The organism is Pseudomonas sp. Irchel 3F6, from assembly GCF_900187595.1.
GTDB lineage: Bacteria > Pseudomonadota > Gammaproteobacteria > Pseudomonadales > Pseudomonadaceae > Aquipseudomonas > Aquipseudomonas siliginis.
Genome location: NZ_FYDP01000004.1, coordinates 399,747 through 515,089, shown reverse-complemented (window position 1 = coordinate 515,089; position 115,343 = coordinate 399,747). Strand labels below are relative to the sequence as shown.

The window sequence follows — 115,343 nt, the reverse complement described above, 5'->3', positions numbered from 1 at the left end:
GGCGAGGCCGGCCGGGCCGGCACCGACGATCAGCACGTCGCAGTGCTGATTCATGTAGTCGTAGGTGTCCGGATCGTTCTCGGTCGGCGAACGGCCGAGGCCGGCAGCCTTGCGGATGTACTTCTCGTAAGTCATCCAGAACGATTGCGGGTACATGAAGGTTTTGTAGTAGAAACCCGGCGGCATCAGCTTGCCGCCGACCTTGCCGAGAATCCCCATCATGTCGTTGTTGACGCTCGGCCAGCCATTGGTGCTGGTGGCGACCAGGCCCTGATACAACGCCTGTTGCGTGGCGCGCACGTTGGGAATCTGCGTGGCTTCGGTAGCACCGATCTGCAGCACCGCGTTCGGCTCTTCGGAACCAGCCGCGAAGATGCCGCGAGGGCGCGAATACTTGAAGCTGCGGCCGATGATATCGACGCCGTTGGCAATCAGTGCGGCGGCCAGCGAGTCGCCTTCATAGCCTTTGTAGGTCTGGCCGTTGAAGGTGAAGCTCAGCACTTTGTTGCGGTCGATCCGTCCACCGTTGGACAGGCGATTGGTCTGGCTCATACCTTCTCTCCCAGCGCCGTCGTGGCTGTTTTCGCAGTGCCAGCCTTGTCGGTGAATTGCGGCTTCTCGCCGATCTTGTAGCTCTCGAGAATCTCGTAGGTCACGGTATCGCGAGTGACGTTGAAGTACTGGCGGCAACCGGCAACGTGGTCCCACAACTCATGGTGCAGACCGCGCGGGTTATCGCGGAAGAACATGTAGTCGCCCCACTCTTCATCGGTGCAGGCGTTGGGATCCAGCGGACGCGGGATGTGCGCCTGACCGGATGCATGGAATTCCTCTTCGGAGCGCAGTTCGCCGCAGTGAGGACAGAAGATATGCAACATGGGGATTTCTCCTGTTAGTGGGCAACCGCAGCAGCGCCGTGTTCATCGATCAACGCACCGTTGTGGAAACGGTCGATGGAGAAAGGTGCAGCCAATGGGTGCATTTCACCCTTGGCCAGACTCGCGGCAAACACGTTGCCCGAGCCGGGTGTGGCCTTGAAGCCACCGGTGCCCCAACCGCAGTTGAAGAACATGTTTGGTACCGGCGTTTTCGAGATGATCGGGCAGGCGTCCGGAGTGGTGTCGACGATGCCGCCCCACTGACGGTTCATGCGTACCCGCGAGAGCACCGGGAACATCTCGACGATGGCCTGGATGGTGTGTTCGATCACCGGGTACGAACCACGCTGGCCGTAGCCGTTGTAGCCGTCGATACCGGCGCCGATCACCAGGTCGCCCTTGTCGGACTGGCTGATGTAACCGTGCACGGCGTTGGACATGATCACGCTGTCGATAATCGGCTTGATCGGTTCGGACACCAGCGCTTGCAGCGGGTGGGATTCGATCGGCAGGCGGAAACCGGCAAGCTTGGCCATGTGCCCGGAGTTACCGGCCGTCACCACGCCGACGCGCTTGGCGCCGATGAACCCCTTGTTGGTTTCAACGCCGATGCACACGCCATTTTCCTTGCGGAAACCGATCACTTCGGTCTGCTGGATCAGGTCCACGCCCAAGGCATCGGCGGCACGGGCGAAGCCCCAGGCCACGGCATCGTGACGGGCGACGCCGCCGCGACGCTGCACGGTCGCGCCCATGATCGGGTAGCGGGTGTTTTTCGAGCAGTCCAGGTACGGAATCTCGTCCGCAACCTGCTTGGCGTCGAGCAATTCGCCGTCGACGCCGTTGAGGCGGTTGGCGCTGACCCGACGCTCGGAATCACGGATGTCCTGCAGGGTGTGGCACAGGTTGTAGACGCCACGCTGGGAGAACATCACGTTGTAGTTGAGATCCTGCGACAGGCCTTCCCACAATTTCATCGCGTGTTCGTAGAGGTGCGCCGACTCGTCCCACAGGTAGTTGGAACGCACGATGGTGGTGTTGCGCGCGGTGTTACCGCCGCCCAGCCAGCCTTTCTCGACCACGGCGACATTGGTGATGCCGTGCTCCTTGGCCAGATAGTAGGCCGTCGCCAGGCCGTGCCCGCCGCCGCCGACGATGACCACGTCGTAGACTTTTTTCGGGGTGGGGGTGCGCCACATGCGCTGCCAGTTTTCGTGGTGGCTGAGCGAGTGTTTGAACAGGCCGAAGCCGGAATAGCGTTGCATAGTCATTACTCCAAAACCGACTCAGCGATAAACCGGGAAGTCTGCGCACAGGGCCGAGACCTGCTGGGCGACATTGGCCTCGACATCGGCGTCGCCGAGGTTGTCGAGGATGTCGCAGATCCAGCCGGCGAGGGTTTCGCACTGGCTGACCTTGAAGCCGCGCGTGGTCACCGCCGGGGTGCCGATGCGCAGGCCCGAGGTCACGAACGGCGACTGCGGGTCGTTCGGCACGGCGTTCTTGTTCACCGTGATGTGCGCACGGCCCAGCGCGGCATCGGCGTCCTTGCCGGTCAGGCCCTGACGGATCAGGCTGACCAGGAACAAGTGGTTGTCGGTACCGCCGGACACAACATCGTAGCCACGCTTGATGAACACGCTGGCCATCGCCTGGGCGTTGTCGATCACTTGTTGCTGATAGGCCTTGAAGCCAGGCTCCAGCGCTTCCTTGAAGCACACCGCCTTACCGGCGATGACGTGCATCAGCGGACCGCCCTGGGCACCGGGGAACACGGCGGCGTTGAGCTTCTTCTCGATCTCTTCGTTGGACTTGGCCAGGATCAGCCCGCCACGCGGACCGCGCAGGGTCTTGTGCGTGGTGGTGGTGACCACATCGGCGTACGGCAGCGGGTTCGGGTACAGGCCGGCAGCGACCAGACCGGCGACGTGAGCCATGTCGACGAACAGCAGCGCACCGACCTTGTCGGCGATCTGACGGAAGCGCGGGAAGTCCAGAGTCTTCGAGTAAGCCGAGAAACCGGCAACGATCATTTTCGGTTTGCACTCGACCGCCAGACGCTCGACTTCGTCGTAGTCGATCAGCCCGGTGTCGGTGTTGATGCCGTACTGCACGGCGTTGTAGAGCTTGCCCGAGGACGACACTTTCGCGCCGTGGGTCAGGTGACCGCCGTGGGCCAGGCTCATGCCGAGGATGGTGTCACCCGGCTGGATCAGCGCCAGGTACACGGCGCTGTTGGCCGAGGAGCCGGAGTGCGGCTGGACGTTGGCATAGTCGGCACCGAACAGTTGCTTGGCGCGTTCGATGGCCAGCGCTTCGACTTTATCCACATGCTCGCAGCCGCCGTAGTAGCGCTTGCCCGGATAGCCTTCGGCGTATTTGTTGGTCAGGCCGCTGCCTTGCGCCTGCATGACGCGCTTGCTGGTGTAGTTCTCCGACGCGATCAGCTCGATGTGATCTTCCTGACGTTGCTCCTCGGCATTCATCGCCGCCAGCAGTGCATCGTCGTAACCCTGGATCTGGTCTTGCTTGCTGAACATCGCGTCTCTCCCAGCGGCATCTGTGCGCCATTCGTCTCGGTAAGGCACTGGCAATGATGGCAGTGCCCTTTGATGCGATGGTATGACCGGCACAGACAGCTCAAATGCCTGCGGACGCCACGCAAAGGTGCGTTTACGACATGGCTGGAAATGACCTCTTCGAAACGCCGCAGATCCCCTGTGGGAGCGAGCCTGCTCGCGAAGAGGCCGGCACATCCGACATAGAAGTTGGCTGGCAGACCGCTTTCGCGAGCAGGCTCGCTCCCACAGGGGTCAGGCGATGATTTGGCGGATGGCAAGCAGCAGGAGGAAATGCGCGGGATACAGCGCATATGCCCAGCGCCGCATCGGTGGTGGCTGCAGATGTCGCCCATGTCGCAACAAGAACATTCCCAGCATCGGCGCAAACATACATGTCGCCAGGCCGAGAATCGCCACGCTGTTGCCGAAACGCGCCGATTCGAGCAGCACCTGCCATTGGTTCGCCGCCAGACACACCAGCCCCGGCAACAGGCCGAAATACCAAGGTCGGCGGAACACCAGCAGCAGCGCCAACGGCAACAATACACCGAAGAAACCGAACATCAGTCGTTCTGAAAAAACCGCCGCAACCACCAGCGCGGCCAGCGCGAGCAACCGTGGCACCGACGCTGAGTCCTGCCAGCCGCGCGCCACCAGCAAGCCCAGCGCCAGCGTCGGCATCACGTTGAACGTGTCAGGGTCGGGGATATAAAAGCGATAAGGGATTTCGCTGATGGCGCTGAACAGCACCAGCCAGCCCAGATAGCGCCATTCCATCTTGCGCGAACCGTCCCGAGCCAGATTCGCCGCCATCGCCAGGCAAAACCACGGAAACGCCAGGCGACCTGGCACATACAGCCAATCGGCGGAGAAGCCGACATATCGCAGGTGATCGAGCAACATGCTCAGCAACGCCAGCCACTTCAGCAGATCCAGGGCACCGTCGCGTTGGCTCAGGTGCATAATCGGCCCATAAACTGGTAATTTTCCCCACCCGACATCGCATGTGCTCCCCGGAAGATCTTCGGTAAAGTGCGCATCCTCATTGACCACGAGCCTTCACAAGAGTCTCGATTACGGAAGCCGGCCATGACCGACAAGAGCCAACAATTCGCCAGCGACAACTATTCCGGTATCTGCCCAGAAGCCTGGGCCGCCATGGAACAGGCCAACCACGGCCACCAGCGCGCTTACGGCGACGATGAATGGACCGCCCGCGCGGCCGATCATTTCCGCAAACTGTTCGAAACCGACTGCGAAGTGTTCTTCGCCTTCAACGGCACCGCCGCCAACTCGCTGGCCCTGTCGTCGCTGTGCCAGAGTTACCACAGCGTGATCTGCTCGGAAACCGCCCACGTCGAAACCGACGAATGCGGCGCTCCGGAATTCTTCTCCAACGGCTCGAAGCTGCTGATCGCCGGCACCGAAAACGGCAAGATCACCCCGCAATCGATCCGTGAAGTCGCGCTCAAGCGTCAGGACATCCATTACCCGAAACCGCGCGTGGTGACCCTGACCCAGGCGACCGAAGTCGGCAGCGTCTACACCCCGGAAGAAGTCCGCGCCATCAGCGCAACCTGCAAGGAACTGGGCCTGCACCTGCACATGGACGGCGCACGGTTCTCCAACGCTTGCGCATTCCTCGGCTGCTCGCCCGCCGACCTGACCTGGAAAGCCGGCGTCGACGTGCTGTGTTTCGGCGGCACCAAGAACGGCATGGCGGTGGGTGAAGCGATCCTGTTCTTCAACCACAAACTGGCCGAAGACTTCGACTACCGCTGCAAGCAGGCCGGGCAACTGGCGTCGAAGATGCGCTTTTTGTCGGCACCGTGGGTCGGCATTCTGGAAAACGACGCCTGGCTCAAATACGCCCGCCACGCCAACCACTGCGCGCAACTGCTGGCAGAACTGGTCAGCGACATTCCCGGGGTCGAACTGATGTTCCCGGTGCAGGCCAACGGCGTGTTCCTGCAACTGTCCGAGCCGGCCATCGCTGCGCTGACTGCAAAGAACTGGCGCTTCTACACCTTCATCGGCAAGGGCGGCGCACGCTTCATGTGCTCCTGGGACACCGAAGAAGAACGCGTGCGCGAACTGGCGCGCGATATTCGCGAGGTCATGTCGGCCTGATTCCCCCCCTAGTTGCATTCCCATGCTCAGCACGGGAATGCAACCCAGAGGCTGCGCGTCGCAGACCTGCATTTTCAGAATCGGACTACACCAAGGCCTACAGAAAGCAAGAAAATCCCGCCATAGACTGCCCGCTCCCGATTCAAGGAGCGCACGCGATGGCAATTCCCGGCTACATGACGATCATGGGCAAGACCCAAGGGCTGATTTCGGCAGGCTGCTCAACGCCTGATTCGGTGGGCAACAGATATCAGGCGGCACACACCGATCAAATCATGGTGCTGTCGTACAGCCACAACCTCGCCAACCTCGACAACTCTCACCGAGCCACCCACGCGCCGGTCATTGTCACCAAAGTCGTCGACAAATCTTCACCGCTGCTGGCCCAGGCACTGGCCAACCGTGAAGAGATCGATTGCAAGATCAACTTCTACCGAACCTCCCCTCAGGGTCAGCAGGAAAAATACTTTTCTGTCTCGATCGACGGTGCGGTGCTCACCGAACTGAACCTGGATATGCCCCACGTCATTCTGCACAACGACGCGGAACCTCAGGAGCAGGTCGCCATTCGTTATCGTGGCATCAGCTGGGTGCATCACCTCGCCGGGACCAGCGGCCATGCCTCGTGGGGCGAAGAAGGTTGAGCGATCGGCGCCATGGTCTCAGCGACGTTCGACACGTTGCCGGCAAGCTGCTCGCACAGGCACAGACAGTCGGCTCACGTCATCTGGCATTCGGCAGTGCGCGCGTGCAGTTCAATCAGGAGGTCGCGCGCTTCGCCAAGGGCATTATCGATGATGTCGCCAGCGGCCGCCTTTCAGCGGACATGGGCCTTGACGCCTTTGCACAGGAACAGCGTCATCTTCTGAACCAATCCAGAGTTCTGGTACGCGGCACCAAAGGTGCCGTTCCTGAAGCGGTGAAAAAACGCCCGTTATCGATGCTCAGGCAGCCTGCCTCGCGCTCCGATCCAGACAGGTTGCTGCGCGCGATTCATCAGCAGAACCTCAGGGTGGCGCGCGTTAATAACAGCAGCACCGCGCGCAGCCCTCACCCCATCAACGACTTGAAGTTCTTCCCCAGCGAGCACTGGCCGCAAGATCGTCCGGCCCCATCGGAGCCGGGTTTTTACATCGTGCAGAAAAGTATTGTCGCCGAGAAGCTTGAGGCACAACTGCTCCCCTCCGCCAACCCGAATGTCATCGCCAGATTCAGAAGTTTGAATCCGACCCCGGACATGATTAAAGCCGGTTCGATGATCGTGCTGAGCGACCCTGACAATCAGCAATGCACATACGAGGAAGCATTGCTGATGCAGACCGCGCGTTTCGTCAGTGCGACGCTGGAACCGCTGACCGTGGAAGAAGCGGATTTCATGGCGCAGCACTATGGCGTGATCCAGACCGCACTCGCCTATGAATCAAAAGTGATCGGAGTCGTCACGGCCATGGCAGCCAATCATCTGGATGGCATAAAAAATGTTCTCGCAGATCTTGAGAAGTTGCATGTTCAAACGCTGGACGTAAAAGGCCACCGGGTCTCTGAAGAATTCATAAACAAGCGTGACCAATTACTCAAAAAGCTGGACGTCCAACTCAATCGGTTCACCCGGCAGAGTATTGGCATCCCCGATTACCCGAGCCTGAAGACCACTCTAGGCATTGATCATCCCTATCTTGTGCACCACTGGCGAAAAGCCGGCGGCATCGGCCAGAACCCAGGTTATGCCACGCATATTCGGGCAGTCAGCCAAGCATCACAGTACGTTAAATATGGCGGCTGGATCGGTACAGCGGTGGGTGGTGGCGCCTCCGCCTTAAAGGTGCAGGATGTCTGCATGCACGGAAGCGCGGAGGCATGTGAAAAAGTGAAGTTCACGGAGAGCGGAAGCTTTTTGGGTGGTGTGGGTGGCGGAATGGTTGCCGGCGCGCTCGTAAGCTTGACTGCCTCAACGATTTGCGTAGGCGCTGGCCTCCCGACAGGCGGGCTTGGCACTGTACTTTGCAGTGCGCTACTGGCAGGACTCGGAAATTATGCCGGCGGGACTTTGGGCGAGAAAGGCGGCGAACGGATCGCACAGAAAGTATACGAGGCTGTTAAATGACTCTTCGTACTTCAGAGAAAATATTCTTGTTGATTGGTATTGTAGACTTCGTCGGCATATTTACTTTGATAGGAGTGATGTTGTATGTCGCGAAAACAAAGACCGAAATCATATTGGACCATCTAACAAACAGTTCTATTTCGAGCAGACTGATAATGCTTTGGCACGGAGGTCCTTGGGGCAAAATCTACATGATGGGAGAAGTGTTCGACATCATGCGAAACCCTGAATTTTACATTCACACAGGAAAGCTTTGCGCGAAAGACTTCGAAAACTTCCCCAAAAAACTGAAAAAGAACCTGATTATTTTATACAAACTGGTTTTCATTTTTTTTGCAATTATGATGTGCCTGGGAATAAGCTCATCCGTAGATCAAATTAACAATATCGTAAAAGATCCAATTGTGATCATGACACTGGTGAGTTTCACAGGTCTTTTAGTGGTAAATGGAATTTTACTTTATACCGCCAAGAGAAGACTGGAAACGATCCTAAATAGCCTGAAACGCAGTTCAATCACATCGTCTTTGCTCATGTTATGGCAAGCGGGCCTGGGGGGACGTATTTATATGTTGGGTGAAATTTTCGGCATCCTCAAAAAACCCGCACGGTACATTTCCCAAGGCAAAGTCAGCGCAAGAGATGTTAAGAATTTCCCGCCAAAACTCAAACGCGACCTGCTCAAACTGAATAAATACCAGCAGATATTTGGCTTTGCCTTTGTGGGCTTCGGCCTGCTCGCTTTGTTCGGGCTGATTTGAAATTGCACTTTCCCGGTCGATCTCCTCATTGAGTAGATCGACCCAAGTTCATGCCTATTTAAAACTCAATCCGCACATCCCCCTTCGGCACGCTGCAGCACGACAGGATAAACCCTTCCGCCTCGTCGTCCTCGGTAATCCCGCCGTTGTGCTCCATCTCCACTTCGCCGCCCAGTTTCATCACCTTGCACGTTCCGCAAATGCCCATGCCGCATGCTTTCGGGATCATCAGGCCGAGTTTGGCGGCGGCTGCGTGTACGGTTTCGCCCGGGCCGACGCGGATGCTTTTGCCGGAGGCGGTGAATTCGACCTGGTGCAGATCCGCGGCGTCGATTTCCGGCGCATCGGCGGCTTGTTCGGCCTGTTCCACCGCGTCGGCGCGGGCCTCGGGTGGCGTGGCGCCGAAGGATTCTTCGTGGTAGCGCGACATGTCGTAGCCGGCCGCTTCCAGCAAGCGTTTGACCGCAGTCATGTACGGCGTCGGGCCGCAGCAGAACACTTCGCGTTCGAGGAAGTCCGGAACCATCAGTTCGAGCATCTTGTGGTTCAGGTAACCGCGATAACCGGCCCATGGCTCACCGAGGCCGTGTTTTTCGCAGATCAGGTGCAGGCTGAAGTTGTCGATACGCGACGCCATGTGCTCAAGCTCGCGGTGGTAAATGATGTCTTTCGGCGACCGGGCGCTGTGCACGAACGTCATGTCGACGTTGGCGTTGGTGTCGTAGAACCAGCGCGCCATCGACATGCACGGGGTGATGCCGACGCCACCGCTCAGATACAGGACCTTCGGGCTTGGGAAGTCGATGGCGTTGAACAGCCCGACCGGGCCGTGCACCGCCAGCTCCTGACCTTCATGCAAAGTGTCATGCAACCAGTTCGAGACCTTGCCGCCCGGCACGCGTTTGATCGTCACCGAAAAGCTGTACGGCACCGACGGCGAGCTGGAGATGGTGTAGGAGCGCATGATCGGCTGGCCTTCGATTTCCAGCTCCAGGGTGACGAACTGCCCCGGCTTGAAGAAGAACAGGATCGGCTGGTCGGCCATAAAGCAGAAGGTGCGCACATCCCAGGTTTCCTGGATGACTTTGACGCAACGGACAATGTGTCGGCCATTGGCCCAGGTCTGGGTGGTGACCGGATTCAGGAAGCTGTTGGACATGCTGTTCTCCACGGCCGACTGTCGGCCTCTTGTCGGCGATTCTGCGTATAGCGCAGACCGTGCGTTTACCTATCCGCGACATTGACATACTTATCGCGACCAGCCCTTGAACACCGGGGCTTGCGCGTCGGGAACAGATTGCGCCATGTCGCGCATGGATAAGGTTCCCCCCAGCGCCGGCCCCACACTCGCCCCAACACAAGACGACTTCTTTACACCTTGCGTAGCAACCGTTTTGCAGCACACCTGATCAGCCACTTTCGCCGGCCACGCAGAGGGCCATGAGGATTACATCGATGGACGTCACCGCAAAAATCAGCCTGGGCGATCCGCTGGAACCCGCACGCAAGGCCACCGCGCAAATGCTTCAGGAGCGCGAGCGCACTTTTTCGCTGCCACAGCCGTTCTACAGCGACGAGCGCCTGTTCGATATCGATATGCAGGAGATCTTCCAGAAGGAATGGTTGATCGCTGGCATGACCTGCGAGATCCCGGCCAAGGGCAACTACCTGACCCTGCAGGTCGGCAAGAACCCGATCATCGTCATTCGCGGCGCCGAGGGCGTGGTGCACGCGTTCCACAACGTCTGCCGCCACCGTGGCTCGCGCCTGTGCACCAGTGAAAAAGGCAAAGTCGCCAAACTGGTCTGCCATTACCACCAGTGGACTTACGAACTGGACGGTCGCCTGCTGTTTGCCGGCACCGAGATGGGCGCCGACTTCGACATGAAGCAGTACGGCCTGAAACCGGTGAACGTGAAAACCGCTGGCGGCTACATCTTCATCAGCCTGGCAGAGAACCCGCCGGCCATCGATGACTTCCTGTCGACGCTCAACCATTACATGGAACCGTACGACATGGAGAACACCAAGGTGGCGATCACCACCACCTTGATGGAAAAGGCCAACTGGAAACTGGTGCTGGAAAACAACCGCGAGTGCTACCACTGCAACGCATCGCACCCGGAACTGTTGAAAACCCTGCTGGAATGGGACGACGTCACCGACCCGCGCGCCGATCAGGCGTTCAAGGATCACGTCGCCGCCTCCGCCGCTGCCTGGGAAGCGGAAAAGATCCCTTACGCTCACGCCAGTTTCGGCTTGCGCAACCGTATCGTGCGTATGCCGCTGCTCAAGGGCACCGTGTCGATGACCCTCGACGGCAAACAGGGCTGCGCCAAACTGATGGGCCGCATCAAGAACCCGGACCTGGGCTCGATGCGCATCCTGCACCTGCCGCACTCGTGGAACCACTGCATGGGCGATCACATCATCGTCTTCACCGTGTGGCCGATCAGCGCCCAGGAAACCATGGTCACCACCAAGTGGCTGGTGCACAAGGACGCGGTGGAAGGTGTCGATTACGACGTCGAGCGCATGCGCCAGGTGTGGGATGCGACCAACGATCAGGACCGCCGTCTGGCTGAGGAAAACCAGCGCGGGATCAACTCCACCGCTTACCAGCCGGGGCCTTACTCGAAGACCTATGAATTCGGCGTGGTCAACTTCGTCGACTGGTACAGCGAGCGGATGTTGAACAACCTCGGGGCTGAGCCAGCGCCTTACCTCAAAGGCGTACCGGTTCAGTGCTGATCAAGAGCAAAAGATCGCAGCCTGCGGCAGCTCCTACAGGTGGAATGCATTCCCCTGTGGGAGCGAGCCTGCTCGCGAAGACGCCCTGACCCACGCTACATCTTCCAGCTGATCAATTTCCGATCAACCACCCTCGCACCCATACCCACCAAGCCCTCCAGCCTTCCGCAAACAAGTTATCCACATACCCGCCCACAGCAAATGGGGGTAACTGTGGATGACTCAAAAAATATCCTGCTGATTTGCAAAGAAAAATCGTGACTTATGCTGAATCGCGGTTTCTCAAAACAATTGATCGTTTTTTGATCACACTCGTACACAACACGTATTCAGAGGCCTGTAGCGGGTAGCGAACATGTTATCCACAGAAGCGCCAACAGAGATCGGGGACAACTTTCAATCTCCTGTGGAAAAACACCTGTGACTGGGGAAAAACCCTTCGCGTTAACAGCTCTTGGCCCCTGGGGATCACATTTGATCAATAATTGATCAAACCCATGTAAGGCCTGCTCCATATGGCGTACAGCTGATAGCGAACATCTTATCCACAGAAGCGCCAACAGAGATTGGGGGCAACTTCTCGATTTATACCGACGGAAAAGCCCGAGAAATCCGTGAGTTACGCTGATCGTTTTTTGATCTTATGGCTGAAAGGCTTGAATGGCGTGGGGTGCGCGGAAGGGCGAACACGTTATCCACAGCTTCGCCAACAGGGATTGTGGGTAAACAGTACAGATTGACGGTGGATGAATACCCCCTGTGGGAGCGAGCCTGCTCGCGAATGCGTCGGGTCAGTCGATGCATGTGCCGGCTGACAGTGCGCTTTCGCGAGCAGGCTCGCTCCCACAGGGGGTATTGCCTGAAGAGGTGACTAGCGGACAACGCCTTCTTCAATCAGCAACTTCAGAATCGCTTCAGCCCCAGCCTGCGCGGTAACGCCCTTGAGCACCTGCCCCCCGCCGCCACTGGCCTTGGCCGTCGCGGCCTTCATCCGGTCGGCGCCGCTCTTGGCCTTGATCACCTTCAAGCGCTTGGGCCGTGGCTTGGCCGGTTGCAGCGTGGCGACGGCCAACAATTGGTCCTCAACAACTTCAACGTCATCGGCGGCCAATTCGCCCCGTCGTGCCGGGCCATACGCACTCTGCCGAGGCTTCGGGGCGGCGTTATCCACAGTCGCCAGAAACGGCAGTTTCACCTTCAAGCGGCGTCGCTGCCCGCGCGGCAACGCTTGCAGGACCAGCGCCGAACCGTCATTGATTGATTCGACCTGCGCCAGGCCCACCACCAGCGGCCAGCCCAGACCTTCGGCCAGCAGGAACGGCAACATCCCCGAACCTTCCCCGGTTTCCGCCTGACTGCCGGTCAGCACCACTTGCGCCCCGGCGTCGCGCAGGTACGCGGTCAGCGCCGGCAAGGCATCGGCGCCAACGGGTTGTTCCAGCACATGCAGTTGTTCCAGGCCCATGCCCAGATAGGCACGCAGGGCCGGTTCGGCAACATCACCGGCATGCAGCACTTGCAGGTTATCCCCAGCCAATTGCAGGCCCAGTTCCACCGCGCGCGCATCCTGATCGGCGCGCCGTGGCCGACCTGAGGTCGGGTGAGCGCCGATTGAAACCAGACTGATAACGTTCGTGTTCATAGGGTTTCCTTACGCCGCATCGCGCTTGGCTTCGTTGCGGTAAGCCGCGACCGCTTCGATCAACGCTTGCAGAATCTCTGCGCTTTCGCCGATCACCGAGAGGTCGGCACGCTTGATCATGTCGCAACCCGGATCAAGGTTGATCGCCACCACCTTGTCGCAGGCGCCAATGCCTTGCAGGTGCTGGATTGCGCCAGATATACCCACAGCCACATAGACCCGCGCAGTGACCCAGGTGCCGGACGCGCCGACCTGACGATCCCGCGCCATGAAGCCGTCGTCCACCGCCACCCGCGAAGCGCCTTCGGTGGCGCCGAGGGCCGCCGCTGTTTCGTGGAACAACTGCCAGTCCTTGACGCCGTTGCCGCCGGAGAAAATGAATTCCGCTTCGGCCATCGGGATCACTGCCGGATCCACCGCCACGGCACCAAGATCTTCGATTCGCGACAAGCTGCGCGCGACGCTTGTGGATAACTCCACTGGCAACGCTTCGTGACGAGTTTCGCTGACCGGTTCTGCGCATTCGGCAGCGGCGAGAATCAACCGCGCCACCGGACGCGCCAGGTCTTGCAATCCGGCCCCGGCGCGGCCGATGCACTCCTGATCCTTGACCTGCCAGACCCGCGTTGCCGGGCGCTCGCCCAGTGCAGCAGCAAAGCGCCGGCCGAGTTCGCCGCCACCGCTGCGGCTGTCCGGCAGCAACCAGTGACGCGGGTTGAACTGGTTATCCACAGCGCGCAAACCCTGCACCCTTTGTTCCGGTGCATAACCGCTGAATTCATCGCCGTCGAGCAGCAGCAGGCGATCGACGCCAGCGGTTTCGAAAGCGCTTTCCTTGTGCTCGCCGAACACCACGGCGAGCACCGCACCATCGGTGCCGGCCAGTTGGTGAGCGAGGCCGAGCAGATCGCGGTCGTGGCTGCTCAGGCGACCGCCGACCATATCCGGCACCACGCTGATGTAGAACGCCGGGGCCGGTACCTGATGCAGCGGCAACTGCACTTCAACAGCAGCGGAACGTTTGACCGCCCCACCCTGCTGCGCGCCGCTGCGGTCAATGCGTTTGATGCCGTTGGGGCCGATAAAACCCATGCCGTGCAGATTCTTGCGGATGACGCCATTGGGACCCATCCAGCTGTGTTGCGCCGGTTGCATCGCCGCGTGCAGCGGATGCAGGCGGTTGCGCGCAATCCATTCGGCGCGCGGGTCGCGGCGGATAATGTCGCTCATCAGTGCACCTCCGCAGGTTCACGTTTGGCCGGCGTGGCAGGCTTGCTTGGCGCGGCGTCTTCGAGCAGCGCGTCGGCCACCAGTTCGGCGATGTCCTTGATCAGCGGACGCGGTTCGACCACGCCTTCGAGCATCGCCGTGCACTGTGGACAACCCACCGCCACCAGTTCGGCGCCGGTTTCGCGGATGTCTTCCATGCGCATGTCGGGGATGCGCTGCTTGCCCGGAATGTCGGTGATCGGCGCGCCGCCACCGCCGCCGCAGCAGCGTGAGCGGAAGCCGGAACGTTGCATCTCTTTGACTTCGATGCCGAGGGCACGCAGCACTTCGCGCGGCGCTTCGTACTCGCCGTTGTAGCGGCCCAGGTAGCATGGATCGTGATAGGTCACGCTATTGCCTTTGTGCTGCCCGAGGTTGAGCGAGCCGGCCTGAATGATCTCGGCCATGTAAGTGCTGTGGTGCTGCACCAGATAGTTGCCGCCGAAGGCGCCGTACTCGTTTTTCAGCACATGGAAACTGTGCGGATCGCAGGTGACGATGCGGTTGAAGCTGTATTTGGCCAACGTCTGGATATTGCGTTTGGCGAGCTGCTGGAACGTTGCTTCGTCGCCGAGACGGCGGGCCACATCGCCGCTGTCGCGTTCCTCAAGACCGAGTACAGCGAAGTCGACTTTCGCTGCCTTCAGCACTTTGACGAAGGCACGCAGGGTGCGCTGGTTGCGCATGTCGAAGGCGCCGTCGCCGACCCAGAACAGCACGTCGGTGGATTTCTTTTCGCTGAGCAGAGTGAGGTTCAGGTCCGCTGCCCAGTTCATCCGCCCGCCCGGGGCGAAACCGCCGGGGTTGTCGGTTGCAATAAGGTTCTCGAGAACTTCGGCACCCTTGTTCGGCGTCGCGCCTTTTTCCAGGGTCAGATGCCGGCGCATGTCGACGATCGCGTCGACGTGCTCGATCATCATCGGGCATTCCTCGACGCAGGCACGGCAGGTGGTGCACGACCACAGGGTTTCGGCATCGACCAGACCATTGACGATCGGTTGGTGCGGATTGCCGCCATGCTCGCCGATTGGTTTGCCCGGATACGGGCTGCCGGCGAACTTCGCGTCAGTGCCGCCGGCGAGGCCGACGACCATGTCCTGAATCAGTTTTTTCGGGTTCAGCGGCTGGCCGGCGGCGAAGGCCGGGCAAGCCGCTTCGCACTTGCCGCACTGCACGCAGGCGTCGAAACCGAGCAACTGGTTCCAAGTGAAATCCTTGGGTTTTTCCACGCCCAGCGGCGCATCGGAATTGTTTAGGTCCAGCGGTTTCAAACCGGTCGAGCGCCCGCCGCCAAACCGTTCCGGGCGACGGTGCCAGGCCAGGTGCAGAGCACCGGCAAAGGCGTGTTTCATCGGCCCGCCCCAGGTCATGCCGAAGAACAACTCCGACACGCCCCACAGCACGCCAACACCGAGGATGACTGCGAGCAGCCAGCCGCCGAAGTTTTCCGGCAGGATCCCGGCGACCGGCAGGGTCACCAGGAAAAACGACGCGGAGAAGGCCAGCAGGCTTTTCGGCAGGCGCATCCACGGGCCTTTCGACAGACGCGCAGGCGGATTGATCCGGCGCAGGTACATGAAGATCGCGCCGACGAACATCACCGCCGACATCAGCAGCAAGGCGTAGCCAAGGATGCGGTTATGCAGGCCGAAACCGTGCACCAAAATGGCCAGCACAATCGACGCCACCGCACCGCCCGCCGTGGCGACGTGGGTGTTGGCAATGTATTTGTCCCGCGCGACGACGTGGTGCAGGTCGACCATGTAGCGCTTGGGCATGGCCAGCAGACCGCCGAGCAGATCGACCTTCGCCGCCCGCCCCCGGCGCCACATGTTCATCCGCCGCAACGCGCCGAGGACAGCAAGGCCCAGGGCTGCGAACAACAGGATTGGAAGAAGGGTGTTCAACATGGTGAAGCTCCCACCAGACAGCCTGGAGAAACACGATCCGCTTTACTGTGGGAGCGAGCCTGCTCGCGAAAGCGGTGAGTCAGTCGACATCATCGTCAACTGACAGATTGCATTCGCGAGCAGGCTCGCTCCCACAGGGTTTGGTGCAAGCCGTCAGAAATCCTTGCACAACCGCAGTGCGTCGTAGATCGCGGCGTGTGTGTTGCGCTGCGCCACGCAGTCGCCGATGCGGAACAGCAAGTAGCCGTCGCCCGCTTCGCTCAGCGAAGGTTGCGGCTGGATCGCGAACAGCGCTTCGACGTCGATCTGGCCCTTGTTGCGCGAGCCGTCCTTGAGCGCGTAGTAGATTTCCTCGTCCGGGCGTACGCCGTTTTCGACGACCACCTGATCGACCACCCGCTCCTCTTTCGCGCCGGTGTATTCGTTCTCCAGCACCGCGATCAGCTTGTCGCCTTCGCGGTAGACCTTCTCCAGCATCATGTCGCCGGTCATGATCACTTCTTTCGGGTACATGCTGCGGTAGTAGGTCGGGAACGATGTGCCGCCGATGGCCACGCCCGGTTTGATGTCGTCGGTGACGATCTCGACCTGGCTGCCCTTGTCGGCGAGGAAGTCGGCCACCGACATGCCGGTGAACTCGCAGATGGTGTCGTAGACCAGCACGTTCTTGCCCGGCGCAACCTTGCCGTCGAGCACGTCCCAGCTGCTGACCACCAGCCCTTCGGCCGCGCCCCAGTGCTCGTTCTGCTCAAGGTACGGATGACCGCCGACCGCCAGCACCACCACGTCCGGACGCAGGTCCATGATGGTGTCGGCATCCGCCGCCGTGCCCAGGCGCAGATCGACTTTCAGCCGCGCCAGTTCCAGCTGGAACCAGCGAGTGATGCCGGCGATCTGGTCACGCTGCGGTGCTTTCGATGCGGTGGTGATCTGCCCGCCGATGAAGTCTTTTTTCTCGAACAGCGTGACGTCGTGGCCCCGCTCGGCAGCCACGCGTGCGGCTTCCATCCCGGCCGGGCCGGCACCAACGATCACCACTTTGCGTTTCGGCCCGGTGGATTTCTCGATGATGTGCGGCACGCCCATGTATTCACGGGAGGTCGCGGCGTTCTGGATGCACAGCACGTCCAGGCCCTGATACTGGCGGTCGATGCAATAGTTGGCGCCGACGCACTGCTTGATCTGGTCGATCTGGCCCATCTTGATCTTGGCGATCAGGTGCGGGTCGGCGATGTGCGCGCGGGTCATGCCGACCATGTCGACGTAACCGCCTTCAAGGATGCGCGTGGCCTGGTTCGGGTCCTTGATGTTCTGCGCGTGCAGCACCGGCACCTTGACCACTTCCTTGATCCCGGCAGCCAGATGCAGGAACGGCTCCGGTGGATAACTCATGTTCGGAATCACGTTGGCCAGGGTGTTGTGGGTGTCGCAACCCGAGCCGACCACGCCGATGAAGTCGAGCATGCCGGTGTCGTCGTAATACTTGGCGATCTGCTTCATGTCCTCGTGGGACAAGCCGTCCGGGTGGAACTCGTCACCGCACAGGCGCATGCCCACGCAGAAATCGTCACCGACCTCGGCGCGCACGGCTTTGAGGACTTCCAGGCCGAACTTCATCCGCCCTTCGAAGGTGCCGCCCCATTCGTCGGTACGCTTGTTGACGCGCGGGCTCCAGAACTGGTCGATCATGTGCTGGTGCACTGCCGACAGTTCGACGCCATCGAGGCCACCGGCCTTGGCCCGGCGCGCAGCCTGGGCGTAGTTGCCGATCACTCGCCAGATCTCTTCCGGCTCGATGGTTTTGCAAGTGGCGCGGTGCACCGGTTCACGGATGCCCGAGGGCGACATCAAGGTCGGCCAGTTGAAGCCGTCCCAGCGCGAGCGCCGGCCCATGTGGGTAATCTGGATCATGATCTTGGCGCCATGCTTGTGCATGGCGTCGGCCAGATTCTGGAAGTGCGGAATGATCCGGTCGGTGGACAGATTGACCGAACTCCACCATTCCTGCGGGCTGTCGATCGCCACCACGGACGAACCGCCACAGATGGCCAGGCCGATGCCGCCCTTGGCTTTCTCTTCGTAGTATTTGACGTAGCGGTCGGTGGTCATGCCACCGTCAGTCGCATAGACCTCGGCGTGCGCGGTGCTGAGCACGCGGTTGCGGATGGTCAGTTTGCCGATCTGGATCGGCTGGAACATTGCTTCGAAAGCCATGGCACGGTCCTCGGCTTACAACGGCTTGACGATGAACAGGCCGTCATCGTGGCCCTCTTCGGAGCCTCCGTAGACTTGTTCGGCCACAGTACGGATCTTGCTGCCACGGGCTTCGAGGATCTGATCCATGGCACCGGCGAACCAGCCGGTGAACATGTAGTCGACCTTGCGCCCGACCTTGCCGTAGACATAGACAAACGCCGAGTGCTCGAGCTTGACGCTGGCGGTGCCTTTGTCGAGGTCGATGTCCTGGATCTTGAACAGACCCCAGCCGCGCTGCGACAGGCGTTTCATGTAGTGCTCGAACACCGCGACGCCTTCCAGGCCGTGGCATTCGGCTTCCTTTTCACACCAGTGCCAGGCGGATTTGTAGCCGGCCTTGTAGAGGATCTCGGCGTAGGCTTCAGCGCCGAGCACTTCCTCGATGCCCATGTGGTTGTTGACGAAAAAGTGACGCGGCACATACAGCATTGGCAGGGCGTCGGAGGTCCAGACACCGGTCTCGCTGTCGACTTCGATAGGCAATTGCGGGGCGATCTTGGCCATGGAAACTTAACTCCAGAAAAATGATGGTTCAGTGTTGGCCGCGGCCCTCACCCCAGCCCTCTCCCGCAGGAGAGGGGGCAGATCGGCGGCGGTCTTGAGAAAGCGTTATTCGCCCCAGACGTTCTTAAGAACGCTTACCCAGTTCTCACCCATGATCTTGCGCACCACACGCTCGGAATGGCCGCGCTTGAGCAGGGTTTCGGTGAGATTGGGGAATTCGCCGACTGTGCGGATGCCCAGCGGGTTGATGATCTTGCCGAAGCTGGTCAGGCGGCGGGCGTAGCCCTTGTCGTGGGTCAGGTATTCGAAGAAATCCTGACCGTGGCCCTGAGTGAAGTCGGTGCCGATGCCGATGGCGTCTTCGCCGACGATGTTCATGGTGTATTCGATGGCTTCGGCGTAATCGTCGATGGTCGAATCAATGCCCTTGGCGAGGAACGGCGCGAACATGGTCACGCCGACGAAACCGCCGTGGTCGGCAATGAACTTCAACTCTGCGTCGGACTTGTTGCGCGGATGTTCTTTGAGACCCGACGGCAGGCAGTGCGAATAGCAGACCGGTTTTTTCGATTCGAGAATGACTTCTTCGGAGGTCTTGGAACCGACGTGGGACAGGTCGCACATGACGCCGACGCGGTTCATCTCGGCAACGATTTCGCGACCGAAACCCGAGAGGCCGCCGTCGCGTTCGTAGCAACCGGTGCCGACCAGATTCTGGGTGTTGTAGCACATCTGCACGATGCCAACGCCGAGCTGCTTGAACACCTCGACATAGCCGATCTGGTCTTCGAAAGCGTGGGCATTCTGGAAGCCGAAGAGGATGCCGGTCTTGCCCTGCTCCTTGGCGCGACGGATGTCGGCGGTGGTGCGCACCGGCATCACCAGGTCGCTGTTTTCACGGATCAGTTTCTGGCTGGCAGCGATGTTGTTCACGGTCGCCTGAAAGCCTTCCCACACCGACACAGTGCAGTTGGCCGCCGTCAGACCGCCCTTGCGCATGTCTTCGAACAGCTCGCGGTTCCATTTGGCAATGATCAGACCGTCGATAACGATGCTGTCGGCGTGTAGTTCGGCTGGGCTCATCAGGCGTCCCCTTATTGGCAATTCATGCGCCGAATCGTCTGCCGGCGCTTTGGGGCCAGCATATGCCTCGGTGCCGGGGCGACCGGGTGCAAAAACGACAGGGGAATTGCCGAAAGCGTCAATCCGCGACAAAGGGTCGTCGGCCGCCCTCCTCGGCTGGCTGTTCAAGCCCGCGCGCTTGCGCCAGAATCTGCCGCAGCCTGCACCTACCAACGGATTAGAGCGACCCCAATGAAATCAATAATCCTCGCCCTGGCACTGATTGCGACTGGCGCCCACGCCGCCGAAGAATCCGAGAACAACCCGTGCGACGCGGTGGAAAACGACATCCAGACCCTGGAATGCTCCGCCTACAGCCGCAGCACCGCCGAAGACCTGCTCAAAGACAACTACGCCAGCCTCAACGAACGCATGCAGACCGCGTACGGCAAGAACCCGACGCAACTGGCCGACATCACCGCCAAACTGAAAACCGCCCAGCAGCAGTGGTTGAAGACGCGGGATGCGGATTGCGCGGTGGAAGCGTTCCCGTCCACGGCGGGGAGCAAGGCGTTCACCATTGCGCAGAATGACTGTGTCGCGCGGATGAGTGATGAACGGTCGGAGTTTTTGGAGTCGATTGGGCAGGAGTGAGTGTTTTGAGCTGTAAGCTGAACCTCTTAAGCCAGTCTAAGGATTCCCATGAACATCTGCGGCATTGAAATCAAAGGCAGCGAAGCGATCATCGCCGTGGCGGCGCTCGATGGTTCGACGTTGAGCCACGTCCCTCTCGCCACGAAGAAGATTGCTCTGGATGACGACGACGAGGCGGCGAACGTGCGGCGGTTCGCGGCGCAGGTGGCATCGTTTGTGCGGGAGAACTCGGTGGACCGGATTGCGATCAAGAAGCGCAGCAAAAAGGGCGAGTTTGCCGGTGGGCCGACGACGTTCAAGATCGAGGGCGTGTTTCAACTGCTCGATGGTTGTGAGGTAACGCTGCTGTCGCCGCAGACGATCAATGCCCAGGCCAAGAAGCACAACTTTGACCTGCCCGGGACGTTGAACAAATATCAGCATGAGGCTTACAAGGCGGCGTGCTCGGCGTTGGTGAAGAAATAAGCCGATTCCCGAAATCACCTTGGAACCTGTGGGAGCGGGCTTGCCCGCGATGGCGGTGTGTCCGGCAATAACAATGTTGGATGTGCTGGCCTCATCGCGGGCAAGCCCGCTCCCACAGGGTTCTAGGGTGGTGCTGAAACCATTCACGCCTGCGCGGTACGCCGGTCTTCCCGGGGGCAGCGGGCGAAACGCGCGCGATAGCTGCGGGTGAAATACGACGGCGATTCAAACCCGCAGGCAATGCTGACTTCGAGCACGCTCATGTCGGTCTGGCGCAGCAACTGCCGGGCCTTTTCCAGCCTTAACCGCAGATAGAAATTGCTCGGCGTATCGTTCAGGTGCAGCCGGAACAAGCGCTCCAGTTGCCGCCGGGTCACCTTGATCGACTCCGCCAGTTGCAGCGTGGTCAGCGGTGGTTCGCTGTGCTGTTCCATCTCGCCGATCACCTGCACCAGTTTCTTGTTGCTGATGCCGTAACGCGTGGCGACTTCCATGCGCTGGTGATCCTTGCGCGGGCGTATGCGCCCGAGCACAAACTGCTCGCTGACCTGAATCGCCAGTTGCGGGCCGTGGGCCTGGGCGATCAGGTCGAGCATCAGATCAATCGAGGCCGTACCTCCCGCAGAGGTGATCCGCCGCCGATCGATCTCGAACAGCTCCTGGGTGACGCTGAGCTGTGGATAAGACTCCTTGAAGGCATCGATCGCCTCCCAGTGCAGGGTCAGGCGATGGCCGTCGAGCAGGCCTGCTTCGGCAAGGACGAAGCTGCCGGTGTCGATCGCACCGAGGGTTACGCCGTCCTTATCCAGCCTGCGCAACCAGTGTTCCAGCGTCGGCGTGATGAACTTCAGCGGTTCGAAGCCGGCCACCACCAGTAAGGTCGCACCTTTCTTCAGCGGCTCCAGCGCCGCATCGGCGTTGACCGACATGCCGTTGCTCGCCAGTACCGCGCCGCCATCGGCGCTGAGCACATGCCAGCGGTACAACTCGCCGCGAAAACGGTTGGCCACGCGCAACGGTTCGATCGCGGAAATAAAGCCGATGGCAGAGAACCCCGGCATCAGTAAAAAGTAGAAATCCTGGGACATGGGCGCACTCGGTTGGCGGGTCGCGTGGCTCGTTGATACGCCGATTATCGGCGGCGTTCAAGCGTGCAGGTCGCTACAGTGCAAATGCCAGTCGCCGCAGTGCGCTTTCACGGGTGCATAGCTGCGTAACTTGGCCTCACCGGCGCGCAGATGCCGGGAACGACAATAATCGAACTGCCGAGGAACCCGACATGAAACGACTGATCAGCAGCTGCGTTCTTGCACTCAGCGGTACCGCTTTTTTCAGCACCGGCGTAATGGCGGCCGAACCGGCCTCCTGCAAGAACGTACGCATGGGCGTGGTCAACTGGACTGACGTGATCGCCACCAGTGCCATGACCCAGGTCCTGCTCGACGGCCTCGGCTACAGCACCAAACAGACCAGCGCCTCCCAGCAGATTATCTTTGCCGGGATTCGCGATCAGCGCCTGGACCTGTTCCTCGGCTACTGGAACCCGCTGATGACGCAAACCATCACGCCGTTCGTCGAGGCCAATCAGGTGAAAGTGCTCGAAGCACCGAGCCTGAAAGATGCCCGCGCCACCCTCGCCGTGCCGACTTATCTGGCCGACAAGGGCCTGAAAACTTTCGCCGACATCGCCAAATTCGAGAAGGAATTGGGCGGCAAGATCTACGGCATCGAGCCAGGCTCGGGCGCCAACACGCAGATCAAAGCGATGATCGCCAAGAACCAGTTTGGCCTCGGTAAGTTCCAGCTCGTCGAATCAAGCGAGGCCGGCATGCTCGCCGCCGTCGATCGCGCCGTGCGCCGCAAGGAAGCCGTGGTGTTCTTCGGCTGGGCGCCGCACCCGATGAACGTCAACATCCAGATGACCTATCTGGCCGGCAGCGAAGACGCCCTCGGCCCGAACGAAGGCATGGCCACGGTGTGGACGGTCACCGCGCCGAAATACGCCGAGCAATGCCCGAACATCGGCCGCCTGCTGGCCAACCTGACTTTCACCGCCGAATCCGAGAGCCGGATGATGCAGCCGCTGCTCGATCACAAGGATGCCTTCGAATCGGCGAAGCAGTGGCTCAAGGATCACCCCGAAGACAAACAGCGCTGGCTTGAAGGTGTGACGACTTTCGATGGCAAACCGGCTGCTGAAAATCTGCAACTGACCAGCAAATAACCCCTCGATTGAAGAGCCCCTCACCCTGACCCTCTCCCACAGGGAGAGGGTATTTCAATCAAGCTTCGCAGCCCCGCAACGGGCTGCGGACAGACCCATCACGCCTGAAGGAAACGCACCATGAACCACGACGTCATCATCACCTGCGCACTTACCGGTGCTGGCGACACGACCGCCAAAAGTCCACACGTGCCGATCACCCCGAAACAGATTGCCGCTGCAGCGGTGGAAGCGGCCAAGGCTGGCGCCACCGTGGTGCACTGCCATGTGCGCGATCCGCAGACCGGCAAGTTCAGCCGTGACGTGGCGCTGTACCGCGAAGTGATGGAGCGCATCCGCGAGGCGGACGTCGACATCATCGTCAACCTGACCGCCGGGATGGGCGGCGACCTGGAAATCGGCGCTGGCGAGAACCCGATGGAGTTCGGCCCGAACACCGATCTGATCGGTCCGCTGACCCGTCTCGCCCACGTTGAACAGTTGCTGCCGGAAATCTGCACCCTCGATTGCGGCACGCTGAACTTCGGCGACGGCGACACCATTTACGTCTCCACCCCGGCGCAACTGCGCGCCGGCGCCAAGCGCATCACCGAACTGGGGGTGAAGGCCGAACTGGAGATTTTCGACACCGGGCATCTGTGGTTCGCCAAGCAGATGATCAAGGAAGGCTTGCTCGACAACCCGCTGTTTCAACTGTGCCTGGGCATCCCGTGGGGCGCACCGGCCGACACCACCACGATGAAAGCCATGGTCGACAACCTGCCCGCCGACGCGGTGTGGGCCGGCTTCGGCATCGGCCGCATGCAGATGCCGATGGCGGCGCAAGCGGTGCTGCTCGGCGGCAACGTGCGGGTCGGCCTGGAAGACAACCTGTGGCTGGACAAAGGTGTGCTGGCGACCAATGGCCAATTGGTTGAGCGCGCTACGGAAATCCTCAGCCGCCTCGGTGCCCGGGTGCTGACACCGGCAGAAGGCCGCCAGAAAATGGGCCTGACCCAGCGCGGCTGATCCATCACCCATTTCACCTGTAGGAGCTGCCGAAGGCTGCGATCTTTTGACTTTGATTTTTTAGAAGCAAGATCAAAAGATCGCAGCCTTCGGCAGCTCCTACAGGGCTCTTCGAACTCTTCAGGACATCACCATGCGCTTTATCACCGAAATCAAAACCTTCGCCGCTCTCGGTAGCGGTGTCATCGGCAGTGGCTGGGTCGCCCGCGCGCTCGCCCACGGCCTCGATGTAGTGGCTTGGGACCCGGCGCCCGGCGCGGAAGCGGCATTGCGCCAACGCGTGGCCAATGCGTGGGGCGCGCTGGAGAAAAACGGCCTGGCGCCGGGTGCTTCGCAGGATCGTCTGCGCTTTGTCGCGACCATCGAGGAGTGCGTGCGTGACGCCGACTTCATCCAGGAAAGCGCCCCGGAACGGCTGGAACTGAAGCTCGACCTGCACAGCAAGATCAGCGCCGCCGCCAAGCCCGACGCATTGATCGGTTCAAGCACTTCAGGCCTGTTGCCCAGCGAGTTCTACGAGAGTTCGACGCACCCTGAACGCTGCGTGGTCGGGCATCCGTTCAACCCGGTTTATCTGTTGCCACTGGTGGAAGTGGTCGGCGGCAAAAATACCGCGCCGGAAGCGGTGCAAGCAGCGATGCAAGTCTACCAATCCCTCGGCATGCGCCCGTTGCATGTGCGCAAGGAAGTGCCGGGCTTCATCGCCGATCGCTTGCTTGAAGCGCTGTGGCGCGAGGCGTTGCACCTGGTCAACGACGGCGTCGCGACGACCGGCGAGATCGACGATGCAATCCGTTTTGGCGCTGGTCTGCGCTGGTCGTTCATGGGCACGTTCTTGACCTACACCTTGGCCGGCGGCGATGCCGGCATGCGCCACTTCATGTCGCAATTCGGTCCGGCGTTGCAGTTGCCGTGGACATATCTGCCAGCACCGGAGCTGACCGACAAGCTGATTGATGATGTGGTCGATGGCACCACTGATCAGCTCGGTCGGCACAGCATTTCAGCGCTGGAGCGCTATCGTGATGATTGTTTGCTGGCGGTGCTTGAAGCGGTGAAGACCACCAAGGAAAAGCATGGAATGAGTTTCAGCGAATAGACCTTGCAGAGCGCTTCCGGCCCCTTCGCGAGCAGGCTCGCTCCCACAGGTAAACGCATTTCAATGTGGGAGCGAGCCTGCTCGCGAAGACGGCAGTCCAGTCATCATCAATGTTGGAACCGAGACCATGCCCCACCTCACCACCTACCAAACCACCATCATCCCCGACTGGGTCGACTACAACGGCCACCTGCGCGATGCCTTCTACCTGCTGATCTTCAGCTACGCCACCGATGCGCTGATGGACCGCCTCGGCATGGACAGCAGCAACCGCGAGGCCAGTGGCCATTCGCTGTTCACCCTTGAGCTGCACCTCAATTACCTGCACGAAGTGAAGATCGCCACTGAGGTGGAAGTGCGCACGCAAATCATCGGCCACGACAGCAAGCGCCTGCACCTCTACCACAGCCTGCACAAAATCGGCGATGAGCAAGCGCTGGCCGGCAATGAACAGATGCTTTTGCACGTCGACCTCGCCGGCCCGCGCTCGGCGCCGTTCAGCCCTGATACGTTGCATCGCCTGCAAGCCATCGTCGCCGATCAGACCGACCTGCCCGCTCCCGCTTACATCGGCCGCGTGATCGCGCTGCCACCCGCTCGGTAAATCCCCACTGCCAAGGAGCCGCCATGAACACCGCCGTCGCTGTTGCCGATTTTCGTACTTATCCGTTGATCAGCGCGCTCGGTGGCGTGCAGGGTCTGGCGGATCGCGTTGTCATCGAATGGGCTGACGGACGTGTCAGCCCGTTTCACCACATATGGCTGCGCGACAATTGCCCGTGTGATCAATGTGTCTACAGCGTTACTCGCGAACAAGTCTTCGAAAGCGTCGATGCCGCCGAGGATTTGCAACCGCTGGCCACGCGCATCGACACCGATGGCTGCCTGCGCATCGACTGGCAGGACGGTCACCTCAGCCGCTTCGATCCGGGCTGGCTGCGCGCACATGCCTATGACGATGAATCCCGCGCCGAACGCCTGGCGGGCAAATCGCAGCCCCGTTTGTGGCACAGCGATCTGCAGTTGCCGGTGTTCGACTACACCGCGCTGATGAACGACAACGCCGCGCTGCTGCAATGGTTGCTCGCCGTGCGCGACATCGGCCTGACCCAAGTGCGCGGCGTGCCCACCGAGCCGGGCTCGCTGAAGCTCATCGCGCAGCGGATTTCCTTCATCCGCGAAAGCAACTTCGGCGTGCTGTTCAATGTGCAATCCAAAGCCGACGCCGACAGCAACGCCTACACCGCCTTCAACCTGCCATTGCACACGGATCTGCCGACTCGCGAGCTGCAACCGGGGCTGCAATGTCTGCATTGCCTGGTGAATGATGCCGAGGGGGGCGAGAGCATTTTCGTCGATGGTTTTGCGATCGCCGACGCCTTGCGTCTGGAGGATCCGCAGCTGTTTGAGGCCCTGTGTGAAATACCCGTGGAGTTCCGCAACAAGGACCGGCACAGCGACTATCGCTGCCTGGCGCCGGTCATCGCTTTGGATGCGCTGGGCCGGGTGGCGGAGATTCGCATGGCCAACTTTCTGCGCGGGGCGTTCGATACGTCGGTGGCGCAGATGCCGTTGCTGTATCGCGCCTATCGGCGCTTGATTGCGATGACTCGCGAGACGCGATTCCGGCTGATGCAGCGGCTCAAGCCGGGCGAATTGTGGTGCTTTGACAACCGCCGCACGCTGCATGCGCGCAATGCTTTTGATCCAGCGACCGGGGCGCGACATTTTCAGGGCTGCTATGTCGACCGGGATGAGTTGTTGTCGCGGATTCTGGTGTTGCAACGTTGAACCGCGTCATCGTTCTTCGCGAGCAGGCTCGCTCCCACAGGGGTACGCATTCCAAAGTGGGAGCGAGCCTGCTCGCGAAAGCGTCAGCGGGAACAACTAATCTCTGACTGATTCACAAGCAAAAAAAACTCCGATCAAGCCGTGACAGGATCGGAGCTGAGGAGGGTACTGTTGAGGAGCTGCCAGTCGAGGGTGACCAAACCTTCGTGAAGCGAGCTGGGGCCAGTGTGCCTAGTCGACAATCCAGTCGGTTAGCCGAAAACGACCTGTTCATAGTCGTCCCGGCCACCGCGACAAAACGCCCTTGCCGCGTCCGGTCGGGGCCACCAGAATCGAGCCAAGACCTCCGTTGCCACAGAAGGATTTGCGTAATGATGTACGCCGATTTGATTGACCAGGAAGATCTGTTGGGCCAGCTCAAGGCCTTGGGTATTCAGGTGCCGAGCGGTACCACCGCCGAGCAGGCCTGTGAGTGCGCGGTGCGGGGCCTGGATAATGTTCGCGCATTCGAACTGCGCAAGATGGTCAAGGACATGTACACCAGCGGCGCCAGCATTCAGCCGGCGGTGCGTCAGGCGATCGACAAGCAGTTGTTGCCGGCCCTTGCGGATTACCAGCAGTCCCACAGCGCCTGAGAAACCCCTTCGCGAGCAGGCTCGCTCCCACCTGATCGTTCCCACGCTCTGCGTGGGAACGATCAGACTCGGTCTACAGCCTTACGCTGGCAAACGTCGACTCATTGCGCGCCTGACTCAGCGCTGACATCGGCCCCGACAGCGGCGACATCACGATGGCCTGCGGCAGCGGCAGCATGGCTACCTGCTGGGTGGTGTTGGAGCCGACGCGCTCGTCACGCGGCGGAATGCCGAAGTACTCGCGATAGCACTTGGAGAAGTGCGGCGTGGAGACGAAACCACACACCGACGCCACTTCGATGATCGACATCGGCGTCTGCTTGAGCAGCTGCCGGGCGCGGATCAGGCGCAGCTTCAGGTAGTAGCGCGATGGGGAGCAGTGCAGGTATTTCTGGAACAACCGCTCCAGCTGTCGACGCGACACCGCGACATACACTGCCAGCTCATCAAGGTCGATCGGCTCTTCCAGATTGGCCTCCATCAACGCGACGATTTCCTGCAGCTTCGGCTGATTGGTGCCGAGCATGTGCTTGAGCGGCACACGCTGATGATCCTGTTCGTTGCGGATGCGCTCGTAGACGAACATTTCCGAGATCGCTGCCGACAGTTCACGACCGTGATCGCGGCTGATCAGGTGCAGCATCATGTCCAGCGGCGCGGTCCCGCCGGAACTGGTAAAGCGGTTACGGTCGAGGGTGAACAGTCGTGTGCTCATGGCCACGCGCGGGAAAGCTTCCTGCATCGCCGCCAGACATTCCCAGTGCACGCTGCAATCGAAGCCATCGAGCAGACCGGCGCAGGCCAGCGCCCAACTGCCGGTGCACACCGCGCCAAGGCGCTTGGACTGGCGCGCCTGACTTTGCAGCCACGAGACGTGTTCACGGGTCACGGTGCGTTGAATGCCGATGCCGCCGCAGACAATCACAGTGTCCAGAGGCGGGGCTTTGTGCATGGAGGCGTCGGGAGTGATCTGCAGACCGTCACTGGCCCAGACCTGGCCGCCATCGACGGTGAGGGTGCTCCAGCGATACAGCTCGCGACCGGACAACTGGTTGGCCATGCGCAGCGGCTCAACGGCGGACGCCAGGGAAATCAGCGTGAAATTGTCCAGCAGCAGAAAGCCGATGGATTGAGGCGCACGGTTCTGGGGTTGGGCCCCGGAGTTGAACGACGTCATCGCGGTATCTCCTCACACAAAGCGGGTGGCGGCCTCAGGCGGAGGCTCTTGTTATTGCCCGCGTCTCACAGAGAAAGCAGGCTTTGTTATGACAGAGCAATTGCCGTGCCTGAAATTGGACGGCCATTCAATAACTCCTGAAAACGACCTCGCGACGCGTCTATACGAGACCTCGGAACACGCCATTTTGAAGTGCCATCAGGCGCCGTGACTGCCCTGCCGCGCAGCCTGTGAGCAGATCGGTAGCACTTGTGGGAACTGGCCTGCAGAGGATTTGCACAGAGTGTCACCGCAAGCACGGACGACGGACGGTCGATTAACGACTGACAAGTCACGACTGACAATGACGCTTGTCTGATTGCGACGCGCCAAAAGGTTGCGTGACTGGATCGGGATGTTCTTTTGTTGAGCAGTTTTGACTGGTCTGGCGTCTTCGCGAGCAGGCTCGCTCCCACACTGGAATCTGGGGTTCACAAATATTGTGTTCCTGGAGATCTATTGTGGGAGCGAGCCTGCTCGCGAAGAATCCACCTCGGTGTGGCTGGCTCAGCACTCAACCGCACTGACCGCCAAGCCACCGCGCGAAGTTTCTTTATATTTGTCATGCATATCGGCGCCGGTATCACGCATGGTGCGGATCACCCGGTCCAGCGAGATGAAGTGCTGCCCGTCGCCGCGCAGGGCCATTTGCGCCGCGTTGATGGCTTTCACTGCCGCGATTGCATTGCGCTCGATGCACGGCACCTGCACCAGGCCACCGACCGGATCGCAGGTCAGGCCCAGATTGTGCTCCAGGCCGATTTCCGCCGCGTTGCACAATTGCTCGGGCGTGGCGCCGAGAATCTCCGCCAGCCCTGCCGCCGCCATGGCGCAGGCCGAACCGACCTCGCCCTGGCAACCGACCTCGGCCCCAGAGATCGACGCATTCTTTTTGCAAAGAATGCCCACCGCCGCCGCGCCGAGGAAATAGTCAACGACATTGGCGTCGGTGACCGCTTCGCTGAACTTCATGAAATAGTGCAGCACCGCCGGGATGATCCCCGCCGCGCCGTTGGTCGGTGCAGTGACCATGCGCCCGCCGGCAGCATTCTCTTCATTGACGGCCAGGGCGAACAGATTGACCCACTCCATCGCGCTCAGGGTCGAGCCGATGACATTGGGTTTATTCAGCTCTTGCAGGCTGCGGTGCAACTTCGCCGCACGCCGCCGCACGTTCAAGCCGCCGGGCAGAATGCCTTCGTGCTTGAGGCCCTGCTCGACGCAATCCTGCATCGCTCGCCACAGCTTCATCAGCCCGGCGCGGATTTCTTCTTCACTGCGCCAGACCTTTTCATTGGCCAGCATCAGTTCGGCAACGCGCAGGTTGTGTTTTTTGCACAACTCGAGCAGCTCGACCGCGCTGGAGAAATCGTAGGGCAATTCGGTGCGATCCAGATCGACCACACCGCTGGCCGCTTGCGCCTCATCAACGACGAAGCCGCCGCCGACTGAATAGTAGGTGTCACGATGCAGCTCACCGAATTCGCCTTCGGCAACCAGGGTCATGGCGTTGGGATGGAATGGCAGGTTTTCGTCGATCAGGCGCATGTCCCGCGCCCACACAAACGGCACAGCCAGACGGCCATCCAATAAAAGCGTATGGGTTTCGCGCAGCGCCTGAATGCGCGGGCCGATCTGCGCCGGGTCGATTGCGTCCGGCCACTCGCCCATCAGGCCCATGATCACCGCGTTGTCGCTGCCGTGGCCGATGCCGGTGGCCGATAGCGATCCGAACAACTGCACCTCGATGCGCCGCACCTGCTCCAGTTGATGCTTGCCGCGCAGCGACTCGACAAATAGTGCGGCGGCGCGCATCGGGCCGACGGTGTGGGAACTGGAAGGGCCGATGCCGATTTTGAACAGGTCGAAAACGCTGATAGCCATTGCTGCGAAGCTCCTGAGAATACCGGTCCGGGCGGCAAAAGCGCCCGCTGGCGGAGCTGCTACGCTCAAGCTGCGATCCGCCGAATGCCGGCATCATCGGGCTTTTGTCGGCGCGCACGGCGTCTGACACCGACGCAGTCATGTCCAGCAGCGTCGTCACGTTTTCGCCCCGCAAATACGCCGTTTTTATGCAGTCGAGCAGGTCATCGGGGGCGGAAAAAAGCTGTAAGCGACGTCACCGACACTGGAAGCGACCATCCCTGTACTGGATACGACCCTCCCTGTAGGCGTCAGATTTTCACTGGTACATGATCGGGATGACTCGATTGCAAGGCGCTGCGGTAGAGCTGTCTCAAAAACGCCACCAACCGCAACCCATAAGTGCGGTGGTCCACAGTCGGAACACTGCCAAAAAAAACACCAAGGAGTCCATCCATGAAAGGTTCCCCGTCGTTGTTGTTGGCCGCCCTGCTGAGTCTGCCGTTACTGGCGCAAGCCGCAGAACCGGCACAGTGCAGCCTCGTTAACTTCTCCGATGTCGGCTGGACCGACATCACTGCAACCACCGCCACCACTTCCGTTGTTCTCAACGCCCTCGGCTACAAGACCAAAACCACCATGATCTCCGTGCCCGTGACCTACAAGTCGCTGGCCGACGGCAAGAACATGGACGTGTTTCTCGGTAACTGGATGCCGACCATGGAGAACGACATCAAGCCGTATCGCGATGCCGGCACCGTCGACACCGTGCGCACCAACCTCAAGGGTGCCAAATACACCCTCGCCGTGCCGCAAGCCCTGTATGACAAAGGCCTGCATGACTTCGCCGACATCGCCAAATTCAAGAAAGAACTCGACGGCAAGATCTACGGCATCGAGCCGGGCAACGACGGCAATCGGCTGATCCAGAGCATGATCGACAAGGATGCCTTCGGCCTGAAAACCGCTGGCTTCAAGATCGTCGAATCCTCCGAGGCCGGCATGCTCTCGCAAGTCGACCGGGCGCAGAAGCGCGACACCGCCGTGGTCTTCCTCGGCTGGGCACCGCACCCGATGAACAAGCGCTTCAAGATTCAATACCTGACCGGCGGCGACGACTTCTTCGGCCCCGATTTCGGCGCAGCCACCGTGGCGACCAACACCCGCAAGGGTTACGCCGAAGAATGCAGCAACGTCGGTCAGCTGTTGAAAAACCTGGAGTTCACCGTCGACATGGAAAGTGAACTGATGGGCAACATTCTCGACGACAAGATGAAGCCTGACGCGGCCGCCAAGGCCTGGCTGAAAAAGAATCCACAGGTGCTCGAAACCTGGCTCGCTGGCGTGACCACCATTGACGGTAAACCAGGCCTGGAGGCCGTGAAAGCCAAGCTCGCGCCTTGATTTGAGGGGCACCGCTTATGCCGGGCAGGCGTGCCTGCCCGGGCTGTTAATTTCCTTGCATGCGGACGTTCACTACCATGCTGATTGATCAGAAAATACCTTTAGGCCAGTACATCGCGGGCTTCGTCGAATGGTTGACGCAACACGGCGCCAACACCTTCGACGCAATCGCCGTGACACTGGAAACGATGATCCACGGCGTGACGTTTGCGCTGACCTGGTTCAACCCACTGGTGCTGATTGGCCTGATTGCCATCATCGCCCATCTGATTCAACGCAAGTGGGGCCTGACCGCGTTCGTGGTCGCCTCGTTCCTGCTGATCCTCAACCTGGGGTACTGGCAGGAAACCATGGAAACCCTCGCCCAGGTGCTGTTCGCCACCCTGGTCTGCGTGTTGATCGGCGTGCCGCTGGGCATCGTCGCCGCGCACAAACCGATGTTCTACACCATGATGCGGCCGGTGCTCGATCTGATGCAGACCGTGCCGACCTTCGTTTACCTCATTCCTACCCTGACCCTCTTCGGGCTGGGTGTGGTCCCGGGCCTGATCTCCACGGTGGTCTTCGCCATCGCGGCGCCGATCCGCCTGACCTACCTGGGCATCCGTGATGTCCCGCAAGAACTGATGGACGCCGGCAAGGCCTTCGGCTGCTCGCGTCGCCAATTGCTCTCAAGGATCGAACTGCCGCACGCCATGCCGAGCATCGCGGCGGGCATCACCCAGTGCATCATGCTGTCGCTGTCGATGGTGGTGATCGCGGCACTGGTCGGCGCCGACGGACTCGGCAAACCGGTGGTCAACGCACTGAACACTGCTGATATTGCGCTGGGCTTCGAAGCAGGCCTGGCAATCGTACTGCTGGCGATCATGCTCGACCGTATCTGCAAACAACCCGACGCCAAAGTAGGGGGTGACGCATGAGCATAATTCGCTTCGAAGACGTCGACGTAATCTTCTCCAAGGACCCGCGCGAGGCACTCAAGCTGCTCGATCAGGGCATGACCCGCAACGAGATCCTGAAGAAAACCGGGCAGATCGTCGGCGTGGAAAAAGCCACGCTGGACATCAACAAGGGCGAGATCTGCGTGCTGATGGGCCTGTCCGGCTCGGGCAAGTCGAGCCTGCTGCGCTGCATCAACGGCCTCAACACCGTGAGCCGCGGCAAGCTGTTCGTCGAGCATGAAAACCGCCAGATCGACATCGCGTCCTGCACGCCCGCCGAGCTGAAAATGATGCGCACCAAGCGCATTGCGATGGTGTTCCAGAAGTTTGCCCTGATGCCCTGGCTGACGGTGCGCGAGAACATCAGTTTCGGCCTGGAGATGCAGGGCCGACCGGAGAAGGAACGCAAGAAACTGGTCGACGAGAAACTCGAACTGGTCGGCCTGACCCAATGGCGCAACAAGAAGCCTGATGAGCTATCCGGCGGCATGCAGCAGCGCGTCGGCCTCGCCCGCGCGCTGGCGATGGACGCCGACATTCTGCTGATGGACGAACCGTTCTCGGCCCTCGACCCGTTGATCCGCCAGGGTCTGCAGGATGAACTGCTGGAACTGCAACGCAAGCTGAGCAAGACCATCGTGTTTGTGAGCCACGACCTCGATGAAGCACTCAAATTGGGTAGCCGCATCGCGATCATGAAGGACGGTCGGATCATCCAGTACAGCGTGCCGGAGGAAATCGTCCTCAACCCGGCGGACGACTATGTGCGCACCTTCGTCGCCCACACCAATCCGCTCAACGTGCTCTGCGGCCGCAGCCTGATGCGCACGCTGGACAAGTGCAAACGCATCAACGGCTCGGTGTGCCTCGATCCTGGCGGCGACTCGTGGCTGGACCTGGCCGAAGGCAACACCATCAAAGGCGCGCGGCAGAACGGCTCGGTGCTGAACCTGCAGAACTGGGCACCGGGGCAAGCGGTGGAAGGCCTGGAGCGCAAGCCAACGCTGGTGGACTCGAACATCGGCATGCGTGACGCGCTGCAGATCCGTTATCAGACCGGCAACAAGCTGGTGCTGCACGATAACAATCATGTGGTGGGGATTCTCGGCGACAGCGAGTTGTATCACGCGTTGCTGGGCAAGAATCTGGGGTAATGCGCCAGGTGGGATAAAAAAAGGGATCGCGGTGAGCGATCCCTTTTTGTTGGGTCAGGAATAGCCCCTCACCCTAGCCCTCTCCCAGAGGGAGAGGGGACCGATCGGGGGATGCTGCAGATCTGCACCGACCTGATCGTGCTTTACCGAATCCATAATCGACTCGATCTTTCAGGTCAATGTACAACGCCAGACACCTCAGTCGGCTCCCTCTCCCTACGGGCGGTCCGACGTTTCGGGAGGGCTGGGGTGAGGGTCAGCTTTTGACTTTAGCTATAAACCCGCCCCAACAACTGCCGATGGCTTTCGAACTGATCGAGCACATCCCGGGTAATCTGCTCCGGGGTGAAGCCCATCAAGTCATAATCCTGACTGCCATTGTGCAGATACACCTCAGCGCGGTAATAACGCTGACGCGCTTCATCGGACTGCGCCGATTCGGTCGGGGTCGCCAGATAACCATCCAGGCTCACTTCGTAAACGAAAGGGTTGCCCTCTTCCATCTCGACCCGCACGCCCATGCAACGCTTGGCCTTGCCCAGCAGCGTCTGCACTTCAATGCCCTGATTGCGCAATTGCGCTGCTGCATCTTCCAGCGCCGGGGTGACGTGCTTGTCCATGAAGCGCTGCACCACCGATTGGCTCGGCTGCAGATCCAGTTGCGTCAGGCGCTCACTGAAACCACGGCGTCCGCGCTCGGCCAGTTGTGCTTGCTCCTGTTCGATCTGCACGTCCTGGCGCATCGCCTTGTGCAGGCCGAACATGAAGCAGATCAGCACCACCGAGAACGGCAGGCCGGCCAGCACGACCATGGTCTGCATGGCTTCGAAGTTGCCGGCGAACAGCAGGCCGATGGTCACCAGCGTGATCACCACCGACCAGAAGATCCGCAGCCAGCGCGGCGCGTCTTCATCGACGTTACCGCCCTTGCAGGAAAGATTCGCCATCATCACCGCGCCGGAGTCGGCCGGGGTCAGGAACAGCACGAAGCCGACAAAGATCGACACACCAATCACGACTTTCGACGCCGGATAATGCTCAAGCAACTGATAGATCGCCATCGACGGCTGTTCCAGCGCCGTCTTGCCCAGCTCCACCGCGCCCTGATTCATCACCAGATCCAGCGCCGAGTTGCCGAAGATCGACAGCCACGCCAAGGTGAAGCCCAGCGGAATCAGCAGCACGCCAGCGACCAGTTCACGCACGCTGCGGCCACGGGAAATCCGCGCAATGAACATGCCCACGAATGGCGCCCAGGAAATCCACCAGGCCCAGTAGAACAGCGTCCACAGGCCCAGCCAGCGGTCGGACTTGGCGCTGTCGCCTTCATAGACGTAAAGGTCGAAGGTCTTCAGCACCACGCCGTTGAGATAGTCGCCAATGTTCTGCACGAAGCCGTTGAGCAGGTGCAGGGTCGGGCCGAACAGCAGGACGAAAATCAGCAGGCCGCTGAACAGCACGATGTTCAGGTTGGACAGACGACGGATGCCGTTTTCAACACCTGACACGGCAGCGATGGTCGCTACTGTGCTCATGACGATGATGACGATCAGCAGGTTGGTGTTGCTGTGCTCCATGCCGAACAGGTTTTCCAGCCCGGACGACACTTGCAGCGAGCCAATCCCCAGGTTGGTCACCAGGCCCAGCAGGGTCACGAACATGCCGAAGCCATCCACCGCGTGCCCGGCGGCGCCTTTGACCCAACGCTCGCCGACCAATGGATACAGCGCCGAACGCAACGCCAGCGGCTGGTTATGCCGATAGGCAAAATACGCCACGGCAAGGCCGACCAAAGCGTAGATCGCCCAGCCGTGCAGGCCCCAGTGCAGGAAAGTCAGTTGCACCGCCTGCCGCGCCGCCATATTCGTCGCCGAGGTGCCTTCCGGCGGATTGAAGTAGTGATCCAGCGGCTCGGACGCGCCGAAGTACAGCAGCGAAATGCCGATGCCCGACGAGAACAGCATCCCCGCCCAGGCGCCGTAGCTGAAATCCGGGGTGTCGTCCTTGCTGCCCAGTTTGAGTTTGCCGTACGAGGAAAACGCCAGACCGACCACGAACACCAGGTAGGCGGCGATCACCACCATGTAGTACCAGCCGAAGCTGCGCGACAACCAGGCCTGGGCCATGCCCAACATTCTGCCGGCCTCTTGCGGGGCGATGATCAGAATGGCGGTCAACAACAGAATCAGCGCGGTCGAGGTGTAGAACACCCAACCGTTGACCGTCACCTTCTCGGGCGGGGTCTTTATTAGCGAGGCAGAACTCATGGCACAAATGCTCCAGGCAGTGCGAGAGAAGAACACAAGGCATCACGGAACCCGACCAATCGGTTAGTTGGCAGCCGACCGGCGGGTGATATAAAGACACTCCGAAAAAAGCCCGAACCTGCCGAAATGGCGTTGCGTATTCGCTTTCGTGACCAGAGGCGACGGACGTTCATCCGAAACCTGGCCCCGAGCGTCTTGCCCTTTCAACACGTCCATCGAATCGCGAACCGCGCCATGCCCCGCGCAGGTTTCGAGCCGTTTCAGGTGTCGGTTTTTATCGTCATTACGCGTAGGAATTTTCTGTAGGCAGCGACGAATTGTCGCAGATCTTATTCTTTGTTGATTGAACGTTCAATCAAAACAAAATAGACTGGCCCTCAATCCGATCAGCGTCATTCGCCCCTCGGAAGGCCTAAGGAGATGTGCAAGATGCCCAAGGTCGGTATGCAACCCATCCGCCGCCAACAACTGATCGAAGCCACTTTGCAAGCGGTCGATCAGGTCGGAATGGGGGACGCCAGCATTGCGCTGATCGCCCGTTTGGCCGGTGTCTCGAATGGCATCATCAGTCATTACTTTCAGGACAAGAACGGCCTGATCGCCGCCACGATGCGGTACCTGATGACCGCCCTCAGCGAGAGCGTCACCGCGCGCCGTCAGGCGCTGGCAGATGACAGCCCACGGGCGCATCTGCAGGTGATCATCGAAGGCAACTTCGACGCCAGCCAGGTCAATGGCCCGGCAATGAAAACCTGGCTGGCCTTCTGGGCCACCAGCATGCACCAGCCGTCTTTGCACAGGTTGCAGCGGATCAACGATCACCGTCTGTATTCCAACCTGTGCTGCCAGTTCCGCCGTGTGCTGCCGCTCGAAGATGCGCGCAGCGCCGCCCGGGGTCTGGCAGCGTTGATTGACGGCTTGTGGTTGCGCGGCGCGCTGTCGGGAGACGCTTTCGACACGGCGCAGGCGCAACAGATCGCTTACGAATACATGGATTTCCAATTGGCCAAGAAGGTGAGCTAGAGCACACAGAAAATGCTCAGCCCCTGAACTCCACCGCAGCGTCATCGCGGTGGTCAACGCCAACCACCAATGCACTTGCGAGGACACTATGGCCCGTTTCGAACTGCAAAAACTCTACATCGATGGCGCGTACACCGACGCCGGCAGCGACGCCACCTTCGAAGCCATCAACCCGGCGAACGGTGAAGTCCTCGCACTGGTGCAACGTGCGACCAAAGACGACGTCGAGCGCGCCGTGGTCAGCGCCGAAAAGGGCCAGAAAATCTGGGCCGCGATGACGGCCATGGAGCGTTCGCGCATCCTGCGCCGCGCCGTCGACATCCTGCGCGAGCGCAACGATGAACTGGCCGCGCTGGAAACCCTGGACACCGGCAAATCCTTCTCCGAAACCAAGTACGTCGACATCGTCACCGGCGCTGACGTGCTGGAATACTACGCAGGCCTGGTGCCCGCCATCGAAGGCGAGCAGATCCCGCTGCGTGACACCTCTTTCGTTTACACCCGTCGCGAACCACTGGGCGTGGTCGCCGGTATCGGCGCGTGGAACTACCCGATCCAGATCGCCCTGTGGAAATCCGCTCCAGCCCTGGCCGCCGGTAACGCGATGATCTTCAAGCCAAGCGAAGTCACCTCGCTGACCACCCTGAAACTGGCGGAGATCTACACCGAAGCGGGCGTGCCGAACGGCGTGTTCAACGTCCTGACCGGCAGCGGCCGCGAAGTCGGCACCTGGCTGACCGAGCACCCGCGCATCGAGAAAATCTCCTTCACTGGCGGCACCGACACCGGCAAGAAAGTCATGGCCAGCGCTTCGGCTTCGTCGCTCAAAGACGTGACCATGGAACTGGGCGGCAAGTCGCCGCTGATCATCTGCGACGACGCCGATCTTGATCGCGCTGCCGACACCGCGATGATGGCCAACTTCTACAGCTCCGGTCAGGTCTGCACCAACGGCACTCGCGTGTTCGTACCGGCGCACCTGAAAGCCGCGTTCGAGGCCAAGATCGTTGAGCGCGTTGCGCGCATCCGCGTCGGCAACCCGGAAGACGAAAACACCAATTTCGGCCCGCTGGTCAGCTTCGCCCACATGGAAAGCGTGCTGGCCTACATCGAAAAAGGTAAGGAACAAGGTGCCCGCGTCCTGTGCGGCGGTGGTCGCCTGACCGACGGCGAATTCGCCAAAGGCGCATTCGTTGCGCCCACCGTGTTCACCGACTGCACCGACGACATGACCATCGTTCGTGAAGAGATCTTTGGCCCGGTGATGGCGATCCTCTCCTACGAAACCGAAGAAGAAGTGATCCGCCGCGCCAACGACACCGACTTCGGCCTGGCCGCCGGTATCGTCACCAAAGACCTGAACCGCGCCCACCGCGTGATTCATCAACTGGAAGCCGGTATCTGCTGGATCAACGCCTGGGGCGAGTCCGACGCAAAAATGCCGGTTGGCGGTTACAAGCAGTCGGGTGTGGGCCGTGAGAACGGGATCAGCTCGCTGAACAACTTCACACGCATCAAATCGGTACAGGTCGAGCTGGGCGATTACGTTTCGGTGTTCTAAGACCCGAGATTTGCATTGCTCGCGAAGGCCTCTTCGCGGGCAAGCCCGCTCCCACAGGTTTGGAGTCGTCCACCCAATTTGTGGCAGCCCCCAATCCCTGTGGGAGCTGGCTTGCCAGCGATTCGAGTGCACAGCACTCGCCAAGGTCCGACCTGACCACTATCAAAGAGGGTGCATTCAATGTCCCAAGAATTCGACTACATCATCATCGGTGCCGGCTCGGCCGGTAACACCCTGGCGACCCGTCTGACTGAAGACGAAGGCGTCACCGTTCTGCTGCTCGAAGCCGGGGGGCCGGACTACCGCCTCGACTTCCGTACCCAGATGCCCGCCGCGCTGGCGTTCCCGCTGCAGGGGCGTCGCTACAACTGGGCTTACGAAACCGATCCAGAGCCACACATGGACGGTCGCCGGATGGAATGCGGTCGCGGCAAGGGCCTTGGAGGCTCTTCGCTGATCAACGGCATGTGCTACATCCGTGGCAACGCCATGGACTACGACGGTTGGGCGAAACTGCCGGGCCTGGAAGACTGGTCGTACCTCGATTGCCTGCCGTACTTCCGCAAAGCCGAAACCCGTGACATCGGCCCGAACGATTACCACGGTGGCGACGGCCCGGTCAGCGTGACCACGCCGAAAGCCGGCAACAACCCGCTGTTCCACGCCATGGTTGAAGCTGGCGTGCAGGCCGGTTACCCGCGTACCGAAGACCTCAACGGTTACCAGCAGGAAGGCTTCGGCCCGATGGACCGCACCGTGACGCCGAACGGCCGCCGTGCTTCCACCGCGCGTGGCTACCTCGACATCGCCAAAAAACGCTCGACCCTGACCATCGTCACCCACGCCCTGACCGACAAGATTCTCTTTGAAGGCAAGCGCGCGGTCGGCGTGCGTTACCTGATCGGTGACGCTGAAGAACGTGTTGAAGCCAAGGCGCGCAAGGAAGTCCTGCTGTGCTCCGGCGCCATCGCTTCGCCGCAGATTCTGCAGCGCTCCGGTGTCGGCCCGGCGAAATTGCTGGAAAGCCTCGACATCCCGGTGGTCCACGATCTGCCGGGCGTCGGTGAAAACCTGCAGGATCACCTCGAGCTGTACCTGCAATACGCCTGCACCCAACCGGTTTCGCTGTACCCGTCGCTGCTTTGGTACAACCAGCCGGCGATCGGTGCCGAGTGGCTGTTCAACGGCACCGGCATCGGCGCCAGCAACCAGTTCGAGGCCGGCGGTTTCATTCGTTCGCGTCCGGAATTCGAATGGCCGAACATCCAGTACCACTTCCTGCCGGTGGCGATTAACTACAACGGCAGCAACGGTGTGAAAGAGCACGGTTTCCAGGCGCACATGGGCTCCATGCGTTCGCCGAGCCGTGGTCGCATCCAGGTCAAATCCAAGGACCCGCGCCAGCACCCGAGCATCCTCTTCAACTACATGGCCACCGAGCAGGACTGGCAGGAATTTCGCGACGGCATCCGCCTGACCCGCGAAATCATGCAGCAACCGGCACTCGATCAATACCGTGGTCGTGAAATCAGCCCGGGCATCGACGTGCAAACCGATGAGCAGCTCGACAAGTTCATCCGCGAGCACGCCGAAACCGCGTTCCACCCGTCCTGCTCGTGCAAGATGGGCACCGACGAGATGGCCGTGGTCGATGGCGAAGGTCGTGTGCACGGCATGCAGAGCCTGCGCGTGGTCGATGCCTCGATCATGCCGATCATCACCACCGGCAACCTCAATGCGCCGACGATCATGATGGCCGAGAAAATCGCCGACAAGATCCGTGGCCGCAAGCCGCTGCCGCGCAGCACCGCTGCTTATTACGTCGCGAACGGCGCGCCGGTCAAAGGCAAGCCGATGCGGGATATCACCCCGGTTACGCAGTAAGTCGTAGTACCGAGGCGCCGCCTTCGCGAGCAGGCTCGCTCCCACACTGGATCTGTGGCATTCACAAATCCCCTGTGGGAGCGAGCCTGCTCGCGAAGAGGCCCTCACAGCAACACACACTTCCCCGCTGCACAGTAAATCCCCCTACACCCCCTCTTCACTTGATCCTACCCCCACGCAGGCCTACTCTAGACCTCGCGCAACCGTTTCACCCCTCCCCGCTGTCGCCATGCCGCTACTCCATTACAAGGAGGTTCCCGAATGTTCGATTTCCACCCCCAGCTCAAGCAGCGCTTTGCTGCCTTGCGCACGGGCGCTGAATTTTTTTCCCTGCGATATGTGCGCGAGTCCGGGCAGTATCTATCGGTGCGCAAGAACGTCGCCGAACCGCCGAGTTTGAGCCGCGATGAAGGGGTGATGCTCACCGTCCGGGTCAATGGCGTCGAAGCCTATGCGGCGACCAATGACCTCTCGCAACAAGGCCTGCAAGCCGCTCTCGAGCGCGCTGAGCAACAGGCCCGCCGGCTCAAGCCGCACGCCTTGCTCGATCTGCGCGAGCAGCCGCTTTCCAGCGATCGCGCTGATTATTTTTCACCCAATCTCGAACAGCCCTTCCCATCCCTGAGCGAATGCTTCGATCTGCTCGGTGCGGAGTCCGCCTCGGTGCCCAAGGATGAACGCCTGGTCAATTGGCAGGTGAGCATCGGCATCACTAACGTCGAGCAGATCTACCTGAGCAGCGCCGGCGCCGAATTGCGCCAGGCCCAGCGCTTTGTCTATCCGAGCCTCGACGTCACCGCCTACGACGGCAACGACAGCCAGACCCGCAGCCTCGGCCGCGAGAACTTCGGCCAGCAGGGTGGCGCCGACGTCATCAGCCGTTGCGGCCTGGTCGGTGCCGGCCCGCAAGTCGCCGATCAGGCCCTGCAACTGCTGCTCGCGCCGAACACCCCGCAAGGCCCGCGCGACCTGCTGCTGATGCCCGATCAGATGATGCTGCAGATCCACGAGTCCATCGGTCACCCGCTGGAGCTCGACCGCATCCTCGGCGATGAGCGCAATTACGCCGGCACCAGTTTCGTCAAGACCAGCGATTTCGGCAGCCTGCAATACGGCTCGAATTTGCTCAACGTGACTTTCGACCCCGGCATCCCGGAAGAACTCGCCAGCTACGGCCATGACGACGACGGCACCGCGGCGAGCAAACAATTCCTGATTCGCGACGGCCTGTTGCTGCGGCCACTGGGCGGAGCGCTGTCGCAATATCGCGCCGGCCTCGATGGCGTTGCCAACAGCCGCGCCTGCGGTTGGAACCGGCCGCCGATCGACCGCATGGCCAACCTCAACATCGAACCGGGTGATCAAACGCTGGAGCAGATGATCGGCGGTATCGAGCACGGCATTCTGATGAGCACCAACCGTTCGTGGTCGATCGACGATGCGCGCAACAAATTCCAGTTCGGCTGCGAATGGGGCCAGTTGATCGAGAATGGTGAACTGAAAGGCGTGGTAAAAAACCCCAACTACCGGGCGATTTCCGCGCACTTCTGGAAGAGCCTGCGCGCCGTCGGCGATGCCAGCACCGTCAAGGTGCTGGGCACGCCGAACTGCGGCAAGGGCGAACCGAACCAGGTGATTCGCGTCGGCCATGCTTCGCCGGCCTGCGTATTCAGCAACATTGATGTGTTTGGGGGAGACGCCTGATGAGCATTTCGAAGCGTCAGTCCGACGCCTTCAAGGTCATGGTCAACTGGCTGCGCGACAGCGTGCGCGAGCCGGAACAGTTCACGCTCAGCTACGCCGCCGAAGCCTCGGCGTTCGTGCGCTTCAATCACGCCAAGGTGCGCCAGGCCGGGCAAGTGCAGCAGGCCAACGTCGGCCTGAAACTGATCAACGACGGTCGCCACGCCGACCTGCAGATCACCTTGTCCGGGGATCAGGAAGCCGATCTGCAACGGCTCGCCGAAGGCCTGCAACAATTGCGCGAAACCTTGCCGCTGCTGCCGCAGGACCCGTACTTGCTGCTCAATCACAACAGCTGGCAGAGCACGCACGTACAAGCGCATCCGCTGCCGGACACCGAAGATGTCGTCGGGCAAATCTGCGCCGCCGCTGAAGGTCTCGATCTGGTCGGTTTTTATGCTGCCGGTCCGATCAGCCGTGGCTTTGCCAGCTCCGCTGGCGCGTTCGGCTGGCATGAAGCCAACAGCTTCAATTTCGACTTCAGCCTGTTCCACGAAAACGGCGAAGCGGTGAAGGCCAGCTATGCCGGCCATGATTGGAGCGACGAGGGCTTCGCCCGGCGTTTCGCCCAGGCACGCGAACAGCTTGAGTTTCTCGGCCGACCGTTACGCACCCTGGCACCGGGGCAGTACCGCGCCTATCTGGCACCGGCGGCACTGGAAGAAATCATGGGCATGCTCAGTTGGGGCGGGTTCTCGGCGCAATCGATCGCCAGCAAGAGCAGCCCGTTGCAGAAGCTCTACGTCGGCGATCAGGCGTTCAGCCCGTTGCTGTCGCTGGACGAAAAAGTCAGCGAGTCCCTGAGCCCGGCGTTTTCCGCCGAGGGTTATCCGCGCAGCGATCTGCGTCTGATCATCGAGGGCAAGGCCGGCGATCAACTGGTGGGCTCGCGCAGCGCCGCCGAATATGGTCTGGCGGCGAACGGTGCGGGCGGCGGCGAGATGCCCAGTGCGTTGAACATGGCCGCCGGTGATCTGTCGCAGCAAGAGATCCTCAAGCAGTTGGGCACCGGGCTGTACATCAGCAACCTGTGGTACCTGAACTACTCGGATCAACCGGCGGCGCGCATGACCGGCATGACCCGCTTCGCGACCTTCTGGGTCGAGAACGGCGAGATCCAGGCGCCGGTCAGCACCATGCGCTTCGACGATAGCGCCTACAACCTGCTCGGTTCGCAGTTGGAAGCGTTGACCACCGAGCGTGAGCTGCTGCTCTCGGCGAGTACGTACAGCCAGCGCAATACCTCGTCATCGCTGTTGCCGGGGGCGCTGGTCAGCCGGTTGACCCTGACCCTCTGACGGCGATCGTTCCCACGCTCCGCGTGGGAATGCAGCCCGGGACGCTCCGCGTCCCAGCCAAAAGCGGACGCAGAGCGTCCGTTGAGGCATTCCCACGCAGAGCGTGGGAACGATCATCAAACAGACCACAAGAGGTTCCATGCCCAACCGCCCGCCTCTCGACGCCATCACCGCCCGCTGGTTGCCGTGGGTCGTCGCCATTGCGTTCTTCATGCAGTCCCTCGACGGGACCATCCTCAATACCGCGCTGCCGGCCATGGCCAGCGATCTGGCGGAAGACCCGTTGCGCATGCAGGGCGTGATCATCGCCTACATGCTCACCGTGGCCCTGCTGATCCCGGCCTCTGGCTGGATCGCCGACCGCTTCGGCACCAAGAAAATCTTCTTCGGCGCGATTCTGCTGTTCAGCTTCGGCTCGTTGCTCTGCGCGTTATCCAGCAGCCTGAGCATGCTTATCGGCGCACGGGTGATCCAGGGCCTCGGCGGTGCGCTGATGTTGCCGGTCGGGCGGCTGGTGGTGCTGCGTGCGTACCCGCGCTCGGAACTGGTGCGGATCATGGGTTTCATCACCATTCCCGGCCTGCTCGGCCCGCTGATCGGCCCGACCATGGGCGGCTGGATGGTGGAATACGTGACGTGGCACTGGATCTTCCTGATCAATCTGCCGGTCGGGGTGATCGGTTGCTACGCGGTGTGGAAATTCATCCCCGACCTGCGCGGCACGGAGCGCACCCGCTTCGATAGCCTCGGCTTTCTGCTGTTCGGCGCAGCGATGATCCTCATCACCATCGCCATGGAAGGTCTTGGCGAACTGCACCTGCCGCACCTGCGGGTGATGCTGCTGCTGTTCGCCGGCATGGCCTGTCTGGCGGCGTACTGGCTGCGCGCCGGGCATATCGAGAATCCGCTGTTTGCGCCTTCGCTGTTCAAGACCCGCACGTTCGCCGTGGGCATTCTCGGCAACCTGTTCGCGCGACTGGGCAGCGGTGCTCTGCCATTTCTGGTTCCGCTGCTGTTGCAAGTGGCGTTGGGCTATTCGCCGTCGCAAGCCGGGATGAGCATGTTGCCGCTGGCCGCTGCGGCGATGGTCGCCAAGTGGGTCGCGCGGCCGCTGATCGAACGCCTCGGCTATCGCATCGTGCTCACCGGCAACACCCTGGCGTTGGGGATCATGCTGGCGAGCATGGGCCTGGTCAGCGAGCAGACGCCGTACTGGCTGCTGCTATGCCTGCTGGCGGTGCTGGGGGCAATCAACTCGCTGCAATTCACCGCGATGAATACGGTGACGCTGATCGACCTCGACGATGCCAGCGCCAGCAGCGGCAACAGTCTGCTGTCGGTGGTCGCGCAATTGTCGCTGAGCCTCGGCGTGGCCTGCGCCGGCGCGCTGCTCGGCGGCTTCACTGCGAAGGTCGGCAACGATGGCGTGGAAACCGTACTCGGTGCGTTCCAGCTGACCTTCGTCACGGTCGGCGTGATGGCGATGCTGGCGGCGACGATCTTCTCGCAACTGTCGAAGGAAGACGGGCGCCGGGCGAAACGTCCACAAGAACACATCGAACACTGATTCTGCTGAAGGAGTTCTTTGACTTCTGTGGCGAGGGGATTTATCCCCGCTGGGTTGCGCAGCAGCCCCAAAAAGGTTGGATGCGGTCAGCCTGATGAATCGAGGTGGCAGGTATTGGGGGTGCTGCGCACCCCATCGGGGATAAATCCCCTCGCCACAGATAAATCCCCTCGCCACAGGTAATCCCTGCCTCGGGTTCAATCGCTGTTCGTCCAGAACTGTCGAGGAAACCAGCACGGGGCTGCTACACTGCGCGACATTTTGTTTTGCAGGCCAGTCCCGTGACCACCATCGCCACCGCTTTTAATACTCTGCCGCTGTCCGCCGCCATGCTGGCTAACCTCGAATCACTCGGTTATGCCCAGATGACGCCGATCCAGGCGCAGAGCTTGCCGGTGATCCTCAAGGGGATGGACCTGATCGCCCAGGCCAAGACCGGCAGCGGCAAGACCGCCGCGTTCGGCATCGGCCTGCTCAACCCGATCAACCCGCGCTACTTCGGGTGCCAGGCGCTGGTGATCTGCCCGACCCGTGAGCTGGCCGACCAGGTGGCCAAGGAAGTCCGCCGTCTGGCCCGCGCCGAAGACAACATCAAGGTCCTGACCTTGTGCGGCGGCGTCTCGTTCGGCCCGCAGATCGCTTCGCTGGAGCACGGCGCGCACATCATCGTCGGCACCCCGGGGCGCATTCAGCAGCATTTGCGCAAGGGTTCGCTGGTGCTCGATGGCCTGAACACGCTGATCCTCGACGAAGCCGACCGCATGCTCGACATGGGCTTCTACGACGCGATCGAAGACATCATCATCAAGACCCCGGAGCGCCGGCAGACTCTGCTGTTCTCCGCGACCTACCCGGTGGGCATCAAGCAACTGGCCTCGAAATTCATGCGCGATCCGCAGACCGTCAAGGCTGAAGCCTTCCACGACGACACGCAGATCGAGCAGCGCTTCTACGAGATTTCCCCGGAAGAGCGCATGAGCGCGGTGACCAAAGTCCTGCACCACTTCCGTCCGGCGTCCTGCGTGGCGTTCTGCTTCACCAAGCAGCAAGTGCAGGAAACCGTCGATCACCTGACCGCCAAAGGCATTTCCGCTGTTGGCCTGCACGGCGATCTGGAACAGCGTGACCGCGATCAAGTACTGGCGATGTTCGCCAACCGCAGCACCTCGGTGCTGGTCGCCACCGACGTCGCAGCCCGTGGTCTGGATATCGATGCGCTGGACATGGTGATCAACGTCGAGCTGGCGCGCGATTCGGAAATCCACATCCACCGCGTCGGCCGTACCGGTCGCGCGGGCGAGAAAGGCATCGCCATCAGCCTGGTCGCGCCGTCCGAAGCGCATCGTGCGCAAGCCATCGAACAACTGCAGAAAGCGCCGCTGAACTGGGATCAGATCGACAACCTCAAGTCCCAGGGCCTGGCGCCGCTGCAACCGCCGATGACCACCCTGTGCATCGGCGCTGGCCGCAAAGACAAAGTGCGCCCGGGCGACATTCTTGGCGCACTGACCGGCGAAGCGGGCATTCCCGGTGCGCAGGTCGGCAAGATCGCCATCTTCGATTTCCAGGCCTACGTCGCTGTCGAGCGCACCGTGGCCATGCAGGCCTTGCAGCGCCTGAACGACGGCAAGATCAAGGGCCGCTCGTTGCGCGTACGCATTCTGTAAGCGATCTTCCATCCATAGGAGATCCCCTGTGGGAGCGAGCCTGCTCGCGAATGCAATCTGTCAGTCGACATCATTGTTGAATGACACAACGCTTTCGCGAGCAGGCTCGCTCCCACAGTTTGTTTTGTAGCGACCCACCAAGAGGACACCGTTTTGCGCTCTACCGAAGTCGTGATCATTGGCGCTGGCGCGGCCGGCTTGATGTGTGCCCTGACCGCCGCCGGGCGCGGGCGTCAGGTGTTGCTGCTCGACCACGCGAACAAAGCCGGCAAGAAAATCCTCATGTCCGGCGGCGGTCGCTGCAATTTCACCAACATGTACACCGAACCGAGCAATTTCCTCTCGCAGAATCCGCATTTCTGCAAATCGGCGCTGGCGCGTTACACCCAGTGGGATTTCATCGGTCTGGTGGGCAAGCACGGTGTGCCGTACCACGAGAAGAAACTCGGCCAGCTGTTCTGCGATAACAAGTCCAGCGACATCCTCGGCATGCTCCTTGATGAATGCGATCAGGCCGGCGTCGAGCTGCACCTGGACACCTCGATCCAGACCATCGAAAAAACCGACAGCGGCTACCTGCTCGACACCACCCTCGGTCAGGTCCAGTGCCAATCGCTGGTGATCGCCACCGGCGGCCTGTCGATTCCGACCCTGGGCGCTACCGGTTTCGGTTACCAGGTCGCCAAACAGTTCGGCCATGAACTGCTGCCGACCCGCGCCGGGCTGGTGCCGTTCACCATCACCGACCAGCTGAAGGAGTTGTGCACAGAGCTGTCCGGCACTTCGGTGGATTGTCTGGTCAGCTGCAATGACCAGAGCTTTCGCGAGAACATCCTGTTCACCCATCGTGGCCTCAGTGGCCCGGCGATCTTGCAGATCAGTTCGTTCTGGGAGCCCGGCGACACGGTGGAGATCAACCTGCTGCCGGATCACGACGCCGCGAGCTGGCTGCAACAGCAAGTCGCCGAGCGTCCGAACAGCGAGTTGAAAACTTTGCTTGGCGAAATCTTCACCAAGAAGATGGCCAATCTGCTGGCGGACAACTGGTTTGTCTCCAAACCGATGAAGCAGTACACCCATGCTGAACTGGCGGAGATTGCCGAGAAGCTCGGCAGCTGGAAGGTTGTGCCGGCGGGGACTGAAGGCTATCGCACGGCTGAGGTGACTCTGGGTGGCGTCGATACCCGCGAGGTGTCGTCGAAGACCATGGAGTCGCTGAAAAGCCCGGGCCTGTACTTTATTGGGGAAGTGCTCGACGTCACTGGGCATCTGGGCGGCTTCAATTTCCAGTGGGCCTGGGCCTCGGGCTACGCTGCTGCGCAGTTCGTCTGACCGGAACAACACTCCCCCGTGTAGGAGCTGCCGAAGGCTGCGATCTTTTGATCTTGTTTTTACACATCAAAGTCAAAAGATCGCAGCCTTCGGCAGCTCCTACAGGGGGGGGGCGGGCGATCAAGGAACACTTTTTGCTGTCAGATGTGCTCGGCGCCATTGCGTCGGCGTCATTACTGGCTCAATTTAGCGGCATCGCCTCGGAAGGCCTTCGCACTTCATGTCCTCGACCTCGTTTCGTCAGTCTTTGCGGCGCCTGTGGGCGCTGGATAAATTCAGCTACAGCGTGCGGGTATTCATCGCCCTGACCGGCAGCATGGCGCTGTGCTGGTATCAGGATGAAATGGGCCTGCTGATCCCGTTGTTCCTCGGCATCATCGCCAGCGCCCTGGCCGAGACCGACGACAGTTGGCAGGGTCGTCTCAACGCCCTCGCGGTGACACTGGTGTGTTTCAGCATCGCCGCGCTGTCGGTGGAATTGCTGTTTCCCTACCCGATCATTTTCGCCGTGGCCCTGGCACTGGCCAGTTTCGGCCTGACCATGCTCGGTGCGCTGGGCGAGCGCTACGGTGCGATCGCCTCGGCGACGCTGATTCTGTCGGTGTACACAATGATCGGCGTTGATCAGCGCGGCGGCGCGGTCACTGATTTCTGGCACGAACCGATGCTGCTGGTCGCTGGTGCGGCGTGGTACGGCCTGCTCTCGGTGCTGTGGCAGGCGCTGTTTTCCAATCAACCGGTGCAGCAGAGCCTGGCGCGGCTGTTCCGCGAGCTGGGCCTTTATCTGAAGCTGAAATCTTCGCTGTTCGAGCCGATCCGGCAGATGGATGTCGAAGCCCGGCGGCTCGAACTGGCGCAGCAGAATGGCCGGGTGGTCGCCGCCCTGAACACGGCCAAGGAAATCATCCTGCATCGGGTCGGCAACGGTCGACCCGGCTCGAAAGTCAGCCGTTATCTGAAGCTGTATTTCCTCGCGCAGGACATTCACGAACGCGCCAGCTCTTCGCACTATCCTTACAACGCGCTGGCCGAAGCGTTCTTCCACAGCGACGTGCTGTTTCGCTGCCAGCGCCTGCTGCGCCAGCAGGGCAAGGCCTGCCGGGCCTTGGCCGAATCGATCCAGATGCGCCAGCCGTTCATCTACGACGCCAGTTTCGCCGAAGCCCTGAACGACCTGCATGCCTCCCTCGAACATTTACGCATCCAGAGCAATCCGGCATGGCGCGGCCTGCTGCGCTCGCTGCGCGCCTTGGCGGCCAACCTCGGCACCCTCGACCGCCTGCTTAGCGATGCCAGCAACCCCGATGCTCTGGCGGACGCCACCGACAGCAGCCTGCTCGACCGTTCACCGCGCAATCTCAAGGACGTATGGATTCGCCTGCGTACGCAACTGACGCCGACCTCGCTGCTGTTCCGCCATGCCCTGCGCTTGCCGCTGGCACTGAGCATCGGCTACGGCATGGTGCACCTGATTCACCCGTCGCAAGGCTACTGGATCATCCTCACCACGCTGTTCGTCTGCCAGCCGAACTACGGCGCCACCCGGCGCAAACTCGGCCAGCGGATCATCGGCACGGCCATTGGCCTGACGGTGGCGTGGGCGCTGTTCGATCTGTTCCCCAACCCGGTGGTGCAATCGTGCTTCGCCATCGCTGCCGGGGTAGTGTTCTTCACCAACCGCACCACCCGCTACACCCTGGCGACGGCGGCGATCACGATCATGGTGCTGTTCTGCTTCAATCAGGTCGGCGATGGCTACGGGCTGTTCCTGCCACGGCTGTTCGATACCCTGCTGGGCAGCCTGATCGCAGGTCTGGCGGTGTTCCTGTTCCTGCCGGACTGGCAGGGTCGGCGCCTGAACAAAGTGCTGGCCAACACCCTGACCTGCAACAGCATCTACCTGCGCCAGATCATGCAGCAATACGCCGCCGGCAAAAGCGATGACCTCGCTTATCGCCTGGCCCGACGCAACGCCCATAACGCTGACGCGGCGCTGTCGACGACACTGGCGAACATGCTCATGGAGCCGGGGCATTTCCGTAAGGAGGCGGATGTCGGCTTCCGCTTCCTGGTGCTATCGCACACGTTGCTCAGCTATTTGTCAGGGCTCGGCGCGCACCGTGAAACACAGTTGCCAGCGGAGGTGCGGGAGCATCTGATCGAAGGCGCCGGGGTGAAACTGGCGACCAGCATCGACGAAATCGCTCATGGTTTGGCGAGCAAGCAGCCGATTGCGATTCAGAGTGATGACGAGGAAGCGCTGGCCAATGAGCTGGAGCAGATGCCGGATGAAATCGATGAAGGGCAACGGTTGGTGCAGACGCAGCTGGCGCTGATTTGCCGGCAGTTGGGGCCGCTTCGGACGTTGGCGGCGCATTTGATCAAGGACACTGCCGAAATCAGCGGCGCCTGAGACGACGCGTTCGCGAGCAGGCTCGCTCCCACAGGGTATGCATTTCAAATTGTGGGAGCGAGCCTGCTCGCGAAGAGGTCATCAGCCACAAAGAAATTGCCGGATCACCCTTCACATTCCATGCCGCCGCAATAACTTCTCATAAGTCCCGTCAGCCTTCATCGTCTCGATCGCACGATCAAACCCGGCGACGATCTGCTCATGCTGCGGGTTCTTCAGACTGACCAGAATATGCAGGCTGTTCTCACTCAACGGCTTGGGTAAAAACTCCACCGAATTGCGTACCTTGGCCGATTCCCGTGCCAGGTAATACTTGGCCACGTACTCATCCTCCAGGGTCAGCTTGACCCGATCCGCCGCGAGCATGCGCACGCCCATGGCGAAGTTGTGCACAGGGACTTTCTGCATCGCCGTATCCGCATCGAAAGGGGCGGAATAGGCGTACCCGCGCACCACGGCAATCGGGTAAGTGTGCAGTTGCTCGAGGTTGCTGTAGTCGATGGGTGCGTCTTTGCGCTTGAGGAATCGGATGCGGTTGATCAGGTACTCACCGGAAAACTGACCGATCAGCGTGCGTTCGTCGTTGTACCAGGCGTTGACCAGTACGTCGTAGCGCCCCTCGCCAATCCCCAGCAATGCTCGCGCCCACGGCACTTGTTCGTAACCGCTGGCATAACCGGCGCGAGCCAGTGCGGTGCTGACAATGTCGGTGGCCAGTCCACCGTTGACCAGTGCATCGTCGGTAAACGGCGGCCAATTATCGAACGCCAGCCGCAGCTTCTGCGCCGCAGCATCCTGGCCCAGCACCAGCAGTCCGATCAAAGCAACGGCTTGAAGCAATCGCAGCATGCTTGAACATCCTCAGCGGGCAACCGCCCGACGTGGTTTCACGTCAAAACCAAAGGCCCCTTACCGGCAAAACCCAAGCATTGAACATTAGCTCATGGGAACCAGTGCGCAGTGCTCTTGAGCAGATTACACAAAGTCTCGGCGGCCGCGAGAAAGGAATGGTGGCATTTTGACCTTTATCACAGACTGTTGCGCCATACAGACATATGGCGCAGCTGCGCTTAGTATCGGGCGACATGGTCAAGGAATCGAAAAATGACAATCGAGTGGATCTGCAAACATCATCGCGATTTGGGCAAAGAGCAGTTGTACGCCTCGTTGAAGCTGCGCTCTGATGTATTCGTGGTCGAACAGAAATGCGCCTACCCGGATCTCGACGGCCAGGATCTGGAGGGCGATACCCATCACCTGATGGGCTGGGAGGATGATCAGTTGATGGCTTATCTGCGCCTGCTGGATCCGGAATCCCAAGGCGGCGACGTGGTGATTGGCCGCGTGGTGACCGCGCCCGCCGGCCGTGGCAAAGGGCTGGGCCACGCGATGATGGAACAGGCGCTGAAGCAGGCCGAAAAGCACTGGCCGCAGGTGCCGATCTATTTGTCAGCGCAGGCGCATCTGCAGGGGTATTACGGCAAGTACGGGTTTGTCGTGGTGGGTGAGGAATATCTTGAGGATGACATTCCACATATCGGCATGCGTCGCTCCTGAACACCCTTTCGCGAGCAGGCTCGCTCCCACAGGGAATGCACATCCATTGTGGGAGCGAGCCTGCTCGCGAAGGCGTCAGAACCGTCGGCGCAGGAGTCAAGGGTATTGCAGCACCGCTTTTATCTGCCGCAAATTGCGCTCGATCCACCCCCGATCAATCGCTCCCCATTCACGAATCCGATAGCGCCCGGCATGATTGCGTGCGCCCTCTTCCTGTTCGAACTCGCAGATGATGTCCAGATCGGCCAGCGCGGCAATCGTGTCCTGCGCCGTGCGTCGCGGCATGCCAGTGACTTCGGTCAGCGTCGGCACACTCGGCGCCAGGCCGCTATCGATGAGATATGCCACGTACAAACGGCGATAGAAACTGCTTTTGGTCTTGCTTACGTCCATCTAAACACTCCCACCGTTAAAAGATCGCAGCCTTCGGCAGCTCCTACAGAAGATCGCATTTCAACTGCAGGAGCTGCCGAAGGCTGCGATCTTTTGATCTTTACTGCATATCCCGCCACGTCAGGTACACACGCAGATCGAACTCGATCTGGTGATACCCCGGCAGCATGTGCTCGCACAGTTTATAGAACGCCTTGTTGTGATCCGATTCCTTGAAGTGCGCCAGCTCGTGCACCACGATCATCTTCAGAAAATCCGGCGCGGCGTCCTTGAACAGCGCGGCGATGCGGATTTCCTTGTTGGCCTTGAGCTTGCCGCCCTGCACCCGTGACACCGTGGTGTGCAGACCGAGCGCGCGGTGGGTCAGGTCGAGGCGGTTGTCGAACAGCACTTTGTCGATCGCCGGCGCATTACGCATGTACTGCTGCTTGAGATCCAGCGCGTAGCTGTACAAGGCCTTGTCGCTCTGCACGTCGTGTCGCCCTGAATAGCGCTGATTCAGGTATTCACCCAGACGCCCTTCGGCTATCAGTTGGCGCACCTGATCCTGCAATTGTGCGGGGTAGGCCTGGAGGTACTTCAACACAGTCATGGACGAGCGACGCGGTTCGAAAAAGGTCCGCCAGTGTAGCGAATTCAACCGGGCAGCGCGCTCCAGTCAAAGGGTTCGACGAAGCTGACCGCGTCTTCGGCGATCAACGGCCGCGCGACGAGGAAGCCCTGCACGTATTCGCAGCCATGGGCTTGCAGCCACTGATATTGCTCGAGGGTTTCCACTCCTTCGGCGATCACCAGCAGACCGTATTGCTTGCACAGGTCGATGACCATGCGCACCAGCGCCGCATCACGAGGCGAGTCCGGCAGGCGCGCGATCAAGTGGCGGTCGAGCTTCAGCGTGTCCAGCTCCAGATCGCGCAGATGCGCCAGCGAACACGGCCCCGAACCAAAATCATCCAGCGCCACGCGCACCCCGAGATGACGCAGCAGCCGCAGTTGCTTGCGGGTTTCGTCCGGGTCTTGCATCAACGCTTCTTCGGTGACTTCGACTTCCAGTTGCCGCGGTTGCAGCGCATGGCGTTCCATGACTTGACGCAATTCAGTGACCAGATTCGGCAGGCCGAACTGGGTATTGCTCAGGCTCACGCCGAGCACCAGATCTTCAGCGAACAAGGTTTCCCAGGCTTTACGCTGACCGGCGCCACGGTGATAGATCCAGCTGCCGAGGCGACTGATCAAGCGCGCCTCTTCCAGCAATGGCAGAAACAACCCCGGCGGCACATCGCCGACGCTCGGATGCTGCCAGCGCAGCAACGCCTCGAACCCACGGATCTGTCCGCTGCCGATCGCCACCTGCGGTTGATAGACCAGATTGAAATCGCGATTCTCGATGGCCTCACGCACGCTGTCTTCCAGCATCAGACGCGAGCGTGCGCGGCCGTTCATTTCAGGGTCATAGAAACGATATTGCTGACGCCCGGCGCGCTTGGCCTCGTACATAGCGATGTCCGAGGCGCGCAGCAAGCCGTCCAGATTGCGCCCGCAGTCAGGATAGGTGGCGATGCCGATACTGGCGCCAAGAACGATATCCAGACCTTCGATCTGCTGACACACCGATACCCGTTCGATGAGTTTTTCGGCAATCTTCGCCGCTTGCTCGGGGAATTCCAGATCCAGCAGCGCGGTGAATTCATCGCCGCCCATGCGCGCGAGAATATCGAACGGCCGCAGGCACGCTTTCAACTGTTCGGAGACCCAGCGCAACACGCGATCGCCGGCATCGTGACCGAGGGAATCATTGACCCGCTTGAAGCCGTCGAGATCAAGGTAGAGCAACACCCAACTGCTGTCGCTACGTTCGCCGCGCAACAGCAGGTTTTCGACGGTCTGGTAGAACCCGCGTCGGTTGAGCAGCCCGGTCAGCGGATCGGTTACCGCCTGGAATTCCAGTTGCTGGTGCAAGTGACGCACAACCGACATGTCCAGCACCGTCACCACCATCGCATGCTGCTCCGAGGACAGCGGCGCACAGGACAATGCCACCGGCACTTGCTGTCCGGGCGCCGTGCGCAGCAACGCATCGTGCAGACGCAGGGTTTCACCGCGCTGGTAGCCGGCGTAGAACTCGGAATCGGCCCACAGGGGAATGTGTGGCTTCTGCAGGAAATCGAGAAACTCCTTGCCTTGCAGATCCTTCACCGGCGCATTGAGCAACCGCGAAATCGCCGGGTTGGCGAAGCGGATCACGCCGTCCTCGCTCAACACCAGAATGCCTTCGGCGGCGTTGTCCAGCACCGAGGCATTGAAGGCGCGCGCCACTTCCAGGTCATGACTGAGGCGTTGCAAGGCACGGCGATTGCGCTGGTGCTCGAGCAGCGCCTGGACCTTGGGCTTGAGGATTTGCGGATCGAACGGCTTGAACAGGTAATCCACCGCGCCGCTGGCATAGCCTTTGATCACGGCGTCCTGAGATTGCTCGTTGGCGGTGAGGAAAATGATCGGCGTCAGCCGCGTGCGCTGGCTGCCGCGCATCAGCCGCGCGACCTCGAAACCGTCCATGCCGGGCATCTGCACATCGAGCAGGACCAGGTCGATGTCGTGTTCGAGCAAAAGGTTCAGTGCCTCGAAACCCGAGGCGGCGGTCATCACGTGCCAATCCTGACGCTGCAGCAACGCGCGCATGCTGATCAGATTTTCGGGGTAATCATCGACGATCAAAAGGACCGAGCTGCCTTCACCTGGCTGGGGTTGCGCGCATTCCATGCTGCCTCTCTTATCGGGACCGGTTGCCGGCAAAACCATAGACGTACTGAGCCTTCACTCTAGACGCGGATCAGTGAAAGCAGAAGCTGTCATCCCGCCATCATTTAAACAATGCTCAACCCAGCCGACTAACGGTCACCGCTACAGCCCCCGAAAACCGGGCGGGATGGCATTTCGACAGGACTTTGACGTCAAGCAATCGCCGGACGGGCATTAACAAAAATTGCCGCTACGCTTATAAAAACGCCCGAAAACGCGCGGGCTAGAGCTTCTGGCACCGGCGTTCCGGATGAATTGATTGGAAGAACCGTCATGATCGACCTCGCAACCTGGAACCTCAGCGTTCCTGTTGGCAGCCCGCCGTACACCGTTGAAACCTCGAAACTGGTGGATGGCTTCAAGGATCAGTACTTCCATTCCGACACCGGCACCCTGTTCTTCTGGTCCCCGGTGACTGGCTCGAAAACCGAAAACGCCATCTACCCGCGTACCGAACTGCGCGAAACCTACAGCAACGGCACCCTGCGCAACTGGTACTACCCGGACGCCGACAACCTGCTGCGCGCCACCCTCGCGGTGAACAAGGTGCCGAGCTCGGGCAAGATCGTCATCGGCCAGATTCACGCGTACGAAAGCCAGCGGCCGATGGTCAAGCTCGAATACCAGTACAAGGAAAAAACCCAGACCGGCAATCTGGTGATCAAAGTGCGCATGCGCCCGGACGACGCCGAAAGCCGCGTCATCACCCTCGCCACCGGCGTCAAGCTTGATCGCGAATTCAACTATCTCATCCACTTGAGCCCCGGCGGTGCGCTGGGCGTGAGTGCGGCGGGCTATCAGTGGGACTCCCAGATCAGCGCGACCTGGCGCGACAAGCCGCTGTACTTCAAGGCCGGCGTGTATGTGCAGGACAACACCGGCTATACCAGTGAAGGTGGGCAGGTGACGTTTACCAAACTGGATATTGATCACGACAAGTAGCTAGCCGCCAAAATGACAAACAACCCATAACTTGCAGACCACACTCGCTCCAATTGTAGGAGTGGGCCTGCTCGCGATAACGGTGTGTCATTCAATATTCATGTGTCTGAAACTCCGCTATCGCGAGCAGGCTCACTCCTGCAAGGGCTTCAGGGGTGGGCTGCGGACTGCGCCACCTCCAAATGCGGGCCGCTGCCTTGGCGAAATGTCGCGTATACGCGACTTTGAGTAGCAAATGTCACCGTAGCGGTACACCGCTTATCATTTATCAGCCTTTTCCTTTCTACCGCTTGATAAAGGATGACGCTTCAAACCCGAACCGACCGAGTCATTCAACGCAACCATGCGCCCGATGTCCCATTCGCGTTGCATCCTTGCAAACAATTCAACGTCTATCCGTGGTCGGTGAATCAAAAGCGCCTGACTCATTGCCTCGGCTATCCGGTCGACGATCAGTGCTGGCTTATCCACAGCGCAGTGTTTACGACCAAACTCAATCAACTGCTGACGATCCGGATAAGCTTTGGCCTTGTTCATCTTGATGGCGAGAGTACGGTCAACCAGCGATCGCCCGGTCCTGGGGTTGTAGTTCTCGTATACGGTTGTCGTCGTGACATCGTATACCGGCGCCAACTGCACCGTTTCAGAGGCCGCGGGGTGCGTGTAGGTCACCCCGAAGTTTTTCAAATGCGCATCGCCGTTACGCACCATGACCGAAAGACAGACGGATGAAAAAAATCGTTCCAGTTCTCGTATCGGGTCGGCATGCCTGCATACCTGACGGATCACTGCAGCAAGGGTTTCGTAGCTCTGCGAATATTTATAGTTGTCGTGGGGATCCTTGTTTAACCCCAGCAGCACCGCCATGTCTTCAAAGCCAAGGCGATCAGACGCTGTCAGATCAAAACGCTCCATGACAAACAGCTCACCGTTATCGGAAAGCCAGAAAGGCGGCGTGTACAGTCCAGCCAGCCGCGCTGCTTCCAGACACAGAAACTCGTTTTGAGCCAGGTGCTCATACTCTTCCGCTCCTGATTTGACGATAAGGTCGGAGCTGATCACTGTTTTTCGGCTACCAGTCAGTTTGTCCAGATCGGGCACCAGAACCTTGGGCTGAACACCTGAAATCCCCGATTCGAAGTAGGTTTCGACCAAAAAACCGAAAACATGCTGAGAGGTGTCCGCCGACAGGATCTCCTGCAGGCCGACCTGCGCACGAACAGAGCCTGAAGGTTCTACCGGATTCTCATACGTGAGGCGACCGATCTGATTACCGCCAATGACGGACAACAGGCGCATTTCATCCACTTGCATATGCTTGGCCATGCGCCGCTTGATTTGGTCGGCTAGATATCCCTCAGGCACATTCATATCGAAGATGGGCTGCAATACGCTGCTCACCGACGGTGTCGGGTCATAGGGCATGACCAGGGAAACTTCCTTGAGTGGCGACGCTGACTGGTAAGCGAATGAAAACTGCGAACCTTTGGACAACTCGCCGGAATGGCCCTGAGGCGTCATGACATTCAGTCGTTTCACCTTACTCATCATGCTCTACCAATTCGGCGAGTGATTTGAGATCGATTCGGTTATCGACAATCTCCAACGCCATGCCTAACGCGGCAATAACTCTAAACACCGTATAAAAAGCGACGTTTTCGCCTGCTTCTAGATCGATGATGGTTTTGCGGCTGCAATGAGCCCTATGCGCAAGCAGCGCTTGACTGTAGCCCTTGGCTTTGCGCAATTGGCGAATACGCTGGGCAAACGTTGCTGGATTATCGAGAAGCAAAATGTCACCCATATCGGACTTTAAATAGATTATTACCAGTAAAGTCCCCTTTAGGTGACATTTCAAGCAAAAGGATGCCGATGTCTTGTCACAACGCTTCCACCACAAAAAAACCCGCCTCTCGGCGGGTTTCTTTTTAATCAGCTCAACGCTCAGGCTCAGTTAACCTTGGCGTTCAACTCACCCTTCAGATAACGCTGGTACATCGCTTCCAGCGAGATCGGTTTGATCTTCGAGGCATTACCGGCAGTACCGAACGCTTCATAACGAGCGATACATACATCGCGCATTGCGGTCACGGTGGCGCCGAAGAATTTACGTGGGTCGAATTCGCTCGGGTTGGTGGCCATCAGGCGACGCATGGCGCCAGTGGAGGCCAGGCGCAGGTCGGTGTCGATGTTGACCTTGCGCACGCCGTGCTTGATGCCTTCGACGATCTCTTCAACCGGGACGCCGTAGGTTTCTTTGATGTCGCCGCCGTACTGGTTGATGATCGCCAGCCACTCTTGTGGCACGGAGGACGAACCGTGCATCACCAGGTGGGTGTTCGGGATGCGCTTGTGGATTTCCTTGATGCGGTCGATCGCCAGCACGTCGCCGGTTGGTGGCTTGGTGAACTTGTAGGCACCGTGGCTGGTGCCGATGGCGATGGCCAGGGCGTCGACCTGGGTGCGCTTGACGAAGTCAGCGGCTTCTTCCGGGTCGGTCAGCATCTGGCTGTGATCCAGAACGCCTTCAGCGCCGATGCCGTCTTCTTCACCGGCCATACCGGTTTCCAGCGAACCCAGGCAACCCAGTTCGCCTTCTACCGAAACGCCGCAAGCGTGGGCCATGGCCACGGTCTGTTGGGTAACACGGACGTTGTAGTCATAGTCGGTCGGGGTCTTGCCGTCTTCGCCCAGCGAGCCGTCCATCATTACCGAGCTGAAGCCCAGTTGAATCGAACGCTGGCAGACGTCAGGGCTGGTGCCGTGGTCCTGGTGCATGCACACCGGGATGTGCGGGAATTCTTCGATCGCGGCCAGGATCAAGTGACGCAGGAATGGCGCGCCGGCGTATTTGCGGGCGCCGGCCGAAGCCTGGACGATCACCGGGGAGTCAGTCTTGTCAGCGGCTTCCATGATGGCGCGCATCTGCTCAAGGTTGTTGACGTTGAAGGCTGGAACGCCGTAGCCGAACTCGGCTGCGTGGTCCAGCATCTGGCGCATGCTGATAAGTGCCATTGTGTGTGTCTCTCCCGGTTGAGGGTCGTTGATCGTGCCAGCCTGCCGAAGCGGCGGCGGCTATTCAAGTTAATGCAGATCGGGGGTTGAGGCCCGGTCTGGTGATTCGGTAAAGCAAATTCCAAGAACTACACAGATCCCCTGTGGGAGCGAGCCTGCTCGCGAAAGCAATCTTGCAGTCGCTGATGCAGTGCTTGCCAGGCCGCTTTCGCGAGCAGGCTCGCTCCCACAGTAGAACTGTGGTGTGTCAATTACTGCGCCTTGCAACCACGGCCAATCAGGTCATTGGTGGCGACCCAGTACACCAGGCCTTCGTCACCCTTGACGTGAAACGCCAGCATGCCGTCGCTGTACAGCGTGCCAGAGGCGCCCGGCTCTTCTTTCAGGCGATAGACCTGATCACCGCCGCCGAGGCGAACGTCGACTTCCTTCTGGCCGGCATCGGCGTAACGCCACAACACCTTGGCCTGACTGTCGCAGGTCCAGGTCGTCCAGTTGTCTGCCGGGGCCGACGACTGAAACAGGTTCAACTGCGCGCAACCACCCAACAATGCCAACGCCGCAACGGCGATCAAGCCTTTCATCCGTGTTCCTCGACTGACGACGCATGCCGCCAGCCCTGAGTTAAAGAGTCAGACCCGTCAAGGACAACCATGTTCCTTGACCGGGGTTTGCGTCTCGTATTTGTCCAGGCCGTCCGGGCCCGAGCGCTTGTTCAGCACCGGGTTGGTTTCGGCCTGCCAGTCGGCCTGATAACAGCCCTTCTGCGGCTCGCTCGGTGCTGGCGTCGCGTCAGCCTTCGGGGTGCTCCCGCAGGCCGCCAGCGTACCGGTCAGCAACAACAGCGCTAACGACTTGACCATGTGAACACTCCTTTGCCTGGCCAAACGGGCGGCCTCAGGCCTTGGCCCGGCTTTCCAGGACTTCAACGGCAGGCAGCACCTTGCCCTCGACGAATTCGAGGAACGCGCCACCACCGGTGGAAATGTAGGAGATCTGCTCAGCCACGCCATATTTATCGATCGCCGCCAGGGTGTCGCCACCGCCCGCGATGGAGAATGCCGAGCTTTCGGCGATAGCCTGGGCCAGCACTTTGGTGCCGTTGCCGAACTGATCGAACTCGAACACACCAACCGGGCCGTTCCACAGAATGGTTTTCGACGACTTCAGCAGCTCGGCGAAATTGGCTGCAGTTTGCGGACCGATGTCGAGAATCATGTCGTCAGCCGCCACGTCAGCGATCAGCTTGACGGTCGCTTCAGCGCTTTCGGCAAATTCCTTGGCGACCACAACGTCAACCGGCAACGGTACGCTGACTTTGGCAGCGATTTCACGCGCGGTGTCGAGCAGGTCCGGTTCGTACAGCGACTTGCCGACCGGGTGACCAGCCGCCGCGAGGAAGGTGTTGGCGATGCCGCCGCCGACGATCAGTTGATCGCAGATCTGGCTCAGGCTGTTCAGCACGTCGAGTTTGGTCGACACCTTGGAGCCGGCAACGATGGCTGCCATTGGCTTGGCCGGCGCGCCGAGGGCTTTGCCCAGTGCATCCAGCTCAGCGGCCAGCAACGGGCCGGCGGCAGCGACTTTGGCGAACTTGGCTACACCATGGGTCGAACCCTCGGCGCGGTGAGCAGTACCGAAAGCATCCATCACGAACACATCGCACAGGGCTGCGTATTGCTGGGCCAGGTCGTCGGCGTTCTTCTTCTCGCCCTTGTTGAAGCGTACGTTTTCGAACAGCACGATGTCGCCAGCCTTGACCTCCACGCCACCGAGGTAGTCAGCCACCAGCGGCACTTCACGGCCCAGCGCTTTGCTCAGGTAGTCGGCGACAGGTTTCAGGCTGTTTTCGGCGGAGAACTCGCCTTCGGTCGGACGGCCCAGGTGCGAGCAGACCATCACCGCCGCGCCTTTTTCCAGGGCCAGCTTGATGGTCGGCAGCGAAGCCAGGATGCGCGCGTCGCTAGTGACAACACCGTCCTTGACGGGGACGTTGAGGTCTTCGCGGATCAATACGCGCTTACCTTGCAGATCGAGGTCGGACATCTTCAACACGGTCATGGGTCGCACTTCCTACGGTTTTTTTGAAGTTGCTGTTTGCAGATAGTGGTCTGCTACGTCCAGCATTCGGTTGGCAAAACCCCATTCGTTGTCGAACCAGGCCAGGATGTTCACCAGTTTGGGGCCGGAAACTCGGGTCTGGCTGGCATCGACGATGGCCGAATGTGGGTCATGGTTGAAATCACAGCTGGCGTGCGGCAACTCGGTATAGGCCAGAAGGCCTTTGAGCGGGCCGCTGGTGGCGGCTTCGCGCAGGATCCGGTTGACCTCATTGGCGTCAGTCGCCGTGGCGGTCTGCATCGTGATGTCGAGGCAGGACACGTTGACTGTCGGCACGCGCACGGCTTTGGCCTGAATTCGCCCGGCAAGTTCCGGCAGCAGGCGCTCGATACCGCGCGCCAGACCAGTGGACACCGGGATCACCGACTGGAACGCCGAACGCGTGCGGCGCAGGTCTTCGTGGTGATAGGCGTCGATCACTGGCTGATCGTTCATCGCCGAGTGAATGGTGGTGATCGACACGTAATCCAGACCGATCGCCTGATCGAGCAGGCGCAGCAGCGGCACGCCGCAATTTGTCGTGCAGGAGGCATTGGACACCAGCAGTTCGTCGCCGGTCAGGCAGTCCTGATTGACGCCGTAGACGATGGTGGCGTCGACATCCGCTTCGCTGGCCATCGGCTGCGAGAACAGCACACGCGGTGCGCCGGCGTCGAGAAAACGCTGGCCATCGGCACGGGTGTGGTAAGCGCCGGAGCACTCAAGCACCAGATCGACGCCCAGCGACGCCCAATCGATGCCTTCGGGGGTGGCACTGCGCAGGACCTTCACGCAGTCGCCATTGATATGCAGACAATCGCCTTCAACCCGCACTTCGCCGGGAAAGCGGCCGTGGGTGGAGTCGAAGCGTGTCAGGTATTCGATGCTGGCCATGTCGGCCAGATCGTTGATCGCGACAATTTCAAACCCGGCCTTCGCGCCGCGCTCGAACAACGCCCGCAAGACGCAACGACCAATGCGGCCGTAGCCGTTGAGTGCAACTTTGTAGGGACGCGGTTGAGGCATGGGGTTCTCGATAGATTCGCTAACAACACAACCCCATGTAGGAGCGGCCCGAGCCTTCGGCAGCTCCTACAGGGGAACGCGGCAGCCAGGGCCACCGCATTCGTACTGCTTAGTCTTCCAGCAGCTCTTCAGCCTGACCCAGGATGTTTTCCAGGGTGAAGCCAAACTCTTCGAACAGTGCCGAAGCCGGCGCCGATTCGCCGTAGGTGGTCATGCCGATCACGCGACCTTCCAGACCCACGTACTTGAACCAGAAGTCGGCGTGGGCCGCTTCGATCGCGATACGCGCGCTGACCTGCAACGGCAGAACCGATTGCTTGTAGCCAGCGTCCTGGGCATCGAACACGCTGGTGCAAGGCATGGAAACCACGCGCACCTTGCGGCCTTGCTCGGTCAGTTTGTCATAGGCCTGAACGGCCAGACCGACTTCCGAACCGGTCGCGATCAGGATCAGCTCAGGCTCGCCTGCGCAGTCCTTCAACACGTAGCCACCGCGGCTGATATCGGCGATCTGGGCAGCGTCACGTTCTTGGTGCTGCAGGTTCTGACGCGAGAAGATCAGCGCCGACGGGCCGTCTTTACGCTCCAGCGCGTTTTTCCAGGCCACCGCCGATTCAACGGCATCGGCTGGACGCCAGGTGTCGAGGTTCGGCGTGGTACGCAGGCTGGTCAGTTGCTCGATTGGCTGGTGCGTCGGGCCGTCTTCGCCCAGACCGATAGAGTCGTGGGTGTACACGTGAATCACGCGCTTCTTCATCAGTGCCGACATACGTACGGCGTTGCGTGCGTATTCCATGAACATCAGGAAGGTCGCGCCGTAAGGCACCAGACCGCCGTGCAGGGCGACGCCGTTCATGATCGCGGTCATGCCGAACTCGCGCACGCCGTAGTACATGTAGTTGCCGCTGGCGTCTTCAGCGCTGACGCCTTTGCAGCCTTTCCACAGGGTCAGGTTGGAGCCGGCGAGGTCAGCCGAACCGCCGAGCATTTCCGGCAGCAGCGGGCCGAAAGCGTTGAGGGTGTTCTGGCTGGCTTTGCGGCTGGCGATGGTTTCGCCCTTGGCGGCGACTTCGGCGATGTAAGCCGAGGCTTTTTCCGAGAAGTCGGCCGGCAGTTCGCCGCTCAGACGACGGATCAGCTCGTTGGCTTCAGTCGGGAATGCAGCGGAGTAGGCGGCGAAACGCTGATCCCACTCGGCTTCGACCGCGCGGCCAGCTTCTTTGGCGTCCCACTCGGCATAGATCTCGGCCGGAATTTCGAACGGGCCGTAGTTCCAGTTCAGCGCCTGACGGGTCAGGGCGATTTCTGCGTCACCCAATGGGGCGCCGTGGCAATCTTCCTTGCCCTGCTTGTTCGGCGAACCGAAACCGATGGTGGTCTTGCAGCAGATCAGCGTCGGTTGAGCGCTCTTGCGTGCGGTTTCGATGGCGGTCTTGATCTCTTCCGGATCATGGCCGTCGACGTTGCGGATCACCTGCCAGTTGTAGGCTTCGAAACGCTTCGGCGTGTCATCGGTGAACCAGCCTTCGACTTCACCGTCGATGGAAATGCCGTTGTCATCGTAGAAGGCAATCAGCTTGCCCAGGCCCAGCGTGCCGGCCAGGGAGGCGACCTCGTGGGAAATGCCTTCCATCATGCAGCCATCACCGAGGAACACGTAGGTGTGGTGATCAACGATGTTGTGGCCGGGACGGTTGAACTGCGCGCCCATGACTTTTTCAGCCAGAGCGAAACCGACGGCGTTGGCCAGACCCTGACCCAGCGGGCCGGTGGTGGTTTCGACGCCCGGGGTGTAACCGAATTCCGGGTGGCCTGGAGTGCGGCTGTGCAGTTGACGGAACTGCTTGAGGTCGTCGATGGACAGGTCGTAGCCGGTCAGGTGCAGCAGCGAGTAGATCAACATCGAGCCGTGGCCGTTGGACAGCACGAAGCGGTCACGGTCGGCGAACGACGGGTTGCTCGGGTTGTGCTTGAGGTAGTCGCGCCACAGCACTTCGGCAATATCTGCCATACCCATAGGGGCACCGGGATGGCCGCTGTTGGCTTTTTGCACGGCATCCATGCTGAGGGCACGAATGGCGTTGGCACGCTCACGACGGCTAGGCATCGCTGATCTCCTGGGTGTGAATAGACTGAAACGGAAAAAAGGAGGGCATTTTCCCTCACCCATGCGCCTCGGGGCAATGACAGATAGTCATCGGCAGGCGTTTTTCCAATCGATAGCACAGGTTTCGCTTGGTGAAACCTTTCCGCTATTCGTTTGTAGAGACTGCCGTCCGCCGAGAAGTGCCATTTATCGAGCAATATCAAAACTTTTTGATATTGACCTTGCGGTGCCTTGCCCCCGTCTCTAGACTGCCAGCCCTATGAACTTACGCGTGCCTTCCATTCGCCATGACGATTGCGACGAGCTGGCGGCCCTGTGCAAGGCCGGCGGCGATCCGCTGCGGCTGAATGTATTGCGCGCGCTGGCCAACGATTCGTTTGGCGTGCTGGAGCTGGCGCAGATTTTCGGCATCGGCCAGTCGGGCATGAGCCACCACCTCAAGGTGCTGGCGCAAGCCGATCTGGTGGCGACACGCCGTGAGGGCAACGCGATTTTTTATCGTCGTGCCCTGCCCCACAGCGAATTGCTCGGCGGCAAGCTGCACGCGGCATTGCTGGAAGAAGTCGACAATCTGGATCTGCCTGATGAAGTGCAAGCACGCATCGAGCAGGTTCACGGCCAGCGTGCCGCCGCCAGCCGGGACTTTTTCGCCCGGGTCGCGGAGAAATTCCGTGCCCAGCAAGATTTGATCGCAGGCCTGCCGCAGTACCGTGACAGCGTGCTGGCCCTGCTCGACAAACTGAACTTCGATGGTGCAGCCACGGCCATTGAAGTCGGCCCCGGCGATGGTGCTTTTCTGCCGGAACTGGCCCGTCGCTTTGGCACCGTAACCGCGCTGGACAACAGCCCGGCGATGCTCGAACTGGCGCGTCAGGTGTGTGAACGTGAACAGCTGGCTAACGTCAGCCTGCAATTGGCCGATGCATTGAACGGCACAAGCCTCAAGGCCCATTGCGTGGTGCTGAACATGGTCCTGCACCATTTCGCCGCTCCGGCCGATGCGCTCAGGCACATGGCCGATTTGCTGCAACCGGGCGGTAGCCTGCTCGTGACAGAGTTATGTAGCCACAACCAGAGTTGGGCCAGGGAGGCCTGCGGTGATCTCTGGTTGGGGTTTGAACAGGACGATCTGGCCCGTTGGGCCACCGCTGCGGGACTCGTTCCCGGGGAAAGCCTCTATGTAGGCTTACGTAATGGTTTCCAGATCCAGGTTCGCCACTTTCAGCGACCGGCTGGCGACACTCACCATCGGTAAATTCAGGAAAACATCGAGATGAGCGAATACTCCCTCTTCACCTCCGAGTCCGTGTCTGAAGGACATCCGGACAAAATCGCCGACCAGATTTCCGATGCGGTGCTGGACGCCATTATTGCCCAGGACAAACACGCTCGCGTGGCCGTGGAAACCCTGGTCAAGACCGGCGTAGCCATCGTTGCCGGTGAAGTGACCACCAGCGCCTGGGTCGACCTGGAGCAGATCGTTCGTGACGTGATTTGCGACATCGGCTACACCAGCTCCGAAGTCGGCTTCGACGGCGCGACCTGCGGCGTGATGAACATCATCGGCAAGCAGTCCCCTGACATCAACCAGGGTGTTGACCGCGCCAAGCCTGAAGATCAGGGCGCCGGCGACCAGGGCCTGATGTTCGGCTACGCCAGCAACGAAACCGACGTTTTGATGCCAGCGCCGATCACCTTCTCGCACCAGCTGGTGCAGCGTCAGGCTGAAGCACGCAAGTCGGGCCTGCTGCCTTGGCTGCGTCCGGATGCCAAGTCGCAAGTGACCTGCCGGTACGAAGGCGGCAAGGTTGTCGGCATCGACGCTGTGGTTCTGTCGACCCAGCACAACCCGGAAGTGTCGTACAAAGACCTGCGCGAAGGCGTAATGGAGCTGATCGTCAAGCACGTACTGCCTGCCGAACTGCTGAGCAAGGACACCCAGTTCCACATCAACCCGACCGGCCAGTTCATCATTGGCGGCCCGGTAGGTGACTGCGGTCTGACCGGTCGCAAGATCATCGTCGACAGCTACGGCGGCATGGCCCGTCACGGCGGCGGCGCGTTCTCCGGCAAGGATCCATCGAAGGTTGACCGTTCGGCTGCCTACGCAGGCCGTTACGTGGCCAAGAACATCGTTGCGGCCGGCCTTGCCGAGCGTTGCGAGATTCAGGTGTCCTACGCGATCGGTGTGGCCCAGCCTACGTCGATCTCGTTGAACACCTTCGGCACCGGCAAGATCAGCGATGACAAGATCATCAAACTGGTGCGTGAAGTGTTCGACCTGCGTCCATACGCGATCACCACCATGCTCGACCTGCTGCACCCGATGTACCAGGAAACCGCAGCCTACGGCCACTTCGGTCGCGCGCCGCAGACCAAGACCGTTGGCGAAGACAGCTTCACCACGTTCACCTGGGAAAAAACCGACCGCGCCGACGCCCTGCGTTCCGCCGCTGGCCTGTAATACCCTGGCTGCAAGAAAGCCCCGCACGGTTCGCGCCGTGCGGGGCTTTTTCATGCCTGACAGATTTTTGAGATCCCTGCGGGAGCGAGCCTGCTCGCGAAGGCGCCCGCTCATGCAACGTCAATTCAGAATCCGGAAACACCTCGAAAAACACCCCCGGTAACGCATTTCGAATCCTCACCTACCCTTCAAATATTACCCCCGAGCAAGGACGCTCAACGATGCTCTTCACACTGCGCCTGTTGCTGGCCTTCCTGCTGGCACTCATCACCCTTGTCAGCCAAGCCAACTGTCCGAACTGGGATCGTTCCCAAGCCCAACGCGAAATCACCACCCTGCAAAACCGGATCGACCAATGGGACGACGCCTATCACCGCGAAGGCCGTTCATTGATCAGCGACGAACTCTATGACCAGTCCCGACTGCGGCTGAAAGAATGGCAAGCCTGTTTCAACCAACCCTCATCCCCGCAGCCGTTGCACACCGCGTCCGGCCCGGTCACCCACCCCATCGCCCACACCGGTCTGGACAAGCTGCACAAAGCCGAAGACGTCGCCCACTGGTTGCGTGATCGCCAGAACGTCTGGGTGCAGCCCAAGGTCGACGGCGTGGCTGTCACGCTGATCTACCGCCAGGGGATATTGCAGCAGGCGATCAGTCGCGGTGACGGGGTCAACGGCCAGGACTGGACCGCCTCCGCGCGCAGGATTGCAGCCATTCCGCAACGGTTGAGGCAGCCACGGGATCTGCTGGTACAGGGCGAACTCTATTGGCGTCTGAATGCACATGTTCAATCACAGTCCGGCAGCGTCAATGCCCGCGCCACCGTCGCCGGGCTGATGGGGCGCAAATCCCTCGATGCCGAACAGGCCGCCGGGATCGGCCTGTTTGTCTGGGACTGGCCGCAAGGTCCTGTGCGGCTGCCGGAAAGATTGTCCGAACTTCAGACATTGGGGTTCGCCACAACCGAGCCCTATACCCAGCCCGTCACCCGATTCGAAGACGCGCAAAAATGGCGCGAGCACTGGTATCGCTCGCCACTGCCCTTTGCCAGCGACGGCGTGGTGCTGCGTCAGAGCCAACGGCCACCCGCCGAACGCTGGCAGGCTCGCGCGCCGTATTGGGCGATTGCCTGGAAATACCCGTTCGCCCAGGCATTGGCCGAAGTGCGCAAGGTCAACTTCAAAATCGGCCGCACCGGGCGGATCACGCCGGTGCTGGAACTGCTGCCGGTCAGACTCGATGACCGCGAAATCAAACGGGTCAGCGTCAGCTCGCTCAAGCGCTGGCAAACCCTCGACATCCGCCCCGGCGATCAGGTGGCAATCAGTCTGGCCGGGCTGACCATTCCGCGCCTCGACAGTGTCGTGCTGCGCACCAGCGAACGGGCGGACATCAACATCCCCGATGCTGGCGACTACCACGCCCTGAGCTGCTGGCAACCGACGCCGGGGTGTGAAAGCCAGTTTCTCGCGCGTCTGACCTGGCTCAGTGGCAAGCAGGGCCTGGCCATGCAGTATGTCGGTCGCGGCACCTGGGAGAAACTTTTGGAAACAGGCCGTCTGAAACACCTGCTGGATTGGCTGACCCTCGATGCATCAGAGCTTGCTAACATTGCCGGCCTCGGCGAGCGCAGCAGCGCACGGCTGATAGACAGTTTTCACGGCGCGCGGCAACAGCCGCTCGCTCGATGGTTGAAAGCGCTGGGCATGCCGCCGACCGGACAGGCACAACTGGACGATTCGTGGCAGGCCCTGGCACAACGCGACACTGAACAATGGCAGGCAGAAGCCGGTATCGGCCCGGGACGCGCGGCGCAACTGAGCGCATTCTTTCGTGACCCGCAGGTACTGGCTTTGAGTGACACCCTGAAAGCCGCCGGAATCGACGGCTTCTGAACCTGCAATCCCCGCCCGGCGGGAACCCAACGGCCGGCCAGACGCTCCAACAGCGCAGTGCCCTCCAACCCCGATTGCCTTTGCACATGGAGCTTTTATGAAATTTCTCGCACCGCTCGCCCTGCTTACTCTTTGCGGCGTCATGGCCGCCCCGGTCATGGCCGAAGAAGACGGCCCGGGCCTGACCGGTTGCGCTGCCAAGAAGCAGGGCATCATCAATCAGATCGAACAGGCCAAGTCGCGCGGCAACATGGAGCAGCAGGCAGGCCTGGAAACCGCACTGCGCGAAGTGAACGAACACTGCACCGACGCCGGGCTGAAGAAAGAGCGTGAGAACAAGGTGCTTGAGGCCAAGCATGAGGTGAGCCAGCGTCAGGCGGATCTCGACAAGGCCATGAAGAAGGGCGATCCGGAGAAGATCAACAAACGCAAGGAAAAGCTCGCCGAGTCGCGCAAGGAACTGCAGGAAGCGCTGGACGAGATCGATAAGTAACCCAAGCCCTGTGGTGAGGGGATTTATCCCCGTCCGGCGGCGAAGCCGTCGCAAATTCGACTGGTCGGTTCCGACTGAAAAAACTCGGTTATATGGTTTTTGGGCTGCTTCGCAGCCCATCGGGGATGAATCCCCTCGCCACAAGGTACTCAGCAGCCTCAGGAATCAATGATCGCGAAACTCTTTATGGCAAGCACTGCAGGCATCCTCGACTTTCTGCACTGCCGGTCCGAGATTGCTGGCCTTGTACGGCTGAACCTGACTGGCGACCACCAGTTCACCGGTAGCCGCTTCGAGGGCGCGGGCCAGTTGCTGAAAACGCGCCTGTTTCTGCCAGACATCGTCCTTGGCGCTGGTGTGATCTTCCTCGCGCACCTGCGGAAAATGCTTCCACGGTTCATGGGCCAACGCATCAAGTCTGACCGCGCCCTCGGCAAATTTCGGTCCGTCGAAGGCAATGCGCCCACGCAACATGCCGCCGAGGTCTTCGCTGGTCTTGAGCATCTGCTTGAAGATGGCCTTGCGCTGACCCAGCGGCGAATTCGGGTCGACGCCGCCACAGGCGGACAAGGTCAGACAGGCCAGCAATACAACAGCAATTGGTTTCAGAGTCATGATGGCTTCAGGTCGCGGAAATCGGCGGCCAGTATCCTCGGCTCACCGCCAAACACCAATAGCCCTATTAAAAATACGGGTTGGTCGAGCGCATGGAGCACTCGGCCAACCGGCACAGGAATCACTCCATGAACAGCCGCTTCACGGCCTGGCGTCACCCGCTTATCGTCACCCTCCCGATTCTGGCCATCCTTGCCGGTTGCACTGGCGGTGACAGCGCCAAACCGAAAACCCACGCACTGGCTACGTATTCCAGCGCAACTTGGGAAGCCTTGCCCGCGGTCTCCGATAGCGATCTGGTCGCAGGTTTCGGTTCCTGGCGCAGCGCGTGCACCCGACTCAAAGCCGACGCAGTCTGGGGGCCGACCTGCGCTGCGGCGGCGAATGTGCCGCAAAGCGCCGCCGAGATTCGTGCATTCCTCAAGCAGAATCTCGATGTCTACGGCCTGCGCGCCGAGAACGACAACCCCAACGGTCTGATCACCGGCTACTACGAACCGGTGTACCCCGGCAGCCTGACGCCCACCGCAACAGCAAACGTGCCGGTGTATGGCGTGCCGGAAGACATGATCATCGTCTCGCTCGACAGCATCTACCCGGAATTGAAGGGCAAGCGCCTGCGCGGCCGCCTCGAAGGTCGCGTGCTCAAGCCTTACGACGACGCGGCGACCATTGAATCCAAAGGTGTGAAAGCGCCAGTGGTCGCCTATCTGACTGATCCGATGAATCTGCAATTTCTGCAGATCCAGGGCTCGGGCCGGATCCAGACCGAGGACGGCAAACAGTTGCGCATCGCCTACGCCGATCAGAATGGCCACCCGTATCGACCGATCGGTCGCTGGCTGGTCGAGCAAGGCGAGCTGAAGAAAGAAGACGTGACCATGACCGCGATCAGCAACTGGGCCAAGGCCAACCCCACGCGCATTCCAGAACTGCTGGCCAGCAACCCGAGCTACGTGTTCTTCACCCGCAACCCGGACAGCAACGAAGGCCCACGCGGCTCGCTGAACGTGCCGCTGACCGCCGGCTACAGCGCGGCAGTGGATCGCAAAGTAATTCCGTTGGGCAGTCTGTTATGGCTGTCGACCACCAAACCGGATGGCACCCCGCTGGTCCGCCCGGTCGCGGCGCAGGACACCGGCGGCGCGATTGCCGGCGAGGTGCGCGCGGATCTGTTCTGGGGCACCGGCGATGCGGCCGGGCAACTGGCCGGGGACATGAAACAGCAGGGGCAGATCTGGATGCTCTGGCCTAAAGGAAAAGAGCTGCCGCAAGTGCCGCAGGTGGCTGACAAACCCTAAAGGCAAAAGATCGCAGCCTTCGGCAGCTCCTACAGGAGTATGCATTCCTCTGTAGGAGCTGCCGCAGGCTGCGATCTTTTGAGCCTGCTTTCAGATGGACACAAAGAAAAACGAAGCAATCAGCCCCATCCCGATAAACCACACCACCGAACGCAGTGCAGCCCAGTCAGCCAGGTAGCAAATGATGTACAGCAGGCGGCTGGTGATAAACAGCACGGCCAGCACATTGACCGTCACCAGCTCCGCAGTGCCGACCAGATGCGCAACGATCACCGCAGCGGCAAACGCGGGCGTTACTTCAAAGCTGTTCAGTTGCGCGGCGTGGGCGCGACGGGCGACGCCATCGACGCTGTCGAGAAAGTCCCGTGGATCGTAATTGTCCTTGAGGCGGAAACCGCCGGTGGCCTTCGCCACGATCGTGCACACGTACGGCAGGAAAATCGCGATCAACACACACCACAGAGCCACTGTCATAACGTCGTCCTTTTTTCGATTGGAGAAATTGGCGAGCGGTCAGAACTTCATCACCAGCATGCCGATCAGCACCTGCCCACAGGCTAAGAGCAGCGCCCGGCCGAAAGGTTCTTTCAGCTGGATATAACACGGCAATTCCAGTGAGCCGTCGATTAGTCAGATTATTGATTCGCCATGTGTCAGCAGCTGTTTATACTGCAACCCACCACGCCGTACTCAGCTGCACACCAAAAAACTCCAATAAAAGCTGCCTGCTCCGCTTTCCTCGAAAACGGTCGCTGGCACGCGTATGCCTGATCAAAGCGTCAAGACTACCGACAGAGACCTTGCGCATGCCCCTCGCTTTACTTGCACTCGCCGTTGCCGCATTCGGCATCGGCACCACCGAATTCGTCATCATGGGCCTGCTGCCCGACGTTGCCCGCGATCTGGCGGTGAGCATTCCTCATGCCGGGCTGCTGATCACCGGTTACGCCCTGGGCGTGGTGTTCGGCGCACCGATCCTGGCGATCGGCACCGCCAATATGCCGCGCAAAGCGACACTGCTGGGCATGACGCTGATGTTCATCCTCGGCAACATGCTCTGCGCGCTCGCGCCGAACTACGCGACGCTGATGGCGGCGCGCGTGGTCACGGCGCTGTGTCATGGCGCGTTTTTCGGCATTGGCTCGGTGGTTGCCGCCGGCCTGGTTGCGCCGAACAAACGCGCGCAAGCCATTGCCATGATGTTCACCGGCCTGACCCTGGCCAACGTGCTTGGCGTGCCACTCGGCACAGCGCTGGGCCAATACGCTGGCTGGCGCTCGACCTTCTGGGCGGTGTCGGTGATTGGCATTGTGGCGGCGTTGGCGCAATGGTTGTGGTTGCCCAAACACATCGCGATGGACAAGGCCAATCTCGCCAGCGAATTCAAGGTGCTGGGCAAGGCCAACGTCTTGTTGGCGCTGGGCATGAGCGTGCTGGCCTCGACCAGCCTGTTCAGCGTGTTCACGTATATCGCACCGATCCTGCAAGACATCACTGGCGTCAGCCCCCACGGCGTGACGGTGATGCTGCTGTTGTTCGGCGTCGGCCTGACAGCGGGCAGCATGCTCGGCGGGCGTCTGGCCGATAGCCGCTTGCTGCCGTCACTGGTCGGCGTGGCACTGGCAGTTGTGGTGATTCTGGCGGCGTTCAGCCAGACCAGCCGTGCGGTGATTCCGGCGGCGATCACCCTGGTGCTATGGGGGATTTTCGCCTTTGCGCTGTGCCCGATTCTGCAGCTGCTGATCATCGATCAGGCGCATGAAGCGCCGAACCTCGGTTCGACGCTGAACCAGAGCGCGTTCAATCTGGGCAACGCAGCAGGTGCCTGGATTGGCGGGCTGGTGGTGGCCAGCGGCGCGGATCTGGCGGACCTGCCATGGACCGGGGCGCTGGTCGGCGTGCTGACGGTGCTGACGGCGCTGTTGTTCATTTACCTGCAACGTCGGCAGGCGAGTGCGGTCAATGTGACTGGCTGATCGTGGTGTTTCAGATAGAGCCCTCACCCTAGCCCTCTCCCGAAGGGAGAGGGGACTGATCGGGGGATGCTCGATACCCACGCCGACTTGAACGTGCATTGCTGAATCCATAATCGACCCGATCGTCCAGGTCGATGCACCTCGCCAGACACCTCGGTCAGCTCCCTCTCTCTCGGGAGAGGGCTGGGGTGAGGGGGTTGTTGTTGAGCATGACGCGCCATTCGAATGTGCCCTCAGCCAACCCCGCCCCATCAAACCCCTGCGTCCAACCTCCGGTCGCGCTCCATTCACCCCTCATCCAAAGGACCCCGGATGCTTGAACTTGTCGCCGCTTTCATCTGCCTCACCACCCTCCTGACCTTCGTCAATTTCCGCTTTATCGGCCTGCCGCCGACCATCGGCGTGATGGTTACCGCCCTGCTGTTCTCATTGCTCCTGCAAGGCCTCAGCGTCCTCGGCTTTCCCGGCCTCGAAGATCGCGTGCAGCAACTGATCGGACAGATCGATTTCGGCGATCTGCTGATGAACTGGATGCTCTCGTTCCTGCTGTTCGCCGGCGCCCTGCACGTCAACCTCAATGATTTGCGTAGCTACCGCTGGCCGATCGGCCTGCTGGCGACCTTCGGCGTGTTGATCGCCACCGTGGTGATCGGCAGCCTGGCCTTCTACATTTTTGCCCTGTTCGGCTGGCACGTGAGTTTCCTCTACTGCCTGTTGTTCGGCGCGCTGATCTCACCGACCGACCCGATTGCGGTACTCGGAGTGTTGCGTACCGCCAACGCTTCGAAGCCACTGAAAACCACCATCGTCGGCGAATCACTGTTCAACGACGGCACGGCGGTCGTGGTCTTCACCGTGCTGCTGGGCATCGCGCAACTGGGCGAAACCCCGACCGTCAGCGCCACGGCCATGCTCTTCGTCCATGAGGCGATCGGTGGTGTGTTGTTCGGCGGACTGATCGGTTATCTGGTCTATCGGATGATCAAAAGCGTCGAGCAGCATCAGATCACCGTGATGCTGACCCTGGCCCTGGTGATCGGCGGTTCGGCGATGTCCACCGAACTGCACGTCTCGGCGCCGATTGCGATGGTGGTGGCCGGTCTGATCATCGGCAACCTCGGGCGCAATCTGGCGATGAACGACATGACCCGTCGCTATCTGGACGGTTTCTGGGAGCTGCTCGATGACATGCTCAACGCTTTGCTATTCGCGCTGATCGGCATGGAGTTGTTGCTGCTGCCGTTCAACTGGCTGCACATGGCCGCCGCAGGTCTGCTGGCGGTGGCGATTCTGTTGTCGCGCCTGCTTACCGTGGCGCCGGCGATCCTGCTGCTGCGGCGCTGGCGCTCAGTGCCGGCCGGCACCATCCGCATCCTCACTTGGGGCGGTTTGCGCGGCGGTGTTTCGGTGGCACTGGCGCTGGCGCTGCCGCTGGGCCCGGAGCGCGATCTGCTGCTGAGCATCACCTACATCGTCGTGCTGTCGTCGATCCTGCTGCAGGGCCTGACCATCGGCAAACTGGTCAAGCACGCGACGCGCAACGAGCCCGCGAGCGTGGCTGAGCCAGCCCACCACTGATCATTTCTTGATCGACTGCGGATCGGGCTTAACAGCCTGATCCGCAGATTCCTTCGGCGCACCGCTTTCGCTGCGAATCTGCGCATGGCTGATCAGCGCGAAGATAAAGCTGCCGCCGATGATATTTCCTGCCAGCGTCGGCCCGGCGAACACCGCCCAGAAATCACTCCACGGCAACTCGCCGGCAAACACCAGATAGGACACTTCCGCCGATCCGACGACGATATGGGTGAAGTCGCCCAGCGCCATGAAGTAGGTGATGAGGATGATGATCCACATCTTCGCGCTCTCCATGGAGGGGATCATCCAGACCATGGTGGCGATCATCCAGCCGGAGACGATGCCCTTGGCGAACATCTGACTGGCGCTGTGTTCCATGACCTTGCGGCCGATCTCGAGGAAGGCGACGTCGGTCTTGCTGTCGAAAATCGGCAGTTCCAGCATCACGTAGGCGACCAGAATCGTCCCGCAGAGGTTGCCGACCAGTACCACCGTCCACAGACGGATCAGTCGCAGGAAGTTCTTCAGCGTCGGCTTGGTCATCACCGGCAGCACGGCGGTCAAGGTGTTCTCGGTGAACAGCTGCTGGCGGGCAAGGATCACCGCGAGGAAACCGGCACAGTAGCCGAAACTGGCGATCACCTTGAATTCGTCTCCGTCGGGCAGGCGCGAATTGAGCAGGCCCATGCCCATCAGGGACAGGCCCATGGTCAATCCTGCCGCCAGCGCCGACCACCACAGCGCGGCAATGCTGCGCTCCAGTTCCTGGTCGCCCTGGGTGCGGATGATTTCATGCAGAACGGCCGCGCGCGGCGGCTGGCTCTTCTCGACTTCGTGCTGCTCCTTGGGCGAGAGGTCGGGGGTCTTTTCGCTGGTGGGGGTGGTCATGGCGTGGCAACCGGTGGGGGGCGATGTAGCTACGACCGTTGCGCTTGGGAATACGTTCTGTAGGCGCGGCGCAAATCTCTGGATGCACGCCAATCCAGGGTAGGAGCTGCCGAAGGCTGCGATCTTTTGATTTTCAGAAACAAGATCAAAAGATCGCAGCCTTCGGCAGCTCCTACAGGGCTCGCGTTACTCGCTGACGGCTTCGTCATCCTTGAACTGGTCTTTCACATATCTGATCTCGGTCCGCCCGTGCGGCGCCGGCAGGCCGTCTTCGCCGAGATTGACGAACACCATTTTCTCGACGGTGAGGATGCTCTTGCGGGTGATCTTGTTGCGCACTTCGCAGGTCAGGGTGATCGAGGTGCGGCCGAATTCGGTGGCGGTGATGCCCAGTTCGATGATGTCGCCCTGGCGCGAGGCGCTGACGAAGTTGATTTCCGAGATGTACTTGGTCACCACGCGCTGGTTGCCCAGTTGCACGATGGCGTAGATCGCCGCTTCTTCATCGATCCAGCGCAGCAGGCTGCCGCCGAACAGGGTGCCGTTGGGGTTGAGGTCTTCGGGTTTAACCCATTTGCGGGTGTGGAAATTCATGTTCACTCCTGAGCGCTTGCCGAAAGATGCGCCCATCTTGGCAGACTGATCAGTCAGGCTCCAGGCAGCTGCGACTATGGTCGCCATTGGCGATCTTCATCTGGCCGACAGAAACCCTTTGGAAGATCAGCCCGGGCGGCTATAATCGCCCCCGTTTCAAAAAACGGTAACGTTCATTGGCTACCGTTTTCCCGCCACCTGTCCGAGGGGCGCTGCAGCAGGTTCGACCTGTCAGGCTCGGATGGGGCGTTGACCGGCTCACGCCGGACACTAAACGCACAACGGCGCCCATTCGCATACATTACGAATGGAGGCTCTTCATGAGCGCTGTCAACACGCCTGCCGATTTTACCGATTACAAAGTTGCCGACATGTCCCTGGCTGCCTGGGGCCGTCGCGAAACCATCATCGCCGAATCGGAAATGCCTGCCCTGATGGGTCTGCGCCGCAAATACGCTGCCGAGCAGCCGCTCAAGGGCGCGAAAATCCTCGGCTGCATCCACATGACCATTCAGACCGCCGTGCTGATCGAAACCCTGGTTGCCCTGGGTGCCGAAGTACGCTGGTCGTCCTGCAACATTTTCTCCACTCAGGATCAGGCCGCTGCCGCTATCGCTGCCGCCGGTATCCCGGTGTTCGCCTGGAAAGGCGAGACTGAAGAAGAGTACGAGTGGTGCCTGGAGCAGACCATCCTCAAGGATGGCCAGCCATGGGACGCCAACATGATCCTCGACGACGGCGGCGACCTGACCGAGCTGCTGCACAAGAAATACCCGCAAGTGCTCGATCGCGTTCACGGCGTGACCGAAGAAACCACCACTGGTGTACACCGTCTGCTGGACATGCTGGCCAAGGGCGAGCTGAAGATCCCGGCGATCAACGTCAACGACTCGGTGACCAAGTCCAAGAACGACAACAAGTACGGCTGCCGTCACAGCCTGAACGATGCGATCAAGCGCGGCACCGACCACCTGCTGTCCGGCAAGCAAGCGCTGGTCATCGGTTACGGTGACGTGGGCAAGGGCTCGGCCCAGTCCCTGCGTCAGGAAGGCATGATCGTTAAGGTTTCCGAAGTTGACCCGATCTGCGCCATGCAGGCGTGCATGGACGGTTTTGAACTGGTTTCGCCGTTCATCGACGGTATCAACAACGGCACCGAAGCAAGCATCGACAAAGCGCTGCTGGGCAAGATCGACCTGATCGTGACCACCACCGGTAACGTCAATGTTTGCGACGCGAACATGCTCAAAGCCCTGAAGAAGCGCGCCGTGGTCTGCAACATCGGTCACTTCGACAACGAAATCGACACCGCTTTCATGCGCAAGAACTGGGCATGGGAAGAAGTGAAGCCACAGGTGCACAAGGTTCACCGCACCGGTGCCGGCAGCTTCGATCCACAGAACGACGATTACCTGATCCTGCTGGCCGAAGGCCGTCTGGTGAACCTGGGCAACGCCACCGGTCACCCGAGCCGCATCATGGACGGTTCGTTCGCCAACCAGGTACTGGCACAGATCTTCCTGTTCGGTCAGAAATACGCCGACCTGTCGCCAGCGCAGAAAGCCGAGCGTCTGACCGTTGAAGTGCTGCCGAAGAAACTCGACGAAGAAGTGGCCCTGGAAATGGTTCGCGGCTTCGGCGGCGTGGTCACCCAACTGACCAAGCAACAGGCTGACTACATCGGCGTCACCGTCGAAGGCCCGTTCAAGCCGCACGCCTACCGCTACTAACAGGCGCTGAATGCTCGCTCTCCCTGTGGGAGCGAGCTTGCTCGCGAAGGCGGCTTATCATTCAACATCCGTGTTGTCTGACCCAGCGCTTTCGCGAGCAGGCTCGCTACCACACGGGATTGCAGCGCCTCGAAGGTACTTGTTTCCAAGGGTATGACCATGTCCCAAGACCGTCGCTACAGCTTCGAGTTTTTCCCGACCAAGACCGATGCCGGGCAAGAAAAGCTGCTCGCCACTGCCCGCCAGTTGGCCACCTACAATCCTGATTTCTTTTCCTGCACCTACGGCGCTGGCGGTTCGACCCGTGATCGCACGCTCAACACCGTGTTGCAGCTGGAAAGCGAAGTCAAAGTACCCGCCGCACCGCACCTGTCGTGCGTCGGTGACAGCAAGGACGACCTGCGCGGCCTGCTGAACGAATACAAGGCTGCCGGCATCAAGCGCATCGTTGCCCTGCGTGGCGACCTGCCGTCCGGCATGGGCATGACCAGCGGTGAGCTGCGTCACGCCAATGAACTGGTGGAATTCATTCGTGAAGAAACCGCCGATCATTTCCACATCGAAGTCGCGGCTTACCCGGAGATGCATCCGCAAGCACGCAACTACGAAGACGATCTCGCCAACTTCGTGCGCAAGGCAAAGGCCGGTGCCGACAGCGCGATCACCCAGTACTTCTTCAACGCCGACAGCTACTTCTACTTCGTCGACCGTTTGCAGGCGCTGGGCGTGGATCTGCCGATCGTGCCGGGGATCATGCCGATCACCAACTACAGCAAACTCGCGCGCTTCTCCGATGCCTGCGGTGCGGAAATCCCGCGCTGGATCCGCAAGCAGCTGGAAGCCTACGGCGATGACACGCGAAGCATTCAAAGCTTTGGCGAACAAGTCGTCAGCGAAATGTGCGAACGCCTGCTGCAGGGCGGCGCACCGGGGCTGCACTTCTACTCGATGAACCAGGCCGAACCTAGCCTGGCCATCTGGAACAACCTCAAGCTGCCGCGCTGAAGGTTTTCCATGCGATAAAAAAGGCCCTCACCGGGCCTTTTCACTGAAAAGCACAAATGGAATATTGTCGTCGATGATCTGCGCGCAAACAAAAACACGCCCTCAACTGGTCTATCTGGTTTTCGGTGCCGAGACTTACCATCAGGAAGCTGTTTTCAGCATCGCCAGTGCTCTGGCGTGGTTGCGCGAGACACCGGATGCCCCGATCGATATCCAGGTCTTCAGCGACAATCCGCAACCCTATGCACATCTCCCCGTACGCGTTCGCCCGCTGGACGCCGAAACGCGCCAGAAATGGAGCGAGCCCCACGGTTATCATTTCCGCATCAAACATGTCGCTTTGCGCTCGGTACTTGAAGAGCATGAAACGGCGCTGTTGATCGACACCGACACGTTCTTCCACTGCTCGCCGCTCAAACTGTTCGAGCGGGTACAGCCCGGCACCCTGCTGTGCAATGACTACTACGCCCGCTATGGCGACAACAAGATGAGCCTGCTCTACCGCACGCTGTCGGCCACACTGCTGGACAAAGGTCTGACTGACGATCACATGCGCCTGCTCAACTCCGGCGTCATCGGCTTGCACCGCCAGGACGCTCACGTGCTCGACCGCTCCATCGCTTTGATCGATGAGCTGTTCCCGTCGGCACAGGGCGCCTACACCCTCGAAGAGTTCTGCCTGTCAGTGGCCGCCTACCGCACGCTGGACGTCAACAAGTGCCCGGATCTGATTCACCATTACTGGAGCCGCAAGCACCTGTTCAGGGCCAAGGTTCAGGCCTGGGTCGCCAAACATGGCGACAACCCGACCGGCGAGGCTGCACTGGACGACACCCGACGTGTATCACCGCAACTGCCTCGACCACCGCGACTGCAGCGGATGTTCTACAAGCTCGTCACGTTGCTGCTGCCGGCACATCTGCGTCAGTTCATTCGCGAAATCCTTTACGGCTGCTATGAACATCCCAACGAGTTCGATCAGGCGTGTGCAGCGGTCTGGTGGGACAAGGCACTGGAAAACCAGCAGCAACGCATCGGCAAGCCGGTTTGCAGGCACTTGCTCAGGGACTGGTTCAGTCGCGGCCTGGTCAAGCGGATCCTTGGTTCGCGTCACGCGAAGGTCCACCAACACCTGCTGAAAACCGCAAGCAAATAAGGCCATCGCGGCCATTGCGCCCGGGGTCTGCGCGAAACATGCATGCCAGAGCTTCTCATCAGGCGTTTCGCGTACTAACCTCAGGCCATGCCCCTTATTGCCCAACTGCTGAGCGTTATTCTTCTGACTTGCCTGAGCGTCGCCGCTCGGGGGGAGAAGTTGCGTATTGTCACCGAGCCGTGGGCGCCTTACGTCTACGAACAGGGTGGTAAAAACCTCGGTCTTGACTACGAAACCACCGCCATCGTGTTCCAGCGCCTGGGCATTGAAGTGGAATGGCAGTTCCTGCCGTGGAAGCGCTGCCTGTCGATGCTCGAGACGGGTCAAGCCGACGGTGCGCTGGACATCTTTCACAGCGCCGAACGCGACGCCACTCTGCTCTACCCCAGCGAACCGCTGTCCGACGTCGAATTCGTGATGTTCTACGCCAACGAGCGGCCGCATCCATTCAACACCCTCGAACAACTCAAAGGCCTGACCATCGGCACCTCGCCGGGTTATCTGTACAGCCCTGACTTCAGCCAGTCGGACCTGTTTACCCGTGAGCCGGCGCCAACTCATGAAGCCAATTTCGGCAAACTGGTGCGCGGGCGGATCGACCTGCTGATTACCGATCGCCGCGTCGGTCAGCATTTGCTCGATGAGCTGAATATTCGCGATCTGATCACGGAAAACCCGACGGTTATCAGCCGTCAGAGCCAGTTTCTTGCGGTTCGGCGCAATGCCGGTATGGACTTGCTGGTGCAGCGTTTCGGCGCCGAGCTCAAGCGTTTCAAGCGCGAACCGGCCTACGCCGAGCTCAGCGCGCGCTATGGTGCCGCACCTGTTGAGGGCGCACCAATGCGCTCGGCCACGGCCGGCGGCAAAACCGTTGAGCAGCAGGAAAGCAGCGCGCAGTGATTGCTCTGTTATACTCCGGCGTTCCCGCCAGGCTCACGCCCGGACGCCCGGAACCGTAACAGGCCTCTCGACCCGCTACAGCGCAGCTTCCAGCCCGCGCGAGCGCTCCTGACGTGCCTTCGGAACCGCCGCTGGACCGGACGGGATTGCGTCCTCTTAAACGTGATTCGCGCCAGGCAAGACTCCCATTGGGCCAAGCCCTAACTAAAACAGGATTACTCATGTCCTTTGCTTCCCTCGGTCTCTCCGAGGCTTTAGTCCGTGCCATCGAAGATGCGGGCTATACCGAGCCTACTCCGGTGCAACAGCGGGCCATTCCCGCCGTGTTGCAAGGTCGCGACCTGATGGTGGCGGCTCAGACAGGTACCGGTAAAACCGGCGGCTTCGCCCTCCCGATTCTGGAGCGGTTGTTCCCCAACGGTCACCCGGACAAATCCCAGCGTCACGGCCCGCGCCAACCGCGCGTGCTGGTCCTGACCCCGACCCGCGAACTCGCGGCCCAGGTGCACGAGAGCTTCAAGATCTACGCCCGTGACCTGAAATTCGTCAGCGCCTGCATCTTCGGCGGCGTCGGCATGAACCCGCAGGTCCAGGCCATGTCCCGTGGCGTCGACGTTCTCGTCGCCTGCCCGGGTCGCTTGCTCGACCTCGCCGGCCAGGGCAGCGTCGATCTGTCCCACGTGGAAATTCTCGTTCTCGACGAAGCCGACCGCATGCTCGACATGGGTTTTGTCCACGACGTGAAGAAAGTCCTCGCGCGTCTGCCGGCCAAGCGTCAGAACCTGCTGTTCTCGGCGACCTTCTCCAAAGACATCACCGACCTCGCCGGCAAGCTGCTGCACAACCCGGAACGCATCGAAGTGACGCCGCCAAACACCACGGTCGAGCGCATCGAACAACGCGTGTTCCGCCTGCCGGCCAGCCACAAGCGTGCGCTGCTGGCGCACCTGATCACCGCCGGCGCGTGGGAACAGGTACTGGTTTTTACCCGCACCAAGCACGGCGCCAACCGTCTCGCTGAATACCTGGACAAACACGGCCTGCCGGCTGTGGCAATCCACGGTAACAAGAGCCAGAACGCGCGCACCAAAGCCCTGGCCGACTTCAAGGCCGGCGAAGTACGCATTCTGGTTGCCACCGACATCGCTGCCCGTGGCCTGGACATCGATCAGTTGCCGCATGTGGTCAACTTCGAGCTGCCGAACGTCGATGAAGACTATGTGCACCGTATCGGCCGTACCGGCCGCGCCGGTCGTTCGGGCGAGGCGATCTCGCTGGTCGCGCCGGACGAAGAAAAACTGCTGAAAAGCATCGAGCGCATGACCAAGCAGAAGATTGCCGACGGCGATCTGATGGGCTTCGACTCCAGCACCATCGAAGCCGAGAAGCCGGAAGCCCGCGAGCGTCCGGACATCCGCAACCCGCGCAATTCCCGTGGCCCGCGTGGCGACGGTCCGAATGGCGGCGGCGGTGGTGGTGGTCGCAAGGACAAAGGCAAAGACAAGGGCAAGGAAAAACCGGCCGGTGAACGTGGCGAGCGCCCTGCCCGTCAGCAGAAACCGCGCGAAGGCACCCCGAGCCGCGAACAGCGCCCGAGCCAGCCACCGCGTGCAGCAGCTGACCGTGCCCCGGACGAGTTCCTCGACGACGATATCGATAACTTCGGTAACCGCGTCGACTACGTGCCGAAAGCCGCTCCTGCCGGCGGCCGTGGCCGTCGTCCGGGTGCACCGGCGCAAGGCGCTGGCGCACCCCGTGGCGGTCAGCCCCAGGGTCGCCAGAACGGTCCGCGCAACAGCAACGGCTCGAGCACCGGCACACCACCGGCCAAACGCAGCGGCCCGCGCAATGGCGCACCGCGTGATGGTCAGGGTCGTCGCGACGAATCCGCGCCGCGCAACCGCCGCCCGGCCCGTGACGATCAACCTCGCAGCGAACCGGCCGTGCAGAACCCGCGCAGCAACGGTCCGAAGATCATGCACAAGGAATCGAAAGCCGACCGCTTCCCGACGCCTGAGCAGCTCGATCAACTGCCAAGCCGCCCGCGTGGCGAGAAACCAGCCTTGCTGACCCGCAATCGCTGAGTTTTAACCCGCCATGAAAATGCCCCGACTCGAAAGAGCCGGGGCATTTTTTTACCTCGATTATCTCTGCCATACCGCAATACCCCTGTGGGAGCGAGCCTGCTCGCGAAGGCGGCGGGTCAGCTGAATCTTTGCCGATTGACACACCGCTTTCGCGAGCAGGCTCGCTCCCACAAGGAATAGCGTGTTATGACAAAAAAAACGCCCCCGACCTTTCGACCGGGGGCGTTTTCATGTGGCGGCGAAATTTATTTCGCTTTCACACCTTCGAACGAAACATACAGCTCGACCGCATCGGACTTCGGACCGAGGTCTTTCTGCTTGCCGAAATCGGAACGCTTGATGGTGGTGGTGCCTTCGAAGCCGGCACGGTAGCCGCCCCATGGATCCTTGCCTTCGCCCAGGAAGGTGGCCTTGACGACAACCGGCTTGGTTACGCCCAGCAGGGTCAGGTCGCCGGTCACGTCAGCGGTGTTGGCACCGGTGGACTTGACGCTGGTGGATACGAAAGTAGCCTTGCCGAACTTGCTGGCGTTGAGGAAATCAGCGCTGGCGATGTGCTTGTCGCGCTCGGCGTGGTTGGTGAACACGCTGGCAGTGTTGACGTTGAACTCGATCTTGCTGTCTTCAGGCTTGGCAGCGTCGAAGCTGAACTTGCCGTCGATGTCTTTGAAGGTACCGGTGATGTAGCTGTAGCCCAGGTGGCTGATCTTGAAGTCGACGAAGGCGTGCTGGCCTTCCTTGTCTACCACATAGTCAGCAGCCATTACGTTGGCGGACAGCACGGCAGAACCGATTGCCAGAGCGGCCAGAGTCTTTTTCAACATGCTTTCTTTTCCTTTGAGTCGAGGTTGAATTTCAGGCTTTGCGACCGAGCATTCGAGTGAGGGTCGCATCACGATCGATAAAGTGGTGCTTCAATGCTGCCAACGCATGGAGACCGGAAAAAATTACCAGTGCCCACGCCAGCCACAGATGAATCACCCCAGCGGTATCTGCCTGATCCGGTAGTCCGGAGAGCAGAGCAGGGACTTCAAACAGGCCAAACACCGGGATCCCGACACCGTCTGCGGTGGAAATCAGGTAACCGGCAATCATCACAGCGAACAGCGCCAGATACAGAAACCCGTGGCCGAATTTAGCGCCGATACGGGTCATGCGGCTGTAGCTTTGCAGCGTTGGCGGCGGTGGGCTGATGAAGCGCCACAGCACCCGCAACACCATCACACCGAGCAGCACCAGACCGATGCTCTTGTGCAGATCCGGCGCGTCTTTGCGCCAAGTGCTGTAGTAATCCAGCCCAACCATCCACAGACCCAGCGCAAACAGCCCGAAGACCGCCAGCGCCACGCCCCAGTGCATGAAGATGCTGACCCAACCATAGCGCGAAGAAGAGTTACGTAGCTGCATTGCCCAAATCCTGTGAGAACTGCGAACCAAGACTAGCGAGTTATCTATCGAATTAAAGCGAAAAATTTTGCTTTGAAATATCGATAAATACGATCAAGAGTCTGCGAGCGGGGTGTTAAGGAAGGATTAAAGGCGATTCCTGCGTGGAGCGCTTGTACAAATGACGGGGGCTGCATTGACCATCGTCGTCTCTGCACACGCAGACGGCGAAACTCGCCCCTGATAACTATGTACCGCTGATGCGCAATTCAAACCTGCTCGAATGATGCTTCTTTTCATTATTCAAACAGGCACGAAAACATGGCTCTGCGATATACGCCCTTTCAAGCAAGTGGTTCTTCTGTACTGCCGCCCAATCAAACGATGTCTGCGGGCCAATTCCTGCAATCCGAGAACGGTCGATTTCGTCTGATGCTGCAAAGCGACGGGAACCTCGTGCTCAAGGACGGTGAGGCGATCATCTGGATCGCCGACGCCAATCAACCTTACAGCGCAACTTTGCACCCGAAGAAGATGCGCGAGCCGCTGCAGTTTGTGATCAGCAACAGCGGCTTTCTTTATGACCCCTCCAGGCGACGATTATGGATCGCGGAAAGCACGCACAGCACCGACAAGTCGCTTTGGTACAACACATACATGACTGTGCAGGACGATGGAAACCTGGTGATTTACGACCAGCGCACGGGCAGTCTGCGCTGGGCGCGTTTCGGTTTCATTCCCGGGCGCCTGCGCAAACTCAAGCAAAAGTGGCTGAGGAAACTGCCGAACGGGACAGAATTCTTCAAGTGGGAGTTTTGACTGACAAGCCATTCATGGCCGATCAGTTATGAAGTACTGCCGGCGGTTGCAGGCATTCGGCACTGTAGGGATCTATGTGGCACTTGTGCGCCAGTTCAGAACCATAGCCGCCGGGGAAAAATTGCCCGTTGCTACATCCGGAAAGTGCAATCAAAACCAGTATCGCGATAAGCGTTTTCATAGCATGCCTCCAATTTTTTCCAGCATAAAATTGGCGCGCTGGCAGCCGCTATCACCTCATTCCGAGCATCTTGTGGGAAGGCTCCGGTACGCCGGTAAGTCCCGTAACCGGATGACGAAGGACTGAAACGCAGGGCAAAAAAAACGCGACCCGAGGGCCGCGTTTTCATGTGAACTAAGCCTTACTGCGCCTTGGTCTCGGTCGTTGCAGCAGGCTTGGCCGCTGGCTTCTTCGCCGGTTCAGCCTTCTTCGCCGCCGGTTTGGCCGCCGGCTTTTTCGTTTCGGTTTTGGCCGCAGGCTTCTTCGCTGCTGGCTTGGCCGCCGCTTTCTTCGCTGGCTCGGCTTTTACCGGGGCCGCTGGTTTCGGTGCTTCCACCGGCGCAGGTGCAGGTGCCGGGGTCGGCGCAGGCGCTGGAGCAACCGGAGCAGGTGCTGGCTCTGGCGCTTTCGCAGGCTCAGGCTTCTTCTCGTCATCCGAACCGCCGAACAGCTTGCTGAAGAAGTTGCCCTTCTTCGCCGCTACCGCACCCGCCGCGCCTGCCGCAGCTGCAGCCGGAACCACTTTGGCCGGTTCGAACGACTTGCCTGCCGCCAGATCTTCAACCTGGCTGGCCGCGCGCTGGCCGGTGCGCAGTGCGCCTTCCAAGGTGCCCGGGTACAAGGTGTCGGTGTGTTCACCGGCGAACGCTACGCGTTGCAGCGGACGTTCCCACAGGCGCCAGAACTTGCTGATCTGCCCCGGGCCGTAAGCCAGGTAGGCGCCGCCCATCGACGGGTCGGTGCTGTAGCGACGGATTTCATAACCGGTGAACGAGCCACGGGCCTGTGGGTAAAACGCGTGCAGACGGATCAGCACCTGATCGACCATCTGCTTGTCGCCGAACGCCTGCATCACACGGGCGTTATCGCCGGACAGGTTGATCACCACATTGGCGCCGCCCTTCAGCGCCGGCTCGATCCAGAGCATGCCCAGACCGGCATTGCTGTAGATCTCACCGGACATGCGCGACTTGCTTTCCCACACTGGCGTCTTGAACTTCAGCATGATCTGGTCGCGCCAGCCGTAGTTGGTGCCTTTGATCGCCGCCAGATGCTGGGCATCCAGCGCCGGGGTCAGGGCGATCTTGTTCAGCGCGCGCAGCGGTACCGCCAGCACAACGTAGTCGGCCTGATAGCCGACGCTGCCGACTTTGACGGTCACACCGTCCTTGTCCTGGATGATGGCCGAGACCGGCGAGCTGGTCTTGATGGTCTTGATCTGTTTGACGAAGGCCTGGGCCAGGACCTGGCTGCCGCCGACCAGACGCGAGGCGCGCAGGTCGCGGTCGGAAACGCCGCGATAGACGCGGTTCTGCTGAGCGAAATACAGCAGCGACAGACGCGAAGGCTCGTCGTAGTGGGTGCGAATGTCCTGGTTGATCAACTGACGCGCGGTGGCCGGCAGGTTCTGCTTGTCGAGCCAGCTCGATACGGTGATCTGGTCCAGTGCATGCAGGGTGGCGGTCGCTGCCGGGTTCTGCGGGTCGTCGATCGAGCGCGCCAGATCGTCGAGGGTTTTCTGGTAGCGCTTGAGCGCATCGGCGGTGGCTGGCTGCTTGGTGGCCAGATCAGCGGCGGAGAAATAATCGCCGTCGATCAGATAGCCTGGGGTACGGACGAATTCCGGCGCCGGCGTGGTGCCGAGCTTGAAGGTCGACACGTACTTGTTCAGCACCGGCTGGGTCTTGTCGTTGCCGATCCACTCGCTGGTGGCCATGCCCGAGCGCCCGCCCAGGCTCGGTTTGGCTTCCAGCAGGGTGACCTGCCAGCCTTTGTTCTGCAGTTCGTAAGCAGCGGTCAGACCCGACAGGCCGCCGCCGATCACGATCGCGGTTTTATCCTTGGCCAGCGCCGTAACGCTGAACAGCCCCAACATCACCAGCGCACAGGCGCGCAGCCAACCGACAGACATTCAGCGAACTCCGGAAAAACATGTGGGAAAAAGCAGTTTTGCGAGTCAGACGACTCAAAGAACCGCGAAGAATACGTTAGCCATCAAAACGCCGCCAGCGACGTCTATCGGCTCAGACAAAGTAGCTCAATCGACACAATGGGTTGTTCCCGCGCGATGCATTGCATAGGCTTGCGCGATTGTTCGCCCGCGCCTGACGCGAGCCGCCTCGAGGAGACTGTAAATGGGCCTGAATAACCAGTGGATGCAACGCGATCTCGCGGTGTTGTGGCATCCCTGCACCCAGATGAAAGACCACGAACAGCTGCCGCTGATCCCGATCAAGCGCGGCGAAGGCGTCTGGCTCGAAGACTTCGAAGGCAAGCGCTACCTCGACGCAGTCAGTTCCTGGTGGGTCAACGTGTTCGGCCACGCCAACCCGCGCATCAACCAGCGCATCAAGGATCAGGTCGATCAACTCGAACACGTGATCCTTGCCGGTTTCAGCCACCAGCCGGTGATCGAGCTGTCCGAGCGCCTGGTGAAGATGACCCCGCAAGGCCTGAACCGGGTGTTCTACGCCGATAACGGCTCGTCCTGCATCGAAGTCGCGCTGAAGATGAGCTTTCACTACTGGCTCAATCGCGGCCAGCCGAACAAGAAGCGCTTCGTCACCCTGACCAACAGCTACCACGGCGAGACCATGGCGGCGATGGCGGTCGGCGATGTGCCGCTGTTCACCGAGACCTACAAAGCGCTGCTGATGGACACCATCAAAGTGCCGAGCCCGGATTGCTACGGCCGGCCCGACGGCATGAGCTGGGAAGAACACTCACGCAATATGTTCGCGGCCATGGAACAGACGCTGGCAGAGAATCATGACAGCGTCGCGGCAGTGATCGTCGAGCCGTTGATTCAGGGCGCGGGCGGCATGCGCATGTATCACCCGGTGTACCTCAAGCTGTTGCGCGAGGCCTGCGACCGTTACGGCGTGCACCTGATCCACGACGAAATCGCCGTCGGCTTCGGCCGCACCGGAACGATGTTCGCCTGCGAACAGGCCGGCATCCGCCCGGACTTCCTCTGCCTGTCCAAAGCCCTCACCGGCGGCTACCTGCCGCTGGCCGCGTGCCTGACCACCGACGAGGTCTACAGCGCCTTCTACGACGACTACCCGACCCTGCGCGCCTTCCTCCACTCGCACAGCTACACCGGCAACCCGCTGGCCTGCGCGGCGGCATTGGCGACCCTGGATATCTTCGAGCAGGACAACGTCATCGAGAACAACAAAGCCTTGGCACAGCGCATGGCCTCGGCGACCGCGCATCTGGTCGATCACCCCAACGTCTCCGAAGTGCGCCAGACCGGCATGGTCCTGGCCATCGAGATGGTCAAGGATAAAGCCACCAAAGAGGCCTACCCTTGGCAGGAGCGTCGCGGTTTGAAGGTCTTCCAGCATGCGCTGGAGCGTGGCGCGTTGTTGCGCCCGCTGGGCAGCGTGGTGTATTTCCTGCCGCCGTATGTGATCACCCCGGAGCAGATCGACTTCCTCGCCGAAGTGGCCAGTGAAGGTATTGATATTGCTACGCGTGACAGCGTCAGTGTTGCGGTGCCGAAAGACTTCCATCCCGGCTTCCGCGATCCGGGCTGATCTATTTCACTTAAGCTTCAGCGGTGAACGGACTACCGTCATCGCTGGCAAGCCAGCTCCCACAGGTCCTGCGCAAGTCCTTGTGGGAGCTGGCTTGCCAGCGATAGGGCCGCCAGACTTTTACACTTTTTACAGAGACCCCGCATGAGACTGTCCCGCTTCTTTATCGACGCCCCGCTGAGCACTGGCGAACACGAACTGCCGGAGGCCCAGGCGCATTACATCAGCCGCGTGTTGCGCATGGTCGAGGGCGATGCGGTGCAGTTGTTCGACGGTTCCGGCCATGAATTTCGCGGGTCCTTGGTGGACGTCGGCAAGAAGCGCGTGGTCGTGCAGATCGACGAGCAATTCGCCGGGCAAATCGAATCGCCGCTACAGATCCACCTCGGCCAGGGCCTGTCCCGGGGCGAGCGCATGGACTGGGCGATTCAGAAAGCCACTGAGCTGGGCGTGACGCAAATCACCCCGATCTTCAGCGAACGCTGCGAAGTGCGGCTCAAGGACGAACGCGCCGACAAGCGCTTGCTGCATTGGCGCCAGGTGGCGATCAGCGCCTGCGAACAGTGCGGGCGTTCACGGGTGCCGGTGATTCATCCGCCAGTGTTGCTGGCGGACTGGCTCAAGCAGACCGAAGCCGAATTGAAACTGGTGCTGCATCCGGTCGCAGAACCGCTGGTCAGCCATGCCAAACCGGCGACGCTGGCGTTTCTGATCGGACCGGAAGGTGGGTTGACGGATGGCGAAGTCGAGCAGGCCAAAGGCAATGGCTTCCACGCCGCCCGCCTCGGCCCGCGCGTGTTGCGCACCGAGACCGCGCCGGTGGTGGCGTTGGCGGTGGCCCAGCAACTGTGGGGTGACTTCTAAGGCCCCTTCGCGAGCAGGCTCGCTCCCACATTGGATCTAGGGTGTTCACAAAACCAGAGTTCACTGAAGATTTATTGTGGGAGCGAGCCTGCTCGCGAAAGCGGTGTTTCATTCAACGAAGGTGTTGGCTGACCTGACGCCTTCGCGAGCAGGCTCGCTCCCACAGGGATTGCATTTACAGGACATAAAACAGAATCGCCACAAAGTGCAGCAGACTTCCCGCGATCACAAACAGATGCCAGATGCCATGGGCATGCCGCAGGCGGTGATCCAGGGCAAAGAAGATAATCCCCACCGTATACAAAACCCCGCCCGATGCCAGCCAGGCAAACCCGGCTGTGCCCAGTGCGGCAATCAGCGGTTTGACCGCGACCAGCACGATCCAGCCCATCACCGCGTAAATCACGATCGACAGAATCCGTGCCTCTGAGCGTGGTTTGATCTCTTGCAGGATGCCGATCAGCGCCAGCCCCCAGACAATCCCGAACAGCGTCCAGCCCCAAGGCCCGCGTAACGTCACCAGGCAGAACGGCGTGTAGCTGCCGGCGATCAGCAGGTAGATCGAGAAATGATCGACCTTCTTCATGATCGCTTTCTTGCGCCCGCGCACGCTGTGATACACGGTCGAGGCGCTGTAGAGCACCAGCAAAGTGAAGGCGTAGATCGCCACGCTGACGATCTTCCACGGACTGCCGTCGAGGCTGGCAATCACCAGCATCCATACGCCGCCGATAAACGCGGCGATGGCTCCGACCAGATGGGTCCAGGCGTTGAGTTTTTCCCCGTGATACATGTATTGCTCACCTCACATTCGTTACCGCAGCGCGCAAGGCTCGGGCCTTGAGCGTAAAAGCGCAATGTTTCTGTTCAACCTCGCCTGCGCGGCCCGCAGGAATTGGGCACAATCGGCCGATACCAAAAAGAGTCCGCGCCATGCTGATCGACGAAGAATTGACCCTGAAAAAACTCGAGGTGTTCCTCGCCTTCATGCGCACCGGCAACCTCGCCCGCGCCGCCGCCGAACTGCAGACCAGCAACGTCAGCGTGCACCGCGCCATTCACTCTTTGGAAAATGCTCTGCGCTGCCCGCTGTTCAAACACGAAGGGCGCAACCTGACGCCGCTGGAAAGCGCTTATGTGCTGGAAGAACGTGCGCAGAAGCTGATCAACGACGTCGTCGACAGCGTGCGCCTGACCCGCGAAGCCGCCGGTTTCTCCGCCGAGCGCTTCAAGCTCGGCTCGCTGTATTCGCTGACGGTGAAAACCGTGCCGCAGCTGATCATGGGCCTGAAAATCCGCCGCAGCGAACTCAACATCGACCTGATCCTCGGCTCGAACATCGACCTGCTCTACAAGCTGAAAAACATGGAAGTCGACGCGATTCTGGTGTCGCTGGACGACAGCATCAACGACCCCGATTGCGAACAGATTGCGCTGTTCTCCGACGACATCTTCCTCGCCACCCCGGCGGATTCAAAATTCGCTCAGCGCAGTGAAGTCGATCTGGCGGAAGTGCGTGATGAAACCTTCATCACCCTGACCCAGGGCTTCGCCACGCATCAGGATGGTGTGCGGGTATTCAAGCAAGCGGGGTTCGAACCGAAGGTGGCGATGCAAGTCAATGACATCTTCACCCTGCTGAGCATGGTCAGCTCGGGGGTGGGGTACGCCTTGTTGCCGGGGCGGATTGCGGCGGTGTACGAGAATCGGGTGAAGCTGATTCCGTTGCAGGAGAAGTACCGGTTGCAGCAGCACATTGGCGTGGTGTTTCTGAAGGCCAAGGAGCGTGACCCGAATTTGCTGGCGTTGCTGGCAGAGTGTCGGATGTATGCCAATCGGCAGGCTGGGGTTTAGATCAAGATCAAAATCAAGAGCTACCCCCTCACCCCAGCCCTCTCCCCCAAGGGGTAGAGGGGGAAAGGGAGCAGATCGGGGGCTTTTTCAGAACCTGAGTTCGACTTAGAAATTTCAGGTCGATGTATAACGCCAGAACAACTCGGTCAGTCCCCTCTCCCTCCGGGAGAGGGTTAGGGTGAGGGCAGCTTAAATTGACTAACCCATCAACCCGCGCATCGCCAGAAACAACAGCGAAGGCCCAAGCAGACACCCGAGCGCGGTGTAGAACGCCGCCGTCAGGCAACCGTACGGCACCAGCTTCGGATCGGTGGCCGCCAGGCCTCCGGCAACGCCGCTGGAGGTGCCCATCAAGCCACCGAAAATTACCGCACTGCGCGGGTTGTTCAGGCCGATCATCGGCGCCACGAAGGGTGTCATCACCATCACCAGAATCGCCTTGATCAGCCCCGCCGCAATCGACAGAGCCATCACCTCGGAGCTGGCACCAATCGCCGCACCGGTCACCGGGCCAACGATATAAGTCACGGCACCGGCGCCAATGGTGGTCAGGCTCACCGCATCGGTGTAGCCGAACGCCATCGCCACGCCGACGCCGGCGACGAACGAGGTGCCAACGCCGACAAACAGCGCCAGCACACCGACGAATCCGGCGCGTTTGAGCTCATCGACACTGACGCCAAACGCCGTCGCCACAATCGCGAAATCCCGCAGCATCGCACCGCCGAGCAGGCCGATGCCGGACAGCAGCGGAATATCCACCACGCCTTTTTGCCCACCGGTCAGTGCGCCGCCGATATACGACAGCACCAGCCCGAGCAGAATGGCGATCGCCGAACCGTGCAGACGGCCCTTGGTGAAGGTGTTGGACATCCAGTAGGACACCCACATGGTCAGGCCGACAATCAAAAAGCCGCTGATCAGACCGTAGCCGGTGATCACTTTCATCATTGATTCGTACATGGCGATTACCCCGCAGTCTTGGCAGGAGCAATCGGCGTCTCTTGCTTGTTGCCCATGCGCGTCAGCACCGGCACCAAGGCAAAAGCGATCACTACGGCGAGGGTGCCGGCAAGAATCGCCATCGGGCCGCCCTTCAGCGCACCGTAGACATTCTGCTGTGCGGCCATGGCGACCACGATGGGGATGTAGATCGCGCTCCAGAACTCCACGCCCTGCTCGGTCTTGCCCTTGAGCCAGCCGCTCTTGTAGAGATAGCTGCCCAGGCCGATCAACAGCAGCATCGCAATACCGACACCGCCGACATTGGCCGGCACGCCGATCAGCTTGCCGAGCAATTCACCGACCCAGATACCGACCAGCGTGCAAAAGGCGAGAAATGCCACACCGTAAATAATCATTGTTGTAGTCCTCAAAGTGCATCGTCGAATGTTGTTTTTGTTGTTCGAAGCTTGAGTCGCGGCGGTTTTAGAGTTGGCGGCCACCCTCCTCGCGCAACAGCGCTTGCAGGGTATCGAGGCGGGCACTGTCGAAGGCAGTGACGGTGCCCTGCTCGAACACCCGGCGCGCCAGCCCGGTCAGCACCGCACCGGGCGGCAGTTCGATCTGTAGACGTACGCCGCGCTCGTAGGCGCTTTGCACGGTGCCGCGCCAGTCCACCACGCGGCACATGTTGAAAGCGAGGTCGTCACGCAGCGCTTCGACTTTGCTCACAGGGCGGGCGCGGCTGCCGCTTAGATAGCCGATCCGTGGCGTTTTAAGTTCGACCCTGGCGAAGGCCTCGGCGAGCTCCTGCGCCGGTTTTTCCAGCAACGGGCAGTGCGACGGCACGCTCACCGCCAGCCGTTTCGCCACTCCGGCGCCGCGACTGCGCGCCAGTTCGGCCACCGCTTGCATGGCCTTGTCGCTGCCGGCGACGACCACTTGGTTATCCGCGTTGATGTTGGCCAGATACACCGGCGCATCTTCGCTGTGCACTTGCGCCAGCAGCGTTTCGACGGTGGATAACTGCAAGCCGATGATCGCGGTCATGCCGTAGCCCTGTGGATAAGCCTGTTGCATCAGCTCACCACGCAGGCTGACCAGATGCAGCGCATCGCTGAAACTCAAGGCCCCCGCCACCACCGCCGCCGGGTAGGCGCCGATGGAGAGGCCGGCGACGTAATCCGCGCTCAGTTCATCCTGCAATAACTGCCGCGAAGCAGCGACACCGGCGATCAGCAGGCACAGCTGAACCGCTCGTGTCGTGCGCAATGCCTCGGCACAATCCAGCAGCAAGACATCCTCGCCGAGCACATTACTGGCCTCGACCAGCGTTTCCCTTGGCAAACGCTGGAGCATGCCCGCTTGCTGCGCGCCCTGGCCGGGAAACACCAACAGGCTGCTCACGCTGCCTGCTCCTGCGGGTTCCACGGATCCGTCACCAGACAGGCCCGATAAGCATTTTTCAGCAGCACTCGGGACGAACCGCTGGCCCATTCCCGCAACGCCACAGCGCCGAACGGCGTCTGCAATTGCATGTCGACCCGGCACGCAGTTTGATCAAAAAGCGCGACCAGTTCGCGCGCCTGATCACGGCCGATCATCTGCGGCGCACGCAGAATCAGATCGAGATCACTGGCCGCATGCATTGCTCTGAAACCACTGGCCAATTCAAACCCGACACTGCCGCTGACACCCCAGACCCAACCGCCATCGTCGAGCAGCGGTCGCAGCTGTTTCAGCGCCTGCATCACCGGCAAATCACGCGGGCTATCAAGGTGGCATAGCGTTTCAGGACTGACGCGCCGCGTAATTGAATCAACCGGCATGAACGCCGCCAAGCGCTGCTCACGCGAAACGCCGCGCACACCCACCGCGACAAAACCGGCAGCACTCAACGCCCGCCGCACCACCACCGGTTGCCCGGCCGCCAGCGCCACGATCGCCCACGCCGGCGCATCCGCCGGCAACTGCGCCGGGGTCATGCCCCAGAGCAGATCGTGGGCCAGGGGCAGGTTCACCACTGCGCCCTCAGCAGTTCGCGGACGCGGCTGGAGGCGGCACGATTACTCGCACCAAGGCGCCCTTTCAAATCACTGCTGGCCACGTCGTTGATCGCTTGCTTGAGGCACTCACTCACGCGCGTCAGATCTTCCGCCGTCGGTTGTTCGATCTGCTGCACCGAGAGGGTTTCCCAGAGCAGGCCGAGGCTGGCGTAGCTGTCGATGTCGTAGGCCATCGGCGGCACGCTCGAGGCCAGCGCTTCCAGTTCTTCAACACTGCGCAATGTCACCCGCGCCGCCGAGGCCTTGCCCATCGCGTGGACCATCACGCCGGGATCGCGCAAAGCAATCAGGCGATTGGCCTGATAACCGTGGGCGAGAAACGCACCCGACATGGCCTTGCCCACCAGCAGCGCAATCACCGGATGCCCGGCCAATCGCGCACGAGCATAACTGTCCGCCGCGCCGGCCAGCGCCTGATGAATGCCGAGGGCTTCTTCGCGCCGGCCATACGCCTGGCTCGGCACATCGACGATGGCGATGATCGGGCGCTTCTTCGCGTTGTCGCGATCGGCGCTGATCGCGTCATCCACAGCCTTGGCCAGACCCCAGCCTTCGAGCAGACCGACCTCGCCATTGCGGGCGCGGGAAAAACGATTGTCCGGGTCGGCGACCACCGCGATAAAGCGGCCGAGCTCAGCGTCGGCGACTTTCAACGACGGCGGCAAACCTTCGACGACACTGGCGCCAGCGCTGAGCGCATTGAACCAGTGCAAACCGCGCAATGAATAACCGCTCATGAGCGCTCTCCTTGATACAGATCGCGAACCACCGAAGGCTCGATTTGCTCGTTCGTGTCCAGGCTCGCCAAGCGTTGCAGGAACCACTCGGCGCGCTGACTGCGCGGCTGTGCCGGCAGGCCTTGCTGGAGCAATTCACCGACCTGCTGACGAATTTGCGCCACGTCATCGCCGACATAACGGTCCACCAGTCCGGTGTTGAAACGCTGTTCGCCGCCGGTCAGGCTCCAGATGAAGGGCCGGTCGCGGGAGTCGTATTCCTCGATCCCGGCTTCCTGTTCGATCACCTGCGGGCCGTTCAGGCCGAGACGTGCTTCCTGGGTCACCAGCAAATAACTGCACAGCGCTGCGGCGATCGACATGCCGCCGAAGCAACCGACACTGCCGGCGACCACGCCGACCACCGGTTGGTATTGCTGCAGATCGACAATCGCCGCATGGATATCGGCAATCGCCGCCAGCCCTAGATTGGCTTCCTGCAAGCGCACGCCGCCGGTTTCCAGCAGCAATACGGCGCGGGTGGGGATGCCGTTGCGGTTGTCTTCAGCGGCCAGTTCCAGCGCACCGGCAATCTTCGCCCCGCCGACTTCGCCAAGGCTGCCGCCCTGAAACGCACCTTCAATCGCCGCGATGACCACCGGCAAACCGTCGAGACTGCCCTTGGCGATCACCACCCCGTCATCGGCCTGCGGCACCACGCCCTGGCGCTCGAGCCACGGCGACATGACCCGTTGAAACGGATCGAGCAGTTCGCGAAAGGTCCCGGCGTCGAGCAAGGCTTGCGCCCGCTGCCGTGCGCCGAGTTCGACGAAACTGTGTTTGTTGAGCAGCGCTGCGCTGTCAGTCATGGCCGATCTCCTCGAAACCCTGTTCCAGACGCAAGCGCACTACCCCCGGTGTCGCGCCGAAATCGTGGATATCGATGGCCATCGCCGGCGGCGTGGTGCCGTCGAACATCCGCGCAAACAGGTGCTGCCAGCGCAGCTGCGCGCCGTTGACCGAGGTCTGCACGTTGATCGTCAGTTTGCCGGCCAGACCCGGTTCGATCAGCACTTCCAGATCCCCCGAGCCGACACAGCCGACCAGCGCACGCCCGCGTGGCGGCTGCCCGGCGGGGAATTCAAACGATAGGTTTTCCATCAAAACGCTCCCTGAACAATGCCGGCGCGCTCGATGCGATCGAGCAGCAATGTGGCGGCGAGCAGGTCGGCGGCGCCACCGGGCGAGGCATTCAATGCGATGAGTTGTTGATCGAGTTCGTGCAGGCGCCGACGACCGCTGAGGCTGGCGCTGCCGCCGGCATCAAGCACCGCTTGCGCGCCGGCCTGCATGGCGTGCAGGCCCGGTTCCCCGGCGCGGTAAAGCACGCAGGTGTCAGCCAGTTCGGTCATGATCGCCAGCAACGCATCGAGCCGGGCGTTCTGTTCGCCGTGGCCGTTGGCGCGGCTTTTATGCAGTTGCGGCAGGCCGCGTTGCAGCACGGACGGGAAGCCGAGTTGCGCTTCCTCGCGAGCACCGCGTGCGCCGTAACGCTGGGCGACTTGTGCGCCGTGGCTGAGCGGCGTCGGTGCGTAGCGATCGTCGAGCAGTGCCAGGCGTGCGGCGCACAGGGCGATGGATTTCGGTTGCAGCGCGGCGGCTGTCACCAACAGTCCCAATGCCCAGATCGCGCCGCGATGGGTGTTGACGCCGTTGGTGGTGGCGAGCATCGCCTGTTCGCCCTCGCGACCGATGCGGCCAATCGCTTCGCGCAACGGCACACCGACTTCGCCGATCTCCAGCGCCGCCTCGGCCATTTCCTTGAATGCCGGCCACAATGCCAGCGCCGACGCGTGCATCAGGCCCAGGTGCAGATCGGTGTGTGCGCCATTGCCGCGACGGTCGACCAGCGCCGGTTTCGGCGACAGATCGGCTTCGTCGATCAGCGCGTCCACCGCCAGATCGGCCAAGCGGTCAGCCAGGGACAGCGGTTTCGCTTGCAGGTTGAATGCGTGCATTACCAGCTCCTGAATTTGGCGGGCGGGTTGTACAGGCCGCCGGACCACTCGACCAGATCGGCCACGCTTTTCGCCGCGAGCAATTCGCGGGTGGCGTCGGTGCGGCGGATGCCAAGGTCTTCGGGCAAGGCGATCAGGCCTTCGCGGCGCATGCGTTCGGTGTCTTTCGGGTTGTGCCGCAGGCCGATGGCGGTAACCCCGGCGACCGCTGCGATCATCGCCTGGCGCTCTTCCAGCGAGCGCGCCTTGTACAGGTAGGCGATGCCTTCTTCGGTGAGCAGGTGGGTAACGTCGTCGCCGTAGATCATGATCGGCGCCAGCGGCATGCCGCTTTTCTTCGCCACTTCCACCGCGTCGAGGGTTTCGACAAAGGTCGGTTTGCCGCCCTCCTGGAAGGTCTCGACCATTTGCACCACGAGTTTCTTGCCGCGTTCGAGCATCGGTTGCGGCCCATCGGCGTGGCGCATGTCCAGCCACGCCGGGGTGCCGTGACGGCGGCCGCGCGGGTCGTGACCCATGTTTGGCGCACCACCGAAACCGGCGAGACGGCCCCGAGTCACCGTCGAGGAATGGCCGTCGCCGTCGACTTGCAACGTCGCGCCGATAAACAGATCCACCGCGTATTGCCCGGCCAGTTGGCAGACCATACGGTTGGAGCGCAGCGAGCCGTCGCGGCCAGTGAAGAACACATCCGGCCGAGCGGCAATGTAGTTTTCCATGCCCAGTTCGGTGCCGAAGCAATGCACGCTCTCGACCCAGCCGCTTTCGATCGCCGGAATCAGCGTCGGGTGCGGGTTGAGCGTCCAGTTGCGGCAGATCTTGCCTTTCAAACCGAGGGACTCGCCGTAGGTCGGCAGGATCAATTCGATGGCGGCGGTGTTGAAACCGATGCCGTGGTTGAGTGACTGCACATTGTGTTTTTCGTAGATCCCGCGAATCGCCATCATCGCCATCAGCACGTGCACAGGCTTGATGTGGCGTGGGTCGCGGGTGAACAGCGGTTCGATGTAGAACGGCTTGTCGGCGACCACAACGAAATCGACCCACGACGCCGGGATGTCTACGCGAGGCAGCTCGCTGACGTCATCGACCAATTGGTTGACCTGGACGATAACGATACCGTCGCTGAACGCCGCCGGTTCGATCAGTGCGGGGGTGTCTTCGGTGCTCGGGCCGGTGTAGATGTTGCCAGCGCGGTCGGCCATGAAGCCGGCCGAGAGCACAACGTTGGGGATCAGGTCCACGACGAGGCGGGCGTAGAGTTCGATGTACGTGTGAATGGCGCCGACTTCGAGCAAGCCATCTTCGAGCAATTGGCTGATGCGCAGGCTCTGGGTGCCGGCGAAGGAGAAATCGAGCTTGCGGGCGATGCCGCGTTCGAACAGATCAAGGTGCTCGGAGCGGCCGACGCTGGGCATGATCATGTGCAGATCGTGGAGCTTGGCCGGGTCGGCCTTGGCCAGCGAACGCGAGAGGAAATCCGCCTGCTTCTGGTTGTTGCCCTCCAGCACCACGCGGTCGCCGGGGTGGATCAGCGCTTCGAGCGCGGCGACGATCTTGTCGCTAGGCAACACCGCGCCATCGGCGAGCCCGCGCACCTTGTCGAGCCGGCGCTGCTTTTCGTCACGCCGCCGCGTCCAGCGCGAGTCGGGGGAAATTGTTGTTGTCATGCTCACTCCACGGGGTTCGCTGTCGTGGAGCCAAGTTAGGCGTGTGTGGTGAGGGCATCAATCAAGCTGGGTGGTGAATCATTACGCTGAGCGTAACGTTCAAAAGCTACCCTCACCCTAGCCCTCTCCCGGAGGGAGAGGGGACTGATTGAGGGATGCTTGGGAATGACGCTGACCTGAACCCGTTGTAGTGAATCCATAATCGACTCGGTCATTCAGGTCGACGTAGGACGCGAGACACCTCGGTCGGCTCCCTCTCCCTTTGGGAGAGGGCTGGGGTGAGGGGCTTTTGATCGTTCCCACGCTCTGCGTGGGAATGCCTCCACGGACGCTCCGCGTTCGGCTCTTGATGGGACGCGGAGCGTCCCGGGCTGCATTCCCACGCAGCGCGTGGCAACGATCAAGCGAAAGCCTTGGATCAGCGGGCCAATCCCGCATCCACCAGTAACTGCTCCAGCCCCAACAAATCCGGCACCTTCGCCACCTGCTCGCCGACCTGCACCGCCGCCTGCTCCAGCGCACACAACGGCACATCCACGTAACTCAACTGACTGTCGAGCTTGTACGACCGAGGAATCCCCTGCACCAACAGGGCGATGAATCTGAGCTGCGGCAAGCCGCCCAGCGCATTCAGGATGACGATCCGCGCCCGTTCGCCGATGACGATTTTCTGCCCGCAGGCCGATTCGAAACTGATCAGCGGAATCTGCCGCTCGCGCCACGTTACCCGGCCCAGGTACCACGGCGGCGTGTCGAGATCGAAGGCGCTGGCCTGGTAGTCGATCAGCTCGGCGATGGCGACATTGGGCAGGATCAGGTTGCGATCGGCCAGCGGCAGCAACAGCCCGGTGAGCTGGCTGGTGCGCGGGTTGTGCCGGTGCTCATGCATGTTTCTTGCTCCACTGGGCGATGCTCTCCAGCAACACCGATTCCTGATACGGCTTGCCGAGGTAGTCGTTGACGCCGATGGCCATGGCGCGGTCGCGGTGTTTCTGCCCGGTGCGCGAGGTGATCATGATGATTGGCAAGTGGCGCAGGCGTTCGTCGGCGCGCACCTGGGTGGCGACTTCGAAGCCGTCCATGCGCGGCATTTCGATGTCGAGCAGCATCAGGTCGGGCGTGTGTTCTTCGAGGAGCAGCATCGCATCGACGCCGTCCTTGGCGGTCAGCACGTTCATGCCGTGGCGCTCGAGCAAACGGCTGGTGACCTTGCGCACCGTCACCGAGTCATCGACGACCATAATCAGCAACGGCTTGTGCGGTTCGCTGTCGATCTCCGTGGGCGTCGGTTCCTGCGCCAGCCGCGCCTGCATCGCGCGGATCGGTGCGAGCAGATCCAGAATCAGCACCACCCGGCCGTCGCCGAGAATCGTCGCCCCCGACACGCCCTGCACCGCCGCGAACTGCGGGCCGAGGCTCTTGACCACGATCTCGCGAGTGCCGGCCATGGCGTCGACCAGCACGGCAATGTGGCGGTCGTTGCAATGCACCAGCAGCACCGGCAACGGCAGGTTCTGCCCGAGCAGTTTTGGCCGTGGCGCAGTCTTCAACAGCTCGCCGAGATAGCACAGCTCATACCGCTGGCCGCCGTATTGATAGCTCGGTGGATCGTGACGGAAATGCCCTTCCAGATCATTCGGCAACACGCGCACGATGCCTTCGATGGTGTTCAGCGGAATCGCGTACTGATCCTCGCCGCACTGCACCATCAGTGCGCGGTTGACCGACACGGTGAACGGCAGGCGAATGCGGAAATGCACGCCCTGCCCCGGCACCGAATCGATACTCATGCTGCCGCCGAGCTGACGCACCTCTTCGTGGACCACGTCCATGCCGACGCCACGCCCGGAAATCTGGGTGATTTTTTCCGCCGTGGAGAAACCCGGCTGAAGGATGAACTGCAACACGTCGCGGTCGCTGATCTCGGCGTCGGGCGCCAGCAAGCCGCGTTTGATCGCCTTGCGCCGCACGGCTTCCAGCGGCACCCCGGCGCCGTCGTCGCGGATGTCGAAAACGATGTCACCGCCTTCGCGGGACAGATCAAGGGTGATCTGCCCTTGCGCCGGTTTGCCTGCCGCCAGCCGCACATCGGCGGGTTCGAGGCCATGGTCGACGGCGTTGCGCAGCATGTGTTCCAGCGGCGCGGCCATGCGTTCCAGCACATTGCGATCCATCTCGCCATCGGCATTGCCGACGACAAAAGCGACATCCTTGCCCAGCTCTTCGGCGACCTGACGAACGATGCGTTTCAGACGCGGCACCATGCGTTCGAACGGCACCATGCGCGTACGCATAAGGCCTTCCTGCAGCTCGGTGTTGATCCGACCCTGTTGTTGCAACAGGTTTTCTGCGTCGTGATTGCGGCGGTCGAGGGTTTCCTTGAGGTCGAGCAGGTCCGAGGCGGATTCGAACAGCGCCCGCGACAATTGCTGCAACTGCGAATGGCGATCCATTTCCAGCGGATCGAAGTCTTCATAACCGAGGCGTTCGCCATCGACTTGCTGGCGGCTGAGAATGCGCCCCTGGGTTTCGGTGTCGAGGCGGCGCAACTGATCACGCATACGCTCGATGGTGGTTTCCATCTCGTTGAGGGCAATCTGCGCATCGTTGACCTGCTGCTCGATTCGCCCACGGAAGATCGAGGTTTCCCCGGCCAGATTGACCAGCTCATCGAGCAGTTCGGACGAAACCTTGACCATGTCCGCGCCAGCATCGGCGGCCGGTGGCGCAGCCTCGGGCTTGGCCACCGGTGCCGCGACCGGCGCCTCGACCGGCGCCGGCGGCGCCTCAACCTGCACCGGGTGACTGAAATTCTGGATCGCATTGATCAGCCGATCGGCCGGCGGGCACGGTTGCCCGGCGCGCACACCATCGAGCATTTGCGCCAGTCGGTCATGGCCGCGCTGCACCAGCGCGAACAGTTCGGCAGACGGTTGCAGCGCACCGCTAGAGAGGCTTTCGTAGAGAAATTCCAGCTCATGGGCGAGGTCGCCGATCGGGCCGATTTCGACCATCCGCGCGCCACCCTTGAGGGTGTGTAGATCGCGCAGCAGGGTTTCAATCTCCTGACGGTTACCCGGCTCGGCCTGCCAGCGCAACAGCGCGGCGCCGGAGCTTTCGATGATGTCGAAACCTTCTTCGAGGAAGATTTCCAACAGTTCCGGGTCATGCCCGGCGTTGTCGTGTTCGACCGCTGCGGGGGCAGATTCGCTGGCGGCCTGGCCCTGACGCAATTGACGGATCGCGTCGATCAGATCCTGCGCCGGGGTCAGCGCTTGATGCGCTTGCAGTTGCTCCAGCATCAGCGCCAAACGCTCGTGACTTTGCTGGAGCAAACCTTCGAGCACGACGCTGTGGCTGTAACGCCGATCGACCAGCCCTTCGTAGAGGTTTTCCAGCTCCTGGGCAAGGTCGCCGACGGCCTCGACTTCGGCCATGCGCGCGCCGCCATTCAGCGTGTGCAAGTCGCGCTGCAATGACGACAGCGGCGCGGCGTTGTCCGGATCCTTGCGCCAGCGCTGCAAGGCTTGCCCGGCGCTGTCGAGAATGTCCACCGCCTCTTCAAGGAAGATTTCGACGATCTCGTCGTCAGGCTCAAGGGCGGCAACCGATTGCTGCAATTGCGCGGTGGCGCTGCCCAGTTCGCGAATGTCCAGGGTGCGGCTGCCGTCGCTGCGGATCAGGCCCATCGCCGCCGGGTCGAGGCCTTCGTCGAGCAGTTCCTGCAAGGCACGAATCCGCTCCGGTTGCGCGGTGATTTCCTGGCCGGCAGCGAGTTCGTCGAGCATGTTGATCAGCGCTTCGTGGGCCAGTTGCGCCTCGTGGAAAAACCGCTCACTGACCGCCAGGCTGCTTTCTTCCACCGCGCCATACAGGTCGAGCAAAGCTTCGCAGAGGCCATCGACCGCCAGCAGATCGGCAAGGTGCGCGCCTTCGCCGAGGGTGGTCAGTTCATCGAGCAAGGCGCTGAGTTCCTGGCGCTCGCCGGGGTGTTGCTGCCAGCGCTGCAAGAGGTTTTCGGCGTCGAGGAGGATGTCCATGCCCTGGGCGAGGAAGTTGTTGATCAGTTGCGGATCGCGCTTGAGGCGCAGGCCGCTGTCAGCGCCATCGGAGCTGGCTTGCAGGCGCTCGGCGAGCAGCGCCTCGGTGCGTTTGATCAGCGACTGCGCACCGACAATCGGCGCCAGCGGATCGTGTTTGAGCTGACGCAGGCCGACGCGGAACAAGCCCTCGGCTTCGAGCAGTAGTTCGACCTCGTCCAGATCCAGCGGCAACTGGTGCGCCTTGAACTCGCGGGCCAGTTGATCCAGCGAAGCCGCCAGTTCGGCCATCGGCAATACGCCGGCCATCGAGGCACTGCCCTTGAGCGTGTGCAGCGCCCGTTGCAGCTCGTCGCTGGCCGGCAACGGCACCCGTTCGGCGGCCTGATCGAGGAAACGGTTGAGGCTGGCGAGGTGGGTTTCGGCTTCTTTGCGGAAGATTTCCAGCAGCAGCGGATCGAGCGCGGCGACGTCGTCGGTGTCTTCGGCAGCCAGCGGTTCATCGCCTTTGGCCAACGCGTGGGCCCGGGCGGCGAGTTGGTCGACATCGTTGCGCTGGCGCTGACGCTGGGTGGCGAATTCGTTGATCAGCTCGGGCAGCAGCAACAGCGTGTCGCCGAGCAATTGGCGCAGCACTGCGCCGGGCTCGACGCTTTGTTCGAGCACGCGGTTGAGCAGGTTTTCCACGGCCCAGGCCAGTTCGCCAAGGACCAACGCGCGGACCATGCGCCCGCTGCCCTTCAAGGTATGGAAGGCCCGACGCAGCTCAATCAGGGCGGCGCGGTCCTGGGGATTGGCGCTCCAGCGCGGCAGGTATTCGTGGAGGACCGCGAGGACTTCGTCGGTCTCTTCGAGGAATACTTCGCGCAGTTCATCGTCGACCGGTTCTTCATCGGTCGGCGGCGGCATCAGGCTGTCAGGGGTGTTGCGCGCCGGCGGGTTGAGCGCCGACACCGGGCTGGCCAGCACCTCGGCGAGCGACTGCACGACGTCAGGGTCGTCAAGGGTTTGCAGATTCTGCATGAGCTGCGCTTCGCTGGGGCTGAGTACCTCATCAAGCACCGGCACTTGCGCTTCGCCGGGCTGCTCGTTAGCGAAGAAGCCGAGGCTGGCGAGGCTGTTTTGCGCGACATCGAGCAGATGCTCGGCGGGCGCCTGCGGGTCGTCGCCAAGGCGTTCGAGGTAATACTCGAGGCTGCTGATCACATCGGCCAGATGATCGAGTTGTTCCCAGCCCGGTTCGTGGGCATCGAGCATCAAATGCTCGCGAATGAAACCGTTGCAGGCCTCGACCAGACTCGCCGCACGGGCCAGCGGAATCATCGCCAGCGCGCCGCGCACCTGCGTCAGCAGTTCGGGCAGCGGTTGCAGATGCTGGCGGTCCCAATCGGCGTCGATGTAATCGACGATCATGTCCTTGGCCTGTTGCAGGCAGATGCGCGCTTCCTTGATTACGATCTGATGGATCTGCGTCAGGTCGGTGGTCGGCAGGCGCGCGTCTTCGGCGCTTTGCGTCTCCACCGTGCCGACCATGCCGGCCAGCGTCGCTTCGACGTAGAGCAAGGCCCCGGCGACGTCCATGAGAATCGCGTCGTTCGGTTCGCGCTGGCCTTGGGCGAGGCTGAGCACCACTGCCAGTTGGTCGATGATGACTTTGCGCGGCTGGCCGAAACCCAGTACCGCGAGGGTGTCGGCGATCTGTCGCAGCGGCGCGAGCAGGCTGTCCAGATCCGAAGCGTGCTGGCGGTCACTGCGCACGAACAGATCGAGGCGCTCCTTGACCCGCACCAGCTCTTCGCACAGCGCCGCCAGCACCGAGCGCATGGCATCGCGGTCGGGGCCGGCGAGGCGCGCGCGTTCTTCATCGACCATCGCGCTGTCGGGCAACGCGTCGTCCAGGGAGTAGTGATCTTTCATGGTCAGCATCTGCCCGGTGGGATGTTCGGCTTTGGCAATATAGAACAACAGGCTTTTCAGCAGCTCGGCCGGCGCCGGTTGATTGAGCCCGACGATGCCCTGCTCGAGCAGGCGCTTGAGCTCTTGGTCGGCGTCCTTGAACAGGCTGCGCAGCGCCGGACTGTTGGCGATGACGCCCTCGCGCATGCCCTCGACCAATGCCGAGGCGATTTGCCACAAAGGGCTCAACGGCGCATCGCCGCTCAGTGCTTCGAGACGGCTGAAGACTTTGGCCAGATAGCCAAGGTGCGTCTGGTCGTCCTGTTCGCGCAGCAGACCGACCAGAGCCATTTGCAGCATCTGCCGCAGTTTGCGCAGTACGTTCGGCAGATCGGGCGGTTCCAGCGCGGCGAGTGCCCCGTCGCCGAGCGGCGCCAGCTCGGGCAGTGGCGGGCTGAACAGGCTGGTTTCCGCCAGCAGGCTTTCACCACGGGCGCTGCGCAGGTCGTTGATCAGCGGCAACACCACCAACGGCAGGTCGCGGCGGGCGCTCTGCACGCGGTCGAGGTAAAGCGGCAGTTGCCCCAAGGCTTGCAGCATCAGGTGCAAGGCTTCGTCGCGGTGTGGCACGCGTTGATGTTGCAGGGCTTCGACCAGATGCTCCATTTCTTCGGCAAGCAACGCTGCGCCGTAGAACTCGACCATTTGCAGGCTGCCGTGGACCTGATGAATGTAGGCCAGGCACTCGTCCAGCCCGGGGAAGGCCTGCGGATCGTCAAGCACGGCCTCGATCGCCTGATGCGCCAGCTTCAGCGTTTCGGCAATTTCGCCCTTGACCCATTCCAGGGCCACGTAGTCGTGCCGATCACCCATAACCACTCCACTCACGCTTTATCTGTCGCCGCCGGCAAGGTGAAACCGGACACCGAACGGCGCAACTGACTGGCCATTTTCGCCAGGTTGCCGATGCTCTCGGCGGTGGCCGTGGACCCCGACGAAGTTTGCGAGGTGATCTGCTGGATCACATTCATCGTCAGCGAGATCTGTCCGGCCGAAGAGGTCTGCTGCTGCGCCGCGTTGGAAATGCTCTGGATCAGCGCCGCGAGGGTCTTGGACACGCCTTCGATTTCTTCCAGGGCCACACCGGCATCCTGCGCCAGTCGCGCGCCGCGCACCACTTCGGTGGTGGTCTGCTCCATGGAAATCACCGCTTCGTTGGTGTCGGCCTGAATCGCCCGCACCAGGGTTTCGATCTGCCGGGTCGCGGCGGACGAACGTTCGGCCAGGCGCTGCACTTCGTCGGCAACCACGGCAAAACCGCGCCCGGCATCACCGGCCATCGACGCCTGGATCGCCGCGTTGAGGGCGAGGATGTTGGTCTGGTCGGCGATGTCATCGATCAGGCTGACGATGTCGCCGATTTCCTGGGACGACTCGCCGAGGCGTTTGATGCGCTTGGCGGTGTCCTGAATCTGTTCGCGGATGTTGTCCATGCCGTGGATGGTGTTGTGCACCACCTCGTTGCCTTTGTTGGCGATTTCCACGGAACGCTCGGCCACCGCCGACGATTCGGCAGCGTTGGCCGAGACCTGATCGATGGACTCGGCCATGTCGCTGATGGCTGTCGAGGCTTCGGAAATCTGCTGGGCCTGTTGCTCAGAGGCCTGGGCCAGATGCATGGCGGTGGCCTGGGTTTCCTGCACAGCGGCGGCAACCTGGCCGGCGGTGAGGTTGATGGTCGCCACCAGATCACGCAATTGGTCGACGGAATAGTTGATCGAGTCGGCGATGGTGCCGGTGAAGTCTTCGGTCACCGAAGCGGTCACGGTGAGGTCGCCATCGGCGAGGTCTTCGATTTCGTCGAGCAGGCGCATGATCGCGTTCTGGTTGCGCTCGTTCTTCTCGGCGGTTTCACGCAATTGGCGATTGGTTTCGCGGACCATGACCAGACCGATGAGGATGATCGAGGCCAGCGCCAGCAAGCCCAGCACATAGCCGCCAATGGTGTCGGTGTTGCGCCCGCCGGCCAGATGCTCGAACCCGGTGGCCAGATGCGAGGCTTCGTCGAGCAGGGTTTGCGACAGGGTGAAGATGTTGCTGGCCGACTCGCGCACCTTGAACAGCTCAGGCGAGGTTTCGAGGATTTCGTCCACGGAGCCGGAAACGAACTGGAACAGCTCGGAAATTTCGCTCAAACGCGCACGGGCGTCGCGGTCTTCGACCTGGCTGATTTTCAGCGCCGGGTTGCCTTGCAACATGCCGTTGAGCACCAGGCCGAAACGCGCGGCATCGCGGCCAAAGGCGTCGGCGGCCTGCTGTGAGTTTTCGTCACCGGCGAGCACGGTGTTGACCGCGCCAAGAATGCGTTCAGCCAACAGCGACTGCCGTTGCGCCATCGCCACCTGCGCCGCCGGAGCGCCGCGCTGGAGCAGGATTTCCACGACTTTTTCGTACTCGATCTGCAACTGCGGTACGGTTTCGGCCAGCGTTGCGGCGACCTGATGCAGCGACAGCACGGTCTGTTCGCTGCTGAGGATCGCATCGGTGTTTTTCAACAGGCGCTCCCAGTCCATCTGCACCGCGCGCATTTCCGGGCGCACCGCGACGGGTGCCGGTGGCAGGCCGGTGTTCGGGTCACCCTTCTTCAGGTAGCCCCAGCGCTGGGCAAAATCGTTGCGCGCATCACTGAGCAGTTTGAACGCCGCAGCCTTGCCCGCCGCCGCTTCGGTGGCGTTCTTGGCAATGCGTTGCGAAAGCACGCGCAGTTCGCCGGCATGGCCGATGTACTGCTTGTCGTAGTTCGCCTGGGTGTTGAGGTACGCGAAGTTGGCGAACAGCAGCATGATGAACACGATCAGTGCGATAAACAGCACGATGATCTGTGCGCGACTGCGCGATGCTTCCGCCGACTTGCCTGTTTTTGCTTTTGTCATCGGTCCTCGCCTATGAAACCTGCCATGGCCCTTGTGGGAGCGAGCCTTGTGACGAGGGGATTTATCCCCGTTCGGCTGCGAAGCAGTCGCAAAAATATCGCATGCGCTGACGGTGTCAGGCATTGCAGTTTTTGGGGCCGCTGCGCGACCCAACGGGGATAAACCCCTCGCCACATGGCCCGCGTCCACATGGGTTCTGCTGTTCGTGCTACAGAGCCACACCCATGAACACCGGAGACCTGGCCAGTGCGAACAGGCTGAACACCCGCCAGTTCTGTTCACGGCGGAAATAGCCTTTGACGAATTCGGCCTTGGAGCCCTGGCGCTTGCTGATCGACAGCGGCTCGAAACTGCCCTGTTCGAAATGCTGCAAGCCGATGACTTCGTCGACCATTACCCCGGCGAACACGTCTTCATGTTCCACCACCAATACCCGCCGTTGTTTGCGCAGCGGCGACAGCTCATGGCCGAAGAAGCCGCACAGGTCCATGATCGGCAGCAGCCGCCCGCGCAGATTGGCGACACCCTTGACCCACGGCTTGACCCCGGGCAACTGGGTGAAGCGCGGTTCATGCAGGACTTCGCTGACTTCGCCCATCGGCGCCACATACCAATGTTCGCCGAGGCGAAAGCCGATGCCGCTCCAGCGATCCGGGCGCGCCGCTTGCGACGGCAGGTCCGCTGCCAGCAGGCGGCAGCGCTGGTCGATCTGCCAGAGCAGTTCGAACGCGGTCAGCGATTCGTTCATGATCGCGCGATCAGCCGTTGAGTACGTTGTTCAGGGTCTTGATCAGGGTGTCTTCGTCGACCGGTTTGGTCAGGTAATCCTTGGCGCCCTGGCGGGTGCCCCAGACCTTGTCGGTCTCCTGATCCTTGGTGGTGATGATGATCACCGGGATGTGGCTGGTATCGGCATCCTTGGTCAACTGCCGGGTCGCCTGAAAACCGTTGAGACCGGGCATGACGATGTCCATCAGTACCGCGTCAGGTTTTTCCTGACGGGCCAGGGCCACGCCGTCGGCGCCGTTCTCGGCCTTGAGCACTTCATGGCCGTGCTTTTCGAGCATGCCGGTGAGTTTGTACATTTCAGTCGGCGAATCATCGACGATCAGGATACGTGCCATGGTCTTCCCCATTTTTCTGGTCGACTGCCGGCCCGCTGGCCGAGCGTCACTGTGCGTGTCTTACTGCGGCAAAACGGCGGCGAAGCCCGGAACATGGGCCTGGATCGCGTTGAGCAGTTCTTCTTTGCTGAACGGCTTGGTCAGAAATTGATCAGAGCCGACAATCCGCCCCTTGGCCTTGTCGAACAGACCGTCCCTGGACGACAGCATGATCACCGGCGTCGCCTTGAAGGCGCTGTTGTTCTTGATCAGGGCGCAGGTCTGATAACCGTCCAGACGCGGCATCATGATGTCGACAAAGATGATCCCGGGATGGTGGTCGGCAATCTTCGCCAGCGCATCGAAACCGTCGATGGCGGTGATCACTTCGCAACCGACATTCTTCAACAATGTTTCGGCGGTGCGGCGAATCGTTTTCGAGTCGTCGATCACCATGACCTTCAAGGCGCTGGACTGCTGTTCCATAAGAGGGTTCTACCGTCGCCTTTGCGAATCAAATTGTCCGTTTTGCTGTGAATAATGGCCTGAAACCCTTGAAACCCATGGGGCGGCGCGATCTGCCAGCCTTTTTAGCACAGTCTCCAGATGCAATCTATCGACGGGTTTTTCCTTGACCCGAAACCCGCCCGGCGCCACTCTGGCGGCACTTTTTCAATACCGATCCGGTAGCCAAATTTCGAGGAAAACCCAATGAGCGTTCGCGTCGGGATTGTCATGGACCCTATCGCCAGCATCTCCTATAAAAAGGATAGCTCGCTGGCCATGCTGCTGGCCGCGCAGAAGCGTGGCTGGGAACTGTTCTACATGGAACAGAAAGACCTGTATCAGGCCGAAGGCCAGGCGCGGGCGCGGATGAGCCCGCTGAAAGTCTTCGCCAACCCGGACAAATGGTTCGAGCTGGACGCCGAACAGGACAAGCTGCTGAGCGACCTGGACGTGATCCTGATGCGCAAGGATCCGCCGTTCGACATGGAGTTCGTCTACTCCACTTACTTGCTGGAACAGGCCGAAGCCGCCGGCGTGCTGGTGGTGAACAAGCCGCAGAGCCTGCGCGACTGCAATGAAAAGCTGTTCGCCACGCTGTTTCCGCAGTGCACGCCGCCGACCATCGTCAGCCGCCGCCCGGACGTATTGCGTGAGTTCGCCGATCATCACGGTGACGTGATCCTCAAGCCGCTGGACGGCATGGGCGGTTCGTCGATCTTCCGCCACACCGCCGGCCACCCGAACCTCTCGGTGATCCTCGAAACCCTGACCCTGCACGGCAAGCAGCAGATCATGATTCAGGGTTACCTGCCGGCGATCGTCGACGGCGACAAGCGCATTCTGATGATCGATGGCGAGCCGGTGGATTACTGCCTGGCGCGGATTCCGGCGCTGGGCGAAACCCGTGGCAACCTCGCCGCCGGTGGCCGTGGCGAAGCGCGTCCGCTGACCGAGAAGGATCGCTGGATCGCCGCCCAGGTCGGCCCGACCCTGCGCGAGAAAGGCCTGCTGTTCGTCGGCCTCGACGTGATCGGCGAGCACCTGACCGAAATCAACGTCACCAGCCCGACCTGCATCCGCGAAATCGACAATGCGTTCGGCACTGATATCGGCGGCATGCTGATGGATGCGATCGATAAAAAGCTGCAAGCGGCCGGCAAAAAGCCACAAGCTTGATGTACGTCACATGCAGCCTGTCGCTTGAAGCGTGAAGCCCAAGGCGCGAAACCAACATTGCGTTATCATGCGCAGCCTCTGAAAAACGCGATGTTGGTTTTCTTGTCATGACCCTCCCGTCCGATCTGCCCGCTGAACTCGCCCATCGTGGCGTGCGCCCGGCCGATCGCCTCGGTTTTACCCTGTTTCTCGCGGCGCTGATTCACCTGGCGCTGCTGCTCGGCGTCGGCTTCACCATGGTCGAGCCGCAGCAGATCAGCAAAACCCTGGAAATCACCCTGGCCACCTTCAAGGCCGAGAAGAAGCCGGAAAAGGCAGATTTTCTCGCTCAGGAAAACCAGGAAGGCAGCGGCACGCTGGACAAGAAAGCCCTGCCCAAGACCACCGAAGTCGCGCCATTCCAGGACAATCAGGTCAAAAAGGTCACCCCGCCGCCCGCCGCCAAGCCAGTGGTGCAGGAAGCCGCCCCGAAGGCAGCGGTGACCACCGTTGCGCCGAAACCGAAAAAGGCGCCGACCAAGAAAGAAGAAAGCAAAACCGAAGTCAAACCGACCGTCGACGCGCCGGTGTTCGACAGCTCGCAGTTGTCCAGCGACATCGCCAGCCTCGAAGCAGAGCTGGCCAAGGAACAACAGCTGTACGCCAAGCGCCCGCGCATCCACCGCTTGAGCGCGGCCTCGACCATGCGCGACAAGGGCGCCTGGTACAAGGACGACTGGCGCAAGAAGGTCGAGCGCATCGGCAACCTCAACTACCCCGAAGAAGCACGGCGCAAGCAGATCTACGGCAATTTGCGCCTGATGGTCTCGATCAACCGCGACGGTTCGCTGTATGAGGTGCTGGTGCTCGAATCCTCCGGCCAGCCGCTGCTCGATCAGGCCGCGCAGCGCATCGTCCGCCTGGCCGCGCCGTTTGCACCGTTTACCGGCGATCTGTCGGACATCGACCGCCTGGAAATCATTCGCACCTGGAAATTTGCCCGGGGCGACAAGCTCTCAAGCAATTAAGAGCAAAATCAAAAGATCGCAGCCTTCGGCAGCTCCTACAGTGGGCCTGCGTACACCCTGTAGGAGCTGCCGAAGGCTGCGATCTTTTAAAGCCTCAGCTTGTCAGTTCGCCCTTGCGACGCCACACTAGCGCTCATGAAAAACGTCAGCCCCAGCTACCTCAAGCATCACTTCCTGATCGCCATGCCACACATGGCCGACCCGAACTTTGCCCACACCTTGACCTACATCGTCGAGCACACGGCCAATGGCGCGATGGGGCTGGTGGTCAACAGGCCGCAAGACTTGAACCTGGCCGACATCCTCGAACAGTTGCGCCCGGACATCGAGCCGCCGGCACGCTGCCAGGATGTGCCGATCTTCATCGGCGGGCCGGTGCAGACCGATCGCGGTTTCGTCCTGCACCCGGCGGGCCAGACCTTCCAGGCCACGGCGCAGCTGGACGGCGACCTGGCCCTGTCGACTTCGCAGGACGTGCTGTTCGCCATCGCTGACGGCGTCGGCCCCGCGCAGAGCCTGATCACCCTCGGTTACGCCGGCTGGGAAGCCGGGCAACTGGAAGCCGAACTGGCCGACAACGCCTGGCTGACCTGCCCTTTCAACGCCGACATACTGTTCAACACCCGCAGCGAATTGCGCCTGGAAGCGGCAGCGCGGCACTTGGGCATCGATCTCAATCTGCTCACCAGCCAGGCAGGTCACGCCTGATGGCCCTGCGCCTGATTCTCGGCTTCGACTACGGCACCAAACAGATCGGCGTCGCGGTCGGCCAGGTCATCACCGGCCAGGCCCGCGAGCTGTGCACCCTCAAAGCACAGAATGGCGTGCCGAACTGGGATCAGGTCGAAGCGCTGATAAAGGAATGGAAACCCGACGCCGTCGTGGTCGGCCTGCCGCTGAACATGGACGGCACGCCCAGTGACATGTGCGTGCGCGCCGAGAAATTCGCCCGCCGCCTCAACGGCCGCTACAACCTGCCCTTCTATACCCACGACGAACGCCTGACCACTTTCGAAGCCAAGGGCGAGCGACTGGTGCGTGGCGGGCAGAGAGGCAGTTACCGCGACAACCCGGTGGACGCCATCGCCGCCGCCCTGCTGCTGCAGGGCTGGCTCGATGAAAACACTGCATTGTTTGAATCCTGACAAGCGCTTCGGCGCTTTTCTTTTGGTTATAAACCGAGCTTCGTCCGGCAGGACGCAGCGCGGATTCACGAAGGAGCAACCATGAGCCTGCCCAATCCCGCCGATCTGATCAGCCAGATGGCGACCCGCCTCAAGGCGCACCTTGCCCAGCGTGACATCAGCGAACCGCGTTACATCGGCATCCGCACCGGCGGCATCTGGGTCGCGCAGGCGCTGCTCAAGGAACTGAACAGCGATGCGCCACTGGGCACGCTGGATGTGTCCTTCTATCGCGATGACTTCAGCCAGAACGGCCTGCACCCGCAAGTGCGCCCGTCCGCCCTGCCCTTCGAGATCGAAGGCCAGCATCTGGTGCTGATCGACGACGTGCTGATGAGCGGTCGGACTATCCGCGCCGCCATGAATGAATTGTTCGATTACGGCCGCCCGGCCAGCGTCACCCTGGTCTGCCTGCTGGACCTGGACGCCGGCGAGTTGCCGATCCGCCCGAACGTGGTCGGCGCCACCCTGACCCTGGCCGGCAACCAGCGGGTCAAGTTGTCCGGCCCCGAGCCGCTGACGCTCGAACTGCAAGACGTCACCCTTTAATCCGCCCTATTGAGAGTCCCCCTCGCGATGACGCCTCTAGATACCAAGCGCCCGCTGCAGCTCAATGATCAGGGCCAGCTGCGCCACTTCCTCTCGCTCGACGGCCTGCGCCGCGAGTTGCTGACGGAAATCCTCGACACTGCCGACTCGTTCCTTGAAGTCGGCGCCCGGGCGGTGAAGAAGGTCCCGTTGCTGCGCGGCAAGACCGTGTGCAACGTGTTCTTCGAAAACTCCACGCGCACCCGCACCACGTTTGAACTGGCGGCCCAGCGGCTGTCGGCGGACGTGATTACCCTGAACGTGTCGACATCGTCGGCGAGCAAGGGCGAAACGCTGCTCGATACCCTGCGCAACCTTGAGGCCATGGCCGCCGACATGTTTGTCGTGCGCCACGGCGACTCCGGTGCGGCGCACTTCATCGCCGAGCATGTCTGCCCGCAAGTGGCGATCATCAACGGCGGCGACGGCCGGCATGCGCACCCGACCCAAGGCATGCTCGACATGCTCACCATCCGTCGGCACAAGGGCGGTTTCGAAAACCTCTCGGTGGCGATCGTCGGCGACATCCTGCATTCGCGGGTGGCGCGCTCGAACATGCTCGCGCTGAAAACCCTCGGCTGCCCGGACATCCGCGTGATCGCGCCGAAAACCCTGCTGCCGATCGGCATCGAGCAATACGGCGTCAAGGTCTACACCGACATGGCTGAAGGCCTCAAGGACGTCGACGTGGTGATCATGCTGCGCCTGCAACGTGAGCGCATGACCGGCGGCCTGCTGCCCAGCGAAGGCGAGTTCTATCGCCTGTTCGGCCTGACCACCGCACGTCTGGCCGGAGCCAAACCCGATTGCATCGTCATGCACCCGGGGCCGATCAACCGTGGTGTGGAGATCGAGTCGGCGGTGGCCGACGGCCCGCACTCGGTGATCCTCAATCAAGTGACCTACGGCATCGCGATTCGTATGGCCGTGCTGTCCATGGCCATGAGCGGGCAGACCGCCCAGCGCCAATTCGAGCAGGAGAACGCCCAGTGAAGTTCAGCATTCTCGGCGCACGCGTTATCGATCCCAGCAGCGGCCTGGATCAAATCACCGACATCCACGTTGAAGCCTGCAAGATCGTCGCCCTCGGCGCCGCCCCGGCCGGTTTCAGCGCAGTAGAAACCATCGATGCCCAAGGTCTGGTCGCC

101 protein-coding genes and 1 riboswitch (2 of these 102 cut by a window edge) are annotated in these 115,343 nt (G+C 61.0%); of the genes, 50 read left to right on the top strand and 51 right to left on the bottom strand.

Annotated features, from left to right (window positions below):
• The 5 genes from CKW30_RS16885 to CKW30_RS16865 form a co-directional block, all read right to left on the bottom strand.
• Positions 1-552: the 5' end (the start) of a sarcosine oxidase subunit alpha gene (locus tag CKW30_RS16885; RefSeq protein ID WP_056786556.1), read on the bottom strand. 2,466 nt of this gene lie to the left of the window's left edge; only the first 552 of its 3,018 coding nucleotides appear in the window; the start codon lies at positions 550-552; its stop codon lies beyond the left edge, outside the window.
• Positions 549-878, bottom strand: a complete 330-nt coding sequence (locus CKW30_RS16880) for a sarcosine oxidase subunit delta (protein ID WP_016772830.1) — start codon at positions 876-878, stop codon at positions 549-551. The genes CKW30_RS16885 and CKW30_RS16880 overlap by 4 nt, the downstream gene beginning before the upstream one ends.
• Positions 879-892: 14 nt before the next feature.
• Positions 893-2,143: a sarcosine oxidase subunit beta gene (locus tag CKW30_RS16875; protein WP_016772829.1), complete on the bottom strand. Its 1,251-nt coding sequence runs from the start codon at positions 2,141-2,143 to the stop codon at positions 893-895.
• A 21-nt stretch (positions 2,144-2,164) separates the two neighbouring features.
• Positions 2,165-3,418, bottom strand: a complete 1,254-nt coding sequence (glyA, locus tag CKW30_RS16870; protein ID WP_024014589.1) for a serine hydroxymethyltransferase — start codon at positions 3,416-3,418, stop codon at positions 2,165-2,167.
• Between the two features lie 273 nt (positions 3,419-3,691).
• Positions 3,692-4,402 carry a TraX family protein gene (locus CKW30_RS16865; protein WP_095181379.1) on the bottom strand — a complete coding sequence of 237 codons (711 nt, stop codon included), beginning with the start codon at positions 4,400-4,402 and terminating at the stop codon, positions 3,692-3,694.
• A 126-nt stretch (positions 4,403-4,528) separates the two neighbouring features.
• Here CKW30_RS16865 and CKW30_RS16860 point away from each other — a divergent pair, with 126 nt between their 5' ends.
• The 4 genes from CKW30_RS16860 (at position 4,529) to CKW30_RS16845 (ending at position 8,434) form a co-directional block, all read left to right on the top strand.
• On the top strand, positions 4,529-5,569 hold the full coding sequence (locus CKW30_RS16860) for a low specificity L-threonine aldolase (RefSeq protein ID WP_016772826.1): 1,041 nt from the start codon (positions 4,529-4,531) through the stop codon (positions 5,567-5,569).
• Positions 5,570-5,727: 158 nt separating this feature from the next.
• Positions 5,728-6,213, top strand: a complete 486-nt coding sequence (locus tag CKW30_RS16855; RefSeq protein WP_095181378.1) for an Hcp family type VI secretion system effector — start codon at positions 5,728-5,730, stop codon at positions 6,211-6,213.
• Positions 6,214-6,317: 104 nt separating this feature from the next.
• A complete protein-coding gene (locus CKW30_RS16850; protein ID WP_256584356.1) occupies positions 6,318-7,673 on the top strand; it encodes a hypothetical protein in 1,356 nt (451 codons plus the stop codon).
• Positions 7,670-8,434 (top strand): hypothetical protein, encoded by a 765-nt coding sequence (locus tag CKW30_RS16845; protein WP_095181376.1) that lies wholly within the window; start codon positions 7,670-7,672, stop codon positions 8,432-8,434. The genes CKW30_RS16850 and CKW30_RS16845 overlap by 4 nt, the downstream gene beginning before the upstream one ends.
• A 58-nt stretch (positions 8,435-8,492) precedes the next feature.
• Here the strand turns inward: CKW30_RS16845 and gbcB are convergent, their stop codons facing one another.
• Positions 8,493-9,593 (bottom strand): glycine-betaine demethylase subunit GbcB, encoded by a 1,101-nt coding sequence (gene gbcB, locus CKW30_RS16840; RefSeq protein WP_016772824.1) that lies wholly within the window; start codon positions 9,591-9,593, stop codon positions 8,493-8,495.
• 296 nt (positions 9,594-9,889) lie between these two features.
• Here gbcB and gbcA point away from each other — a divergent pair, with 296 nt between their 5' ends.
• A complete protein-coding gene (gene gbcA, locus CKW30_RS16830; protein WP_095181375.1) occupies positions 9,890-11,185 on the top strand; it encodes a glycine-betaine demethylase subunit GbcA in 1,296 nt (431 codons plus the stop codon).
• A gap of 871 nt (positions 11,186-12,056) precedes the next feature.
• On the opposite strand, the gene CKW30_RS16825 is transcribed toward gbcA, so the two are convergent.
• The 6 genes from CKW30_RS16825 to CKW30_RS16800 all read right to left on the bottom strand — a co-directional run bounded on the left by CKW30_RS16825 (position 12,057) and on the right by CKW30_RS16800 (position 19,849).
• Entirely contained in the window at positions 12,057-12,827 is a 771-nt protein-coding gene (locus CKW30_RS16825; protein ID WP_095181374.1) for an electron transfer flavoprotein subunit beta, read from the bottom strand.
• A 9-nt stretch (positions 12,828-12,836) separates the two neighbouring features.
• Positions 12,837-14,057: an electron transfer flavoprotein subunit alpha/FixB family protein gene (locus CKW30_RS16820; RefSeq protein ID WP_095181373.1), complete on the bottom strand. Its 1,221-nt coding sequence runs from the start codon at positions 14,055-14,057 to the stop codon at positions 12,837-12,839.
• Positions 14,057-16,006 carry a dimethylglycine demethylation protein DgcB gene (gene dgcB, locus CKW30_RS16815; protein ID WP_095181372.1) on the bottom strand — a complete coding sequence of 650 codons (1,950 nt, stop codon included), beginning with the start codon at positions 16,004-16,006 and terminating at the stop codon, positions 14,057-14,059. The genes CKW30_RS16820 and dgcB overlap by 1 nt, the downstream gene beginning before the upstream one ends.
• 153 nt (positions 16,007-16,159) lie before the next feature.
• Positions 16,160-18,220: a dimethylglycine demethylation protein DgcA gene (gene dgcA / locus CKW30_RS16810; protein WP_024014595.1), complete on the bottom strand. Its 2,061-nt coding sequence runs from the start codon at positions 18,218-18,220 to the stop codon at positions 16,160-16,162.
• A gap of 15 nt (positions 18,221-18,235) precedes the next feature.
• Complete coding sequence (locus CKW30_RS16805; protein WP_039757633.1) at positions 18,236-18,766, bottom strand: 4-vinyl reductase; 531 nt, start codon at positions 18,764-18,766, stop codon at positions 18,236-18,238.
• A gap of 105 nt (positions 18,767-18,871) precedes the next feature.
• The gene (locus CKW30_RS16800) at positions 18,872-19,849 is read right to left on the bottom strand and encodes a dipeptidase (protein WP_024014597.1); all 978 of its coding nucleotides are present in this window, start codon (positions 19,847-19,849) and stop codon (positions 18,872-18,874) included.
• 231 nt (positions 19,850-20,080) lie between these two features.
• Between CKW30_RS16800 and CKW30_RS16795 the strand changes: the two genes are divergently transcribed.
• Positions 20,081-20,482, top strand: coding sequence for a lysozyme inhibitor LprI family protein (locus CKW30_RS16795; protein ID WP_095181435.1), 402 nt, complete (start codon positions 20,081-20,083; stop codon positions 20,480-20,482).
• A gap of 48 nt (positions 20,483-20,530) precedes the next feature.
• On the top strand, positions 20,531-20,947 hold the full coding sequence (locus tag CKW30_RS16790; protein ID WP_095181371.1) for a DUF3010 family protein: 417 nt from the start codon (positions 20,531-20,533) through the stop codon (positions 20,945-20,947).
• 143 nt (positions 20,948-21,090) lie between these two features.
• On the opposite strand, the gene CKW30_RS16785 is transcribed toward CKW30_RS16790, so the two are convergent.
• Complete coding sequence (locus CKW30_RS16785; RefSeq protein WP_016772814.1) at positions 21,091-22,035, bottom strand: GlxA family transcriptional regulator; 945 nt, start codon at positions 22,033-22,035, stop codon at positions 21,091-21,093.
• 191 nt (positions 22,036-22,226) lie between these two features.
• Between CKW30_RS16785 and CKW30_RS16780 the strand changes: the two genes are divergently transcribed.
• The 6 genes from CKW30_RS16780 (at position 22,227) to CKW30_RS16755 (ending at position 27,704) form a co-directional block, all read left to right on the top strand.
• A complete protein-coding gene (locus tag CKW30_RS16780) occupies positions 22,227-23,171 on the top strand; it encodes a choline ABC transporter substrate-binding protein (RefSeq protein ID WP_095181370.1) in 945 nt (314 codons plus the stop codon).
• A gap of 120 nt (positions 23,172-23,291) precedes the next feature.
• A complete protein-coding gene (locus CKW30_RS16775; protein ID WP_095181369.1) occupies positions 23,292-24,179 on the top strand; it encodes a 3-keto-5-aminohexanoate cleavage protein in 888 nt (295 codons plus the stop codon).
• Positions 24,180-24,312: 133 nt separating this feature from the next.
• Positions 24,313-25,278 carry an L-carnitine dehydrogenase gene (locus CKW30_RS16770; RefSeq protein WP_056786523.1) on the top strand — a complete coding sequence of 322 codons (966 nt, stop codon included), beginning with the start codon at positions 24,313-24,315 and terminating at the stop codon, positions 25,276-25,278.
• Positions 25,279-25,405: 127 nt separating this feature from the next.
• Positions 25,406-25,882 (top strand): thioesterase family protein, encoded by a 477-nt coding sequence (locus tag CKW30_RS16765; RefSeq protein ID WP_095181368.1) that lies wholly within the window; start codon positions 25,406-25,408, stop codon positions 25,880-25,882.
• A gap of 23 nt (positions 25,883-25,905) precedes the next feature.
• Entirely contained in the window at positions 25,906-27,069 is a 1,164-nt protein-coding gene (locus tag CKW30_RS16760; protein ID WP_095181367.1) for a gamma-butyrobetaine dioxygenase, read from the top strand.
• A 371-nt stretch (positions 27,070-27,440) separates the two neighbouring features.
• Entirely contained in the window at positions 27,441-27,704 is a 264-nt protein-coding gene (locus CKW30_RS16755) for a hypothetical protein (protein WP_008083190.1), read from the top strand.
• 73 nt (positions 27,705-27,777) lie between these two features.
• Here the strand turns inward: CKW30_RS16755 and CKW30_RS16750 are convergent, their stop codons facing one another.
• Positions 27,778-28,881, bottom strand: a complete 1,104-nt coding sequence (locus CKW30_RS16750) for a GlxA family transcriptional regulator (RefSeq protein WP_007949927.1) — start codon at positions 28,879-28,881, stop codon at positions 27,778-27,780.
• Positions 28,882-29,427: 546 nt separating this feature from the next.
• Positions 29,428-30,804, bottom strand: coding sequence for an L-serine ammonia-lyase (locus CKW30_RS16745; RefSeq protein ID WP_095181366.1), 1,377 nt, complete (start codon positions 30,802-30,804; stop codon positions 29,428-29,430).
• A gap of 435 nt (positions 30,805-31,239) precedes the next feature.
• On the opposite strand from CKW30_RS16745, the gene CKW30_RS16740 reads away from it, so the two are divergent.
• The 3 genes from CKW30_RS16740 to choV all read left to right on the top strand — a co-directional run bounded on the left by CKW30_RS16740 (position 31,240) and on the right by choV (position 34,285).
• A complete protein-coding gene (locus CKW30_RS16740) occupies positions 31,240-32,187 on the top strand; it encodes a choline ABC transporter substrate-binding protein (RefSeq protein WP_095181365.1) in 948 nt (315 codons plus the stop codon).
• 77 nt (positions 32,188-32,264) lie between these two features.
• Complete coding sequence (choW, locus tag CKW30_RS16735; RefSeq protein WP_016772805.1) at positions 32,265-33,110, top strand: choline ABC transporter permease subunit; 846 nt, start codon at positions 32,265-32,267, stop codon at positions 33,108-33,110.
• Complete coding sequence (gene choV, locus CKW30_RS16730; RefSeq protein WP_016772804.1) at positions 33,107-34,285, top strand: choline ABC transporter ATP-binding protein; 1,179 nt, start codon at positions 33,107-33,109, stop codon at positions 34,283-34,285. The genes choW and choV overlap by 4 nt, the downstream gene beginning before the upstream one ends.
• 269 nt (positions 34,286-34,554) lie before the next feature.
• On the opposite strand, the gene betT is transcribed toward choV, so the two are convergent.
• Positions 34,555-36,552, bottom strand: coding sequence for a choline BCCT transporter BetT (gene betT / locus CKW30_RS16725; RefSeq protein ID WP_095181364.1), 1,998 nt, complete (start codon positions 36,550-36,552; stop codon positions 34,555-34,557).
• 429 nt (positions 36,553-36,981) lie between these two features.
• Between betT and betI the strand changes: the two genes are divergently transcribed.
• From betI to yccS, 9 genes are all read left to right on the top strand, one after another.
• Positions 36,982-37,575 (top strand): transcriptional regulator BetI, encoded by a 594-nt coding sequence (gene betI, locus CKW30_RS16720; protein ID WP_008085771.1) that lies wholly within the window; start codon positions 36,982-36,984, stop codon positions 37,573-37,575.
• A gap of 88 nt (positions 37,576-37,663) precedes the next feature.
• Positions 37,664-39,136, top strand: coding sequence for a betaine-aldehyde dehydrogenase (betB, locus tag CKW30_RS16715; protein ID WP_039757620.1), 1,473 nt, complete (start codon positions 37,664-37,666; stop codon positions 39,134-39,136).
• Positions 39,137-39,316: 180 nt separating this feature from the next.
• Positions 39,317-41,020, top strand: a complete 1,704-nt coding sequence (betA, locus tag CKW30_RS16710; protein ID WP_056786513.1) for a choline dehydrogenase — start codon at positions 39,317-39,319, stop codon at positions 41,018-41,020.
• A 261-nt stretch (positions 41,021-41,281) separates the two neighbouring features.
• Positions 41,282-42,724: a TldD/PmbA family protein gene (locus CKW30_RS16705; RefSeq protein ID WP_095181363.1), complete on the top strand. Its 1,443-nt coding sequence runs from the start codon at positions 41,282-41,284 to the stop codon at positions 42,722-42,724.
• Positions 42,724-44,061, top strand: coding sequence for a TldD/PmbA family protein (locus tag CKW30_RS16700; protein ID WP_056786510.1), 1,338 nt, complete (start codon positions 42,724-42,726; stop codon positions 44,059-44,061). Before CKW30_RS16705 ends, CKW30_RS16700 begins: the two co-directional genes overlap by 1 nt.
• Before the next feature lie 139 nt (positions 44,062-44,200).
• Positions 44,201-45,628 carry a multidrug transporter subunit MdtD gene (gene mdtD / locus CKW30_RS16695; RefSeq protein WP_056786508.1) on the top strand — a complete coding sequence of 476 codons (1,428 nt, stop codon included), beginning with the start codon at positions 44,201-44,203 and terminating at the stop codon, positions 45,626-45,628.
• Between the two features lie 281 nt (positions 45,629-45,909).
• Positions 45,910-47,295: an ATP-dependent RNA helicase DbpA gene (dbpA, locus tag CKW30_RS16690; RefSeq protein ID WP_024014613.1), complete on the top strand. Its 1,386-nt coding sequence runs from the start codon at positions 45,910-45,912 to the stop codon at positions 47,293-47,295.
• Between the two features lie 153 nt (positions 47,296-47,448).
• Positions 47,449-48,627 (top strand): NAD(P)/FAD-dependent oxidoreductase, encoded by a 1,179-nt coding sequence (locus CKW30_RS16685; protein WP_095181362.1) that lies wholly within the window; start codon positions 47,449-47,451, stop codon positions 48,625-48,627.
• 220 nt (positions 48,628-48,847) lie between these two features.
• Positions 48,848-51,040 (top strand): YccS family putative transporter, encoded by a 2,193-nt coding sequence (gene yccS, locus CKW30_RS16675; protein WP_095181360.1) that lies wholly within the window; start codon positions 48,848-48,850, stop codon positions 51,038-51,040.
• A 111-nt stretch (positions 51,041-51,151) separates the two neighbouring features.
• Here yccS and CKW30_RS16670 read toward each other — a convergent pair whose 3' ends face one another.
• The gene (locus CKW30_RS16670) at positions 51,152-51,889 is read right to left on the bottom strand and encodes an ABC transporter substrate-binding protein (RefSeq protein ID WP_095181359.1); all 738 of its coding nucleotides are present in this window, start codon (positions 51,887-51,889) and stop codon (positions 51,152-51,154) included.
• 255 nt (positions 51,890-52,144) lie between these two features.
• On the opposite strand from CKW30_RS16670, the gene CKW30_RS16665 reads away from it, so the two are divergent.
• The gene (locus CKW30_RS16665) at positions 52,145-52,597 is read left to right on the top strand and encodes a GNAT family N-acetyltransferase (RefSeq protein ID WP_041476776.1); all 453 of its coding nucleotides are present in this window, start codon (positions 52,145-52,147) and stop codon (positions 52,595-52,597) included.
• A gap of 96 nt (positions 52,598-52,693) precedes the next feature.
• Here CKW30_RS16665 and CKW30_RS16660 read toward each other — a convergent pair whose 3' ends face one another.
• The 3 genes from CKW30_RS16660 to CKW30_RS16650 all read right to left on the bottom strand — a co-directional run bounded on the left by CKW30_RS16660 (position 52,694) and on the right by CKW30_RS16650 (position 55,750).
• Entirely contained in the window at positions 52,694-52,990 is a 297-nt protein-coding gene (locus CKW30_RS16660) for a helix-turn-helix domain-containing protein (RefSeq protein WP_095181358.1), read from the bottom strand.
• A gap of 100 nt (positions 52,991-53,090) precedes the next feature.
• The gene (locus CKW30_RS16655; protein ID WP_095181434.1) at positions 53,091-53,582 is read right to left on the bottom strand and encodes a YgjP-like metallopeptidase domain-containing protein; all 492 of its coding nucleotides are present in this window, start codon (positions 53,580-53,582) and stop codon (positions 53,091-53,093) included.
• 44 nt (positions 53,583-53,626) lie between these two features.
• On the bottom strand, positions 53,627-55,750 hold the full coding sequence (locus CKW30_RS16650) for a bifunctional diguanylate cyclase/phosphodiesterase (protein WP_095181357.1): 2,124 nt from the start codon (positions 55,748-55,750) through the stop codon (positions 53,627-53,629).
• Positions 55,751-56,062: 312 nt separating this feature from the next.
• Between CKW30_RS16650 and CKW30_RS16645 the strand changes: the two genes are divergently transcribed.
• Positions 56,063-56,731 (top strand): polysaccharide lyase family 7 protein, encoded by a 669-nt coding sequence (locus CKW30_RS16645; RefSeq protein WP_016772792.1) that lies wholly within the window; start codon positions 56,063-56,065, stop codon positions 56,729-56,731.
• Positions 56,732-56,992: 261 nt separating this feature from the next.
• On the opposite strand, the gene CKW30_RS16640 is transcribed toward CKW30_RS16645, so the two are convergent.
• The 8 genes from CKW30_RS16640 to tkt form a co-directional block, all read right to left on the bottom strand.
• Positions 56,993-58,279, bottom strand: a complete 1,287-nt coding sequence (locus tag CKW30_RS16640) for a type II toxin-antitoxin system HipA family toxin (protein WP_095181356.1) — start codon at positions 58,277-58,279, stop codon at positions 56,993-56,995.
• Positions 58,272-58,535, bottom strand: coding sequence for a helix-turn-helix transcriptional regulator (locus tag CKW30_RS16635; protein ID WP_024014619.1), 264 nt, complete (start codon positions 58,533-58,535; stop codon positions 58,272-58,274). The genes CKW30_RS16640 and CKW30_RS16635 overlap by 8 nt, the downstream gene beginning before the upstream one ends.
• Positions 58,536-58,681: 146 nt before the next feature.
• Positions 58,682-59,746, bottom strand: coding sequence for a class II fructose-bisphosphate aldolase (gene fba, locus CKW30_RS16630; protein ID WP_008081027.1), 1,065 nt, complete (start codon positions 59,744-59,746; stop codon positions 58,682-58,684).
• A gap of 251 nt (positions 59,747-59,997) precedes the next feature.
• Positions 59,998-60,330, bottom strand: a complete 333-nt coding sequence (locus CKW30_RS16625) for an MliC family protein (RefSeq protein WP_064365344.1) — start codon at positions 60,328-60,330, stop codon at positions 59,998-60,000.
• Between the two features lie 57 nt (positions 60,331-60,387).
• A complete protein-coding gene (locus CKW30_RS16620) occupies positions 60,388-60,609 on the bottom strand; it encodes a hypothetical protein (protein WP_016772786.1) in 222 nt (73 codons plus the stop codon).
• A 34-nt stretch (positions 60,610-60,643) separates the two neighbouring features.
• On the bottom strand, positions 60,644-61,807 hold the full coding sequence (locus CKW30_RS16615) for a phosphoglycerate kinase (RefSeq protein ID WP_016772785.1): 1,164 nt from the start codon (positions 61,805-61,807) through the stop codon (positions 60,644-60,646).
• A gap of 12 nt (positions 61,808-61,819) precedes the next feature.
• A complete protein-coding gene (gene epd / locus CKW30_RS16610) occupies positions 61,820-62,872 on the bottom strand; it encodes an erythrose-4-phosphate dehydrogenase (protein ID WP_042606605.1) in 1,053 nt (350 codons plus the stop codon).
• Positions 62,873-62,981: 109 nt separating this feature from the next.
• Entirely contained in the window at positions 62,982-64,979 is a 1,998-nt protein-coding gene (tkt, locus tag CKW30_RS16605; RefSeq protein WP_095181355.1) for a transketolase, read from the bottom strand.
• 259 nt (positions 64,980-65,238) lie between these two features.
• Here tkt and CKW30_RS16600 point away from each other — a divergent pair, with 259 nt between their 5' ends.
• From CKW30_RS16600 to CKW30_RS16585, 4 genes are all read left to right on the top strand, one after another.
• A complete protein-coding gene (locus CKW30_RS16600) occupies positions 65,239-66,234 on the top strand; it encodes a metalloregulator ArsR/SmtB family transcription factor (RefSeq protein WP_056786470.1) in 996 nt (331 codons plus the stop codon).
• Between the two features lie 18 nt (positions 66,235-66,252).
• Entirely contained in the window at positions 66,253-67,443 is a 1,191-nt protein-coding gene (gene metK, locus CKW30_RS16595; protein ID WP_024014624.1) for a methionine adenosyltransferase, read from the top strand.
• 221 nt (positions 67,444-67,664) lie between these two features.
• Positions 67,665-69,341 (top strand): NAD-dependent DNA ligase LigB, encoded by a 1,677-nt coding sequence (gene ligB / locus CKW30_RS16590; RefSeq protein ID WP_095181354.1) that lies wholly within the window; start codon positions 67,665-67,667, stop codon positions 69,339-69,341.
• Between the two features lie 97 nt (positions 69,342-69,438).
• Positions 69,439-69,834 carry a DUF1090 domain-containing protein gene (locus tag CKW30_RS16585; RefSeq protein WP_016772779.1) on the top strand — a complete coding sequence of 132 codons (396 nt, stop codon included), beginning with the start codon at positions 69,439-69,441 and terminating at the stop codon, positions 69,832-69,834.
• Between the two features lie 165 nt (positions 69,835-69,999).
• On the opposite strand, the gene CKW30_RS16580 is transcribed toward CKW30_RS16585, so the two are convergent.
• Positions 70,000-70,449 carry a cytochrome c gene (locus tag CKW30_RS16580; protein ID WP_095181353.1) on the bottom strand — a complete coding sequence of 150 codons (450 nt, stop codon included), beginning with the start codon at positions 70,447-70,449 and terminating at the stop codon, positions 70,000-70,002.
• Between the two features lie 128 nt (positions 70,450-70,577).
• Between CKW30_RS16580 and CKW30_RS16575 the strand changes: the two genes are divergently transcribed.
• Positions 70,578-71,750, top strand: coding sequence for a murein transglycosylase A (locus CKW30_RS16575; RefSeq protein ID WP_095181352.1), 1,173 nt, complete (start codon positions 70,578-70,580; stop codon positions 71,748-71,750).
• Positions 71,751-71,840: 90 nt separating this feature from the next.
• Here the strand turns inward: CKW30_RS16575 and CKW30_RS16570 are convergent, their stop codons facing one another.
• Positions 71,841-72,224 carry an MAPEG family protein gene (locus CKW30_RS16570; RefSeq protein ID WP_024014628.1) on the bottom strand — a complete coding sequence of 128 codons (384 nt, stop codon included), beginning with the start codon at positions 72,222-72,224 and terminating at the stop codon, positions 71,841-71,843.
• A gap of 332 nt (positions 72,225-72,556) precedes the next feature.
• On the opposite strand from CKW30_RS16570, the gene CKW30_RS16565 reads away from it, so the two are divergent.
• Complete coding sequence (locus CKW30_RS16565; RefSeq protein WP_095181351.1) at positions 72,557-73,726, top strand: MFS transporter; 1,170 nt, start codon at positions 72,557-72,559, stop codon at positions 73,724-73,726.
• A 312-nt stretch (positions 73,727-74,038) separates the two neighbouring features.
• Positions 74,039-75,304 (top strand): sodium:proton antiporter, encoded by a 1,266-nt coding sequence (locus CKW30_RS16560; RefSeq protein WP_024014630.1) that lies wholly within the window; start codon positions 74,039-74,041, stop codon positions 75,302-75,304.
• On the opposite strand, the gene CKW30_RS16555 is transcribed toward CKW30_RS16560, so the two are convergent.
• Together CKW30_RS16555 and CKW30_RS16550 are read right to left on the bottom strand one after the other, a co-directional pair.
• A complete protein-coding gene (locus tag CKW30_RS16555; protein ID WP_095181350.1) occupies positions 75,305-76,192 on the bottom strand; it encodes a formate/nitrite transporter family protein in 888 nt (295 codons plus the stop codon).
• 186 nt (positions 76,193-76,378) lie between these two features.
• Positions 76,379-76,786 carry an acyl-CoA thioesterase gene (locus tag CKW30_RS16550; protein ID WP_095181349.1) on the bottom strand — a complete coding sequence of 136 codons (408 nt, stop codon included), beginning with the start codon at positions 76,784-76,786 and terminating at the stop codon, positions 76,379-76,381.
• Positions 76,787-76,984: 198 nt separating this feature from the next.
• Positions 76,985-77,083, top strand: a riboswitch (S-adenosyl-L-homocysteine riboswitch).
• A 23-nt stretch (positions 77,084-77,106) separates the two neighbouring features.
• Between CKW30_RS16550 and ahcY the strand changes: the two genes are divergently transcribed.
• The 5 genes from ahcY to CKW30_RS16525 all read left to right on the top strand — a co-directional run bounded on the left by ahcY (position 77,107) and on the right by CKW30_RS16525 (position 83,661).
• A complete protein-coding gene (ahcY, locus tag CKW30_RS16545; protein ID WP_041476788.1) occupies positions 77,107-78,516 on the top strand; it encodes an adenosylhomocysteinase in 1,410 nt (469 codons plus the stop codon).
• 159 nt (positions 78,517-78,675) lie between these two features.
• The gene (gene metF / locus CKW30_RS16540) at positions 78,676-79,521 is read left to right on the top strand and encodes a methylenetetrahydrofolate reductase [NAD(P)H] (RefSeq protein WP_056786871.1); all 846 of its coding nucleotides are present in this window, start codon (positions 78,676-78,678) and stop codon (positions 79,519-79,521) included.
• Between the two features lie 73 nt (positions 79,522-79,594).
• The gene (locus CKW30_RS16535) at positions 79,595-80,677 is read left to right on the top strand and encodes a hypothetical protein (protein WP_056786451.1); all 1,083 of its coding nucleotides are present in this window, start codon (positions 79,595-79,597) and stop codon (positions 80,675-80,677) included.
• A gap of 87 nt (positions 80,678-80,764) precedes the next feature.
• The gene (locus CKW30_RS16530; protein ID WP_095181348.1) at positions 80,765-81,577 is read left to right on the top strand and encodes an ABC transporter substrate-binding protein; all 813 of its coding nucleotides are present in this window, start codon (positions 80,765-80,767) and stop codon (positions 81,575-81,577) included.
• A gap of 221 nt (positions 81,578-81,798) precedes the next feature.
• A complete protein-coding gene (locus tag CKW30_RS16525) occupies positions 81,799-83,661 on the top strand; it encodes a DEAD/DEAH box helicase (protein WP_016772767.1) in 1,863 nt (620 codons plus the stop codon).
• Between the two features lie 248 nt (positions 83,662-83,909).
• Here the strand turns inward: CKW30_RS16525 and CKW30_RS16520 are convergent, their stop codons facing one another.
• Positions 83,910-84,488, bottom strand: coding sequence for a YceI family protein (locus CKW30_RS16520; protein WP_039757580.1), 579 nt, complete (start codon positions 84,486-84,488; stop codon positions 83,910-83,912).
• Positions 84,489-84,519: 31 nt separating this feature from the next.
• Positions 84,520-85,071 carry a cytochrome b gene (locus CKW30_RS16515; RefSeq protein WP_041476792.1) on the bottom strand — a complete coding sequence of 184 codons (552 nt, stop codon included), beginning with the start codon at positions 85,069-85,071 and terminating at the stop codon, positions 84,520-84,522.
• 300 nt (positions 85,072-85,371) lie between these two features.
• Between CKW30_RS16515 and CKW30_RS16510 the strand changes: the two genes are divergently transcribed.
• The gene (locus tag CKW30_RS16510) at positions 85,372-85,869 is read left to right on the top strand and encodes a hypothetical protein (RefSeq protein WP_095181347.1); all 498 of its coding nucleotides are present in this window, start codon (positions 85,372-85,374) and stop codon (positions 85,867-85,869) included.
• 362 nt (positions 85,870-86,231) lie between these two features.
• Here the strand turns inward: CKW30_RS16510 and CKW30_RS16505 are convergent, their stop codons facing one another.
• Positions 86,232-88,001, bottom strand: coding sequence for a flavin monoamine oxidase family protein (locus CKW30_RS16505; protein WP_095181346.1), 1,770 nt, complete (start codon positions 87,999-88,001; stop codon positions 86,232-86,234).
• Between the two features lie 223 nt (positions 88,002-88,224).
• Here CKW30_RS16505 and CKW30_RS16500 point away from each other — a divergent pair, with 223 nt between their 5' ends.
• Positions 88,225-89,631: an adenosylmethionine--8-amino-7-oxononanoate transaminase gene (locus CKW30_RS16500; protein ID WP_095181345.1), complete on the top strand. Its 1,407-nt coding sequence runs from the start codon at positions 88,225-88,227 to the stop codon at positions 89,629-89,631.
• A 144-nt stretch (positions 89,632-89,775) separates the two neighbouring features.
• Positions 89,776-90,495 carry a 16S rRNA (uracil(1498)-N(3))-methyltransferase gene (locus tag CKW30_RS16495; RefSeq protein WP_095181344.1) on the top strand — a complete coding sequence of 240 codons (720 nt, stop codon included), beginning with the start codon at positions 89,776-89,778 and terminating at the stop codon, positions 90,493-90,495.
• Between the two features lie 175 nt (positions 90,496-90,670).
• Here the strand turns inward: CKW30_RS16495 and CKW30_RS16485 are convergent, their stop codons facing one another.
• Positions 90,671-91,288 (bottom strand): hemolysin III family protein, encoded by a 618-nt coding sequence (locus CKW30_RS16485; RefSeq protein ID WP_039757573.1) that lies wholly within the window; start codon positions 91,286-91,288, stop codon positions 90,671-90,673.
• A 140-nt stretch (positions 91,289-91,428) separates the two neighbouring features.
• Here CKW30_RS16485 and CKW30_RS16480 point away from each other — a divergent pair, with 140 nt between their 5' ends.
• On the top strand, positions 91,429-92,349 hold the full coding sequence (locus tag CKW30_RS16480) for a LysR substrate-binding domain-containing protein (protein ID WP_056786436.1): 921 nt from the start codon (positions 91,429-91,431) through the stop codon (positions 92,347-92,349).
• A 198-nt stretch (positions 92,350-92,547) separates the two neighbouring features.
• On the opposite strand, the gene madM is transcribed toward CKW30_RS16480, so the two are convergent.
• From madM to pilG, 15 genes are all read right to left on the bottom strand, one after another.
• Positions 92,548-93,312, bottom strand: coding sequence for a malonate transporter subunit MadM (madM, locus tag CKW30_RS16475; protein ID WP_041476796.1), 765 nt, complete (start codon positions 93,310-93,312; stop codon positions 92,548-92,550).
• A 5-nt stretch (positions 93,313-93,317) separates the two neighbouring features.
• Positions 93,318-93,710, bottom strand: coding sequence for a malonate transporter subunit MadL (gene madL / locus CKW30_RS16470; protein ID WP_016772756.1), 393 nt, complete (start codon positions 93,708-93,710; stop codon positions 93,318-93,320).
• A 67-nt stretch (positions 93,711-93,777) separates the two neighbouring features.
• Positions 93,778-94,698 carry a malonate decarboxylase subunit epsilon gene (gene mdcH, locus CKW30_RS16465; RefSeq protein WP_095181343.1) on the bottom strand — a complete coding sequence of 307 codons (921 nt, stop codon included), beginning with the start codon at positions 94,696-94,698 and terminating at the stop codon, positions 93,778-93,780.
• Positions 94,695-95,315 carry a malonate decarboxylase holo-ACP synthase gene (locus CKW30_RS16460; protein WP_095181342.1) on the bottom strand — a complete coding sequence of 207 codons (621 nt, stop codon included), beginning with the start codon at positions 95,313-95,315 and terminating at the stop codon, positions 94,695-94,697. Before CKW30_RS16460 ends, mdcH begins: the two co-directional genes overlap by 4 nt.
• Complete coding sequence (mdcE, locus tag CKW30_RS16455) at positions 95,309-96,094, bottom strand: biotin-independent malonate decarboxylase subunit gamma (RefSeq protein WP_095181341.1); 786 nt, start codon at positions 96,092-96,094, stop codon at positions 95,309-95,311. The genes CKW30_RS16460 and mdcE overlap by 7 nt, the downstream gene beginning before the upstream one ends.
• Complete coding sequence (locus tag CKW30_RS16450) at positions 96,091-96,942, bottom strand: biotin-independent malonate decarboxylase subunit beta (protein ID WP_095181340.1); 852 nt, start codon at positions 96,940-96,942, stop codon at positions 96,091-96,093. The genes mdcE and CKW30_RS16450 overlap by 4 nt, the downstream gene beginning before the upstream one ends.
• A complete protein-coding gene (locus CKW30_RS16445) occupies positions 96,935-97,234 on the bottom strand; it encodes a malonate decarboxylase subunit delta (protein WP_041476801.1) in 300 nt (99 codons plus the stop codon). Before CKW30_RS16445 ends, CKW30_RS16450 begins: the two co-directional genes overlap by 8 nt.
• Complete coding sequence (locus CKW30_RS16440) at positions 97,234-98,091, bottom strand: triphosphoribosyl-dephospho-CoA synthase (protein WP_095181339.1); 858 nt, start codon at positions 98,089-98,091, stop codon at positions 97,234-97,236. The genes CKW30_RS16445 and CKW30_RS16440 overlap by 1 nt, the downstream gene beginning before the upstream one ends.
• A complete protein-coding gene (gene mdcA / locus CKW30_RS16435) occupies positions 98,091-99,761 on the bottom strand; it encodes a malonate decarboxylase subunit alpha (protein ID WP_016772750.1) in 1,671 nt (556 codons plus the stop codon). Before mdcA ends, CKW30_RS16440 begins: the two co-directional genes overlap by 1 nt.
• 418 nt (positions 99,762-100,179) lie before the next feature.
• Positions 100,180-100,650: a chemotaxis protein CheW gene (locus CKW30_RS16430; RefSeq protein WP_056786406.1), complete on the bottom strand. Its 471-nt coding sequence runs from the start codon at positions 100,648-100,650 to the stop codon at positions 100,180-100,182.
• Positions 100,643-106,570, bottom strand: coding sequence for an Hpt domain-containing protein (locus CKW30_RS16425; protein WP_095181338.1), 5,928 nt, complete (start codon positions 106,568-106,570; stop codon positions 100,643-100,645). The genes CKW30_RS16430 and CKW30_RS16425 overlap by 8 nt, the downstream gene beginning before the upstream one ends.
• Before the next feature lie 11 nt (positions 106,571-106,581).
• Entirely contained in the window at positions 106,582-108,630 is a 2,049-nt protein-coding gene (locus CKW30_RS16420; RefSeq protein WP_041476807.1) for a methyl-accepting chemotaxis protein, read from the bottom strand.
• A 208-nt stretch (positions 108,631-108,838) separates the two neighbouring features.
• Positions 108,839-109,378 (bottom strand): chemotaxis protein CheW, encoded by a 540-nt coding sequence (locus tag CKW30_RS16415; protein ID WP_016772745.1) that lies wholly within the window; start codon positions 109,376-109,378, stop codon positions 108,839-108,841.
• Between the two features lie 10 nt (positions 109,379-109,388).
• A complete protein-coding gene (pilH, locus tag CKW30_RS16410) occupies positions 109,389-109,754 on the bottom strand; it encodes a twitching motility response regulator PilH (protein ID WP_038359614.1) in 366 nt (121 codons plus the stop codon).
• Positions 109,755-109,814: 60 nt separating this feature from the next.
• Positions 109,815-110,219, bottom strand: a complete 405-nt coding sequence (gene pilG, locus CKW30_RS16405; protein WP_016772743.1) for a twitching motility response regulator PilG — start codon at positions 110,217-110,219, stop codon at positions 109,815-109,817.
• Positions 110,220-110,444: 225 nt separating this feature from the next.
• Here pilG and gshB point away from each other — a divergent pair, with 225 nt between their 5' ends.
• The 7 genes from gshB to CKW30_RS16370 form a co-directional block, all read left to right on the top strand.
• Positions 110,445-111,416 (top strand): glutathione synthase, encoded by a 972-nt coding sequence (gene gshB, locus CKW30_RS16400; protein WP_056786399.1) that lies wholly within the window; start codon positions 110,445-110,447, stop codon positions 111,414-111,416.
• A 107-nt stretch (positions 111,417-111,523) separates the two neighbouring features.
• On the top strand, positions 111,524-112,423 hold the full coding sequence (locus CKW30_RS16395) for an energy transducer TonB (RefSeq protein ID WP_039757551.1): 900 nt from the start codon (positions 111,524-111,526) through the stop codon (positions 112,421-112,423).
• Positions 112,424-112,558: 135 nt separating this feature from the next.
• Positions 112,559-113,131, top strand: coding sequence for a YqgE/AlgH family protein (locus CKW30_RS16390; protein WP_016772739.1), 573 nt, complete (start codon positions 112,559-112,561; stop codon positions 113,129-113,131).
• Positions 113,131-113,568 carry a Holliday junction resolvase RuvX gene (gene ruvX, locus CKW30_RS16385; RefSeq protein WP_095181337.1) on the top strand — a complete coding sequence of 146 codons (438 nt, stop codon included), beginning with the start codon at positions 113,131-113,133 and terminating at the stop codon, positions 113,566-113,568. The genes CKW30_RS16390 and ruvX overlap by 1 nt, the downstream gene beginning before the upstream one ends.
• An 81-nt stretch (positions 113,569-113,649) precedes the next feature.
• Positions 113,650-114,156 carry a bifunctional pyr operon transcriptional regulator/uracil phosphoribosyltransferase PyrR gene (pyrR, locus tag CKW30_RS16380; RefSeq protein ID WP_016772737.1) on the top strand — a complete coding sequence of 169 codons (507 nt, stop codon included), beginning with the start codon at positions 113,650-113,652 and terminating at the stop codon, positions 114,154-114,156.
• A gap of 27 nt (positions 114,157-114,183) precedes the next feature.
• Positions 114,184-115,188: an aspartate carbamoyltransferase catalytic subunit gene (locus CKW30_RS16375; protein ID WP_016772736.1), complete on the top strand. Its 1,005-nt coding sequence runs from the start codon at positions 114,184-114,186 to the stop codon at positions 115,186-115,188.
• A protein-coding gene (locus CKW30_RS16370; protein ID WP_095181336.1) for a dihydroorotase crosses the window boundary here: on the top strand, positions 115,185-115,343 show its beginning. It continues 1,113 nt past the right edge of the window; the window shows 159 of its 1,272 coding nt (coding positions 1-159); the start codon lies at positions 115,185-115,187; its stop codon lies beyond the right edge, outside the window. The genes CKW30_RS16375 and CKW30_RS16370 overlap by 4 nt, the downstream gene beginning before the upstream one ends.

Bases quoted from the DNA above. Each gene is read 5' to 3' on its own strand.
- CKW30_RS16620 (WP_016772786.1), bottom strand. From the start codon at position 60,609: ATGGTCAAGTCGTTAGCGCTGTTGTTGCTGACCGGTACGCTGGCGGCC.
- CKW30_RS16550 (WP_095181349.1), bottom strand. From the start codon at position 76,786: ATGAATTTCCACACCCGCAAATGGGTTAAACCCGAAGACCTCAACCCC.
- betI (WP_008085771.1), top strand. From the start codon at position 36,982: ATGCCCAAGGTCGGTATGCAACCCATCCGCCGCCAACAACTGATCGAA.
- CKW30_RS16375 (WP_016772736.1), top strand. From the start codon at position 114,184: ATGACGCCTCTAGATACCAAGCGCCCGCTGCAGCTCAATGATCAGGGC.
- CKW30_RS16415 (WP_016772745.1), bottom strand. From the start codon at position 109,378: ATGAACGAATCGCTGACCGCGTTCGAACTGCTCTGGCAGATCGACCAG.
- CKW30_RS16395 (WP_039757551.1), top strand. From the start codon at position 111,524: ATGACCCTCCCGTCCGATCTGCCCGCTGAACTCGCCCATCGTGGCGTG.
- dgcA (WP_024014595.1), bottom strand. From the start codon at position 18,220: ATGGCTTTCGAAGCAATGTTCCAGCCGATCCAGATCGGCAAACTGACC.
- CKW30_RS16880 (WP_016772830.1), bottom strand. From the start codon at position 878: ATGTTGCATATCTTCTGTCCTCACTGCGGCGAACTGCGCTCCGAAGAG.
- gbcA (WP_095181375.1), top strand. From the start codon at position 9,890: ATGGACGTCACCGCAAAAATCAGCCTGGGCGATCCGCTGGAACCCGCA.
- CKW30_RS16580 (WP_095181353.1), bottom strand. From the start codon at position 70,449: ATGACTCTGAAACCAATTGCTGTTGTATTGCTGGCCTGTCTGACCTTG.
- mdtD (WP_056786508.1), top strand. From the start codon at position 44,201: ATGCCCAACCGCCCGCCTCTCGACGCCATCACCGCCCGCTGGTTGCCG.
- madL (WP_016772756.1), bottom strand. From the start codon at position 93,710: ATGATTATTTACGGTGTGGCATTTCTCGCCTTTTGCACGCTGGTCGGT.
- CKW30_RS16845 (WP_095181376.1), top strand. From the start codon at position 7,670: ATGACTCTTCGTACTTCAGAGAAAATATTCTTGTTGATTGGTATTGTA.
- CKW30_RS16555 (WP_095181350.1), bottom strand. From the start codon at position 76,192: ATGACCACCCCCACCAGCGAAAAGACCCCCGACCTCTCGCCCAAGGAG.
- CKW30_RS16780 (WP_095181370.1), top strand. From the start codon at position 22,227: ATGAAACGACTGATCAGCAGCTGCGTTCTTGCACTCAGCGGTACCGCT.
- CKW30_RS16600 (WP_056786470.1), top strand. From the start codon at position 65,239: ATGAACTTACGCGTGCCTTCCATTCGCCATGACGATTGCGACGAGCTG.
- CKW30_RS16825 (WP_095181374.1), bottom strand. From the start codon at position 12,827: ATGAACACGAACGTTATCAGTCTGGTTTCAATCGGCGCTCACCCGACC.
- CKW30_RS16635 (WP_024014619.1), bottom strand. From the start codon at position 58,535: ATGGGTGACATTTTGCTTCTCGATAATCCAGCAACGTTTGCCCAGCGT.
- CKW30_RS16480 (WP_056786436.1), top strand. From the start codon at position 91,429: ATGCTGATCGACGAAGAATTGACCCTGAAAAAACTCGAGGTGTTCCTC.
- betA (WP_056786513.1), top strand. From the start codon at position 39,317: ATGTCCCAAGAATTCGACTACATCATCATCGGTGCCGGCTCGGCCGGT.
- CKW30_RS16860 (WP_016772826.1), top strand. From the start codon at position 4,529: ATGACCGACAAGAGCCAACAATTCGCCAGCGACAACTATTCCGGTATC.
- CKW30_RS16805 (WP_039757633.1), bottom strand. From the start codon at position 18,766: ATGGCCAAGATCGCCCCGCAATTGCCTATCGAAGTCGACAGCGAGACC.
- choV (WP_016772804.1), top strand. From the start codon at position 33,107: ATGAGCATAATTCGCTTCGAAGACGTCGACGTAATCTTCTCCAAGGAC.
- CKW30_RS16660 (WP_095181358.1), bottom strand. From the start codon at position 52,990: ATGGACGTAAGCAAGACCAAAAGCAGTTTCTATCGCCGTTTGTACGTG.
- CKW30_RS16740 (WP_095181365.1), top strand. From the start codon at position 31,240: ATGAAAGGTTCCCCGTCGTTGTTGTTGGCCGCCCTGCTGAGTCTGCCG.
- pyrR (WP_016772737.1), top strand. From the start codon at position 113,650: ATGAGCCTGCCCAATCCCGCCGATCTGATCAGCCAGATGGCGACCCGC.
- mdcA (WP_016772750.1), bottom strand. From the start codon at position 99,761: ATGACAACAACAATTTCCCCCGACTCGCGCTGGACGCGGCGGCGTGAC.
- CKW30_RS16670 (WP_095181359.1), bottom strand. From the start codon at position 51,889: ATGCTGCGATTGCTTCAAGCCGTTGCTTTGATCGGACTGCTGGTGCTG.
- CKW30_RS16535 (WP_056786451.1), top strand. From the start codon at position 79,595: ATGATCTGCGCGCAAACAAAAACACGCCCTCAACTGGTCTATCTGGTT.
- CKW30_RS16420 (WP_041476807.1), bottom strand. From the start codon at position 108,630: ATGACAAAAGCAAAAACAGGCAAGTCGGCGGAAGCATCGCGCAGTCGC.
- CKW30_RS16820 (WP_095181373.1), bottom strand. From the start codon at position 14,057: ATGAGCGACATTATCCGCCGCGACCCGCGCGCCGAATGGATTGCGCGC.
- glyA (WP_024014589.1), bottom strand. From the start codon at position 3,418: ATGTTCAGCAAGCAAGACCAGATCCAGGGTTACGACGATGCACTGCTG.
- CKW30_RS16425 (WP_095181338.1), bottom strand. From the start codon at position 106,570: ATGGGTGATCGGCACGACTACGTGGCCCTGGAATGGGTCAAGGGCGAA.
- dgcB (WP_095181372.1), bottom strand. From the start codon at position 16,006: ATGTTGAACACCCTTCTTCCAATCCTGTTGTTCGCAGCCCTGGGCCTT.
- CKW30_RS16440 (WP_095181339.1), bottom strand. From the start codon at position 98,091: ATGCACGCATTCAACCTGCAAGCGAAACCGCTGTCCCTGGCTGACCGC.
- CKW30_RS16530 (WP_095181348.1), top strand. From the start codon at position 80,765: ATGCCCCTTATTGCCCAACTGCTGAGCGTTATTCTTCTGACTTGCCTG.
- ahcY (WP_041476788.1), top strand. From the start codon at position 77,107: ATGAGCGCTGTCAACACGCCTGCCGATTTTACCGATTACAAAGTTGCC.
- CKW30_RS16700 (WP_056786510.1), top strand. From the start codon at position 42,724: ATGAGCATTTCGAAGCGTCAGTCCGACGCCTTCAAGGTCATGGTCAAC.
- CKW30_RS16855 (WP_095181378.1), top strand. From the start codon at position 5,728: ATGGCAATTCCCGGCTACATGACGATCATGGGCAAGACCCAAGGGCTG.
- ligB (WP_095181354.1), top strand. From the start codon at position 67,665: ATGCTCTTCACACTGCGCCTGTTGCTGGCCTTCCTGCTGGCACTCATC.
- CKW30_RS16765 (WP_095181368.1), top strand. From the start codon at position 25,406: ATGCCCCACCTCACCACCTACCAAACCACCATCATCCCCGACTGGGTC.
- epd (WP_042606605.1), bottom strand. From the start codon at position 62,872: ATGCCTCAACCGCGTCCCTACAAAGTTGCACTCAACGGCTACGGCCGC.
- CKW30_RS16655 (WP_095181434.1), bottom strand. From the start codon at position 53,582: ATGACTGTGTTGAAGTACCTCCAGGCCTACCCCGCACAATTGCAGGAT.
- CKW30_RS16560 (WP_024014630.1), top strand. From the start codon at position 74,039: ATGCTTGAACTTGTCGCCGCTTTCATCTGCCTCACCACCCTCCTGACC.
- CKW30_RS16800 (WP_024014597.1), bottom strand. From the start codon at position 19,849: ATGAGCCCAGCCGAACTACACGCCGACAGCATCGTTATCGACGGTCTG.
- CKW30_RS16615 (WP_016772785.1), bottom strand. From the start codon at position 61,807: ATGACCGTGTTGAAGATGTCCGACCTCGATCTGCAAGGTAAGCGCGTA.
- CKW30_RS16585 (WP_016772779.1), top strand. From the start codon at position 69,439: ATGAAATTTCTCGCACCGCTCGCCCTGCTTACTCTTTGCGGCGTCATG.
- betB (WP_039757620.1), top strand. From the start codon at position 37,664: ATGGCCCGTTTCGAACTGCAAAAACTCTACATCGATGGCGCGTACACC.
- CKW30_RS16755 (WP_008083190.1), top strand. From the start codon at position 27,441: ATGATGTACGCCGATTTGATTGACCAGGAAGATCTGTTGGGCCAGCTC.
- CKW30_RS16750 (WP_007949927.1), bottom strand. From the start codon at position 28,881: ATGACGTCGTTCAACTCCGGGGCCCAACCCCAGAACCGTGCGCCTCAA.
- CKW30_RS16430 (WP_056786406.1), bottom strand. From the start codon at position 100,650: ATGCATGAGCACCGGCACAACCCGCGCACCAGCCAGCTCACCGGGCTG.
- CKW30_RS16390 (WP_016772739.1), top strand. From the start codon at position 112,559: ATGAAAAACGTCAGCCCCAGCTACCTCAAGCATCACTTCCTGATCGCC.
- gbcB (WP_016772824.1), bottom strand. From the start codon at position 9,593: ATGTCCAACAGCTTCCTGAATCCGGTCACCACCCAGACCTGGGCCAAT.
- CKW30_RS16865 (WP_095181379.1), bottom strand. From the start codon at position 4,402: ATGCACCTGAGCCAACGCGACGGTGCCCTGGATCTGCTGAAGTGGCTG.
- CKW30_RS16790 (WP_095181371.1), top strand. From the start codon at position 20,531: ATGAACATCTGCGGCATTGAAATCAAAGGCAGCGAAGCGATCATCGCC.
- CKW30_RS16875 (WP_016772829.1), bottom strand. From the start codon at position 2,143: ATGCAACGCTATTCCGGCTTCGGCCTGTTCAAACACTCGCTCAGCCAC.
- fba (WP_008081027.1), bottom strand. From the start codon at position 59,746: ATGGCACTTATCAGCATGCGCCAGATGCTGGACCACGCAGCCGAGTTC.
- CKW30_RS16625 (WP_064365344.1), bottom strand. From the start codon at position 60,330: ATGAAAGGCTTGATCGCCGTTGCGGCGTTGGCATTGTTGGGTGGTTGC.
- CKW30_RS16665 (WP_041476776.1), top strand. From the start codon at position 52,145: ATGACAATCGAGTGGATCTGCAAACATCATCGCGATTTGGGCAAAGAG.
- CKW30_RS16640 (WP_095181356.1), bottom strand. From the start codon at position 58,279: ATGAGTAAGGTGAAACGACTGAATGTCATGACGCCTCAGGGCCATTCC.
- CKW30_RS16705 (WP_095181363.1), top strand. From the start codon at position 41,282: ATGTTCGATTTCCACCCCCAGCTCAAGCAGCGCTTTGCTGCCTTGCGC.
- CKW30_RS16450 (WP_095181340.1), bottom strand. From the start codon at position 96,942: ATGACTGACAGCGCAGCGCTGCTCAACAAACACAGTTTCGTCGAACTC.
- CKW30_RS16485 (WP_039757573.1), bottom strand. From the start codon at position 91,288: ATGTATCACGGGGAAAAACTCAACGCCTGGACCCATCTGGTCGGAGCC.
- CKW30_RS16760 (WP_095181367.1), top strand. From the start codon at position 25,906: ATGAACACCGCCGTCGCTGTTGCCGATTTTCGTACTTATCCGTTGATC.
- CKW30_RS16650 (WP_095181357.1), bottom strand. From the start codon at position 55,750: ATGGAATGCGCGCAACCCCAGCCAGGTGAAGGCAGCTCGGTCCTTTTG.
- CKW30_RS16575 (WP_095181352.1), top strand. From the start codon at position 70,578: ATGAACAGCCGCTTCACGGCCTGGCGTCACCCGCTTATCGTCACCCTC.
- CKW30_RS16520 (WP_039757580.1), bottom strand. From the start codon at position 84,488: ATGTTGAAAAAGACTCTGGCCGCTCTGGCAATCGGTTCTGCCGTGCTG.
- CKW30_RS16775 (WP_095181369.1), top strand. From the start codon at position 23,292: ATGAACCACGACGTCATCATCACCTGCGCACTTACCGGTGCTGGCGAC.
- CKW30_RS16570 (WP_024014628.1), bottom strand. From the start codon at position 72,224: ATGACAGTGGCTCTGTGGTGTGTGTTGATCGCGATTTTCCTGCCGTAC.
- choW (WP_016772805.1), top strand. From the start codon at position 32,265: ATGCTGATTGATCAGAAAATACCTTTAGGCCAGTACATCGCGGGCTTC.
- CKW30_RS16795 (WP_095181435.1), top strand. From the start codon at position 20,081: ATGAAATCAATAATCCTCGCCCTGGCACTGATTGCGACTGGCGCCCAC.
- CKW30_RS16510 (WP_095181347.1), top strand. From the start codon at position 85,372: ATGGCTCTGCGATATACGCCCTTTCAAGCAAGTGGTTCTTCTGTACTG.
- CKW30_RS16515 (WP_041476792.1), bottom strand. From the start codon at position 85,071: ATGCAGCTACGTAACTCTTCTTCGCGCTATGGTTGGGTCAGCATCTTC.
- ruvX (WP_095181337.1), top strand. From the start codon at position 113,131: ATGGCCCTGCGCCTGATTCTCGGCTTCGACTACGGCACCAAACAGATC.
- CKW30_RS16500 (WP_095181345.1), top strand. From the start codon at position 88,225: ATGGGCCTGAATAACCAGTGGATGCAACGCGATCTCGCGGTGTTGTGG.
- betT (WP_095181364.1), bottom strand. From the start codon at position 36,552: ATGAGTTCTGCCTCGCTAATAAAGACCCCGCCCGAGAAGGTGACGGTC.
- CKW30_RS16745 (WP_095181366.1), bottom strand. From the start codon at position 30,804: ATGGCTATCAGCGTTTTCGACCTGTTCAAAATCGGCATCGGCCCTTCC.
- metF (WP_056786871.1), top strand. From the start codon at position 78,676: ATGTCCCAAGACCGTCGCTACAGCTTCGAGTTTTTCCCGACCAAGACC.
- CKW30_RS16445 (WP_041476801.1), bottom strand. From the start codon at position 97,234: ATGGAAAACCTATCGTTTGAATTCCCCGCCGGGCAGCCGCCACGCGGG.
- metK (WP_024014624.1), top strand. From the start codon at position 66,253: ATGAGCGAATACTCCCTCTTCACCTCCGAGTCCGTGTCTGAAGGACAT.
- gshB (WP_056786399.1), top strand. From the start codon at position 110,445: ATGAGCGTTCGCGTCGGGATTGTCATGGACCCTATCGCCAGCATCTCC.
- CKW30_RS16785 (WP_016772814.1), bottom strand. From the start codon at position 22,035: ATGTCCCAGGATTTCTACTTTTTACTGATGCCGGGGTTCTCTGCCATC.
- pilH (WP_038359614.1), bottom strand. From the start codon at position 109,754: ATGGCACGTATCCTGATCGTCGATGATTCGCCGACTGAAATGTACAAA.
- pilG (WP_016772743.1), bottom strand. From the start codon at position 110,219: ATGGAACAGCAGTCCAGCGCCTTGAAGGTCATGGTGATCGACGACTCG.
- madM (WP_041476796.1), bottom strand. From the start codon at position 93,312: ATGTACGAATCAATGATGAAAGTGATCACCGGCTACGGTCTGATCAGC.
- CKW30_RS16645 (WP_016772792.1), top strand. From the start codon at position 56,063: ATGATCGACCTCGCAACCTGGAACCTCAGCGTTCCTGTTGGCAGCCCG.
- CKW30_RS16495 (WP_095181344.1), top strand. From the start codon at position 89,776: ATGAGACTGTCCCGCTTCTTTATCGACGCCCCGCTGAGCACTGGCGAA.
- tkt (WP_095181355.1), bottom strand. From the start codon at position 64,979: ATGCCTAGCCGTCGTGAGCGTGCCAACGCCATTCGTGCCCTCAGCATG.
- yccS (WP_095181360.1), top strand. From the start codon at position 48,848: ATGTCCTCGACCTCGTTTCGTCAGTCTTTGCGGCGCCTGTGGGCGCTG.
- CKW30_RS16565 (WP_095181351.1), top strand. From the start codon at position 72,557: ATGCCCCTCGCTTTACTTGCACTCGCCGTTGCCGCATTCGGCATCGGC.
- CKW30_RS16770 (WP_056786523.1), top strand. From the start codon at position 24,313: ATGCGCTTTATCACCGAAATCAAAACCTTCGCCGCTCTCGGTAGCGGT.
- mdcE (WP_095181341.1), bottom strand. From the start codon at position 96,094: ATGAGCGGTTATTCATTGCGCGGTTTGCACTGGTTCAATGCGCTCAGC.
- CKW30_RS16525 (WP_016772767.1), top strand. From the start codon at position 81,799: ATGTCCTTTGCTTCCCTCGGTCTCTCCGAGGCTTTAGTCCGTGCCATC.
- CKW30_RS16505 (WP_095181346.1), bottom strand. From the start codon at position 88,001: ATGTCTGTCGGTTGGCTGCGCGCCTGTGCGCTGGTGATGTTGGGGCTG.